The 82107-nt window shown below is 63.6% G+C and carries 66 protein-coding genes and 2 pseudogenes; 46 read left to right on the top strand and 22 right to left on the bottom strand.

Annotation, left to right across the window (positions count from 1 at the left end):
• Positions 1-75 precede the first annotated feature (75 nt).
• The 6 genes from BFN67_RS12545 to BFN67_RS12520 all read left to right on the top strand — a co-directional run bounded on the left by BFN67_RS12545 (position 76) and on the right by BFN67_RS12520 (position 5197).
• The gene (locus tag BFN67_RS12545; protein ID WP_080919901.1) at positions 76-1338 is read left to right on the top strand and encodes an ABC transporter substrate-binding protein; all 1263 of its coding nucleotides are present in this window, start codon (positions 76-78) and stop codon (positions 1336-1338) included.
• A 47-nt stretch (positions 1339-1385) separates the two neighbouring features.
• Positions 1386-2330: a YVTN family beta-propeller repeat protein gene (locus tag BFN67_RS12540; protein WP_245295248.1), complete on the top strand. Its 945-nt coding sequence runs from the start codon at positions 1386-1388 to the stop codon at positions 2328-2330.
• 77 nt (positions 2331-2407) lie between these two features.
• Complete coding sequence (locus BFN67_RS12535; protein WP_245295245.1) at positions 2408-2863, top strand: hypothetical protein; 456 nt, start codon at positions 2408-2410, stop codon at positions 2861-2863.
• Positions 2864-2907: 44 nt separating this feature from the next.
• Positions 2908-3687, top strand: a complete 780-nt coding sequence (locus BFN67_RS12530; protein ID WP_139789159.1) for an ATP-binding cassette domain-containing protein — start codon at positions 2908-2910, stop codon at positions 3685-3687.
• The gene (locus BFN67_RS12525; RefSeq protein WP_080919898.1) at positions 3684-4565 is read left to right on the top strand and encodes an ABC transporter permease; all 882 of its coding nucleotides are present in this window, start codon (positions 3684-3686) and stop codon (positions 4563-4565) included. The genes BFN67_RS12530 and BFN67_RS12525 overlap by 4 nt, the downstream gene beginning before the upstream one ends.
• A complete protein-coding gene (locus BFN67_RS12520) occupies positions 4565-5197 on the top strand; it encodes a hypothetical protein (protein WP_080919897.1) in 633 nt (210 codons plus the stop codon). The genes BFN67_RS12525 and BFN67_RS12520 overlap by 1 nt, the downstream gene beginning before the upstream one ends.
• A gap of 110 nt (positions 5198-5307) precedes the next feature.
• Here the strand turns inward: BFN67_RS12520 and BFN67_RS12515 are convergent, their stop codons facing one another.
• The 3 genes from BFN67_RS12515 to BFN67_RS12505 all read right to left on the bottom strand — a co-directional run bounded on the left by BFN67_RS12515 (position 5308) and on the right by BFN67_RS12505 (position 9393).
• Positions 5308-5652, bottom strand: coding sequence for a VanZ family protein (locus BFN67_RS12515; protein ID WP_080919896.1), 345 nt, complete (start codon positions 5650-5652; stop codon positions 5308-5310).
• 82 nt (positions 5653-5734) lie between these two features.
• Positions 5735-7732 (bottom strand): CocE/NonD family hydrolase, encoded by a 1998-nt coding sequence (locus BFN67_RS12510; RefSeq protein ID WP_080919895.1) that lies wholly within the window; start codon positions 7730-7732, stop codon positions 5735-5737.
• Between the two features lie 98 nt (positions 7733-7830).
• Positions 7831-9393: an ABC transporter substrate-binding protein gene (locus tag BFN67_RS12505; RefSeq protein ID WP_080919894.1), complete on the bottom strand. Its 1563-nt coding sequence runs from the start codon at positions 9391-9393 to the stop codon at positions 7831-7833.
• A 106-nt stretch (positions 9394-9499) separates the two neighbouring features.
• Here BFN67_RS12505 and BFN67_RS12500 point away from each other — a divergent pair, with 106 nt between their 5' ends.
• Positions 9500-10306 carry a helix-turn-helix domain-containing protein gene (locus tag BFN67_RS12500; RefSeq protein WP_080919893.1) on the top strand — a complete coding sequence of 269 codons (807 nt, stop codon included), beginning with the start codon at positions 9500-9502 and terminating at the stop codon, positions 10304-10306.
• Between the two features lie 39 nt (positions 10307-10345).
• Here BFN67_RS12500 and BFN67_RS12495 read toward each other — a convergent pair whose 3' ends face one another.
• Together BFN67_RS12495 and BFN67_RS12490 are read right to left on the bottom strand one after the other, a co-directional pair.
• Positions 10346-12787 carry a GcvT family protein gene (locus BFN67_RS12495; protein WP_080919892.1) on the bottom strand — a complete coding sequence of 814 codons (2442 nt, stop codon included), beginning with the start codon at positions 12785-12787 and terminating at the stop codon, positions 10346-10348.
• A 139-nt stretch (positions 12788-12926) separates the two neighbouring features.
• Entirely contained in the window at positions 12927-14585 is a 1659-nt protein-coding gene (locus tag BFN67_RS12490) for an ABC transporter substrate-binding protein (protein WP_080919915.1), read from the bottom strand.
• 504 nt (positions 14586-15089) lie between these two features.
• On the opposite strand from BFN67_RS12490, the gene uxuA reads away from it, so the two are divergent.
• Complete coding sequence (gene uxuA / locus BFN67_RS12485) at positions 15090-16292, top strand: mannonate dehydratase (RefSeq protein ID WP_080919891.1); 1203 nt, start codon at positions 15090-15092, stop codon at positions 16290-16292.
• Positions 16293-16410: 118 nt separating this feature from the next.
• Here uxuA and BFN67_RS12480 read toward each other — a convergent pair whose 3' ends face one another.
• The 4 genes from BFN67_RS12480 to BFN67_RS12465 all read right to left on the bottom strand — a co-directional run bounded on the left by BFN67_RS12480 (position 16411) and on the right by BFN67_RS12465 (position 21995).
• Positions 16411-18816 (bottom strand): aldehyde dehydrogenase family protein, encoded by a 2406-nt coding sequence (locus BFN67_RS12480; protein ID WP_080919890.1) that lies wholly within the window; start codon positions 18814-18816, stop codon positions 16411-16413.
• Positions 18817-18826: 10 nt separating this feature from the next.
• The gene (deoC, locus tag BFN67_RS12475; RefSeq protein WP_080919914.1) at positions 18827-19783 is read right to left on the bottom strand and encodes a deoxyribose-phosphate aldolase; all 957 of its coding nucleotides are present in this window, start codon (positions 19781-19783) and stop codon (positions 18827-18829) included.
• Positions 19784-19905: 122 nt separating this feature from the next.
• Entirely contained in the window at positions 19906-20634 is a 729-nt protein-coding gene (locus BFN67_RS12470) for a histidine utilization transcriptional repressor HutC (protein WP_080919889.1), read from the bottom strand.
• Positions 20631-21995 (bottom strand): formimidoylglutamate deiminase, encoded by a 1365-nt coding sequence (locus BFN67_RS12465; protein ID WP_080919913.1) that lies wholly within the window; start codon positions 21993-21995, stop codon positions 20631-20633. Before BFN67_RS12465 ends, BFN67_RS12470 begins: the two co-directional genes overlap by 4 nt.
• A gap of 138 nt (positions 21996-22133) precedes the next feature.
• Between BFN67_RS12465 and hutI the strand changes: the two genes are divergently transcribed.
• The 17 genes from hutI to BFN67_RS12380 all read left to right on the top strand — a co-directional run bounded on the left by hutI (position 22134) and on the right by BFN67_RS12380 (position 42480).
• Entirely contained in the window at positions 22134-23336 is a 1203-nt protein-coding gene (hutI, locus tag BFN67_RS12460; RefSeq protein ID WP_080919888.1) for an imidazolonepropionase, read from the top strand.
• Positions 23329-24870, top strand: a complete 1542-nt coding sequence (gene hutH / locus BFN67_RS12455; RefSeq protein ID WP_080919887.1) for a histidine ammonia-lyase — start codon at positions 23329-23331, stop codon at positions 24868-24870. Before hutI ends, hutH begins: the two co-directional genes overlap by 8 nt.
• Positions 24867-25658, top strand: a complete 792-nt coding sequence (gene hutG, locus BFN67_RS12450) for an N-formylglutamate deformylase (protein WP_080919886.1) — start codon at positions 24867-24869, stop codon at positions 25656-25658. The genes hutH and hutG overlap by 4 nt, the downstream gene beginning before the upstream one ends.
• A complete protein-coding gene (locus BFN67_RS12445) occupies positions 25655-26815 on the top strand; it encodes a CaiB/BaiF CoA transferase family protein (RefSeq protein ID WP_080919885.1) in 1161 nt (386 codons plus the stop codon). The genes hutG and BFN67_RS12445 overlap by 4 nt, the downstream gene beginning before the upstream one ends.
• A complete protein-coding gene (locus BFN67_RS12440) occupies positions 26802-27965 on the top strand; it encodes an acyl-CoA dehydrogenase family protein (RefSeq protein ID WP_192856824.1) in 1164 nt (387 codons plus the stop codon). Before BFN67_RS12445 ends, BFN67_RS12440 begins: the two co-directional genes overlap by 14 nt.
• Before the next feature lie 13 nt (positions 27966-27978).
• Positions 27979-29646: a urocanate hydratase gene (gene hutU, locus BFN67_RS12435; RefSeq protein WP_080919884.1), complete on the top strand. Its 1668-nt coding sequence runs from the start codon at positions 27979-27981 to the stop codon at positions 29644-29646.
• A 98-nt stretch (positions 29647-29744) separates the two neighbouring features.
• A complete protein-coding gene (locus BFN67_RS12430; protein ID WP_080919883.1) occupies positions 29745-30563 on the top strand; it encodes a transporter substrate-binding domain-containing protein in 819 nt (272 codons plus the stop codon).
• A 57-nt stretch (positions 30564-30620) separates the two neighbouring features.
• Entirely contained in the window at positions 30621-31268 is a 648-nt protein-coding gene (locus tag BFN67_RS12425) for an amino acid ABC transporter permease (protein ID WP_080919882.1), read from the top strand.
• Positions 31268-31930, top strand: a complete 663-nt coding sequence (locus BFN67_RS12420) for an amino acid ABC transporter permease (protein WP_080919881.1) — start codon at positions 31268-31270, stop codon at positions 31928-31930. Before BFN67_RS12425 ends, BFN67_RS12420 begins: the two co-directional genes overlap by 1 nt.
• A 270-nt stretch (positions 31931-32200) precedes the next feature.
• Positions 32201-32977, top strand: a complete 777-nt coding sequence (locus tag BFN67_RS12415; protein ID WP_080919880.1) for an amino acid ABC transporter ATP-binding protein — start codon at positions 32201-32203, stop codon at positions 32975-32977.
• A 295-nt stretch (positions 32978-33272) separates the two neighbouring features.
• Positions 33273-34094, top strand: a complete 822-nt coding sequence (locus tag BFN67_RS12410) for a WecB/TagA/CpsF family glycosyltransferase (protein WP_080919879.1) — start codon at positions 33273-33275, stop codon at positions 34092-34094.
• A gap of 103 nt (positions 34095-34197) precedes the next feature.
• Positions 34198-35499: a sugar transferase gene (locus BFN67_RS12405; RefSeq protein ID WP_245295244.1), complete on the top strand. Its 1302-nt coding sequence runs from the start codon at positions 34198-34200 to the stop codon at positions 35497-35499.
• Between the two features lie 29 nt (positions 35500-35528).
• Complete coding sequence (locus BFN67_RS12400) at positions 35529-36575, top strand: UDP-glucuronic acid decarboxylase family protein (protein ID WP_080919911.1); 1047 nt, start codon at positions 35529-35531, stop codon at positions 36573-36575.
• A gap of 4 nt (positions 36576-36579) precedes the next feature.
• Positions 36580-38439 carry a glycosyltransferase gene (locus BFN67_RS12395; RefSeq protein ID WP_080919877.1) on the top strand — a complete coding sequence of 620 codons (1860 nt, stop codon included), beginning with the start codon at positions 36580-36582 and terminating at the stop codon, positions 38437-38439.
• The gene (locus BFN67_RS12390) at positions 38436-39908 is read left to right on the top strand and encodes a lipopolysaccharide biosynthesis protein (protein WP_080919876.1); all 1473 of its coding nucleotides are present in this window, start codon (positions 38436-38438) and stop codon (positions 39906-39908) included. Before BFN67_RS12395 ends, BFN67_RS12390 begins: the two co-directional genes overlap by 4 nt.
• A gap of 48 nt (positions 39909-39956) precedes the next feature.
• Positions 39957-41426: a mannose-1-phosphate guanylyltransferase/mannose-6-phosphate isomerase gene (locus tag BFN67_RS12385; protein WP_080919875.1), complete on the top strand. Its 1470-nt coding sequence runs from the start codon at positions 39957-39959 to the stop codon at positions 41424-41426.
• Between the two features lie 16 nt (positions 41427-41442).
• Positions 41443-42480 carry a GDP-L-fucose synthase family protein gene (locus BFN67_RS12380; protein WP_080919909.1) on the top strand — a complete coding sequence of 346 codons (1038 nt, stop codon included), beginning with the start codon at positions 41443-41445 and terminating at the stop codon, positions 42478-42480.
• Here BFN67_RS12380 and BFN67_RS12375 read toward each other — a convergent pair.
• Positions 42413-42895: a hypothetical protein gene (locus tag BFN67_RS12375; RefSeq protein WP_080919910.1), complete on the bottom strand. Its 483-nt coding sequence runs from the start codon at positions 42893-42895 to the stop codon at positions 42413-42415. The two genes, BFN67_RS12380 and BFN67_RS12375, sit on opposite strands and share 68 nt — an antisense overlap.
• Before the next feature lie 495 nt (positions 42896-43390).
• Here BFN67_RS12375 and BFN67_RS25080 point away from each other — a divergent pair, with 495 nt between their 5' ends.
• The 7 genes from BFN67_RS25080 to BFN67_RS12345 all read left to right on the top strand — a co-directional run bounded on the left by BFN67_RS25080 (position 43391) and on the right by BFN67_RS12345 (position 55708).
• Entirely contained in the window at positions 43391-45301 is a 1911-nt protein-coding gene (locus tag BFN67_RS25080; protein WP_080919874.1) for a hypothetical protein, read from the top strand.
• A gap of 70 nt (positions 45302-45371) precedes the next feature.
• Positions 45372-47489 (top strand): hypothetical protein, encoded by a 2118-nt coding sequence (locus BFN67_RS12365; RefSeq protein WP_080919873.1) that lies wholly within the window; start codon positions 45372-45374, stop codon positions 47487-47489.
• Positions 47490-47651: 162 nt separating this feature from the next.
• Complete coding sequence (locus tag BFN67_RS12360; protein WP_425349776.1) at positions 47652-49766, top strand: type I secretion system permease/ATPase; 2115 nt, start codon at positions 47652-47654, stop codon at positions 49764-49766.
• The gene (locus tag BFN67_RS12355) at positions 49766-51103 is read left to right on the top strand and encodes an HlyD family type I secretion periplasmic adaptor subunit (protein WP_080919871.1); all 1338 of its coding nucleotides are present in this window, start codon (positions 49766-49768) and stop codon (positions 51101-51103) included. Before BFN67_RS12360 ends, BFN67_RS12355 begins: the two co-directional genes overlap by 1 nt.
• A 77-nt stretch (positions 51104-51180) precedes the next feature.
• Positions 51181-51627, top strand: coding sequence for a hypothetical protein (locus BFN67_RS12350; RefSeq protein ID WP_080919870.1), 447 nt, complete (start codon positions 51181-51183; stop codon positions 51625-51627).
• A gap of 105 nt (positions 51628-51732) precedes the next feature.
• Positions 51733-51855 carry a hypothetical protein gene (locus BFN67_RS25075; RefSeq protein ID WP_280951330.1) on the top strand — a complete coding sequence of 41 codons (123 nt, stop codon included), beginning with the start codon at positions 51733-51735 and terminating at the stop codon, positions 51853-51855.
• A gap of 136 nt (positions 51856-51991) precedes the next feature.
• The gene (locus BFN67_RS12345; protein ID WP_080919908.1) at positions 51992-55708 is read left to right on the top strand and encodes a hydantoinase B/oxoprolinase family protein; all 3717 of its coding nucleotides are present in this window, start codon (positions 51992-51994) and stop codon (positions 55706-55708) included.
• 72 nt (positions 55709-55780) lie between these two features.
• Here BFN67_RS12345 and BFN67_RS12340 read toward each other — a convergent pair whose 3' ends face one another.
• Positions 55781-56773, bottom strand: coding sequence for a sugar-binding protein (locus tag BFN67_RS12340; RefSeq protein ID WP_080919869.1), 993 nt, complete (start codon positions 56771-56773; stop codon positions 55781-55783).
• A 282-nt stretch (positions 56774-57055) separates the two neighbouring features.
• On the opposite strand from BFN67_RS12340, the gene BFN67_RS12335 reads away from it, so the two are divergent.
• Positions 57056-57796: an ATP-binding cassette domain-containing protein gene (locus tag BFN67_RS12335; RefSeq protein ID WP_080919868.1), complete on the top strand. Its 741-nt coding sequence runs from the start codon at positions 57056-57058 to the stop codon at positions 57794-57796.
• 20 nt (positions 57797-57816) lie between these two features.
• Positions 57817-58812 (top strand): ABC transporter permease, encoded by a 996-nt coding sequence (locus BFN67_RS12330; protein ID WP_080919867.1) that lies wholly within the window; start codon positions 57817-57819, stop codon positions 58810-58812.
• A gap of 164 nt (positions 58813-58976) precedes the next feature.
• Here the strand turns inward: BFN67_RS12330 and BFN67_RS12325 are convergent, their stop codons facing one another.
• Positions 58977-60035, bottom strand: coding sequence for a D-TA family PLP-dependent enzyme (locus BFN67_RS12325; RefSeq protein WP_080919866.1), 1059 nt, complete (start codon positions 60033-60035; stop codon positions 58977-58979).
• Between the two features lie 155 nt (positions 60036-60190).
• Here BFN67_RS12325 and BFN67_RS12320 point away from each other — a divergent pair, with 155 nt between their 5' ends.
• The 6 genes from BFN67_RS12320 to BFN67_RS12295 are packed head-to-tail and all read left to right on the top strand — an operon-like array spanning position 60191 to position 64467.
• Positions 60191-61030, top strand: coding sequence for a transporter substrate-binding protein (locus BFN67_RS12320; RefSeq protein WP_080919865.1), 840 nt, complete (start codon positions 60191-60193; stop codon positions 61028-61030).
• A gap of 60 nt (positions 61031-61090) precedes the next feature.
• Entirely contained in the window at positions 61091-61753 is a 663-nt protein-coding gene (locus BFN67_RS12315; RefSeq protein ID WP_080919907.1) for an amino acid ABC transporter permease, read from the top strand.
• 5 nt (positions 61754-61758) lie between these two features.
• Complete coding sequence (locus BFN67_RS12310; RefSeq protein ID WP_080919864.1) at positions 61759-62421, top strand: amino acid ABC transporter permease; 663 nt, start codon at positions 61759-61761, stop codon at positions 62419-62421.
• Between the two features lie 11 nt (positions 62422-62432).
• Positions 62433-63200, top strand: coding sequence for an amino acid ABC transporter ATP-binding protein (locus tag BFN67_RS12305; protein WP_080919906.1), 768 nt, complete (start codon positions 62433-62435; stop codon positions 63198-63200).
• 17 nt (positions 63201-63217) lie between these two features.
• Positions 63218-63601 carry a RidA family protein gene (locus BFN67_RS12300; protein ID WP_080919863.1) on the top strand — a complete coding sequence of 128 codons (384 nt, stop codon included), beginning with the start codon at positions 63218-63220 and terminating at the stop codon, positions 63599-63601.
• Between the two features lie 32 nt (positions 63602-63633).
• Positions 63634-64467 (top strand): IclR family transcriptional regulator, encoded by an 834-nt coding sequence (locus BFN67_RS12295; protein ID WP_080919862.1) that lies wholly within the window; start codon positions 63634-63636, stop codon positions 64465-64467.
• A gap of 13 nt (positions 64468-64480) precedes the next feature.
• Here BFN67_RS12295 and BFN67_RS12290 read toward each other — a convergent pair.
• The 8 genes and pseudogenes from BFN67_RS12290 to BFN67_RS12255 form a co-directional block, all read right to left on the bottom strand.
• Positions 64481-65000 (bottom strand): annotated as a pseudogene (locus tag BFN67_RS12290) (class II aldolase/adducin family protein).
• A gap of 72 nt (positions 65001-65072) precedes the next feature.
• Positions 65073-65918, bottom strand: a complete 846-nt coding sequence (locus BFN67_RS12285) for a carbohydrate ABC transporter permease (protein WP_245295246.1) — start codon at positions 65916-65918, stop codon at positions 65073-65075.
• A gap of 71 nt (positions 65919-65989) precedes the next feature.
• Positions 65990-66937: a carbohydrate ABC transporter permease gene (locus tag BFN67_RS12280; RefSeq protein ID WP_080919860.1), complete on the bottom strand. Its 948-nt coding sequence runs from the start codon at positions 66935-66937 to the stop codon at positions 65990-65992.
• A gap of 236 nt (positions 66938-67173) precedes the next feature.
• A complete protein-coding gene (locus BFN67_RS12275) occupies positions 67174-68487 on the bottom strand; it encodes an ABC transporter substrate-binding protein (protein WP_080919859.1) in 1314 nt (437 codons plus the stop codon).
• A 42-nt stretch (positions 68488-68529) separates the two neighbouring features.
• Positions 68530-69594, bottom strand: a complete 1065-nt coding sequence (locus tag BFN67_RS12270; RefSeq protein WP_080919858.1) for an ABC transporter ATP-binding protein — start codon at positions 69592-69594, stop codon at positions 68530-68532.
• Positions 69595-69699: 105 nt separating this feature from the next.
• Complete coding sequence (locus BFN67_RS12265; RefSeq protein ID WP_080919857.1) at positions 69700-71109, bottom strand: FAD-binding oxidoreductase; 1410 nt, start codon at positions 71107-71109, stop codon at positions 69700-69702.
• Positions 71110-71184: 75 nt separating this feature from the next.
• Positions 71185-71442, bottom strand: coding sequence for a hypothetical protein (locus BFN67_RS12260; RefSeq protein ID WP_425349774.1), 258 nt, complete (start codon positions 71440-71442; stop codon positions 71185-71187).
• 185 nt (positions 71443-71627) lie between these two features.
• Positions 71628-71861, bottom strand: a complete 234-nt coding sequence (locus BFN67_RS12255) for a WGR domain-containing protein (RefSeq protein WP_080919904.1) — start codon at positions 71859-71861, stop codon at positions 71628-71630.
• Positions 71862-72360: 499 nt separating this feature from the next.
• Here BFN67_RS12255 and repA point away from each other — a divergent pair, with 499 nt between their 5' ends.
• From repA to BFN67_RS12235, 4 genes are all read left to right on the top strand, one after another.
• Positions 72361-73572 (top strand): plasmid partitioning protein RepA, encoded by a 1212-nt coding sequence (gene repA / locus BFN67_RS12250; protein ID WP_245295243.1) that lies wholly within the window; start codon positions 72361-72363, stop codon positions 73570-73572.
• A 13-nt stretch (positions 73573-73585) separates the two neighbouring features.
• Positions 73586-74692, top strand: coding sequence for a plasmid partitioning protein RepB (repB, locus tag BFN67_RS12245; protein ID WP_080919856.1), 1107 nt, complete (start codon positions 73586-73588; stop codon positions 74690-74692).
• Between the two features lie 260 nt (positions 74693-74952).
• A complete protein-coding gene (gene repC, locus BFN67_RS12240; RefSeq protein WP_080919855.1) occupies positions 74953-76209 on the top strand; it encodes a plasmid replication protein RepC in 1257 nt (418 codons plus the stop codon).
• A 546-nt stretch (positions 76210-76755) separates the two neighbouring features.
• Positions 76756-76971: a hypothetical protein gene (locus BFN67_RS12235; RefSeq protein WP_080919854.1), complete on the top strand. Its 216-nt coding sequence runs from the start codon at positions 76756-76758 to the stop codon at positions 76969-76971.
• A 179-nt stretch (positions 76972-77150) separates the two neighbouring features.
• Here the strand turns inward: BFN67_RS12235 and nirK are convergent, their stop codons facing one another.
• Positions 77151-78650: a copper-containing nitrite reductase gene (nirK, locus tag BFN67_RS12230; RefSeq protein WP_204842169.1), complete on the bottom strand. Its 1500-nt coding sequence runs from the start codon at positions 78648-78650 to the stop codon at positions 77151-77153.
• Positions 78651-79352: 702 nt separating this feature from the next.
• On the opposite strand from nirK, the gene BFN67_RS12225 reads away from it, so the two are divergent.
• Complete coding sequence (locus BFN67_RS12225; protein WP_080919853.1) at positions 79353-79796, top strand: pseudoazurin; 444 nt, start codon at positions 79353-79355, stop codon at positions 79794-79796.
• Between the two features lie 729 nt (positions 79797-80525).
• Here BFN67_RS12225 and BFN67_RS24640 read toward each other — a convergent pair.
• A pseudogene (locus BFN67_RS24640) lies at positions 80526-80663 on the bottom strand (transposase); the annotation flags it as partial.
• Positions 80664-80926: 263 nt separating this feature from the next.
• Between BFN67_RS24640 and BFN67_RS12205 the strand changes: the two are divergent.
• A protein-coding gene (locus tag BFN67_RS12205) for an IS3 family transposase (protein WP_245295242.1) occupies positions 80927-82080 on the top strand; the annotation gives its coding sequence in 2 pieces (ribosomal slippage) (positions 80927-81179 and positions 81179-82080; 1155 coding nt in all).
• The last annotated feature ends 27 nt before the right edge of the window (positions 82081-82107 follow it).

The raw sequence follows: 82107 nt of genomic DNA, 5'->3' as shown, positions 1-82107 counted from the left end.
AGTCCGCCACGGGCACCTTGACTTCGCTTTTTTCCGACAAGTTCGGACTTTGGCGCGAGAATTGGTTATTTGTTTATGACAGATGCGAGACCACGCAGCGTCGCGGTCTTCTTGGGCGCACTTGCTCTTGCGGTCAATGGCCTCGCGGTTAACGGTTCATCTGCCATAGCGCAGGAACAGCCGGCCCAGGCCACGGCGGCGAAGAAGGCTGAAAAGCCGATCACAGAAATCCGGATCGGCTATCTGCGTGCTTTCAAGCCGCATCTGACGCTTTCCCTGCTTGACCAGCCGCCCGAGGACGAAGGCATTGCCGGAGCCAATGTGGCGATTGCCGACAATGACACGACCGGCAAGTTCCTGCGTCAGCATTTCACCCTCGACACGATCCAGATCAAGCCCGAGGACGATCCGGTCGCCGCCTTCAACCAACTGGTCGCCAAGGGCGACCGCTATGTGGTGGCCGATCTTTCGGCCAGGCAAATTCTGGCGATCGCCGACATCGCCCGCGACAAGGGCGTGCTGATCTTCAATATCGGCGCCACCGACGACAGCTTGCGCGAAGAGAATTGCCGCATCAACGTCTTCCACATCGCGCCGACGCGCTCCATGCTGGCCGATGCGCTGGCGCAATATCTGATGTGGAAGCGCTGGCCGAAATGGGTGCTGATCTACGGTTCGCATGAGGGCGACCATCTCTTTGCCAATGCGCTGCGCCGGGCCGCGTCGCGTTTCGGCGGCGAAATCCTGGCGGAGAAGGAATTCAAGGACACCGGCACGGCGCGCCGCACCGACACTGGCGCGGTGCAGATCCAGAAGCTGATCTCGACCTTCACGCAGGGGCTTCCCGATTACGACGTGATGCTGGTCGCCGACGAGAGCGAGGTGTTCGGCACCTATGTGCCATACCGCACCTGGATGCCGCGCCCGGTGGCCGGAACCACCGGGCTCGTGCCCTCGGCCTGGCACCCGGCCAGCGAGCAATGGGCCGGCATTCAGATGCAGAGCCGTTTCCTCAAGGCCACCGGGCGGCGCATGCTGTCCAAGGACATGCTGGCATGGACGGCGGTTCGCGTCGTCGGCGAGGCGGCCACCCGCGCCAAGGGCACCGATCCCGAGACGATGGACGCCTATCTGCGTTCCGACAAGTTTTCGGTCGCCGCCTTCAAGGGGCAGAAGCTGACCTTCCGCGACTGGAACCTTCAGCTTCGGCAGCCGATCCTGCTGGGCGACACCAGGTCGGTCATCTCGACCTCGCCGCAGGAAGGCTATCTTCATCAGGTTTCCGAACTGGACACGCTCGGCGTGGACAAGCCGGAAACCAAATGCGTTCTCAAATGAACCGAACGGGAGGAATTCAGGTGCGACCAAGAGCATTGATCCTGGCCATGCTTGCCGCCAGCGTCACCGGCGGCCCCGCCTTCGCCTATACCGCCTATGTCTCCAACGAGAAGGGCAATTCGATCAGTGTCGTCGACACCGACACGATGAAGGTGGTCAAGACGGTCGATGTCGGCCAGCGGCCGCGCGGCATCACCATCTCGCATGACGGCAAGTTCATCTATCTGTGCGCCAGTGACGACGACACGGTTGAGGTCATCGACACCGCGACCATGGAGATCGTCAGTTCGCTGCCGTCCGGGCCGGACCCCGAGCTTTTCGTGCTCTCGCCCGACGGCAAGAAGCTCTACGTCGCCAATGAGGACGACAATCTGGTCACCGTCATCGATGTCGAGAACAAGAAGGTGCTTTCGGAAATCCCGGTCGGCGTCGAGCCGGAAGGCATGGGGATAAGCCCGGACGGCAAGGTGCTGGTCAATACGTCCGAGACCACCAGCATGGCGCATTTCATCGACACCGAGACGCATGAAGTGGTCGACAATGTGCTGGTCGACACCCGGCCGCGCTATGCCGAATTCACGCCGGACGGTTCGCAGGTCTGGGTCAGCGCCGAGGTCGGCGGCACGGTCAGCGTCATCGACAACGCCAAGCGCGAGGTGGTGCACAAGATCACCTTCGAGATCCCCGGCCTCAGGGCCGAGACGATCCAGCCGGTCGGCGTCAATATCAGCGCCGACGGCAAGAAGGCCTATATCGCGCTCGGTCCCGCCAACCATGTCGCGGTGGTCGATACCAAGACCTACGAGGTGCTGAAATACATCCTCGTCGGCCAGCGCGTCTGGCATCTGGCGTTCACGCCGGACCAGAAGACGCTGATTTCCACCAACGGCAATTCCAACGACATCACCTTCATCGATGCGGCGACGGACGAGCCTGTCCAGTCGCTCACCGTGGGCAAGGAGCCCTGGGGGGTCATCGTCGCACCGAACTAGAGCCCGGTCCCGAAAAGTCGCAGGCTTTTCGGATCAGGCTCCATACCACCTGCCAAATTGCAACCAACGGGGAGAACATGATGAAATTTTGCACCGCCATCGCCTTGATCGCCTTTACGGGGCTTGGCCTTAGCCCCCTTGCGGCACATGCGGCCGACGATGACGATGATGCGCCGCAGCACACGCGTTCAAGTCAGAACGTGCCGGAGCTGATCATCGGCTCGAAAGATTCCAACTATGACGTCAACACCAAGGATTTCGAACTGATTGCCAACCAGGGCTATCGCTGGAAGATCACCTCCGAGGGCGGCTTCGAATACAAGTTCATGACCGATCTGTTCCGCAATGTCTGGGTCGACCAGATCGTCATCGACGATCTCGAGGTTCACATGGCCGGCGCCCCGGCCTGGCTGGAATTCGACGACAAGGGCACCATACTGGTGCAGTTCCATACGGTTCGGCCAGGCAAATACACATGGTCGGTGCCCGATCTCGCCGACAAGGGCGTCAAGGGAACCATAACCATCAAATAGCCGGCTTTCTTCCCGTCTTATTAATGGGAGGAAAGGAGCACTGCTTGCAGCATGTGAGAACAATCGACCGTGAAGGCAAACCGGCGGCGCTCGATGTCGCCGGCGTCAGCCATTTCTACGGCCATAAACAGGCGCTCAAGGATGTGTCGTTCATCGTCCGCCCTGCGAGTTTCACCGTGTTGCTCGGCCTCAATGGAGCCGGCAAGACGACGCTGTTTTCATTGACCAATCATCTTTACGACACACGCCATGGTGCGATCCGCATCTTCGGCCATGACATCAACCGCGATTCCGGCGAGGCGCTGCGGCGCATGGGCGTCGTCTTTCAGGCGCGCACGCTCGATCTCGATCTCAGCGTGCGGCAGAACCTTGCCTATCATGCCTGCCTGCACGGCATCGGCGCCCGTGAGGCGACGGCGCGCATCTCTGCCGTCCTTGAGACGGTCGAGATGAGCGAGCGGATAAATGACAAGGCGCGCAGTCTTTCGGGCGGCCAGATGCGGCGCGTCGAGATCGCGCGCGCATTGTTGCACAGCCCGCCCCTGATGCTGCTGGACGAAGCGACGGTCGGGCTCGATATCCGCTCACGCGCCGGCATCATGGCAACGATCCGCAATCTGGTGACGACGCGCGGCCTCGCCGTCCTGTGGGCGACGCATCTGATCGACGAGGTCGACGAGGATGACGACGCGGTGATTTTGCGGCAGGGCGAAGTCGTGGCGCAGGGCCGCGTTCGCGATATCGTCCAGGCGAGCGATTGCAGTTCGATCGGCGAGGCGTTCACCCGGCTCAACCGCACTGCAGCAGCGGAGGCGATGCCATGAGCCCGCCGCCGCCCGTCACATCCGGCACCCACGACAGCGCGCTTTCACCGCGCGGCGTGCGGCCCGGTTTTCGCCAATACATGATCTGCCTCAAGGGCATCGTGCTGCGCGAAAGCCTGCGCTTCCTGCACCAGCGCGAACGGTTCATCGCCTCGCTGGTCAGGCCGCTGATCTGGCTGTTCATTTTCGCCGCCGGCTTCCGTCAGGTGCTCGGCGTCTCGATCATTCCGCCCTACAAGACCTACGTGCTCTACGAGGTCTATATCATGCCGGGCCTGTGCGCGATGATCCTGCTGTTTTCCGGCATGCAGTCGTCGCTGTCGATGGTCTATGACCGCGAGATGGGCAATATGCGCACGCTGCTCGTCAGCCCTTTCCCGCGCTGGTTCCTGCTCATCTCCAAGATGCTGGCCGGCGTCAGCGTCTCGATCGTGCAGGTTTATGCCTTTCTGGCCGTTGCGTGGCTCTTTCATGTACGGGCACCGGCAATGGGCTATCTCTATGTCCTGCCGGCGCTGTTTCTGGCGGGGCTGATGCTGTGCGCGCTCGGCATGGTGCTGTCTTCCATCATAAGGCAGTTGGAGAATTTTGCGGGGGTAATGAACTTCGTGATCTTCCCCGCCTATTTCGCCTCTCCGGCGCTCTATCCGTTGTGGCGCATTCAAGAGGCGAGCCCGCCGCTTTACTGGATCTGCCGCGCCAATCCGTTCACCTATGCCGTGGAACTGGTGCGCTTCGCGCTTTACGGGCAGATCGAGTGGACATCGCTCGGCGTGGTATGCGCCAGCACAATATTGTTTCTCGCTGCCGCGATCCTTGCTTATGACCCGGCGCGCGGATTGATGAACCGCAAGAAGGAAATAGGAGGTAACGCCTGATGGCCAAGATGCTTCTTGCCGCGATTGTCGCCTTTGCACCGCTGCTCGCGCCGGCGGGCGCGGCGGCCGCCAATGTCGATCCGGACTGGCCCTGCGTCCAGCGCAAGGTGCCGCATCTTTCCGTCGGCCAGGTCTGGAACGGGCCTGAATTGCCGAAAGCGGCCGCCGGTTGGGAAAAAGACCATCAGATTTCAACGCTGGTGGCAGACATATCGGCCCGGCGCGTGCCGCTGGAGGAAGCGGTGAAGCGCATCCAGGACTTCGCCGCAACGCTGCCCGCCGATCAGGCGACGCCAAAGCTGGAAATGCTGGTGCAGGGCCTGTTCGACCATATGGATGCCGAGCGCACGCGCGTCATGGAAGGGATTTCCCGCTATGCGCATCGACAGGTTGCCATGGCCGACGCCCTGCGCAAGCAAAGCTCGGCGCTGGATGCGTTGCGCGCCAAGCCTGATGCCGACCCCGACGAGGTCGAACGGCAAACCGATGAGTTCAATTTCGCCACCCGCATCTATGACGAGCGCCGGCAATCCCTGAGTTCGGTCTGCGAAGTGCCGACGATCATCGCGCAGCGGCTCTATCAACTCGCCAAGGCGACACAGGAGGCGCTGCCGGCAAAGGAAAAAAAGTAACCGTTTCGGCGGGATCGTTGTCGGCGATGCCGATGCCGAACCCGGCTTTGCCGTGTTGGTGAAATGATTTCGGCTCAGGCTTGCGGCGGCCGCCTTGGCTGTAGGTTCAGCTATGAGCGGAGCCAACTCATCCTGGCTATGACATAGCCAGCCGCCACGCCAATCACGGCGCCGATGGCCTTGACCAGAGCGTCATCGAACCGGGCATGCCGGCTTGGGGCCAACAATTGCAGGGCCTCTATCCCGAAGGCGATGGCGATCACCAGCGCAATCGTCATCAGCCAGTGACGGTCATAGCCAATGCCGAAAAGCAGCCCCAACAGGAAAAAAGCGGCCATGCGCTCCGGGCCGGCCCCGAAAGAGGTATGCGGCCTCAAGCCGATCGGCGAGACGGTTACTACGACAACGGCGATGAAGAGCAGCCAGCCGGCCACCTGAAAGACAGTTCGTGACATTGCCCATCCATAGCGGCGCGCCGGCCGAGACGCCAGAGCCCGGACGAAGAATCCGGACGCCGGCTTATGGATTACTGCACCCTCACATATGGTCGCGCGGGATGCGCGCGCTGCGCTCGCGGTCGAAGACAGTGGCGCCGTCATGGAAGGCCTGCATATGCTCCGAGACTACCCATTCCGTCTCGGTACACGACATCGTCATGGTGCTGCGGGTCATGGTTTCCCATCCCTCGCGCGCGATGATGCACAGCGAGGTGATCGTCGCCGTCATCGAGAGCGGATCGCCGGCCCCGATCGACCAGACCTGTTCAGTGACGTCGCGGGCCATCAGCCCGTTGCCGGGGTGACTGTTCAGGCCGGTGTCCTCGCTGACCTTGTAACGCGTCACGCCATTCAGCACATCACGCTCGATCGTGCGGCCCGCCGACCCCTCCTCCAAAGTGTCGTAATGCGGCAGCGGGTCGGGATTGGCGGGCTCCGGCACGTCGATGCGCTTATGCTCGCCGAGCAGCGGCAGCCCGATCTCGATCGAGCCGAGTTCGATATCAAGCTTCGCGTCGAAAGGCGGCGGCAGGATCAGCGGCCAGTAGGCGCTGGACAGCGACAGGCGGATGCGGTGGCCCGGCGCGAAGCGATAACCGCAGGCATCCAGAACCAGTTCCACCTCGACCGTCTTGCCCGGCTCCAGCGCCTTCGGCTCGGCATTGCCATCGCGATGCGCCAGATTGAGCACGCCGAAGCACACGCGCGTGGCCGTGCCGTCGGGATGAACGTCGACCAGCCTTGCCGCCAGATTGGCCAGCGGCGCATCGCTGGAAAGCCGCAGCTTCAGCACCGGCTGGCCGAGAATGACGCATTCATCCGCCAGAACATCGCTGTCGAAGATCAGCGAGCCGGCATCGTCGAGGCGCTGGTCGCCAGCCATTTCCGTATCCGGCTTCAGGGTGAAGAATTCGCCCGCCGCCGTGCCGGTGTCGAGCGGCGATTGCAGCACGGCGCTGCCGCCCACGCGGCTTGCCGCGTCGCGCTCCAGCCGGCCGGACGCATTGACGGAAAGGGCCAGCATTTGCGGATCGCTCCAGGCGTCCTTGGCGACCCAATAGCCCGGATCGGCCTCGCGCCAGCGCGACGGACGCGGCCCGTCGAGGATATAGGCGCGCACCTGCGGCACGGCTTCGGCGCCGTTTTCTTCATCGCACAGCCAACGGCGCCACCAGGCGATGGCCTCGCCATGGAAATCGGCGCGCGGCTTCGGATAGGCGAAATGCGGATATTTGTGCACCCAGGGGCCGATCAGCGCCTTGGCCTTGCCGGGCATGCCGCTCACCGCCTTCAACGGCGTGTTGCGGTAGCCGTCAGCCCAGCCGGCAAGCACCAGAGCGGGGATTGGAAAGCCTTCAAAATCCTCGCTAATCGAGCCATGCCGCCAGAACTCGTCGCGGCGCTGATGGGAAAGCCATTCCTCCATGAAGAACGGTTCGCCCTCCAGCCGCTCCAGCCACATGTCGCGCCAGCGGTCGCCGACAATATCGCGGTCGGGCGCGCGAGATTCATAGGCGCTCATCGTTGCCGCCCATGAAAACTGCGCCGAAAGATGCGTGCCGTTCTTGTAGTGAATGTCGTCATTGTAGCGATCGACGGTCGAGGCAATCGAAATCACCGCTTTCAACGCCGGTGGCTTCAGAGCCGCCACCTGCAGGCAGTTGAAACCGCCCCAGGAAATGCCCATCATGCCGACGCTGCCGTTCGACCAGGGCTGGGCGGCAATCCATTCAATCACCTCGACGGCGTCGGACAATTCGCGCGGCGTATATTCGCCGTCGATCACGCCATCGGATTCGCCGCTGCCGCGAATATCCACGCGGATGCCGGCAATGCCCGCCGCGGCGAACACCGGATAAGTGGATTCGTCGCGCGGCGCGGTGCCGTTGCGCTTGCGATAGGGCAGGAATTCCAGAACCGTGGGCACCGGCGCATTTTGCCCGGCATCATTTGGCATCCAGATACGGGCGGCCAGACGCGTGCCGTCCTTCAGCACGATCCATTCATTTTCGATCACACGGAAATTCTTGTTCGTCATTAAACCAACCATGGAAATTCCGGCGGTGCGCGAAGGCGGACCGCCGGCGCCGTCAGGCGCAGGAAGAAAAAGTCAGCCGTCGCCCGGCCCGAGGGAGATCAGGCTTGCAGCCATACCCGGCTGGCGATGCGGCCATTGGAAAGGTCGTTGCCGATGTCGTGGACGAAACCCTTCAGCTTCTTCGACGACGCGTTCAGATAGTCGTTGAACACCGGCAGGATCAGCCCGCCCTCGTCGCGCACCATCAGGGCGATCTGGCGATAAAGCGCGCGCCGCTTGGTCTCGTCCAGCTCGCCGCGCGCCTCGATCACCAGTTTGTCGAAGTCCGGCCGCTTGAAACGTGTGTCGTTCCATTCGGCGGTGGAAACATAGGAGGTCGAATAGCGCGCATCCTGCGTCGGGCGAGGACCCCAATAGGAGGCGCAGAAGGGCTTGTTGTTCCACACTTCCGTCCAGTAGCCGTCAGCCGGTTCGCGCTCTACATTGAGCGTGATGCCGGCCTTGGCCGCGTTCATCTGGAAAAGCTGTGCGGCATCGACCGCGCCCGGAAAAGCCGCATCTGAGGTGCGCAGCAGGATCGGCCCGTCATGGCCGGATTTCTTGTAGTGGAAGGCGGCCTTTTCGGGATCGTAGACACGCTGCTCAATATCGGTCGGCGCCAAGGCGTAGCTGGCGTTCACCGGGTAGTCGTTGCCGATGGTGCCGAAGCCGCCAACCACCTGCTTGAGGATCGCCTCGCGGTCGATCGCCAGTTTCAGCGCCATGCGCAGGTCGTTGTTGTCGAAGGGCGCGGTGTCGCAATGCATCAGGAAGGAATAGAACCCCTTGCCCGGCGTGCGCAGGATCTCGACGCTGTCCGATCGCTTCAAAAGCGGCACTACCTTCGGCGCCAAGGTGTTGATGAAATCTATCTCGCCCGATTGCAGCGCGGCGATACGCGCCGTCAGATCGTTCATCACGGTGATCTCGACATTGTCGACATAGCCGCGATCCTGGCGCCAATCGTCCTTGTTGCGCTCAAAGGTGGCGCGAACGCCCGGCTCGAATTTAAGCAGCTTGTACGGGCCGGTGCCGATCGCCGCATTGGGGTCGTCGTTGCCGCCGTTCGGCTGGATCTGCAAATGATAATCGGTGAGCGCCAGCGGCAGGTCGGCATTGGCTTCCTTCAGCGTGATGACCAGATCGCCGGCCTTGTCCTCGATCCTGTCGATACCCGAAAGCAGGCCGAGTGCGCCCGACTGCGACTTCGCGCCGGCATGACGCTCCAGCGTCGCAACCGCGTCCGCCACCTTCATCGGCTTGCCGTCGTGAAAGCGAACGTCCTTGCGGATCTTGAAGGTCCACACCTTGGCGTCCGGCGAGGGCGACCAGGATTCGGCGAGCGAGGGCAGCGGCGCGCCGGTCTTGGGGTCGGATTCGATCAGCGTATCGCCCCAACAATGGGCGATCACAAAGAGCACGCTTGCCGAGGCGAGTGCCGGGTCCAACGTGTCGGCGGAGGCGCCGCCCTCAAGCCCCATGCGCAGCGTGCCGCCATGCACGGGCGTTTCCGCCCTGGCTGGCAAAGCCAGCGTTCCGGTCGCGGCTGTCAGGCCAAGCAGCGCGCTTCCCTGCAGGAAGCCGCGGCGCGAAAGATTCAATGTCTTGCCCAGATCGATCATGGAGATCCTCAAAAACGAAAATGTTTCACCGACGATATTTCAATCCAGATTGTCGCAGTGCAATTTCGCGCATTGACGCGGCTTTACGCGAGTTTACTCTACAGACATGGGGGAAGGCGATCACAATTTCGGCAGCAATCTCAGGCTGGCGTGCAGCACGCGCAAGTCGATTTCGGATCTATGCCGTGCCGTCGGCATCAACCGGCAACAGTTCAACCGTTATCTCAACACCGGAACCGTGCCATCGGCGCACAACCGTTCGCGCATCGCCGCCGCTTTCGGTCTCGACCCGGCCGATTTCGCCCTGCCGGAACCGACCTTTCGCCTCAGGCTGCTTGCGAGCCGCCAGCCGGCTTCCGGTTCCAATCCCGGTCTCGGGCCGCTCGGCGGCGCCTATCCCGGTGACCTCAGGGCGCTGCGCGCCTATCTTGGCTTTTACCAGACATGGCACACCTCGTTATCCTGGCCGGGCAGGATCGTTTGTTCCTGTGCGCATCTGCGCGAACAGGACGGCATGGTGCTGGTGACATCGCTGGAACGCATTGCCGATCGGGAAAGCGGCATCGTGCAGCGATCGCGTTATCTCGGCCTCGTCGCCTTCCGGCGCCAGCGCCTGTTCCTCACTGAACTGACCCGCGGCGAAACGCCGACTTTCGGGCAGACGATCCTGACGCCGTTCGAACTCTATCAACGCCGCTATCTTCGCGGGCTGACGATGGGCATATCGTGGCGCAACAACAATCTGCCCTATGCCACCCGCACCATCTGGCGCCGGCTTGCCACCCCGGTGGACAGACGCGGCCTGATCGCCAATTGCGGCATCTACGAGCCGGCCTCGGCCGCGCTGCCGTCCGTGGTCGTGTCTTTCCTGACAGAAGCCCAGCCATTGACCGCCGCGTCCCAAAAGCCGTGAGAACGTTTCGCCCGGCAAGGCCGGTGCGGCACGGGCGCGTCAAATCCGGGCGCGTTTCGCATCGGGATCGTAAGGCGAGTCGGCGACGACACGCGCCTTACGCATCTCGCCCATGACCAGCACTTCGACCTCCGTTCCCGGCACACCCAGTTCGACCGGCAACAGCGCCAGCGCGATGTCGTGGCCGAGCGCATAGGAATAGCCGCCGGACGTGACCTGCCCGGCCAGCCTTCTGGCGTGATATACGCCTTCGCCTGCCAGCACGCTCGCCCCGTCCGTATGGATCGCCAAAGTCACGGAGCGACGCCGCACCCCACGATCTTTTTCCGCCATCAGCGCCTTGCGGCCGATGAACTCGCCCTTGTCCAGGCGCACGAAGCGGTCGAGGCCGCTTTCCCACGCGCTCCACTCCGGGTTCATGTCGCGATACATGGCACGGTAGGACTTATCGAGCCGCAGCGATTCCAGCGCGTGCAGCCCCACAAGCCGCAGCCCGTGCGCCTTGCCTTCAGCCAGCAGCGCATCCAGCAAATGACGCTGATAGGCAAGCGGATGATAAAGCTCCCAGCCAAGCTCGCCCTCGTAATTCACCCGCAAGAGCCGCACATCACTGGCCAGGCCGACCGTCCCCACTTTTAGGGAGAACCACGGGAAAGCCTCATTGGAAAGGTCGATTTCGGTCAGTGGCTGAAGAACCTCACGCGCCTTCGGCCCGGCGATGGTAAAGCAGCCGCGCTCAGCCGTGACATTGCGCAGCGTCACGCTGCCGTCTTTCGGCAGGAGCTTTGTCAGGTCGTCGAGATTGAGCCGCTCGGCACGCGGCGTCGAGATCATGTAGAACGTACCGTCGCCAAGGCGGGCGATCACATATTCCGCCTGCACGCCGCCGCGCTCCGTCAAATGATGGGCCAGAGCGATACGCCCGGCTTTCGGCAGGCGATTGGCCACAATGCCGTCGAGCCAGGTTTCCGCCCCCGGCCCGCCAACCTCGAACTTGGTCATCGGCGTCATTTCGACGAGCCCGACGGCGGTGCGGACCGCATGCACTTCCGCCTCGACATATCTGCCCTTTTCGGTCCAGCGCCAGCTTAGCTGGTCCTTGGCCTCGACGCCTTGCGGCGCGAACCAGTTGGGCATCTCCCAGCCGCCAAGCACGCCCCACACGGCGCCAAGCTCGGTCAACCGGTCATAGGAAGGCGCGGTCTTTTGCGGGCGCGCGGCGGGCCTGTCCTCGCCCGGATAATGCTGCGTGGCATGGGTGCCCCAGGCCTCGCGCACCTTCTCGCGTGTCCAGGCCTTGTTGGCATAGTCACCGAACCGGCGCGGATCGATCTCGCTCATGTCGACGCTGCTGCCGCCTTCGACGATACGCTCGGACAGATAATGCCCGATGGTGCCGCCCCACAGAATGCCGCCCGGCACGCCCTCGGCCAGCCAGACATTATCCAGCCCCCATGCCGGTCCAACCAGCGGCAACTCGTCGGGCGTCATCTGGAACGGGCCACGCACATTGGCCTTGATGCCGACACGACTGAGCGCCGGCACCAGTTCCATCGCCCGCTCCCAGTTCCAGGCAACGGCGTCGAAATCCTCTTCCAGAAGGTCGGCGCCGAACCAGTGCGGCACGCCGTCCTCGGCAAACAGCTTCAGATGTTCCGTGCGCTCATAGGGGCCGAACATCAGGCCGTCGCCCTCCTCGCGCAGATAGCCTTCGAAATCTTCATCGCGCAGAATCGGCATTTCCGGCAGTCCCTGCCGCTTGCGCTCCACCACCTCCGGCACAGCATCGGTGATCCAGTACTGGTGGACGATCGGGATCGCGGGAATCTCGAGCCCAAGCATGGCGCCGGTCTGGCGGGCATAATTGCCGGTGGCCAGGACGACATGCTCGCAGGTGATGTCGCCCTTGTTGGTCGTCACTTTCCAGTCGCCGCCCGCCTGGCGTTCAAAACCGCGCACTTCGGTGTCGAGATAGATTTTCGCACCCCGGTCGCGCGCGCCTTTTGCCAGCGCGTTCGTCACGTCGGCAGGTGCGATATGTCCATCGTCGGGATGGTAGAGCGCGCCGCGCATGTCGTGATTGCCCTCGAGCAAGGGCCACAGTTTGCGGGCATCGGCCGGCGAAAGCAGTTCGGCGCGCATGCCCTGCACCTCGGCAACGCTCATATAGCTTACATATTCGTCCAGCCGGTCGCGTGTGTTGGCAATGCGCAACTGTCCGCATTTGTGCCAGCCGACGGACTGCCCCGTCTCGGCCTCCAGCCCTTCATAAATCTCGATCGACTTGGCGATCATGCGGCCGATATTGACGCTGCGGGCATAAGAGGGGATCAGGCCAGCGGCATGCCATGTCGAGCCGGCGGTAAGTTGCGTGCGCTCCAGCAGGGCAACATCCGTCCAACCGCGCTTGGCCAGGCCGTAAAGGATCGAGGCTCCGACACATCCGCCCCCGACGACGACGACACGCGCATGGCTTTGCATTCGAACCTCCTCGAAGCGCCGAGGCGTTCGATCGAACGCATGAAGCGCCGGCTTTCAATTTCGACGGATCAGAACCTTGCGGCATCCACTCACGAATGAGCGGATGCCGCAGCATTTGTCAAAGCAGCCTGAGCCTTACTCAGCTATCGCTATCCAGCCACACCTTCTGGAGATCCATCTCGAAGGTCGGATGCACGCCATAATTGCGCACGCTCTTGGTCATGTGGCTGTACACCTTTTGCCAATAAGGCTGGATGATGATGCCGGAATCCTGAAGTATCTGCTCCAGGTCCTTCATGACCTCTTTGCGCTTGTCGGGATCGGCGATGGCGAGCGCCTTATCCAGTATTTTATCGAACTCGGGGTTCGAGTAACCTGTCTCGTTCCAGGCCCCGCCCGTGCGATAGCCGAGAACCAGACACTGCACGCCAAGCGGGCGCATATACCAGATCGTCATGGAATACGGGAATTTCGTCCAGTCGTTCCAGAATGTCGTGCCTGGCAGAACGGTACGCTTGACCTTGATGCCGGCCTCGCGAAGCTGTCCGGCAATCGCATCGCCGGTATTCTTCTGCCAGTCCTCGTCGACCGTGATCAGCTCGTGCTCGAAGTCCATCTGGCCGGCGTCCGTCATGAGCTTCTTGGCACCCTCGACGTCCCGCTTTTTCTTTGGCAGCGGATAATATTCCGGGTGGATCGGGCTGACATGGTGGTTTTCGCCAATCGTGCCGCGCCCGGCATAGCCAAGCTGGAGCACGACATTGTTGTCCACCGCCATCTGCAGCGCGTTGCGCACCCGCTGATCGTCATAGGGTTTGTTTTCGACATGCGTGCGCGCAACCAGTGTCGTCGCCGTATCGACGTCCGACACCACCAGATCCATCCCGTCCAGAATCTCGATGAAATCCGGAGGCGTCTGCGAGTTGAGGTCGATTTCACCGGAATCGAAAGCATTCACCGTCGTCGAGAAATCGTTGCCGTAGTCGATGAAATTGACGGCATCGAGAGGCGCCTCGCCACCCCACCACTTGCCGTTCTCCCGGCGCTTGACCTCGGCCCGCTGGCCCACATTGTACGACACCAGTTCGAACGGCCCGGTGCCGATGGGCTTGCTGACGGGGTTGGCGCCGTCTGCATCGAAATTGCGGTGAACCACCAGCCCCGGATAGTCGGTGAAGTTGGCGATCAGCGAGATATCCGGCGAATTGAGCTTCAGCGTGACGGTATGATCGTCAGTCTTGGTGATCGCGCCGTCCTTGGCCTTGCCGGTCTTTTCGTCGATCAGCGAACCGACGCGGGCCGCCATCGAATTGCCGGCAGCGTTCTTTTCGCACCAGCGGTTGAGATTGTAGATGACGTCGTCTGCAACGAAGTCGTCGCCATTGTTCCAGGTCACGCCCTTGCGCAGATGCAGGATATATTGCGTCGCGTCGTCATTGACCTCCCAGCTTTCAAGCAGTTCCGGCTCGAAGGTGAATTCGCGGGTGTAGCGAACCAGCGGCTCAAGCCATGTGCGGCTGATATTGGCCATCTCGACCCAGTCATATGTGCGCGGGTCTTTCTGGGCCTTGACCGGCATCGCGACGCGCAATGTGCCGCCCTTCTTGGGCTCGTCCGCGGCAAAGGCCGGCGTCGGCGCGGCAAGCCCGAGCATGCCATAGGCAAAGGCCGTCGAAGCACCGAATATGCTCGCCAGCGCAAGGAATTCGCGCCGGTCCATCCGGCCAGCGCGTGCTTCGACCGCCATCTCCTCGATGACGGCGGGCACGCGATCGCTGTTACTCTTGAAGAATCTCATCGTTTTCTCCTTTGTTTTGTTTGTTCCCAGTTGCTCACCATCCAAGCCGCGACCTTCCCTGGTCAACATCGGCATTCGTCACCCGTTCAAACCATCGAGGGTCGGTCCGGTACGCAAATTGGATTATCGTCGGGGCTAAAGCTGGCGCGCATGGCAGCTTTGCCACAGGATAGACCGCCGGCCCATAATGCTGGCGCCCGACAGTCGCGACAAGCGTCGTACCACCCACCCTGTTCCGATACCTCCCGACGTTCTCGTTCAGCCGGCAAATGAAATTCGCCTCGCTCGGATGGCATTAGCAGGTAGCATGCATGCACCCGCGTCAACAGTACTTTTTTGCACCTCCAGCATAATCTCAGGTAATGAATATGTTACATGCTCGAAAAGTCTGGCCGCGCGGCAACCGGTGGACCAGCGGTCACGCGCAATTGACATTCCACCGTTGTAATGACAGGCAATCGACAACGACAGGCGTGGCGGACGCCAATGATAACAGGATGATGCATGCGGCAGACGTGGCGATGGTTTGGCCCGGTGGACCGGGTCTCGGTGCGGGATGCGAGGCAGGCGGGAGCAGAGGGCCTTGTCAGTGCCCTCCACCACATTCCGACCGGCGAAGTCTGGACGGTCGAGGAAATCCGCAAGCGCCAGGACGAGGCGCTTGCCGGCGGCCTGACCTGGGAACTGGTGGAAAGCATTCCGATCTCCGAAGCGGTCAAGACCGGCGGCGCGGAGGCGTCCCGACACATCGCCAATTGGCGCAAGAGCCTGGAAAACCTCGCCGCCTGCGGCATCAAAACCATCTGCTATAACTTCATGCCGGTGCTCGACTGGACGCGCACCGAACTGCGGTGGGAAACGGAAAGCGGCGCGCGCGCCATGCGCTTCGATCTCGTCGACTTCGCCGCCTTCGACCTCTTCATCCTTAAGCGCACGGGTGCGGCATCGGACTATCCGCAACCCATTGTCGAGGCTGCGGAGCGCCGGGCCGCCGAACTCGACGACAAGGCGCGGGCCGCGCTCGCCGCCAATGTCAGCGCCGGCCTGCCCGGCTCGGCCGAGACCTACACGCTCGACGATCTTCGCCGCCATATCGCCGCCTATGCCGACAGCGACGCGTCGATCATGCGCCGCCGGCTGATCGATTTTCTCGGCGAAGTGGTTCCGACCGCCGAACAACTGGACATGCGGCTGTGCTGCCATCCGGACGATCCGCCGTGGCCATTGCTCGGCCTGCCGCGCGTCATGTCGACGGAGGCCGATTATCGCACCGTGCTGGAGGCTGTCGACAGCCCGGCCAGCGGCGTGACACTGTGCACCGGTTCACTCGGCGCACGCGCCGATAACGACTTGCCCGGCATGGCCGAAAGGCTCGGCCCGCGCATCCATTTCGTTCATCTGCGCAATGTGCGGCGTGAGGCCGACACCGTGCCCTGCACCTTCTTCGAGGACGAACATCTGGAGGGCGGAACCGACATGGTCGCGGTGGTCGCGGCCCTTCTGAACGAGGAAAAGCGGCGCAAATCGGAAGGCCGCGCCGACTGGCAGATCCCGATGCGGCCGGACCACGGACAGGACATACTGGACGACGTGAACCGCCACGCCCAGCCGGGCTATCCGGCCATTGGACGGCTCAAGGGCCTGGCCGAATTGCGTGGCGTCATGCGGGCATTGCAACACCCGCGCCACGGTCTTGAAGGCGGCTGATCGAAACGGCCGCTCTCGCTCCCAGCCTCATCCTCAAAAGTCCGCAACTTTCGGGATCAGGCTCGCTTCTTGCCGCATGATCTTATCCGAAAAGTCTGCAACTTTTCGGGATCAGGCTTTATTCCCCGTAAGGAACCCAGATATTCTTGACCTGCGTAGCGCGGCGCAGGAACTCGCGACCGGCGCCCTGTGCCGGATCGCGCCAGTCGATCGCCGTCTGATCGAGCGCCCATGTCGCCTTGAGATTGCCACTGGAAGCCTTTTCGACCGCAGCCGCGCCTTCGGGCGTGCCGCAATACCAGAGCGCCGACACATCGTGGTGCTCGGCGAGCACGCGGGCCAGAGCTTCGCGCTCGCCGGTGATGATGTTGAGGGCACCGCCAGGCACATCCGAGGTGTCGAGCACCTGATAGAAATCCGTGGCGACCAGCGGATGAACCTGCGAAGGCACCGCCACGCAGCGATTGCCCATGGCGATCAGCGGCGCGATCATCGAGACGAAGCCGAGCAGCGGCGAATCGTCGGGGCAGCATACGCCGACCGTGCCCCACGGCTCGTTCATCGCCAGCGTGACATGGCGCGCGCGCGTGGCATGCACCCGCCCGTCATATTTGTCGGCAAAAGCCGCGTAATAGCTCAGGCGCTGCACCGAAAGGTGTACTTCTTCAATGGCTTCCTCCTGCCCCGACCCGGTCAGATGCGCGATGCGCGCGGCGAATTCGGCGGCGCGCGCTTCCAGATTTTCGGCCAGGTAGAACAGAACCTGCGCACGATTGTGCCCGGCATTTCCGCCCCAGCCGGTCGCCTTGTTCGCCGCCTCGACGGCGTTGCGGATGTCCTTGCGGTTGCCGAGGCCGGCCTGCGAAACGAGGCTGCCGTCGGCGGTGCGCACCGCATAGCTGGCGCCGGCGTCGGGGCGAACCTGCTTGCCGCCGATATAGAGCTTGGCGGTGCGATCCAGCGCCGGAATCGTATTGTCCGCAGCCGATCCGGCGGTGCGAGCCGCCGGCGCTGCGCTAAAATCCGGCTTGGGAAACAATGGCTTGCGGGCCGGTTTCGCCGGCTTCCCGGCCAGATATTCGTGCAAGCCTTCGCGCCCGCCCTCGCGGCCGAATCCGCTTTCGCGATAGCCGCCGAAGCCCGCCGCCGCATCGAACATATTGGTGCAATTGACCCACACCACGCCGGCCTTCAAACCCGCCGCCAAGTCCATGGCAACATTGATGTTTTCCGACCAGACGGAGGCTGCCAGCCCATAGCGGCTATTGTTGGCAAGCATTGTTGCCTCGTCGGGCGTGCGGAAGGTCATAACCACCAGAACAGGCCCGAAAATCTCCTCCTGCGCCAGCTTCGAGGCCGGTGAAACGCCGGTGAACAATGTTGGCGGAAAGTACGATCCATTGTTGGGAAGCGGCGCGGACGATTGCCAACAATCGACGCCGTCCCCGCGCCCCTCATCGACCAGCGCATTGATGCGCTGCAACTGCACGTCGGCGACGATGGCGCCGATGTCGGTGGACTTGTCGAGCGGATCGCCGACGCGCAGCTTCTCGGCCCGCGCCTTCAGCTTTTCGACAAAGCGGGCGGCGACGCTCTCCTGCACCAGAAGGCGCGAGCCGGCGCAGCACACCTGCCCCTGATTGAACCAGATCGCATCGACCACGCCTTCCACCGCGCTGTCGAGGTCGGCGTCGTCGAAGACGATGAAGGGCGACTTGCCGCCGAGTTCGAGCGACAGCTTCTTGCCGCTGCCCGCGCTCGCCTCGCGGATCATGCGCCCAACCTCGGTCGAGCCGGTAAAGGCGATCTTGTCGACGTCCGGATGGCGTACGATCAGCGCGCCGGTCTCGCCATCTCCTGTCACGATATTGACGACACCGTCCGGCAGGCCGGCTTCCTGGCAAAGCCCGGCAAAGGCAAGGGCCGTCAGCGGCGTGAACTCCGCCGGTTTCAGCACCACCGTATTGCCGGCCGCCAATGCCGGCGCCACTTTCCATGCCAGCATCAGCAGCGGGAAATTCCACGGCACGATCTGCCCGCACACGCCGACCGGCCCCTTGCCGGGAAACTCGCTCTCCACCAGTTCGGCCCAGCCGGCATGATGGTAGAAATGGCGCACGACCAGCGGAATGTCGATGTCGCGGCTTTCGCGGATCGGCTTGCCATTGTCCATGGTTTCCAGCACGGAAAAGAAGCGTTCGCGCTTCTGCAACAGCCGCGCCAAGGCGTAGAGATAGCGCGCGCGGGCATGGCCGGGCAGGCCGGACCAAGCCGGAAAGGCGCGCCGCGCCGCCTGCACCGCCGCATCGACGTCAGCTTCCGTACCTTGCGCGCAATGCGCCAGAACTTCGCCGGTCGCCGGGTTCTCCACGGCAAAACTTTCGCCATCAGCGCCCGGCACAAAGGCCCCGCCGATGAAATGCCCGAAACTTTCGCGGGCATCGAGCCAGCGCAAAACTTCCGCATTGGCTTCGGGGGCGACACCGTATTCCATGGTCTGGACGATCTCTTTGACGCTCGGCATTGCAGGCTCCTCAGGCGACGGCGTGGCGCATCGCCGCCGAATAGCGGCCGGTGACGAAATGTTCGATCTGGCGCTCAATGTCGCCAAGCAGCGAAGACGCGCCGAAGCGGAAAAGATCCGGCTCCAGCCAGCGCCGTCCCAGTTCCTCCTTCATCATCGCCATCCACACCAGCGCATCCTTGGCCGAGGATATGCCGCCAGCCGGCTTGAAGCCGACCATGAAGCCGGTTTCCTCCTCATAGGCGCGAATGGCGCGCGTCATGACCAGCCCGACCGGCAGCGTGGCGTTGACCGGCTCCTTGCCGGTGGACGTCTTGATGAAATCGGCGCCCGCCATCATGCACACCATCGAAGCGCGCGCGACATTGCGCAGCGTCTTCAAGTCGCCGGTGGCCAGGATAGTCTTCATATGCGCATCTCCGCAGGCGTCGCGCATCTGGCGAACCTCGTCATAAAGAGCCGGCCAGTCCTGCGCAAAGATCAGCGCCCGGTTGACGACGATGTCGATCTCGGCCGCCCCCTCGCCAACGCAATAGCGGATTTCCTCAAGCCGAAGTTTCAGCGGCATCAGGCCGGCGGGAAAGCCGGTCGCCACCGAGGCCACCGGAATGCCGGTGCTCGCCAGCGCCTTGACGGCAGTGGCCACCATGGTGGGATAGACGCAGACCGCGCCCGTATGCACGGGTTCGCTCAAGCCGAGCGCGATGCACAGATCCTCACGCAAGGCGTTGCGCGCCTTGGCGCACAGCCGCCGCACACGCTCCGGCGTGTCGTCACCCGACAGCGTGGTGAGGTCGATCAGGCCTATCGCGCGCAGCAGCCACGCCGCCTGCCACTCCTTCTTGAGCGAACGGCGTGCCGGCAATGACGCGGCACGGCGCTCGATGGCGCTCAGATTGGCGCGCTGGTCCTCGACCAGAGCGAGCTTCAGCGCCGTGCCCGGATTGCGCGGCAATTGTTCGAACATCGTGACGGATGCGGCCATTCCACTCCCTCAAGCTCGTTATACCAGAGGTCCCGGATCTTCGTACACGAGGCCTATGGGGTCCGAAAGGCCGGAATCGGGGACAGTCGGCCTGAAGCTGCAATTCAGGTGCGGGCCTGGCTGTTTTCGGTGCCGACGAAATGGCCGGGCTGGTAGGCCACGCGAACGGTGGTGATCGGCCCGAGATTGTTCCAGGTGGTGCGGTGCAGGATCAAAAGCGCCTGTCCCGGACGGGTCTGCAACAGGCGCGCATCGCGGCGGTTGGCGTTCTCGGCGGAAAACGCCAGTTCGGCGCGCAGGTAAGGCGCATTGCGCACCAGCCATTCATTGGCGTTCAACTGGCGAAAGTCGGCATTTTCCAGCCCCGGCGTGGCGCGCGGATTGATCCAGCGGTCCTCCAGTTGAAAGGGCTGGCCATCGCCATAATGAATGGCGCGCATGTGAATCAGAACCTCGCCTTTCTGCAAGCCCAACCGCTCGGCAATGTCGGCCGGAACCGGGCTGGGTCGCTGCGCCACCACCCGATAGCTGTAGGCCTTGCCCGCCTGTTCCACCTGTTCGCGCACGATGGAGATGGTGAAAGTCGCCTTGCGGACAGGATCGACCGCCACCCGCGTGCCGGCGCGGCGCCGCCGGTCCAGCAATCCTTCATCGGCCAGAAGCTGCAACGCCTTGTTGACGGTCGCCCGCGCCGCGTCGAACTCGATCGCCAGATCGGCTTCGTCGGGGATACGGTCGCCCTGCCGCCACACACGCTCCACAATGCGGCGGCGCACCTCGTTGGCGATGTTCTGCGCCTTGGGCGAAGTCAGGCCGTTTGGCTTGTCGATCACATCCGCTCCCGCAGTTGCCCGATACAGGCCAGATAGGCGGCCGTGATCCGGTCATGGTCCTTGTGGCGGCCATCGCGCACGACGTGACGGCCCGCAGCCCACACATCGCGCACCAATCCCTCGCCGCCGGCAAAGACCAGGCTGTCCAGCCATTCGTCACCCTTGCGCCCGTAGAGCACCGGATTGTCAAGCGAAACCGCGCATAGATCGGCCCAAAGGCCGGTGGCGATGGCGCCGGTGTCGCGTCCCGCCGCCGTCGCGCCGCCGTCGAGGCCCGCTTCGTAGATCACCCTGCCGGTGGAGCGCCCCGGCTCGGCGAAAATGGCGCGGCCGGTGTCGCGCAGGCGCTGGCTGTATTCCAGCGTGCGCAGTTCCTCGATCAGCGAGATGCGGATATTGCTGTCGGAACCGAAGCCCAGCCGCCCGCCCGCCTCTTTCCAGATCGTGCCGTTGAAGATGCCGTCGCCAAGGCTCGATTCGGTGATCGGGCACAGCCCCGCCACCGCGCCGGTCGCGGCCAGCCGGCGCGTTTCATCCTCGCTCATATGGGTGAGATGGATCAGCGTCCAGCGGCGATCCGGCCTGTAATTGTCCAGCAGCCATTCGACGGGCCGGCGGCCCCGCGCCGCCTCGATCTCCTCGATTTCGGGGATCTGTTCGGCAAGATGCATGTGCAGCGGCCGGTCCGGGCGCAGGGCCTCGCACAAGGACAACCCCTCGGCGCTCACCGCGCGCAGGGAATGCGGCGCAACGCCGATCCCGGCATCGGCGGGCAGGTGGCGCAATGCCGCCTCGGCGGCATCGAGCAGGGTCGCGAACTGGTCCGGCGTAGTGCCGAATCGCCGCTGGCCCGGCCCGAGCGGGCGCCGGTCGACGCCGCCGAACTGGTAATGAACCGGCAGGAGCGTCAGGCCGATGCCGGTGCGGGCGGCAGCGGCCGCGATGCGTTCGGACATTTCCGCAATATTGTCGTAGAATGCGCCATCCGGCCGGTGGTGCAGATAGTGGAATTCGACATTGGTGGCGTAGCCGGCCTCCAGCATTTCCATCTGCACCAGAGCGGCGATGGCCTCGACGTCATCGGGCGTCAAATGGTCGAGGAAACGGTACATGATCTGCCGCCACGTCCAGAACGTATCGCGCGGCTCGGGCCCGCGCGCTTCCGACAGGCCCGCCATGGCGCGCTGGAAGGCGTGCGAATGCAGATTGGCCATGGCCGGAAGCAACAGGGCGACGCGCTGGCCTTCGGGTGCCGTGCCGGCCTCCACCCTGGCGATGCGGCCGTCCGCGCCCAGCTCGACGCTGACATTTTCCGCCCAGCCTTGCGGCAAAAGCGCGTGCTGCGCCCATAATGTCGTCATTCCGGTCTCCATCCCGCCGGCCCGGCGCCGGGCGTGTTTACTCACATAAGTTTATACATAGCACCAAAATAAGTTTAGACATAGAGTTGCAATTATGTTTAGACATCGAAATCACAGCCTATCGGGAGCGCGTGCCACATGCAGGTTCTCAGCAATGCCGCCATCGCGGTGATAGACGACGAAACGGCGGGCTACCGGCTCGTCGAGCGCGCCACGATTGTCCTCGACGGCGAGGCGATCGCCTGGGTCGGCGCCGATGCGGACCTGCCCGCGGCCTATGGCAAAGCCCCTGCCCGCGACCTGGAGGGCCGGCTGGTCACGCCCGGCCTGATCGACTGCCACACCCATATCGTCTATGGCGGCGACCGCGCCCGCGAATTCGAGATGCGGCTGGAAGGCGCCGGCTACGAGGAGATCGCCCGCGCCGGCGGCGGCATTCTTTCCAGTGTCCGCAACACCCGCGAGGCCAGCGAGGACGAGCTTCTGGCGCTGGCGTTGCCGCGCGTCGACACTTTGCTCGGCGAAGGCGTCACGACGCTGGAGATCAAGTCCGGCTACGGGCTCGATATCGCTTCCGAATTGAAGATGCTGCGCGTCGCGCGGCGCATCGGCCAGCTTCGCCCGGTGCATGTCGTCACCAGTTGGCTGGCCGCCCATGCGCTGCCGCCGGAATTCAAGGACGACCGCGCCGGCTATATCGACCGGGTCGTGCTGGCCGGCATGGATCAGGGCCATGCCGAGGGGCTGATCGACGCGGTGGACGGGTTCTGCGAGGGCATCGCCTTTTCGGTTACGGAAATGGCGCGCATCTTCGATCATGCAGGAAAACTCGGCCTGCCGGTCAAGCTGCATGCCGAGCAGCTTTCGGATCTGCACGGCGCGGCGATGGCCGCCGAACATGGCGCGCGCTCAGCCGATCATCTGGAATATCTCGGTGCCGACGGCATCGCCGCCATGGCAAAGGCGGGTACCGTCGCCGTGCTTCTGCCCGGCGCCTTCTATACGCTGCGCGAGACGCAGCATCCGCCGGTGCAGGCGCTGCGCGATGCCGGCGTGCCGATTGCGCTGGCGACCGATTCCAACCCCGGCACATCGCCGCTCACCTCGCTGCTGCTGACCATGAATATGGGCGCGACCTTGTTTCGCCTGACGCCGGCCGAGTGCCTGCGCGGCGTGACGCGCAATGCCGCCCGCGCGCTGGGCCTTGCCGACCGTGGCGTGATCGCGCCCGGCGCCCGCGCCGATCTGGCGGTCTGGGACATAAAGCACCCGGCCGAGCTTTCCTATCGCATCGGCTTCAATCCGCTGCATGCCCGCATCTTCGGAGGCCAATATGTCTGAACTCACCCTGACGCCCGGTCATGTCACGCTGGCGGACCTCGAGCGCGTCTGGCGCGAGGGGCTTGCCGTGCGGCTGGCCGACAGCGCGCGCGCCGGCATTGCCGATTCCGCCGCCCGCATCGATGCCGCCGCCAAGGGCGATGTGCCGGTCTATGGCGTCAATACCGGCTTCGGCAAACTCGCCTCCATCAAGATCAAGGCCGAGGACACCTCCACCCTCCAGCGCAACCTGATCCTGTCGCATTGCTGCGGCGTCGGCGAGAATGTCGAGGAAGAAACCGTGCGCCTCATCATGGCGCTGAAACTGCTGTCGCTGGGGCGCGGCGCTTCCGGCACCCGCCCCGAAGTGGTCGCCCTGATCGAAGACATGCTGGCCAGGGGCGTGCTGCCGGTCATCCCCTCGCAGGGCTCGGTCGGCGCTTCCGGCGATCTCGCCCCGCTGGCGCATATGGCGGCAGCCATGCTGGGCGAAGGCCGCGCCACATATCAGGGTCGCGAGATGCCGAGCGCCGAGGCGCTGGCCGCCGCCGGCCTCAAGCCGGTCGCGCTCGCCGCCAAGGAAGGACTGGCGCTGATCAACGGCACGCAGGTCTCCACCGCCTTCGCGCTGACCGGCCTGTTCGAGGCGTTCCGGGCGGCACGCAACGCGCTGGTGTCGTCGTCATTGTCGACCGACGCCATCATGGGTTCGACCGCGCCGTTCCTCGATGAAATCCACCAGTTGCGCGGCCATCGCGGACAGATCCTTGCCGCGCGCGCCATCCGCGACCTGATGGACGGTTCGGAAATCCGCGAAAGCCACCGCGTCGGCGACACCCGCGTGCAGGACCCCTATTGCATCCGCTGCCAGCCGCAGGTCACGGGCGCCTGCATCGACCTTCTGGCGCAGGCCGGCCGCACGCTGGAGATCGAGGCCAATGCCGCGACCGACAACCCGCTGGTGCTGGTCGAGAGCGGCCAGATCGTCTCGGGCGGCAATTTCCACGCCGAGCCGGTTGCCTTCGCCGCCGACCAGATCGCGCTGGCGATCGCCGAGATCGGCGCGATTTCGCAGCGCCGCATCGCGCTGATGGTCGACCCGACGCTCAGCCACGATCTGCCGCCTTTCCTGACGCCCGACCCCGGCCTCAACAGCGGCCTGATGATCGCCGAAGTCACCTCGGCGGCATTGATGAGCGAAAACAAGCACCTCGCCACGCCCTGCTCGACCGATTCCACTCCGACATCGGCCAACCAGGAAGACCATGTCTCGATGGCCGCCCATGGCGCGCGCCGTCTCAAGCGCATGAACGCCAACCTGACGCAGATCATCGGCATCGAAGTGCTGTGCGCCGCGGCCGGCATCGAATTCCGCGCGCCGCTGAAGACGTCCGCCCCGCTTCAGGCGGTGGTCGCGCGACTGCGCAAATCGGTCGCGCCGCTCGGACAGGACCGCTACATGGCGCCCGACCTCGCCGAAGTCGCGGCGCTCGTCCGTTCCGGCGCGCTGCTCGACGCCCTGCCGAACAATCTGCTCGCCGAGGTGCAGCCGTGACCCCGGTCGAAATTGTTCAAGGTGACAGCCCGGTCATTTTGGGCCTGCCGCATACCGGCACCAATCTGCCCGAGCCGATCCGGGCCAGGCTCAATGCGCGCGGCCGCACCCTCGCCGACACCGACTGGCATATCGAGCGCCTCTATGACGGGCTGCTGCCGGGCGCGACGACGGTGCGCGCGACGTTCCACCGCTACGTCATCGACGCCAATCGCGGGCCTGACGACGCCAGCCTCTATCCCGGCCAGAACACCACCGGCCTCGTACCGCTGACCGATTTCGACGGCGAGGCGATCTGGACCGAGGAGCCGGACGCCGCCGAGATCGCCGCGCGCAAGGCGGATTTCCATGCGCCCTATCATGAAGCTCTCGCCGCCGAGATCGAGCGCGTCAAGGCACGGCACGGCGTCGCGATCCTCTATGATTGCCACTCGATCCGCTCGCATATCCCGTTCCTGTTCGACGGCATCCTGCCCGATTTCAACATCGGCACCAATAATGGCGTGACCTGCGACAAGCGCATCGAGGCGGCCGCCTTCGACATCTGCGACGCTTCCGGCCGCACGCATGTGCTGAACGGCCGTTTCAAGGGCGGCTGGACGACGCGCCATTATGGCCAGCCGCAGAACGGCGTTCACGCCATCCAGATGGAACTGGCGCAATCCACGCATCTTTCGACCGAGGCCCCGCCCTTCGCCTATGACGAGGAAAAGGCCGCCGCGCTGCGTGTAACGCTTGGCGCGATCGTTCAACGCCTCGCCGCCCTTGCACCGGAACTGAAGCCATGAGCGGTCCGCTTTCCGGCATCAAGGTGCTCGACCTGTCGCGCGTTCTGGCAGGGCCGTATTGCACGGCGCTGCTGGCCGATCTCGGCGCCGAAATCATCAAGCTGGAGCCGCCTGCCGGCGACGATTATCGCCATATCGGCCCGTTCAAGGACGGCGAGAGCGCGCTGTTCGTGCTGAACAATCGCGGCAAGAAAAGCATTACTCTCGACCTGAAGAAGCCGGCTGATCTGGAACTGGCGCAGGCGCTCGCCGCCCGCGTCGATGTGGTGGTGGAAAATTTCCGTCCCGGCGTCGCCGCCCGGCTCGGGCTTGGCGCGGAGGCGCTGCGCAAGGCCAATTCGCGTCTGGTCTATTGCTCCATTTCCGGCTTCGGGCAGGACGGCCCGTTCAAGGATCTGCCGGCCTACGATCTGGTTGTGCAGGCCATGTCCGGCCTGATGGCGGCAACCGGCGAGGAAGGCGGCGCACCGCTGAAAGTCGGCGAGAGCATCGCCGATCTGGTTGCCGGCCTGTTTGCAAGCTGGTCGATCATGGCAGCACTGGTCCAGCGCAACGCCACCGGCCAGGGCGCGACACTCGACATCGCCATGTATGACGCGTTGTTCTCCATGCTGACGACCAGCCATGCCCAGCATTTCTACAGCGGCATGCTGCCCGGCCGCGTCGGCAACCGCCACCCGCTGTCCACGCCCTTCGGCTGCTTCAGGACCAGTGACGGGCAGGTGGTGATCGCGGTGCTGAATAGCGGGCAGTTCCAGCGCCTCGCGACATTGATCGGCCAACCGGAAATCGCCGGCGATCCGCGCTTTGCCTCCGACTCGAGCCGCACCGAGAATGAGCCGGCGCTCAAGGCGTTGATCGAGGCATGGTCCGGCGGCCTGACGACCGAGCAGGCCGTTGCCGCGCTGGCCGCGCAGGGCCTGCCGACCGCACCGATCTGGGATATCGCGCAGGCGGCCGATAACGAACATGCCGCCGCGCGCGGTCTGGTCGGGTCGCTCCAGCATCCGGTTTTGGGGCAGGCACCCGTCGTCGGCCAACCGGTGCGCTTCGACGGCGAAAAGCCATTGGCCGCAAGCGCCGCGCCATCCCTCGGCGGCGACATGGAGGCCGTGCTCAAGCAATTCGGGTTGGAGGCTGGCAATGACGCGGATTGACGACCCCTGGCACATGCTTTCCGACGAGGAGCGCATGTTCTGCGACGTGCTGGAGCGGCTTTGCGCCGACAGGATCGCGCCGCTGGCGGCTGAGACCGACGAGGCCTCGCGCTTCGTGCATCAGCAGCTTGCCACCCTTGGCGAAGCCGGCATGATGGGCGCCAACCTGCCGGAAGCCTATGGCGGCAGCGCCATCTCCGCCCCTGCCCTCTTGCGCGCGGTTTCCATCGTCGCCGGAGCCTGCGGCTCGACCGCCTCGGCGCTGACGGCGCATTATCTGGCGACCGATTCCATCCTGATCGGCGGCAGCGAAGCGCAGAAAGAGGAATGGCTGCCCAGGGCGGCCTCCGGCGAGGCGCTCGCCGCCTTCGCGCTGACCGAACCCACCGCCGGCTCCGACCCCGCCGACATGAAGACACGGGCGCGGCGCACCGAAAACGGCTGGCACCTCAAAGGCACCAAGTGCTTCATCTCCAACGGCGGCGTCGCGGATTTCATCGTCGTCTACGCGGTGACGGATCCTGAAAAGGCGCATCGCGGCATTTCCGCCTTCATCCTGCCGAAAGGCACGCCCGGCCTCGAGGCCGGCTCGCCGGAAAAGACCATGGGCCTCAAGGGCGGCCATGTCTTCACGCTCAACATCGATTGCGAACTGCCCGAAGGCGCGCTGCTGGGCGAGGAGGGCAAGGGCTTCCGCACCGCCATGCAGGTGCTCGACAATGGCCGCATCGAAGTCGCCGCCCAATGCCTCGGCCTTGCGGAAGCGGCAATGAACGCGGCAATCGCCTATGCGAAAGAGCGCGTCATCGGCGGCATGCCGCTCGCCGAGCGGCAAGGCATACGCTGGATGATCGCCGATATGGGCCTGGCCTTCCGCTCGGCGCTGCTTCTGTCGCTGGAAGCCGCGCGCCAGCGCGACCTTGCACATCAGCATGGCGGCCGCTTTTCGCTGGCCTCGTCGATGGCCAAGCTCGGCGCCTCGGAGGCAGCGGGCAAGATCGCCGACACCGCGCTGCAACTGCATGGCGGCTATGGCTACACGCGCGATTTCCCCATCGAGCGGATCAACCGCGACCTGCGCATCATGCGCATCTACGAGGGATCGAGCGAAATCCAGCGCATCATCATTTCCGGCAATATGCTGGCCTGACAGGAGGCGAACCATGAGCAATCCGAGACACAACACGCGCGACGTCTTTCCCCCGACCGGCGACCAGATCACCGCGAAAAGCTGGCTGACCGAGGCGCCGATGCGCATGCTGATGAACAATCTGCATCCCGACGTCGCCGAAAACCCGCATGAACTGGTGGTTTATGGCGGCATCGGCCGCGCCGCCCGCACCTGGAAGGATTTCGACCTGATCGTCGACAGCCTGAAAAAGCTGGAAACCGACGAGACGCTGCTGGTGCAGTCGGGCAAGCCGGTCGGCGTGTTCAAGACGCACAAGGACGCGCCGCGCGTCCTGATCGCCAACTCCAATCTCGTGCCGCACTGGGCGAATTGGGACCATTTCAACGAGTTGGACAAGAAGGGCCTGGCCATGTACGGCCAGATGACCGCCGGCTCGTGGATCTATATCGGTTCGCAGGGCATCGTTCAGGGCACCTACGAAACCTTTGTCGAGGCCGGCCGCCAGCATTATGGCGGCGATCTCAAGGGCAAGTGGATCCTGACCGCGGGCCTTGGCGGCATGGGCGGCGCGCAGCCGCTGGCCGCCGTGATGGCCGGCGCCTGCTGCCTCGCCGTGGAATGCGACGAAACCCGCGCCGACTTCCGCCTGCGCACCCGCTATGTCGATGCCAAGGCGCACACGCTGGACGAGGCGCTGGAGATGATCGATCGCTGGACCAGGGCCGGCGAAGCGAAATCCGTGGCGCTGATCGGCAATGCGGCGGAAATCTTCCCCGAACTGGTCAAGCGCGGCGTGCGGCCCGACATCGTCACCGACCAGACCTCGGCGCATGACCCGGTGCACGGCTATCTGCCGCTCGGCTGGAACGTCGCCGAATGGCGCGCCAAACAGGAAAGCGCGCCCAAGGAAGTGGAAAAGGCGGCGCGCGCCTCGATGAAGCTGCATGTCGCCGCCATGGTGGATTTCTGGAACAAGGGCGTGCCGACGCTCGACTACGGCAACAACATCCGCCAGGTCGCGCTGGAAGAGGGGCTGGAAAACGCCTTCGCCTTCCCCGGCTTCGTGCCGGCCTACATCCGCCCGCTGTTTTGCCGCGGCATCGGACCGTTCCGCTGGGCCGCCCTTTCGGGCGATCCGGAAGACATCTGCAAGACCGACGCCAAGGTGAAGGAGCTGACGCCCGGCAACCACCATCTGCACAACTGGCTGGACATGGCGCGCGAGCGCATCTCCTTCCAGGGGCTGCCGGCCCGCATCTGCTGGGTCGGCCTCGGCGACCGTCACCGCCTCGGCCTCGCCTTCAACGAAATGGTGCGCAACGGCGAATTGAAGGCGCCGATCGTCATCGGCCGCGACCATCTCGATTCCGGCTCGGTCGCCTCGCCCAATCGCGAGACGGAAGCCATGAAGGACGGTTCGGATGCCGTGTCCGACTGGCCGCTGCTCAACGCGCTGCTCAACACGGCGTCCGGCGCCACCTGGGTGTCGCTGCATCATGGCGGCGGCGTCGGCATGGGCTTTTCGCAGCATTCGGGCATGGTCATCTGCTGCGATGGCACCGAAGATGCGGATGCGCGGCTTGCCCGCGTTTTGTGGAACGACCCCGCGACCGGCGTCATGCGCCACGCCGATGCGGGCTATGAGATCGCGATCGACTGCGCTCGCGAGAACGGGCTGAACCTGCCCGCCATTCTGTGACGTCTTCGCGCGCCTCCGCTCACTGGCGGCGCGCGATAAAATGATTAATAGCTAAACTGTCAGTTTCTGTCGCCAAAATGTCCAGTAGGGAGAACAACATGACATTTTCCAAGACACTCAAATCGGCCCTGTTCGGCCTGGCCGTGCTTGGCCTGACCGCGCCGGCCATGGCCGACCAGCTTTCCGACATCAAGGCCGCCGGCAAGATCGTCACGGCCACCGACATGCACTATGCGCCCTTCGACATGCTCAACAACGGCACCTATGAAGGCATGACCAAGGATCTGTTCGACGGCGTTTCCAAGGAAATCGGCGTCGAGCCGGTCTATCAAGACATTCCATGGACCGCCGAACTGGCCGGCCTCGAGGTCAAGAAGTTCGACATCGTGATCGCGCCGGTCACCATCACGCCGGAGCGCCTCGAACGCTACGCCTTCAGCCTGCCGATCGCCGACGCCACCGTGGCGCTGGTCCGCGCCGCCAGCAACACCGAAATGAACAAGCCCGAGGACATTAAGGGCAAGACTGTCGGCGTCCAGCAGGGCACCGCGCAGTTCAAGCAGCTCCAGGCTTTCGGCAAGGAGCTGGGCGACGTGACGATCAAGGAATACGGCACCACGGATGAAGCCTATGCCGATCTCGCCGCCGGCCGTCTGGACGCGGTCGCGGGTTCGCTGCCGAACCTGACCTATCTGGTCAAGAACCGCCCCGAAACCTTCGCCATGTTCGAGAAGGCGACCTTCGGCCAGCCGACCTATTTCGGCTGGGTGATGCGCAAGGATGACGACAGCGCCAGCTTCGTCAAGGCGGTCAACGACGCGCTGTTGAAGATGACGGATGACGGCCGGATCAAGGAAATCCAGGAAAAGTGGCTCGGCACCTATACCGAACTGCCGCGCGAAGTTCCGACCAAGTGATGTAAGGCCGCGGGCGGGAGCGATCCCGCCCGCGGGCCGGCTCCAAGCGGAGGACCGATGTTTTCGATCCCCATTTTTCTGAACAGTTTCGAGCCGCTTTTCTGGGCCGCTCGCTATACGCTGCTGATTTCAGGGCTGGGCATCGCGCTCGGTCTGGTCGTCGGCGCGCTGATCTGCGCGGCCGCGCTGTCGGGCGTGACCTGGCTGCGCTGGTTCGCGGCGCTCTGGGTCAGTTTCCTGCGCGGGGTTCCGCTGCTGGTCCAGCTTCTTCTTGCCTATTACCTCCTGCCGGTCATCGGCATCAATGTGCCGGCGCTGGTCGCCGCCGTGGTGACGGTCGGCATCTGTTCCAGCGCCTATGTCTCCGAAATCTGGCGCGGCGCGATCATTTCGCTGCCCAGGGGCCAGTCGGAGGCGGCCACCGCCATCGGCATGCGCCCGCGCGACATCTGGACCCGCGTGATCCTGCCGCAAGCCTTTCGCATTTCCCTGCCGGCGGTGGTCAACGAACTGATCCTGCTGGTCAAGGCGTCCTCGCTGGTCTCGGTCGTCGGCATTCTCGAAGTGACCCGCGCCAGCCAGGCGCAGGCGGCCACGACCTTCCGCCCGCTGGAGGTTTATATCGCGGCGGCCTGCATCTACCTCATCATCAATCTCTGCTTCGCGGCGCTCGGGCGCTACCTTGAGTACAGGACGGCCGTCTGATGGACCTGAGCATCCTGCTGCAATATTGGCCGATCCTGCTCGACGGCTTCAAGCTGACGATCTTCGCCTGGGTGCTGGGCACGCTGTTCAGCATGATCCTCGGGCTGATCATCTCGCTGGCGCAGCGCTATGGGCCGCGCCCGCTGGGTTGGCTGATCCAGGCTTATATCGAGGTCATTCGCGGCACGCCGTTCCTGGTGCAGCTTTTCGTGCTCTATTATGGCGGGCCGCTGCTCGGCTTGCGGCTCGACGCCCTGCCGGCCGGCATTCTGGGGCTCAGCGTCTATGGCAGCCCCTATTTCGCGGAAATCTTCCGCTCCGGCTTTCTCGCCGTGCCGGTGGGCCAGCTGGAGGCGGCGCGCGCCATCGGTATGCACGAACTGACCATCGTTCGCCGCATCCTTTTGCCGCTCAGCCTCGTCTCGGCGCTTCCGGCGCTGGTCAATTTCGCCATCATCCTGACCAAGGAAACGGTGATCCTGTCGATCATCACCGTGCCGGAGTTGATGTATCAGGTCCAGCGCATGTCCACCGAAACCTTCCGCTATCTGGAAGCCAACCTTGTGCTGGCGCTGTTCTTCTGGGGGCTGGTCGAAACAATCTCGCGCTGCGGCCGCCTGCTGGAGACCCGCATCACGAAACATCTGGTCGAAAGGACCTAGAGCCTTTCATGGCTGGATTGAACCATTCTGCCGGAGCAGGTTTGGGCCAAGGTCGAGGGGTTCGGCGCAGGCCGGGCTGGTGGCCCCGACAAGCCGAAGCCCGATGGATTTGGCCCAAACCTGCCCGGCCCTTCGGGTTTCCGTTTGGTGCCCGCCCACTTCGTCAGGCCGCTTGGCCGATGAACCACATCGCCCTGCGCGGCCTTCCTCGTGGATCGGCTCGCCAAACGAGAAACAGAATGATTCAATCCAGCCATGAAAGGCTCTAGGATGGTAGAAGCCTCATCCGTCGAGATCCGCAAGGTCGACAAGTTCTATGGCCCTTTCCAGGCACTGAAGAACGTCGACCTTTCAATCCAGCCCGGCAAGGTGACATGCCTGATCGGGCCTTCGGGCTCCGGCAAGTCCACGCTCTTGCGCTGCATCAACTTCCTCGAGGAATATGATTCCGGCGAAATCAGCATCGACGGGCAGCTGATCGGCTATGTCAGCCCCGGCGGCCGCAAGATGCCCGGCCGTAAATTGCGCGAGATGCGCCGTTCCATCGGCATGGTTTTCCAGCAGTTCAATCTGTGGCCGCACATGACGGCGTTGCAGAACGTCGCCGAGGGGCTGATCCGCGTGCGCGGCCTGCCGAAAGCCGAGGCCGGGACCCGCGCCGCCGAGGCGCTGACCAAGGTCGGGCTGGCCGACAAGATGGCCAACCATCCCTCGCGCCTGTCCGGCGGCCAGCAGCAGCGCGTGGCGATTGCCCGCGCCATCGCCATGGAACCGCGCCTGATGCTGTTCGACGAGCCGACCTCGGCGCTCGACCCGGAACTGGTCGGCGAGGTGCTGAGCGTGATGAAGACGCTTGCCTCCGAGGGCATGACGATGGTCGTCGTCACCCACGAGATGGGCTTTGCCGCCCATGTCGCGGACAAGGTCGCCTTCATGGAAAAAGGCGAACTGGTAGGGGTCGATGCGCCCGACCGCATCCTGCATCACCCCGACGATCCCCGCATCCAGAGCTTCCTGCGCACCTATCACGAGCGCAACAGCTTCTGATCCTTCCGGCGCCATCTTCCGGCAGGCGGACGCCGCCCCTCTGCGCGTGCGGGGCGCACCGGCGCGCGCGTCAACCATCCGTTTCAGGAAGGTCAAACCACGCTTTCGAGGTAGGGCCCGGCTAAAGGGAGGAGAGCCGTCCGGCACCAAGAGAGTAATCGGCTCGTGCCGGCACCGCTAAAGGACATGATTTGCCGATGCCGGCCGCCCTAATGGTGAGCTTGGGGCCGCGAAACCGGAAAATATAGTTTCGGGAAGCGTTGGCTGACCCAGCGCGCACTCGAAAGCGCAGCTCATGAAGACATCGCCGCCGGACAATGATCGCGCCGCTGTGGCATCGCCGACAGGCGGTGCCGGATGGACCAATGTTCTTGGCGTGCGCGTTTCGGCGGTGAACCTCGAAAGCGCCGCAAGCCGCATCGCGGCGGCGGTTGCCGAAGGGCGCAGGGAATATGTCTGCGTTCGCGACGCCCATGGCCTCATCCGCTGCCAGAAGGACGCGGAACTTCGAGCCGCCCACAACCGGGCCTTCATGGTCACGCCCGACGGCATGCCGCTGGTCTGGGCGTTGAAGCGCACCGGGCACGCCGACAGCGACCGGGTGTATGGCCCGGACCTCATGCTGTCCGCGCTCGATGCCGGCAGGGCGAGCGGCCTGCGGCATTTCCTTTATGGCGCGACCGACGAAACGCTTGCGCGGCTCCAGGCCAGGCTGGTCGAGAAGTTTCCCGATCTTTGCATAGCCGGCGCACATGCGCCGCCGTTTCGCGAACTCTCGGCGGCCGAGGAGGCAGACATCGCCGCGCGCATCAACCGCGCGCACGCCGATATCGTCTGGGTCGGGATCGGCAGCCCCAAGCAGGAATTATGGATGGCGCGCATGCGCGCGCGTCTTGACGCGCCGGTCCTTGTCGGCGTCGGCGCGGCATTCGATTTTCACGCCGGCCTCAAGCGCCAGGCGCCGCGCATGATCCAGCGCAGCGGCTTCGAATGGGCCTTCCGTCTTGCCAGCGAGCCACGGCGCCTGTGGCGGCGCTACGCGGTGGTGGTGCCGAGTTTCCTCACATTGAGCCTGCTGCAACGCTGCGGCCTGCGGCAATTTCCGATCGAAGAGTGAACCTGAGATGTCCCTGTTTTCCGCGGCAACACTTGATCTGGAGCGAACGCGGCGCGGCCAGGACCAGTCCGCCATTGCGCCGGCCCATCTCTCGGCGGGCCGGTTGGCGCGGCTGGCCGTGCAGGGCTTGCTGATGGCAGGTGACGGCTGCGCCTATGCGCTCGCCGGGCTGGTGGTTTCGTGGCTCTCCCCAACCACCGACGATGGTGTGTTGAGCCGCATCCTTGTCCTGAGCGCGTTGGCGGTGATCGTGCTTTGCGCGTCGCGCTCGCTTTATCCGGGATACCGTATCCTCGCCCATGAGCGCCTGCGCCGCCGCGTGATGGTGTCGGCTCAGGTCGCGGCCCTGGCAATGGCGGGCGTTCTGCTGTTGCCGAACGGGATGCGGCTGGCGCTGCCGGTCGCGGCTTTCCTGGCGCTGGGCATGGTCGCGCAATCCGTGCTGCATGCGCTCGCCTCGCGGCTTTGCCGGTGGCTCGGCATCTGGGGCGAACGGGCGGCGATCGTCGCCGGCCCGGATTGCACCGCGGCGCTGACGGCGCACTTTATCCGCCACTGGCAGTTGGGAATCCGGCCGGAACCGGTTCCGTTGCAGGCGGCGCCCGCAGACCAGGTTCCGGTCGCGCTGGTCGCGGACGACATCTCCCTCGAAATGTTGGCGGGTCTGCGCGAGCGGTTCGCCGAAATCCTCATCCTGGCCGACATTCCGACCTTGAAACTGACCGGGCTTCATCACGCGGCCATGGCCGGGCAGATCGGGCTCCGCCTGACGGGGGCCGGCGGAAAAAATCCGGAGGTCGTTCGTCGCGGGTTCGATCTGGCCATCGCCATACCGGCGGCCATCCTGCTTGCGCCGCTGGTTCTCGGCGCGGCGATAGCGATCCACCTCTTCGATCCGGGGCCGGCCTTCTTCTGGCATGAACGGGAAGGCCGTGGCGGACGGCGGCTCCGCGTGCTCAAGCTGCGCACCATGTATCGGGACGCCGAACAGCGCCTCGAAGCGGTGCTGCGGGACAATCCCGAGATGCGGGCCGAGTGGCTGTCGCATTTCAAGCTGCGGCACGACCCCCGCATTCTGCCGGTGATCGGCCATCTGCTGCGCAAAACCAGCCTCGACGAACTGCCGCAACTGTACAACATCATCGCCGGCGACATGACCCTGGTGGGGCCGCGCCCGTTTCCCACCTATCACCTTTCGGCGATGGACAGCGCATTCCGCGCCAAGCGGCATTCGGTGATGCCGGGCCTTACCGGGCTCTGGCAAATCTCCGAACGAAGCGAGGCCGACATCGGCCTGCAACAGCAACTCGACGAATTCTACATCGACAACCGGTCGCCATGGCTGGACTGGCACATCCTCGTCAGCACCATCCCGGCCGTCTTCAGGCGCGGCGGAGCCTGGTGATCCGCCCAAACGAAAAATGGGAGCACGTCATGCAAGGGCAAAAACGCGTATTGGTAACGGGTGGAGCGGGATTCCTCGGATCTTTCCTGTGCGAACGGCTTTTGCAGGAAGGCCATGAGGTTCTTTGCGCCGACAATTATTACACCGGATCCCGCGATACGGTGCTGCACCTTCTCGATGACCCTCATTTCGAGGTCATCCGCCACGACATCACGTTTCCGCTCTATGTCGAGGTCGACGAAATCTACAACCTCGCCTGCCCCGCGTCACCGATCCACTACCAGTTCGATCCGGTGCAGACGGTCAAGACCAATGTCCACGGCGCCATCAACATGCTCGGCCTGGCCAAGCGCACCAAGGCGAAAATCTTCCAGGCATCGACCAGCGAGGTCTATGGCGATCCGGCCGTTCACCCGCAGGTCGAAACCTATCGCGGCTGCGTCAACCCGATCGGGCCGCGCGCGTGCTATGACGAGGGCAAACGCTGCGCCGAAACCCTGTTCTTCGACTATCATCGCCAATACGGCGTCGAGATCCGCATCGCCCGGATCTTCAATACCTACGGGCCGCGCATGCATCCCAATGACGGGCGCGTGGTCTCGAACTTCATCGTGCAGGCCCTGCGCAACGAGCCGATCACCATTTTCGGCGACGGCACGCAGACGCGCTCGTTCTGCTATGTCGAAGACCTCATCGGCGGTTTCCTCAAGCTGATGGCGGCGCCCGACGGCTTCACCGGCCCGGTAAATCTCGGCAATCCGGAGGAGTTCCAGGTCCGGGAACTGGCCGAGATGGTCATCGACATGACCGGTTCGAAGTCGCACATCGTCTCCAAACCGCTGCCGATGGACGATCCGACGCGACGCAAGCCCGATATCAGCCGCGCGCGGGACGAACTGGGCTGGCAGCCTTCCGTGCCGCTCTGCGAAGGCATCGAGAAGACGATCGCCTATTTCGAATGGAAACTTTCGGGCGCAAGCAAGGCCTTGCCAGGCGATGGCTGGCGCGTTTCCCGCCAGGCCCTGCCGCCCGCAGCCGACGGCCTGCACGGCGAGCCGGTGCGATTGGCAACGTGACCCCATGAATGCCCGGAGCAAGCCGAAGCTCGTCTTTTTCCAATGGGACCACAGCCCCAATGCCGATGCGTCCGGCTATTTGCTGCTGCACATGCAGCAGCAGGTGAAATGCCTGGAGACGCATTTCGATGTCGTGGTCGTATCCCATGATTGCGACTACGCCGAAATCTGCGACAGGCATGAGCCCGATCTCGCTCTGTTCGAGGCCGGTTATCGCTCGCACGGCTCACGGCGGCTGAAAATCGGCAATACAGGCGCCAATCCCGCCATTCCCAGGCTCGGGCTGCACAACGCCGATGCCTGGTGCGACCGCCGCGCCGGCTTTCTCTCCGACATGGAGCAATGGGGCATCGAGACCTGCTTCTCCATCGGCACGCTGACGCCGCATTACATGCCCGAACTGGGGCCGAACCTGTTCGTGTGGCCGAACTTCATCGATCCGGACGTGTTTCGCGACTATGGCCAGCACAAGGTCGTTCCGGTGACGCTGACCGGCCAGGTCTACGGGCTCTATCCATGGCGCCAGTCGGTCTTCCCGCTGATCCGCGACCGGTATCCATGCCTTGTTTCCCCGCAATACGACTATGCCAGCGCGCACGCCGCGCATCTGCTTTCGGGCGAAGCCTATGCGCGCGCCCTCAATGCCAGCCTTGTCGTGCCGACCTGCGGAACGTTTGCCGGCGAGGTCGTGCGCAAGCATTTCGAGATCCCCGCAACCGGCGCCTGCCTGCTCACCGAGCGCACCCCCGCACTGGACGCGGCCGGTTTCGTCGATATGGAAAACTGCGTTTTCGCCGACCATCGCAATGTCGGGCAAGTGCTGGATCATCTGTTCGCCAATCCGCGGGAACTGAGCCGCATCAGCGAAGCCGGCCACGCGCTGGTCCATGGCCGCCACACGCTGCGGCACAGGCCGCAGATCCATCAGTGGTTCATGCTGCAAAGCCAATTGCGCCCTGACGAAAAGATCGTCCAGAACGGCCCGTTCGGCGATCTCGTCAAGGCCGAAAAATCGGCACCCGAAAGCGCGCGCATCATTGTCGACGCACCCGACCGGGCCTTGCTCGAAGAAGCCGAGACGCTGCTGGCACATGGAAATCCGGAAGAAGCCGGACGAAATTATGCAAGCTGCCTCGATTACGTGTCGTACCTTCCGGAAGCCCGGTTCGGCCTGGCGCTCTGCGCCCTGCATATGGGCGAGGCGGACCGTGCCTGCCGCCTGCTTGCCGAACTCATCGAGACGACCACGGTCGACTATGGCGCGGCCGACCCCGATCCGGTCGAATGGAGCTATTTCCTTCTGGCGCTGGCCTGCCGCGGCGATGCCGCGCGGGCGCTGAGATTGCTGCATTTCTATCCGCGCCTGTCGCATCGCGAGTTGCGGCGCGCGCAAGCGGTGCTCGAAGTGCGAGGCGGCGCGCGGCCGGACACCGCCATCGGCGCGAACCGCAAGAGCATCCACCGGCTTTGCCAGCGAAGCGATCCGGAATGGTTCGCCTGGTTCGCGGATATACTGGAGCGCTGCGGGCAGGTCCGGCTTGCCGGCGAGATGCGCGGCGAAGCCGGTCCGGCCGGCCGGCGTGGTGCCCGCCGCGTCGGCGGGGCCATGCCGGTCCATGCCGGCTTCGGCCGCATGGCGGCAGGGCTGCTGACCGCGGGCCGCATGCCGAACATACCGGCTATGCGCGAGTTCCGGTATTTTCGCCATCTGGCGCGCAACCTGATCGCGCCGGCGTACAGGCGGCGACTGCGCAAGGTGCGCGATGCCGTTCTGGCGTCGCATGAGCGCCTTTCAGGCAGAGCCGGGCACAGGCGGGCGATGCCGAACCGCCCCGCCCCGACTCCTCCGGACATACGCCCATGAACACGGTGCGCCGGTCCATCGCCTTTTCGGTCATCGAGAAATATCTGGCGCAGATCCTGCTCGTGGCGACGACGATGGTGATGGCGCGCATCCTGACGCCGGCCGAAACCGGGCTCTACATGACCGCCAATGCGGTCATCATGCTGGCCGACAATTTCCGCACCTTCGGCGTCGGCGTCTATATCATCCAGGAAAAGCAGATCGAGCGCAGTGTCGTGCAGTCCGCCTTCACGCTGACGCTGTTCTTTTCGCTGACGATGGGGGCGATCATCTATTGCGGGGCCGGCTGGCTGGCCACCTTCTACGACGCGCCGCAATTGAGGACGCTGCTCGTCGTGGCCGCGCTCGGCTTCCTCGCCATTCCCTTTTCCAGCCCGGTCATGGCATTGTTGCAGCGCGAACTCGCCTTCAATGTCATCGCCGGCATCAATGTCGCCGCGGCGCTGGTCGCCTTCGCCATCACCGTCACGCTCGGCCTCGCCGGCTTCGGCCCGGTCAGCTATGCGTGGGGTTTTGTCGGCGCCAGTTTCACGATCGCGGCGCTGGCGACGGCGGTGCGGCGCAATTTCTGGATTTTCCGCGTTTCCTTCGCCCGCACGCGAGAACTCCTGTCGTTCGGCACCGTCTCCTCGCTCATCACCGTCTCGAACATCGCCTATGACATGCTGCCCCGCCTTGCCTTCGGCAAGATGCTCGGCTTCGATGCGGTCGGCCTTTACGCGCGGGCGCTCACCGTGTGCCAATTGCCGGACCGCGCCGTGGTCTCGGCCCTGCACCCGGTCGTCCTGCCCGCCTTCGCGGCGCAGGCGCGCGCCGGAGACTCGCTCAAGGCCTATTATCTGCATGGCCTCAGCCTGATAACGGCGGTGCAATGGCCGGCCCTCATCATGCTTTGCCTGCTGGCCGATCCGGTGGTCGATATCCTGCTCGGCGCGCAGTGGGGCGCGGTTCCGCCGCTGGTCCGTTTCATCGCGCTGGCCAATATGGCGCTCGCCCCCGCCGCCCTGACCTTCCCGGTTCTGGTGGCGGCGGGGCGCGTGCACGACGCCTTGCGGGCGAGCCTCACCAGCCTGCCGCCCTCGTTCCTGATCCTGATCGTCGCGGCGCTCCACAGCCTCGATGCGGTCGCCGCCAGCATGCTGGTGGTGGCGCCGCTGCAAATGCTGATCGCCTATCGCTATGTCAGCCCGGTCATCGGCCTTGGCTGGGCCGAACTGGCGCGCGCCGGACGGCACAGCGCGGCCCTGGCGATGGGCACGGCATTCGTGCCGGTCATCATCGTGGCCCTGTCGCCGACCGGCTTCGATCTCGGCTGGCTGCAAACCATGGCGGCGGTCGCCGGCGGCGCGGCCGGCTGGGGGATAGTGCTGGCGTTCGTCGATCATCCCCTGAAACGGGAGATCGTCGGAATCTGGATTTCTCTTTCGGCGTGGGTCTGGAGAAGGAATGCGGCGGCATCGCGATTGTAGCCGGCAGTCGGGTCATTGCAGGGCGTTCAAGTGCGGAGGGGTATTGAAATGAAGGTCATTCCATTGATTCTGAGCGGCGGCGCCGGCACGCGCTTGTGGCCGCTGTCGCGCGCCTCGAAGCCCAAGCAGTTCCTGTGCCTGGGCACGCGCCGCTCGCTGTTTCAGGAAACGGTGCTGCGCTGCCGTGCCGCCATCTTCGACGAGCGACCGATCGTCGTCGGCGCCGATCCTCACCGCTTCCTGATTGCCGAGGACCTGCTCGAAATCGGCGTCGGCGCCGATATCCTGCTCGAACCGGTGGCGCGCAACTCATGCGCCGCCATTGCCGCCGGCTGCCTGGCCGCGCTGAAGCGGGATCCGGACGCCATGGTGCTGGCGCTGGCCGCCGACCATCACATCCCCGATGCCATGGCCTTCTGCGACGCGGTCGCCATGGCCGTGCCGGAGGCGCTGTCGCGCTATATCGTGACCTTCGGCGTCAAGCCGGATCAGCCGTCCACCGCCTATGGCTACATTCTGGCCGGCACGCCGATCGTCGAGGCGTTCACCATCGGCCATTTCATCGAAAAGCCGCCGCGCGAGATGGCCAGCGCCTGCGTTGCCGCCGGCTATCTGTGGAACAGCGGCAATTTTCTTTTCCGCGCGGCGCATTTCCTCACCGAACTGAAGCGGCTGCGGCCCGATATTCTCGAATGCGTCGGCAAGGCCGTGGATCGTGCCGAGCGGGATCTGGATTTCCTGCGGCTCGATCGTAGCGCCTTTGCGAAAACGGCGGCGATCTCCGTCGATCACGCGGTCATGGAAAAGACCAACCGAGCCGCCGTGCTGCCGGTTTCCTATCGCTGGTCGGATGTCGGCAGTTGGGGATCGCTGGCCGACGTGATCGAAAAGGACGCGCGCGGCAATGCCACTATCGGCGACGTTTCGATCCTTGGCGGCAGCAACAATCTGGTCCATTCGCAAGGCCGGCTGACGGCGCTGGTCGGAATGGACGACACGGTCGTCGTGACCACGCCCGATGCGGTGCTGGTGGCCGGCAAGGCACATTGCGAGGCCGTCAAGGACCTCGTCGCCGCATTCAAGCAAGGCGGCCGTGCCGAAGCCGACGAAGCCCTGCAGATCTTTCGGCCATGGGGCAATTACGAGAGGCTCGATATCGGCACCCGCTATCAGGTCAAGCGCATCGTGGTGAAGCCGGGCGGCGTGCTTTCGTTGCAGCGTCACCGGCACCGCACCGAACATTGGGTGGTGGTGGATGGCCGCGCCGAGGTGACGATCGGCGACACGGTGGAGACGCTCGGCCCCAACGAGTCGGTCTATGTTCCGCTCGGCGCGGTTCATCGGCTCGCCAATCATGGTACGATGCCGGTCGTGCTGATCGAGGTGCAGACCGGCAATTATCTCGGCGAGGACGACATAGAGCGGCTGGCCGACGACTATAACCGGGCGCCGGCCATGGCCGCCCCTTTGGCCTCCAGGCCCGTCGGTGCCGATGCGCTGGCCGGCCAAGCGGTCTGACGGAAAGGGAACGCCGATGCGCGCAGCATACGATATTTCGGGCAAGCGGGTCTGGGTCGCCGGCCATCGCGGGCTGGTCGGCGCGGCGCTGGCGCGAAGGCTTGCGGCGGAGAATGTCGAACTGCTGACGGTGGGGCGCGAAAGGCTGGACCTGCGCCGGCAGGCCGAAGTCGAGGCCTGGATGGCGAGCGAGAAGCCGCAGGTGGTTTTCATGGCCGCCGCCAGGGTTGGCGGCATCCATGCCAATGACCGCTACCCGGCCGATTTCATCTACGACAATCTGATGATCGAGGCCAATATCGTGCATGCGGCGCGGCTGGCCGGCGTGGAGAAGCTGGTGCTGCTGGGGTCAACCTGCGTCTATCCCAAGCTGGCGCCGCAGCCCATTCCGGAAGAGGCGCTGCTTGGCGGCCCGCTCGAACCCACCAACGAATGGTATGCGCTGGCCAAGATCGCCGGCATCAAGCTCGCCCAGGCATACCGGCGCCAGCATGGCTGCGATTTCATCTCGGCGCAGCCGGCCAATCTCTACGGCCCCGGCGACAATTTCGATCTCGAGACCAGCCATGTGCTGCCCGCCCTGATCCGCAAGGCGCACGAGGCCCGGCTGGCGCGCGCGCCGGGCCTTTGCGTGTGGGGCAGCGGCAAGCCGCTGCGCGAATTCCTGCATGTCGACGACCTTGCCGACGCGCTGGTCTTTCTGGCCGAAAACTATAGCGGCGAAGGGCCGGTCAATGTCGGCTCGGGCACGGAGATTTCGATCCGCGACCTCGCCCATGCCGTTTGCGCGGCGGTGGGCTTCGACGGCGAGCTGGTCTTCGACGCCACCAAACCCGACGGCACACCGCGCAAGCTGGCGGACAGTTCGAAACTGGCGGCGATGGGATGGCGCGCGCGCATCGGCCTCAAGGAAGGGCTGGCATCGACCTATGCCTGGTATCTGGAAAACGCCGCCGCGCAGGCGGGCGCCGGTGACGGGCGCACGGTCATTGCGGAAAACCGTTGGCGTGCACGACAGCCCAGATCTCACGGTTCACCTCCGCAATATCCTTGATGCAGGCGGAGATGCGGACGATCTCCTCATCGTCCAACGCTTCCACCTTGCCGTATTTGATCGTTTCCTTGCCGTCGAAAATACGCATCAGATGGGTGTGCGAAATGTCGCCTTTGGCGTCGAAGGAATAGATGCAGTGATTGTACTTGTTGCGTAGCTTCGATTGCTGGTTGAGCTTGTCGAGCAGCGGCAGCACGTCCCTCCTGGCCGTCTTCGGCGTCTTCGCCATTTTCGCCAGCCGCTCGACGAGATCGATGCGCGCACGCGTTGTGTTGAGCGTCAGGAAAATCACGATGGCCGTTTCCTTGTCCACCTTCGCCAGCCCCGCGATCAGATGGATGAGCAGGCTTTCGGTGTTGGTCCAGGTGTAGTTCAACCGCCCGATGAGAAGCAGGATTTCGTCAAACCGCTGCATTGCCGTCTCGCCCCGCCCCGCCGTTTCGACGGCCCTATTGTGTGCCCATCCCCGGCCTTGATTCAATGGCGCATTGCATGCGTCAAACAGAGTGGTCCGGGCGTGACCCGCTTTCCCTCGTTAGGCGTAGAGGCTTAGCCGATGGGCGGTCGGCGCGGTCTATGACCCTAGGCCGATGCGCCGCCGCCTAGCCCTTCGGGCAGCTAGCCGTGCATTGCCCCCGGCGCCAAACTGCACCGTCCCGGAAATCCGGGATGCGGCATGATCCTGATTCCGGTGGCCTGTTCCGGCGTCCAGCGGTTGCTGGCCGGGACGCGTTGCCACCGCAGGCTCGATACCGCCGCCTTCATGCCAGGGTCATCGGCGGTCGAACCATGTCCGTCGTTTCGTACCGCAACTCGCGATGCCCCTGTTTCGCAACCGCCGGCGTGGTCGAGGCCCTTTGTAAGATCGAATGGGGTCATGCCGTTCCGGCCTTCAATGTGAGGTAGCGACATGGCTAAGAACAACACCATCAACAGTATCGGTGATTTCAACACCTACACTATCGACCAGGGTTCGGATGACGGCGATCAGAGCCAGACCCAGGACCAGGGCCAATGGCAAACCAGTGATTCCACCAATGGGAACACCAATGGCAATGAGAACGGCAACGGTAATGAGAACGGTAACGAGAATGGCAATCTCAGCCTGAACGGGAACGGCAATCTCAACCTGAGCGGAAACCTCAACGCCAATCTCAACAAGGCCATCAACGAGAGCACCAATACCAACGAGAACACCAGCACCAACACGAACCACAACACCAACACCAGCGACACGCATGTGAATGTCGATGTCGGGCTCGACCTTTCCGGCTATGAACCGAGCAATCGCGACGTCACCGATGTCAGGCTCGACAATGGCTCGCGCATCGACCAGATGCTGGTCAACCATGACGGCCAGATCTTCTACAATCCCGGCGACGGCGCGTCGTTCAACGATCTCCTGAACGGCTCGCTCAACGGCGAAGGCAACGACACCGCGGTTTCGCTGGCCCAGATCAACAATCTGAGCGACAACGACTCGCTTGACGGCGCCTCGCTGTCGAACGATGGCGGCTTCTGGCAGAACGGCAATGCCAATGGCGGCGATGCGAGCTCCGGCACGGGCATCGATGCCGGCGGCAACGGCGCCGGCGGCGGCGGCCAGGGCACGGCCAATGGCGGCGCCGGCGGCGAAGGCCATAATCTCGGCGGCCTCGGCATTGGCGGCTCGGCGGCCGGCATGGGCCAGGGTGGCGATACGGCGGGCGGCAACGGCGCGGCCGGCGGAGCCGGAACGGGCCTCGGCCTCGGACTTGGTCTCGGGCTCGGCCTCGGGCTCGCTGGCGCGCAGGGCGCCGCGGGCGGCAACGCCAATGGCGGTGATGCCGATGGCGATGGCGGTTCCGGCTCCGGTTCCGGCGCATCCACGGCGACCGGCGGAAACAGCGGCGACGCCGCTTCCGGCGACGGCGGACTTGGCGCGGGCCTCGGCCTCGGTGCCAGCGGCAGCGGCGACGGCGGTGGCGCCGGCAGCGGCCCTGGCGGCAGCGGCGCGGGCGCAGGAACCGGCGCTGGAACCGGCAGCGGCGGCGATGGTGGTGACGGCGGTGGCGCCGATGGCGGCGGCAACGCGTTCGGCGCCGGTCTCGGCTTGCTCGGCCTCGGTGTCGGCGTGGCCGGGGATTCCGCGAATGCGGCCGATGCCGGCAACGGCGGCGATGGCGGCAGCGGCAGCGGTTCGGGTGCCGGCAATGGCACCGGCACTGGCGGCGACAGCGGCATCGCTTCCGGCGGTGACAGCGGCGACGCGGCCGGCCTCGGCTTCGGCAGCGGCACCGGCGGCGACAGCGGCAATGCCGACAGCGGCGACGGCGGCTATGCCGATTCGCTCGGACTGGGCGCCGGCTTCGGCGGTGACGGCCCGATGGGCGGTGCCGGCGGCATGGCGGGCAATGGCGGCGACGCGCTCGGTCTTGGCCTCGGTGAAGGAACCGGCCAGGGTGCGGGCACGGGTGCGGGCGTTGGCGGTGATGGCGGCTTCGGCGGCTTCGCCTTCGGCGGCGACACGATCGTCGTGCCGGTGGCCGGCGACGGTCTCGGCTACGGCGGAACCGGCGGCGACGGCGGCATGGGCGGCATGGGCGGCGTCGTGACCAACGGGGCCGGCGGTGCCGGCGGCGACGGCGGCACCTGGGGTTCCAACAACGGCCATGACGGCTATGTCAACGGCCTTTCGGAAGCCCATGCCGATGCGGCCATCGATACCAGCGCCTTCAACCAGAGCATCGTGATGGGCGCCAACATGATGGAAAATCTGCTCAGCCAGACGGTCGTCGGGGGGAACTACGACCAGATGGTCGACGGCGACCATACCGGCTGAAGGCACGGCGTGAACAGGAGGCTGCGCGGGACAACCCGCGCGGCCTCATACCGACCGGGAGGAGAGATCCGTGGTTCTGGATAAGGTCAGCGAGGCCATCGCTCATTTCATCGGATTGTTCCAGATCGAGACAGAGCAGGCGCGCATGCGCGACGACTATCTCCAGTTCAAGGCCTTGCAGGCCGCGCAGCAACCGCACCACCCCGACGATCCTTCCCAGATCTCCTTCCATTCCCCCTATGATTTCGACGACCCCGATCCGGGCATACATTACGTGCCGAACGGCCCCGACTATGTGAGCCCGGCGCCCGTCGACATCGCCAACTATCCGCAGCTCGAAGTCCCGGTCCCGACCGACGTGCAGGCGCTCGCCTATCCGGGCTATGTCTACCCGATCATCCATGCCGGCAGCCATTCGCTGGCGCGCATGTTCGAATTGCAGCCTCCCGGCGCGGTGGCGGCCCACATCTCGCAGGTCAATGCGCTTTCCGACAACGACTTCGTGCATGTCGGCCCCGGCAATGTCGAGTTTCATCAGATCGGCACGCCGAACCTGGCGCTTGCCGGCCTGCTGGACCAGGCCGATCAAGCGCTGCCCATCGGGCCGGTCGCTTTCGGCGCGGCGCAGGATATCGGCGATTTCGTCAGCGGCAGCGCCGCCGCGCTGAACGCCTTGGTCGCGGGCAATGAAGGGGCCACAAGCGACAGCATCGGTGCCGGCGATGGCGACGGCGTTACCATCGAGACGATCGTTTCCGCCTTCAATGAACCGGCGGCCGATGCGATCTATGTCAACGGCCATATCGTGACGACCGCGCCCAGGCTGGACGATATGCTCCCTTCGGCCTCGCCACTCGCCAAGGATGCGCCGGACCCTGCTCCCGACCCGACGCCGGCCGGCGGCAACCATGCCATCAACGGCGGCGGCGACAGCGCCGCCGGCTCCAGCGCCTATGGGCAGGGCGCGCTTTCGTCCGACATGTCGGTCACGCTCGGCACCGGCGCCAATGCGCTGTCCAATGCCGCTTCGCTGGTCAATGACGCACTGGCAGGCGGCGTCTTCGCGGTAGCGGGCAACCATATTTCGCTGGACGCCATCGTCCAGATCAACGCCTGGAGCGATTCCGATTCCATCGGGGCCAGCCTGGCCGGGTGGAACGGCATGTCGCATCAGGCCGCCACGGCGGCGTTCAACATCGCCGAGATGCAGCGCATCGACACCAGCACGAGCGATGGCGCGGGCGCGGCGCATCCGGGTTTTCCCAAGGCCTGGGTGGTCACCGAAATCTCCGGCGACTACGTCTCGCTGAACTGGGTCCAGCAGCTCAATTTCGTCACCGACAACGACACCGCCTTCGTGACGTCCTCGCATGGCGTCACCACGATGGTCGGCACCGGCGAGAACCAGACCTTCAACAATGTCTCCGTCGCCGATCTCGGCCATTATTACGATCTCGTGCTGATCGGCGGGAACTATTACGACGCGAACATCATCGCGCAGACCAATGTCCTGCTCGACGACGATGTCGCCGGTTCGATAGGCGGCTTCCAGACCTCCGGCACGGGAACGGTCTCGACGAGCGACAATCTCCTGTGGAACGACGCCAGGATCGTGACGGTCGGCAGCAACACGGTCGATGCCCTGCCGAGCGGTTTCGCCAAGGCATTGCAGGATTTCGAGGGCGGCGATCACACGCTCGGTGCGGCGGTCCTGAACGACGACGCCTTCCAGGGCATGGCGGGCCTGCGGGTGCTCTACATCTCGGGCAGTATCTACGACCTGCAATATATCCACCAGACAAACGTGCTTGGCGATTCCGACCAGATCGCGCTGGCGATGAACACCACGCAGGCCGGCGATGGCGGCGACTGGTCGGTGACGACCGGATCCGATGCCCTCATCAACACCGCCCGGATCGTCGACGCCGACCCGGCGGCGAAAACCTATGTCGGCGGCGATCATTACTCGGACGAACTGCTCGTCCAGACCGATATCATCCGCACCGATCATCTGCTGGAAACGCGGGACGGCGATCATCTGGTTAACGAGGCGGTGGCTTTCCTCAGCGACGACATGACCCATCACGATGCGGCCTATGCGAACCCCGACGATCCGATCTCGGCCCTCCAGGCGCCGGTCGATATCCACCCCGCACATGCCGACATCATGCAGTCGGTGATCTCCTGACGTTCAACGGTTTTCGGTACAGCGATGAACGAGCGCGTACACGCATCTTCCGCAACGGCCATGCCCTCCGGCAAGGCAGAGACCGGCGCTGCCGGGCCGCAGCTTGCCGCCGACAGGGCCGGCCCGCTGATCGACAGGCTCGACCGCGAGTTCCAGACATTCATGTCGGAAATCGACGCTGCCGCTGCCGAACTGCGCCGCAAGGCAAGGCCGATCTGGTTCGGCCCGCCGCGCCCCGAGCTGGCATCGGACGCCGGCGCTTCAACCGCTGATGCGGACACCGGTGCCACGCGCCCGGCAGCAGAGGCCGGCCATGACGCTCAATGCCCGCGTGAGCCGCAAAAGCCCGCGGAGGAGGAGGAAATCATCGCCCCGGAACGCCCGGCGGAAGCGTCCGAACGCGGGAAGATGGCCGCCGGCACGCTCAAATCGATGGATGCCGACAACGGGCCGATCAAGGCCGCGAGGCCGGCGCCCGCCATGACAGGGCGCAAGCAGCCCGAAGCGGCGAAAAGCGGCGGTTCCGACCATGCGTTTCATCGCCGTCTCGGGCCGGTCAACCTCGCCGACAATCTCAAGGCCGGCATCCATGCGGTCCGGCGCAACCTGATCGTGGTAATGGGCTTTACGCTCGCGACCAATGTGCTAGTCCTGGCCATTCCGGTCTATCTTTTCCAGATTTCCGACCGCGTCCTGACGAGCCGTTCCACCGATACGCTGATCATGCTGACGATCCTGATCGCCGGAGCCGTCATTCTCAACGCCGTGCTCGACGCCATCCGCCGGTTCATCCTGATGCGCACGGCGGTCGAGGTAGCGGCCCAGCTCGGCGCGCCGATCCTCGGCGCGGCGGCGCGCGCATCGCTCTACAGCAACGGCCGCGAATACCAGACGCTCGGCGACCTCCAGCAATTGCGCTCGTTTCTCGTTTCCGGAACGCTGCTGTCCTTCCTCGATGCGCCGCTGACGCCGCTGTTCATGCTGGCGGTGTTTCTGGTACATCCCGATCTCGGCTATATCGCCGTGCTTGCCGCGCTGCTCCTTCTGGTCATCGCCTATATCAACCAGAGGATGACCGCCGGCGCTTTCCACGAGGCTGGAAACTTCCAGAGCCGGGCCAACCTTCATCTCGATTCCATGTCGCGCAATTCGCAGATCATCAACGCGCTGGCGATGATCCCCGAGGCGGTGAAGATATGGGGGCAGGACACGGCCGGATCGCTCAAGGCGCAGGTCGTCGCGCAGGACCGCAACGTGATCTCCGCTTCGGTCTCCAAGGCGGTGCGCCTTCTGGCGCAGGTCGCCATGCTCGGCTGGGGCGCCTATCTGGCGCTCGACAATCAACTGACGGGCGGCATGGTCATCGCCGCCTCCATCATCGCCGGGCGCGCGCTGGCGCCGGTGGAAGGGGCCATCGAAGGCTGGCACCAGTTCATCCACACCCGCGCCGCCTATGAGCGGATTTCGGCCTTGCTCAAATCGTCGCCGCTGAATTTCGAACGGCTGAAACTGCCGAGGCCGCAGGGCCGGCTCGACGTGGAACGCCTGCTCTTCGTGCCGCAGGGAACCAAGCGTGTGGTACTCAACGGCATCTCGTTCACCCTGAAGCCCGGTGAATCGCTGGCCATTATCGGCGATTCCGGCGCCGGCAAGACGACGCTCGGCAAGATGCTGGTCGGCTCGCTTTTGCCGACCTCCGGCAATGTGCGCCTCGACCTGATGGACCTGCGCAACTGGGACCAGCGCCAGTTCGGCGAGAATATCGGCTATCTGCCGCAGGACGTGCAGCTTTTCCCCGGCACCATCAAGGCCAATATCGGCCGCATGCGCGACGACGCCAGCGACGACGACATCTACAAAGCGGCGATGTTGGCCGATGTCCACGAACTGATCTCGACCTTCGCGCAAGGCTATGAAACGATGGTCGCCGCCGACGGCGCGCCGCTCTCCGGCGGCCAGAAACAGCGCATCGCGCTGGCGCGCGCCTTCTTCGGCAACCCGCGCATGGTGGTGCTGGACGAGCCCAATTCCAATCTCGACGGCTCCGGCGACGCCGCGCTTTTGAGGGCGCTGGCGCATGCCAAGCAGGAAAAGATCACCGTCATCACCATCACGCAGCGGCCCTCGCTGCTCAATTGCGTGGACAAGATCCTGCTTCTGTCCAACGGCACGGTATCGATGTTCGGCGTCCGCGAGGAGGTGCTCAAGGCGCTTGCCCCGCTGAACGCGGCGAACGCCCGTGCCGCCGTTCCCAACCGTTCCGCACAGGCCGCGTGATGGCAACGGATATCGCAGACGTCCACGACATCGAATGGTACGGCCAGGTGCCGCGCTCCATCCACGGCCATGCGATGATAGGCCTGATCCTGGTGGTGCTGGCTTTCGGCGGCTTCGGCACATGGGCGGCGACGGCGCCGCTGGCCGCTGCCGTCATCAGCGCCGGCAGCTTCGTCGCCACCGGCGAGAACAAGGTCATCCAGCATCTCGAAGGCGGCATCATCAAGGATATTCTGGTCAGCGAAGGCGATCATGTCGTGACCGGCCAGCCGCTGATCCGGCTCGACGGCATTGCCGCGCAGGTCAAGCAGCGGCAATTGTTCCTGCGCCAGGCGCGGCTCGAGGCGAATGTCGCGCGGCTTGAGGCGCAGGTCGCCGACAAGCCCGAGATCGCCTTTCCCGCCATTATCGCCGATCACGGCAACGACGCAGACATTGCATCCATCGTCGACGGCCAGCTCGCCAGTTTCCGCTCGGCCAACAGCCGCAGGGACAGCGAGATCGGGCTGCTCGAACAGAACATCAAATCGCTGAAATTCCGGGCCGAAGGGTTTCAGGAGCAAAGCCGGTCGATGACCGAGCAGCTTGTCTTCCTGCGGGACGAGTACAAGGGCAAGCTGAAATTGCTGAACCGGGGCCTCGTGCGCAAGCCGGAGGTCAATGCGATCCAGCGGGCCATCGCCGACGCGCAGGGCCAGGTCGGCCGGCTCGACGCGGAGGTGCTGGAGACCAACGCCCAGGCCGAGAAGTTCCGCCAGCAGATCAAGCAGACGGTGACGGAACTGAACCAGAAGGCGCTCGACGAATTGCAGAGCAGCCAGGGCGAGCTCGATACGGTGCGCGAGGAGGCGCGTCAGGCGAGGAACATCGTGCAGCGTTCGACCATCGATGCGCCGGTGGCAGGCACCGTGGTGCGCATGTATTACCACACCTCGGGCGGGGTCATCGAAAGCGGCAAGGCGATCCTGGAAATCCTGCCCGCCAACGTGCCGCTCATCATCGAAACCCAGATCGAGCGCCGGGACATCGATGCCGTCAAGCCGGGGCAGAAGGCGACGATCAGGCTGGTGGCGCTCAACCGGCGCGCGACGCCGGTGCTGCACGGCGACGTCTATTATGTTTCCGCCGACGCCCTGCGGGATCCGGCAAGGCCGGGCCTCGAAGTGTATCTTGCCCGCATCCGCCTGCCGCCGAGCGAGCTTGCCCGGATACCCGGCTTCACCGCGACGCCCGGCATGCCGGTCGAGGTGATGATCGAGACGGCGGAGCGCACGTTCCTCGATTACCTGACGAAGCCGATCCGCGAGAGCATGTCGCGCGCCTTCACCGAGCGGTGAGCGTGGCGGGCGAGCCTATCATTGTCCCGCTCCTTCGGGTATGAGATGCGGCTTGGGTTACAGAACCGGGTGTCGTCTTGCGGGCTGAAGCCAACAATTCGATCAACAATGCATCGGCCGGGGTGAAGCCCCTGCCGGGGGCGCTGTCGCGGCTTGCGCGCGGCAGCTTTTTCCTTTTGTTTTTCAGTGCGTTGCTGGCCGCTTCGCTGCCGCCCCGGCTGGCGCCGATGGTGGCCGCCGCACCGTCGGCAACCACGCATTTCCCAACATTCGTTGCCGTCATTCCCAATGCCGCGCTTACGACCGCGCAGCGGGCTTTTTCGGGGGGCATCCATGAATGGAAATCATGGAAGCCGGACCGCCGCCAGACGGCGTCGGGCGACGGCGCAGCCCTTGTGCCGCAAGGGTTCGCGCCGCTTGCCGCAATTGTGCGGGACCGGCCGCAGGACGGGTTGCCGCCGGCAACCGTCCGGCATCTGGCGTTCCGCCATTTCGATGCGCGCGGCCCGCCCGCCGCCGGCTGAACACCCCACTAAACCACTGTAATCACTGCGCTTCATCGCTTGCGGATCGTGGCCGGATGCCCGTTCGGAAGCGGTGGTCATGCGCCAAAAACGGATATGAATCCTATGACTGAAAAGAAAAACGAAGAGGTCGTTGTCTCCTCATCATGGCTCGGCAACCTGTTCATCGTGGCGATCGTGATCGTCATTCTCGGCGGCGCCTTGGCCTATAAGGAGTTTTTCGGCTGACACCGGCATGAACCCAAAGCCCGTCCCGGTTTGCCGGGGCGGGCTGTGAATGCCCTCGCACAACCCTTTGCCGGCAAGCTCCGGATCGCTATGGATGTCCTGCGGCGCGCGACCGGTGAAAGCGAAAGGCGATGGCATGAAGTGGGATTTCTGGATCGATCGCGGCGGCACCTTCACCGATATTATCGGCCGCGATCCGGCCGGCATCCTGCATCCGCTCAAGTTGCTGTCGCAAGATAGCGGGGCCTATCGCGACGCCGCCGTTGCCGGCATCCGCCAATTGCTCGGCCTTGAACGCGGCGCCATCATCCCGCCCGGCCTGATCGGCACCGTCAAGATGGGCACGACGGTCGCCACCAATGCGCTTCTGGAGCGCAAGGGCGATCGCGTGCTGCTGCTTATCACGCGAGGGTTTCGCGATGCGCTGAAGATCGCCTATCAGGCGCGGCCGGACATCTTCGCCAAAGAGATCGTCCTGCCCGAACAACTCTATGAGCGCGTTATCGAGGTCGATGAACGGGTGCGCGCCGATGGTTGCGTGGAGAGCCTGCTCGACATCGCCAAAGTGAAGCCGGCGCTGGAAAAGGCGCGCGCCGACGGCATCGACGCGGTCGCCATCGTCTTCATGCATGCCTGGAAATATCCCGACCATGAGAGGGCGGTGGCCAAGGTCTGCCGCAAGCTCGGCTTTACGCAGGTGTCGGTCAGCCACGAGGCGTCGCCGCTGATCAAGCTGGTCGGGCGCGGCGACACCACGGTGGTCGATGCATATCTGTCGCCGATCCTGTCGCGCTATGTGCGGCAGGTGGCGGAGGAGCTGGGAATTGGAACAGATCAACGGGCCAAGCCCGCAAGCGCGACCGCGCGTCGGCCGTTGTCGGCTGCCCCGGCGGAGGCCAGCGAGCAAAGCGAGCGCTCGGCCGCGAGCCCGAGATTAATGTTCATGATGTCGTCGGGCGGGCTCACCGCCGCCGATCTTTTCCAGGGCAAGGATGCGCTTTTGTCCGGCCCCGCCGGCGGTGTCGTCGGCATGGTCGAGACGGCGAAACTGGCCGGCTTCGGCAAGGTGATCGGCTTCGACATGGGCGGCACCTCGACCGATGTGGCGCATTGTGACGGTGCCTATGAGCGCGCCTTCGACACGGAAGTGGCGGGCGTGCGGGTGCGCGCGCCGATGATGCGCATCCATACCGTTGCCGCCGGCGGCGGCTCGATCCTGCATTATGAGGCGGGACGCTTTCGTGTAGGGCCGGATTCGGCCGGTGCCGATCCCGGCCCCGCCAGCTACCGGCGCGGCGGCCCGCTCACCGTCACCGATGCCAATGTCATGCTCGGCAAGCTCCAGCCCGATCTGTTTCCGGCGATTTTCGGGCGGCATCGGGACGAGCCTCTGGACGCGGCCGTGGTGCGCGAAAAATTCGCCGCCTTTGCCGCCGAGATTTGCGACGGGCGCAGCCCTGAAGCGGTCGCCGAAGGTTTTCTGACCGTCGCGGTGGAGAACATGGCCAACGCCATCAAGAAGATTTCGGTGCAGCGCGGCTATGACGTCACCGATTATCTGCTCAACGCCTTTGGCGGCGCCGGCGGCCAGCATGCCTGCCTTGTTGCCGACGCACTCGGCATGGAAGCTGTGCTCATCCACCCGTTTTCCGGCCTGCTCTCGGCCTATGGCATCGGGCTCGCCAATGTCTTTGCCGCACGCCAGCAGGCACTGCTTGCACCGCTGGCGCAAAGCTCGGAACCTGCCATTGCCGGGCTTGCCGATACGCTGAAACAGGCCGTTGTCGCCGAGCTTGCCGGCCAGGGCATTTCCGAGGTGGAGATCGCGCTCAAGCCGATCCTGCATATCCGCTATGACGGCACCGATACCGCCTTGCCGGTTGATTTCAGCCATGGCGTGCTTGCCGAAGCGAAGGCGGATTTCGAGGCGGCGCACAAGGCGCAGTTCGGCTTCATCTATGACGACAAGCCATTGATCGTCGAGGCCGTCGGCGTCGAAGGCACCGATATCGGCGCCGCCGCGCGCGACGAACCGGTCCGCCCCGCTGTCGAGACCGATGCCGTGCCGGGTGAGACCCGCAAGGTGTTCATCGACGGGCGCTGGCACGATGCCGGCGTGCTTTCGCGCGACAGGCTGAGACCCGGCCACAAGGCACAAGGCCCGGCGCTGATCGTCGAGGCCAACCAGACCATCGTCGTGGAACCGGGCTGGCAGGCGCGGGTGACTGCGCGCGATCATATCCTCATGCGCCGTGTGGAAAAGAAGCGCCGGGGCGCGGCGCTGGGCACGGAAGCCGATCCGGTCATGCTGGAGGTGTTCAACAATCTTTTCATGTCGATTGCCGAGCAGATGGGAGTGACGCTGCAAAACACCGCCCATTCGGTCAACATCAAGGAGCGGCTGGATTTCTCCTGCGCCGTCTTCGACCATGAGGGCGCGCTGGTGGCCAATGCGCCGCATATGCCGGTGCATCTCGGCTCGATGGATCGTTCGGTGGAAACGATCATCCGGCTGAACGCGGGTGATATTTCGCCCGGCGACGTGTTTGCGCTGAACGCGCCCTATAATGGCGGCACACACCTGCCCGACATCACCGTGGTGACGCCGGTGTTTGAGAGTGGAACGAGCAAAATCCTCTTCTGGGTCGCTTCGCGCGGCCATCACGCCGATGTCGGCGGCACCGCGCCCGGCTCGATGACGCCGCTGGCCACCAGCGTGGACGAGGAGGGCGTGCTGTTCGACAATTTCCGTATCGTCGAGCGCGGCCGCTTCCGCGAAAAGGAACTGGAGGCGCTGCTCACCGATCATCCTTACCCGGCCCGCAATCCGCGCCAGAATATCGCCGACCTCAAGGCGCAGATCGCCGCCAATGAAAAGGGCGTCGCGGAACTGAGGAAAATGGTGGCGCATTTCGGCTTGCCCGTAGTCGAAGCCTATATGGGGCATGTCCAGGACAATGCCGCCGAAAGCGTGCGCCGCGTGCTGGAGCGCCTGCCCGACAGCTCGGAATACGAATACCCGACCGATACCGGACAGGTGATCCGGGTCAGGATCACCGTCGATCGGCAGCAGCGCGAGGCGGTGGTGGATTTTTCCGGCACGTCGCCGGTCGAGAAGAACAATTTCAACGCTCCAGAACCGGTGACGCGCGCGGCCGTGCTCTATGCCTTCCGCGTCATGGTCGAGGACAATATTCCGATGAATGCCGGTTGCCTCAGGCCGATCCGCATCGTCATTCCCGATGGCTGCATGCTCAAGCCCGCCTATCCGGCGGCGGTGGTGGCCGGCAACGTCGAAACCTCGCAGCATGTCACCAATGCACTGTTCGGCGCCATGGGTGCACTGGCCAATGCGCAGGGCACGATGAACAATCTGACCTTCGGCAATGAGCGCTATCAGTATTACGAGACGATCTGCTCCGGTTCGCCGGCGGGCCGCATGAACGACGGACGCGGCTTTGCCGGCACGTCAGGCGTCCACACCCACATGACCAATTCGCGCCTGACCGATCCGGAAGTGCTGGAACTGCGCTTCCCGGTCCTGCTGGAAGATTTCCATGTTCGCGAGGGTTCCGGCGGCAAGGGCGAGTGGAATGCCGGCGACGGCACCAGCCGCACCATCCGCTTCCTTGAAAAGATGCAGTGCGCCATCCTGTCCTCGCACCGTGCCCGCGCGCCCGAGGGCCTTGCCGGCGGCGGCGATGGCGAGGTCGGCCGCACCGAAGTGCGCCGCAAGGACGGTTCGCTGGAGACCCTGAAAGCCTGCGACCAGACGAGCCTGGCGGCAGGCGAGGCCGTCATCATCACCACGCCGACATCGGGCGGCTTCGGCGAAGGCGGGCGCAAAGCGTGATGCAACCGCTCGATAAACGAGCCGCCCCGCGCCAATACGAGGTGGCGCGGGGCGGCGTGAAATACAGCGCCGTTACTTGCCGAGGCAGGTGTCGGCGTTGTCCCAGTCGCAGCTATCCAGACCGGTGAGGATCGTCGTATCGACCTTCTCGCCTTCGACCAGCTTCATCATCGTCATGGCCGCCTGATAGCCCATTTCCTCCGGGCGCTGGCCGATCAGCGCATTGACGCGATGGTCCTTGAGCGCCTGCATTTCGGGCGCCAGCGTGTCGGCCGAAATGATCACGAACTCGCCGCTCTTGATCTTGTCCATGATCGGGTCGGTCACCTGCGCATAGGCCTGCGGCGCAAACAGCGGCCAGCCGCCTTCCAGCACGAAGGCGTCGAGGTCTGGGTTGGCCGTCAGCGTGTCGGCCATCATCTGGTTGGACTTCGCCGCATCGTCATTGGAATAAAGCGGACAGGCGCTGATTTCCGTCCAGCCGTTTTCGCCGTTCAGTTTCTCGGTTCCCGCCTTGCCGGAAAGCTCGTCGCGGGTGCCGGCGGCGCGGTCGTTGATGTTGGCGGCGGCTGGATTGCCGAGCAGCAGGCAGATATTGCCGCCATCGGGCATGCGCTTCTTCAATTCCTGCGCCAGCTTGACACCCAGTTCGTGATTGTCGGTGCCGACGAACGCCTTGCGCAATTCCTGGTCCCGCGGCAGGAAATCGGCATCGGCGGTGATGATCGGGATGGTCGGCTTGCGGCGGCGGATAACCTGCGCGATCGCCGGCGCGTTGGATGGCGAAACCGCGATCGCGGCGACGCCCTTGGTCAAAAGGTCGTCGATGATCTGCACCTCCGCGCCCTCGTCGGCAGCCGTTGCCGGGCCGGTATAATAGCATTCATAGCCCTTGGGCTTGAGCTCCTTGTTGGCGCGCTCGCAGCCTTGGTGCATCAGGTCGAAATAGGGGTTGTCGAGGCCCTTGACGACGAGCGCCAGGGTCTTGGTGTCGGCGGCCGAACTGGTGCCGCAAGTGAGCGCGAGAAAGCCGAGAGCGGCGGCGCCCAATAAGATTTTTCTCATCTGTTTCCTCCCAAGGATGATCGCGCGCAGGCTTCCGGCCTCAGTGAAGCCGGCAGTCGCCGCGTGCCCGATTTAACGGGGTCGCACGCCCCTCTGTCAATCGTCGAGGTCTACGCCTCAAGTATAATTGTCTGATGATTGACCGCAGCCAGACCGGAATCTACAGGGAAAAACAAGTGGGGGCAGATTGACCGGGCCCGGCGAACATGGCAGCTTTTTATGGCTCAGGCTGCCGCGGCCGGGCTTATGACAACAAGAGCACGGCTCGGGAGGAGATCGGCCTTGGCGGTACTGGAACTGAAAGACGTCGCGAAGCATTTCGGCGCGATCAGGGCGCTGGACGGCGTTTCGCTGACACTCGAACCCGGCGAGGTGCTCGGCCTGATGGGCGATAACGGGGCCGGCAAATCCACGCTGGTCAAGATCATCGCCGGCAATTTTCCACCCTCTCACGGTGAAATGCATGTCAATGGCAAGGCGGTGCATTTCCATCGCCCGATCGACGCGAGAGAGAGCGGCATCGAGGTCGTCTATCAGGATCTCGCGCTATGCGATAATCTGACCGCGGCGGCCAATGTCTATCTCGGCCGCGAATTGCGCAAGGGCGTGTGGCCGTTCCGCATTCTCGATTACAACGCCATGTATGAGCGCTCGCGCGCCCTGTTCGCCGAATTGAAATCGGAAACGCGCCCGCGCGATCTGGTGCGCCAGATGTCGGGCGGCCAGCGGCAGGCCGTCGCCATCGCCCGCACCCGCCTTTCCAACTCCCACATCGTTTTGATGGACGAGCCGACGGCGGCGATCAGCGTGCGCCAGGTGGCGGAGGTCCTGCAGCTGATCGAGCGGCTGCGCGAGCAGGGCATCGCCGTGATCCTCATCAGCCACCGCATGCCCGACGTGTTCGAGGTTGCCGACCGCGTGGCGGTGATGCGGCGTGGCCGCAAGGTCGCCGACAAGAAGATCGCCGACTCATCGCCTGAGGAAGTGACGGCGCTTATCACCGGCGCATTGGAGGCAGCGTGACCGTGGGGAACAGCCAAACGATGCAGGCGCTTAAATCGGACGACATTGCCGAACAGACGCATACGCGCTGGTCGGCGCTCGTTTCAAGCCAGGTGTTCTGGGTCGTGGTGGCAACGCTGGTGGCCTGCGTGGTGCTGTCGTTTACGACCAACTCATTCGCGACATCGCAAAACCTGTTCAACGTGACGCGCAATTTCGCCTTCGTCGCCATCGTGGCGCTTGGCATGATGGCGGTCATCATCACCGGCGGGATCGATTTGTCGGTCGGCTCGATCATCGGTGTCAGCGGCATCGTTTTGTCCGTGGTCATGCATGCCGGCTTTTCGATCTGGGCTGGCGTCGGCATGGCCTTGCTGACATCCGTGCTCGTCGGCCTCGTCAACGGCTATTTCATCGCCTATCTCGGCATGCAGCCTTTCGTGGTCACGCTCGGCATGTTGAGCATCGGCCGCAGCCTGGCGATGGTGATTTCGCAAAACCGCACCATTTTCGAATTCGGCCCGGATGGCGCCACCTTGCTGGCAATCGGCGGCGGCTCGATCTTCGGCATCGCCAATCCGGTGTGGGTGCTGATCGTGCTGGCGTTGATCTTCGGCTTCGTCTTCCGCTGGACGCGCTGGGGCCGCTATGTGTTCGCCATCGGCGGCAATGAGCGTGCCGCCATTCTTACCGGCGTTCCTGTCCGGCGCATCAAATGCTCGGTCTATGCGGTGGCGGGGCTGATGTGCGGCATTGCCGCGGTGCTGGAGGTCGGCTGGCTCGGCGCCGTCACCACCGGGCTCGGCACCGGCGATGAACTGCGCGTCATCGCCGCCACCGTCATCGGCGGCGCCAATCTGATGGGCGGCGTCGGCTCCGCCTTCGGCGCGGTAATCGGCGCGGCGCTCATCGAGGTGATCCGCAACAGTCTCATCCTGCTTGGCGTCGATTCCTTCTGGCAGGGCACCTTCGTCGGCGCTTTCATCATCATCGCCGTGCTGTTCAACCGGTTGAGCGGCACGCGCAGCGAAGAGTAGTACCGAAGATTTCGACGTTGGCGCTGTAGCGCATGCTTCGAGACAGCGGCTTGCGCCGCCGCCTCAGGATGAGGACCGCTGGCGCCAATCTTCCTCATGCTGAGGTGCGAGGTCCTGAGCTTGTCGAAGGGGCGAGCCTCGAAGCACGCACAAATGCGGCAATCTCAAATGATCTTGCCGCGCGCCGGGACCGGCCACACCTCCGGCGCGCGGTCCTTGCCGACGATATGAACCGCATCGACCATATTGGTCACCACGCAGGCGTGGTTGGGCACGATGCGCAGGCGCTGGCCGACTTGCAGGCCGATATCGCCCTCGCTGCGCAGCCGGCCATGCTCTTCCGACAATTGGTCGATCGCAATGTCCGGGCGGCCAAGCACATGGCCATGGCCGGTGAGGCCAAGCAGGTCGGAGGTCAGCGTCTTGGAACCGGCGTCGATGATGGCGCGGTCGGGCGCGGGAACCGAAACCACGGTGGCCAGCACCGTCAGGGCGCAATCGTCCCAGGAGGCGACGCCGCGCGCCACCAGCGAGCGGTCGTTATAGACATAGGTGCCGGGGCGGTGTTCGGTGACGATCGCCGCCTCATGCGCCGACATCATGTCGGGCGAGCCGCCGGAGGTGATGGTGGGCACGGCAATGCCCTTAGCCTCGATCAGCGCCTTGGCTTCGCTCATGAAGGCCTGCACCTTCGCCGCGCCACCGACCGGCGGATAGGTCATCAGGCCACCGAAGGCGAGGCCGGGCGCGGCGGCGATGCGCGCCGCCAGCGTGGCCGCTTCCTGCGGCGTGCCGACACCGCAACGGTCGGCGCCGGTGTTGCATTCGACCAGCACATGGAGTGTCGTGCCCGCGGCCGAAAAGGCGGCGGACAGGCCGTCGATCACCGGCGCATTGTCGGCCACGACCGACAGCCGCACCTTGGCTGACAGCGCAAGCAGCGCCTTGAGCTTGGCCTCGCCCAGAATGTTGTAGGTGATCAGCACGTCGGTCAGGCGGTCGCTGCCGGCGATCATGGCTTCGGCTTCCGACACCTTCTGGCAGGTGATGCCGATGGCTCCAGCCTCGATCTGCATTTCGGCGATGGCCGGCAGCTTATGGGTCTTGATGTGCGGGCGCACTTTCAGGCCGTGGCTGTTCGCATAGGCCTGGAAACGCTCGATATTGCGCTTTGCCACATCGATATCCACCAGCACCGCCGGCGTCTGGATCTCGTCAAACATCACTGCTTGCCTCCGGAACAATGCGCCGGAGGTCCCTCCTCCGCGCCGCTTGACAAACAATGCCGCGTGGCGATAATTCCGTCAATCCGTTATTTGAGACATATGTCCATTATAGTGGATTAGTGGTTTGTGAAACTCTTTGGGAGGAACGGGGCATGAAATTGTCTCTCTTGGCGGCAACCGCCGCATTGGCGCTGATCAGCGCAATGCCTGCCAGCGCGCAGGAAAACAAAAGCAAGCTCGACGAGGTTCTGGCGCGTGGCCACCTGATCATGGGCACCGGCAGCACCAATGCGCCGTGGCACTTCAAGAGCATCGACGACAAATTGCAGGGCTTCGACATCGACATGGGGCGCATCGTCGCCAAGGCACTGTTCAACGACCCGGGCAAGATCGAATTCGTCATCCAGTCGTCGGATGCCCGCATCCCCAACATCACCACCAACAAGGTCGACCTGACCTGCCAGTTCATGACGGTCACCGGCGAGCGCGCCCAGCAGGTCGCCTTCACCATTCCCTATTACCGCGAAGGCGTCGGCCTGATGCTGAAGGCCGACGGTAAATATGCCGATTATGCCGCGCTGAAGGCGGCCGGTTCGGGGGTGACGATCTCTGTGCTGCAGAACGTCTATGCCGAATCCATGGTGCATGCGGCCCTGCCGGAAGCGAAGGTGGACCAGTACGATTCCGTCGATCTGATCTATCAGGCGCTGGAATCGGGCCGTGCCGACGCCGTCGCCACCGACCAGTCGTCGCTCTCCTGGTACATGCAGCAGAACCCCGACCGCTACAAGGACGCCGGCTATGGCTGGAATCCGCAGAGCTATGCCTGCGGTGTCAAGCGCGGCGATCAGGACTGGCTGAACTTCGTCGATACGGCGCTGCACGAGGCGATGACCGGCGTCGAGTTCGACAGCTACGCCAAGTCGTTCAAGACCTGGTTCGGCAAGGATCTCGAGCCGCCGCAGATCGGCTTCCCCGTCGAATACAAATAAGCCTGCCGCATGGCGCGGTCGTCACCGGCCGCGCCATTGTTGCAACGGGACGGCAATTTCATGGGTTACACGCTCAATTTCTCGGCGGTCTGGCGCAGCTTCGATCTTCTGCTGCAAGGGCTTGCACTCAGCCTCGGCCTTGCCGTCATGGGGATCGCCATCGGCTGCGTGATCGGCCTTGTCACAGCCTTCGGCCTGTTGTCGAAAAACGCGCTGCTGCGCCGTCCGGCGCAACTTTACGTCACCATCATCCGCAATACGCCGATCCTGGTGCTGATCCTGTTCGCCTATTTCGCGCTGCCGCAAATGGGCGTGCGGCTCGGCAAGATCGAAAGTTTCGTGGCGACGCTTGCCGTCTATAGCGGCGCCTATCTGGCGGAAATCTTTCGCGGCGGCCTGCTTGCCGTGCCCAGGGGGCTGAAGGAGGCCGGGCTTGCCATCGGGCTCAGGCAATCGCAGATCCGCAACACCATCGTCATTCCGCTGATGCTGCGCAATGTGCTGCCGTCGCTCTCCAGCACCCTGATCTCGCTGTTCAAGGATACCTCGCTGGCGGCGGCCATCGCCGTGCCCGAACTCACCTTCGAGGCACGCAAGATCAATGTCGAGAGCTTCCGCGTCATCGAGACGTGGATCATCACCAGCCTGCTCTATGTCGCCACCTGCACCGTGCTGGCCGCCCTGCTGCGCCGGCTCGAAAAGCGCATGTCCATCCCGAGGTGATCGCCATGGATATCGCAGCTTTCCTCCATGTCCTGTGGCTCGCCCGCATGCCGATCCTGAAAGGGGTGGGCGTCACCATCTCCATTTCCGCGCTGGCCATCGTGGTCGGCACGCTGGTCGGTGTCGGCGTCGGGCTGGTGCTGACCTATGGCAAGGGGCCGCTGCGCTGGCTGGTGCGTGGCTATACCGATTTCATCCGTGGCACGCCGGTGCTGGTTCTGGTGCTGGCGAGCTATTACGTGCTCGGCACGGTCGGCGTCGATCTCGGCCCGTTTGAGGCCGGCGTGTTCGCGCTTGCCGTGTTCTGCTCCTCGCATGTCGGTGAGATCGTGCGCGGCGCCTTGCAGTCCATCCCCAGGGGCCAGACCGAGGCGGCCAAGGCCATCGGCCTCACCTTCCCGCAGACCTTCGCCTATGTGCTGGGACCGCAGGCGCTGCGCCAGATGCTGCCGGCCTGGGTCAACACCGCAGCCGAGATGGTGAAAGCCTCGACGCTGCTGTCGATCATCGGCGTCGGCGAGCTTTTGCTGCGCACGCAGGAACTGATCTCGCGCACCTTCATGAGCCTCGAATTCTATCTGTTCGCGGGCCTGCTCTACTTCGTCATCAATTACGGCATCGAGCGCTTCGGTCGCTATATCGAGCGCAAAACCTCCGTCCCCTCGTGAGGCCGATCACCATGACCAACCTTCTTGAAATCCGCGACCTGCACAAGCGCTACGGCGATGTCGAAGTGCTCAAAGGCGTCGATTGCGCCATGGCGCAGGGCGACGTCATTTCCATTATCGGCTCGTCCGGCTCCGGCAAGACCACCATGCTGCGCTGCATCAACATGCTGGAGGATTTCGAAGGCGGCACGATCCGCATCGACGGCGAGGAGATCGGCTACGACACGGCAGGCGGTCGCCGCCGCCGCAAGAAGGAAAAGGAAATCGCCCGCCAGCGCGCAATGACCGGCATGGCCTTCCAGCAGTTCAACCTGTTTCCGCACATGACGGCGGCGCACAACGTCATGCTCGGACTGGTCAAGGTCAAGGGCATGGGCCGCGACGAGGCGCGCGGCCTTGCCGAAAAATGGCTCGACCGCGTCGGCCTCGCCGAGCGCCGCGACCGCTATCCCGGCCAGCTTTCCGGCGGCCAGCAGCAGCGCGTGGCGATTGCCCGCGCCATCGCCATGAACCCCAAGCTGATGTTGTTCGACGAGGTGACGTCAGCGCTCGATCCCGAACTTGTCAACGAGGTGTTGCAGGTCATCAAGGACCTCGCCGCCGACGGCATGAGCATGCTGCTCGTTACCCATGAAATGCGCTTCGCCTACGAGGTTTCCACGCGCGTCATCTTCATGAATCAGGGCCGCATCGGCGAGGAAGGCAACCCGCGCGAAATGTTCGTCAAGCCGCAAACCGAGCGGCTGGCCGAATTCCTCATGAACTCGACATTCAACTAGCAGTCGGAGAGACAGATATGACGATCAAACGCTATGGCACCGGCCAGTCCGGGGCCGGCAAGCAGGCCCTGCCCTTCGCCCGCGCGGTCGAGGCCGATGGCTGGCTCTATGTTTCCGGCCAGGTCGCAATGGAAAATGGCGAGATCGTCGGCGGCGGCATCATTGCCGAAACGCGCCGGGCGATGGATAATGTCATCGCCATTCTGAAGGAAGCCGGCTACGGGCTGGAGCATGTCGTTCGTGTCGGCGTCTGGCTCGATGATCCGCGCGATTTCTGGTCGTTCAACGGCGTGTTTGCCGAGTATTTCGGAGCCAACCCGCCCGCGCGCGCTTGCGTACAGTCCAGCATGATGGTCGATTGCAAGGTGGAAATCGACTGCGTGGCCTATAAGGCGCGATAATCACTCGGAATTGACGGTCGTGGGAGCGGTGCATGGATGAGACGCAGGACGAAACGACGGGAAAGCGGGCGCGCGGCCTCGACCGTGCGTTCGCAATCCTGAATTTCCTGCGTGTCCAGCGCCAGGCGCTGCGCCCCAACGAGATCGCCACCGGCATCGACGCGCCGCGCTCGTCGGTTTATGAACTGGTCAACCAGATGCTGCGGCAGGGCGTGCTGGAGTATCATGGCGGGGACGGCCGGGTCTTCCTCGGCCGCAGCCTCTATTTTCTCGGCACCGCCTATGCCGAGCAATTCGACCTGATGCGCGAATGCGATCGTCTGCTCACCCATATCGCCGAGGAGACTCGCGAGACGGCACAGATGTGCATGCTGGAGGGCAACAAATACACCGTTGCCCAGATGAAGGAGGGGTCGCGCCCCTTCCGCATCTCATCCAATGTCGGCGATCCCGTCGCCATCCCGTGGACGGCATCGGGCCGGCTCCTGGTTGCTCATATGAGCGACGGGGAAATCCTCGACTTCATTCCGAAGGCGGATTTTTATCTGCCGAACGGGCAATGGTTCGAGCCCGCCGCCTTCATCGCGGAAGTGCGCGAGGCCGCAAGGGTCGGCTATTTCACTTTCAACAGCGTGGTCGAGAGTTTTACCCATTGTTTCGCCGTGCCGGTCTATCAGGCCGATTCCGTCTGCGTGGCCACGCTGTGTCTTGTCGCGCCGCGCGAAGACGGGCTGAAGAACCATGCCTCCTATCTGAAGACGTTGCTCGATGCCGCCGCCGATCTGTCCAGCCGCCTTGGCCATGCGACAGGCGAGACCGTATCCGGCGCCATCCGCAACCGGCCGAGATTGACCGCATCCGCATAGACAGGACTGCGGGTTACGCGCGCGGGCGGGCGACGGCGTTGACGTCGTCGAGGTCGGCCGCCTGGCCGTAGCTCATATTCTTCATCTGCCGGATGACGCGGGCCATTTCCTCGTCGGAAAGGATCGGCGGCTCGCCCAGCGCCAGCGCCTGTACATAAAGCCGAGACAGGGTTTCGACCTCGACAGCCAGCGCCAGCGCAGCCGCCGGCGACGCCGATCATATAGTGGAAAGCCGGGATCTGCCTGTGGTGGACGGCCAGCGTCGTGGCATAGAGCGAATGGCAGTGCAGTACGCTGTCGATATCGGCGCGCGATTGCAGAATGTCGCGGTGAAAACGCCATTCCGACGACGGCCGGCGTGCGCCTTCATAGCTACCGTCGAAATCCATCTGCACCAGGTCGGCCGGCAGCATCTCGTCATAGGGCAGCGAGGTCGGTGTGACCAGGAAACCACGCGGGTTGCGCGCCGAGAGATTGCCGGACGTGCCCTGATTGATACCGCAGGCATTCATGCGCCGGCAGGTTTCCACCATGGCGGCGCGCAGCGTGGTATCGTCATAAACGTTCAAGGCGGGGCGGATCCCATCGGCTTTGTACAGCGCGGCTTATTCCTTCACCGCCCCGGTCATCGACGACACATAATAATCAACGAAGAACGAATAGAGGATGACCACCGGCAGCGAGCCGAACAGCGCGCCCGCCATCAGCGCCCCCCATTCGTAGATATCGGAGCGCACCAGTTCGGTCAGAACGCCGACCGGCACCGTCTTGTTCTCCGACGACTGGATGAAGGTCAGCGCATAGATGAACTCGTTCCACGACAGCGTGAAGGCGAAGATGCCCGCCGAGATCAGGCCGGGTATCGACAGCGGCAGGATGATCTTGACCAGAATCTGCCAGCGCGAGGCGCCGTCCATCAGCGCGCATTCTTCCAGTTCATAGGGGATCGAGCGGAAATAGCCCATCAAAAGCCAGGTGCAGAACGGCACCAGGAAGGTCGGGTAGGTGAGAATCAACGCCCATTTCGAATCATAGAGGCCGAGCTTGAAGACCATCACCGCCAGCGGAATGAACAGGATCGACGGCGGCACCAGATAGGCGAGGAAGATGGAAAGCCCGACCGTTCGTGAACCGGAGAAGCGCATGCGCTCGATGGCATAGGCGGCGAGCACCGAGACCACGACGGAAATGACGGTCGCGGCGATGGTAATCACCATCGTGTTCCACAGCCATTGCGGATAGGACGATTCGAACAGCAGATATTTGATGTGCTCCAGCGTCGGGTGGACCACCCAGAACGGGCTGAAATTCTTGTAATCGGTCAGCTCGTGGTTCGGCTTGATGGCGGTGATCGACATCCAGTAAAATGGAAAGAGCAGCACGAATATGAAGACGGCGAGCGGCAGATAAACCGTCACCACGCGCCGCGGCAGGCTGGACAGATAGCCCATGCCGCCTTCGTCGCCGGCGCCGCCCTTGTTTCGACGTACCGGCGCTTGCGCCGCTGTTGTCGCGTCGCTCATCAGTCGCGTCCTCCCTGCTGCCAGCGGCGTCTTTGCATGCCGAAATAGCTGAACAGGATGGCTGCCAGCAGGAACGGGATCATCGCCACCGCGATCGCCGCGCCCTCGCCCAGATGGCCGCCGGGAATGGCGCGCTGGAAGGACAGCGTCGCCATCAGATGCGTCGCATTGACCGGGCCGCCGCGCGTCAGGACGTAGATCAACTGGAAGTCGGTGAAGGTGAACAGAACCGAGAACGTCATCACCACGGCGATGATCGGTGTGAGCATCGGCAGCGTGACATGGCGGAAACGCTGCCAACTCCCCGCGCCGTCCAGGGTCGCCGCCTCGTAGAGCGAAGGCGAGATCGTTTGCAGGCCGGCAAGCAGCGTAATGGCGACGAAGGGGATGCCGCGCCACACATTGGCGGCGATCACCGAGGCGCGCGCAAGCGTCGGGTCGCCAAGGAAATTGATCGGCGTGTCGATTATCCCGAGCTTTATCAGCGAATAGGAGATGATCGAGAACTGGGCATCGTAGATCCACCAGAACGCGATGGCCGAAAGCACGGTGGGCACCACCCAGGGCAGGAGCACGATGGCGCGGAAGAAGGCCTTGAACGGCAGCTTCTCATTGAGGATCAGCGCCAGCCATAGGCCGAGCGCGAATTTCAGCACCGAGGCCGCCACCGTGTAGAGGATGGTGTTGAAGACCGAGAGCCAGAAAACGTGGTCGTGCCAAAGGATTTCGTAGTTTTCGAGGCCGATGAAGATGCCTGGCCGGCCGATCCGCGTGTCGGTGAAGCCGAGCCACACGCCGAGGCCGAGCGGATAGGTGAGGAAGACGAGCAGGATCGCGGCGGACGGCAGCAGGAACAGCGCGCTGAGAACATTCCTGTTTTCAAGCAAGCGGGCGCCCCGGCTGCGCCGGGGGGCGGGTTTCAGTGCGACCTCTGCGGCAGCGTTCATCAAGGCGTCCTGTCATAGCAGCGCCCTGCTTCCGGGCGCTGGCTGGGTTTCAAACGCGGTGTTTCCGGCGCGGTGGTTCCGGCCGTGCCGGTCCGGCAGGGCGGATGTCCGAGACACCCGCCCTGCCCTGTCGGATTGGAACGCGGTGCATTCAATCGAATGCAAGAGGCGCTCTAACACATTGATAGAGCATCGGAATTTCCCGAAAACCGATACCCGTTTCCCGATCCGATGCTCTATGCCTCGTAATAGCGCTTGGCGCGTTCGGCGGCGCGTTCGGCCGCCTGTTCGGGCGTGCGCTGGCCGGTGACGGCCTCGGCGAACATGTCGACCAACACATAGTCGGCCATGACGCCGGCGGAAGCCGAGCCAAGCGGGCCGGCAAAGCCGTTGGTCCGCAGCGTTTCGGACGCCTTGGCATAGGGCGCGAAGACCGGATTGGCCGTCCAGATCGGATTGTCGGCATAGGCCTTGAGCGTCTGGCAGCAATAGGCGCTGGAGGATTCGATCCATTTCGACATGCGCGGCTTCTCGAACATGTATTGCAGATAGAGCTTCGCCGCGTTCGGATATTTCGTATATTTGAACACGACCGCGCTCGTCACCTGGTGCAGTTCGATATCCTTGCCGCTCTTGCCGACCGGCAAATTGGCCGAACCGACATCCTTGGCGAACTCGGCGAGCTTCGGATCGTTCGCGGCCGCGTAGTAGGCCGACACGCCATTGGCGGTGACGCCGACCTGACCGGCCAGGAAAGCGCGGTTGTTGTTGACGTCGAGCCAGCTTTCGGTGCCGGGAATGAAGGTCTTGTACAGCTCCGAGGCGTATTTGATCGCCTCGATCGATTCCGGGCTGTTGATCGTCACATTGCCCTTCTCGTCCACCATTGCGCCGTCATGGCTCCACAACAGCCAGTGCGCGTAATTGTTGCCGTCGCCGACGCCGTGGCCATGTGTGAAGCCAGCCGGATGGCCGCTCTTCTGCAGTGCCTGGCAGAGTTTCAGGAATTCGTCGGTGGTCTTCGGGAATTCCTCGAAACCGGCTTCCTTAACCCAGCTCTTGCGGTAAACCATGGCGTTGCCGATGGTGGCGATGGGCAGGCCGACGAACTTGCCGTCATTGGTGGCATAGGCTTTTGGGCCATCATACCAGCCGCCATATTTGTTGCCGAGATAGTCCGCGAGGTCGGTCAAGTCGAGCAATTGGTCGGGGTATTGCTGCGGATCGTCGAACCACACCCACATAATGTCCGGGCCTGAGCCGACACTGGCCGCGACCGCCGCTTTCGGGCGGATATCTTCCCAGCTTTCCTTGTCGATCGTGACCTTGATGCCGGTATCCTTGGTGAATTGCTCGGTATTGGCGAGCCACTGCTTCTCGTCGCCGTCGACGAAGGGCGACCAGCGCGTGACGCGCAGCTCGGCCCCCTCCTCCGGCGTGATCTTCATCGTTTCCTCGGCGCGTGCCGGCATGCCGATCAGGCCGGCGCCGGCGGCGCCGACAGCCAGGCCCGCCGTGGTGCGGATAAGATCGCGTCTGGTTATGCTCATATTTTCCTCCCTGATGAAATTATGGCTCGGTGAAATACTGCCTCAAAGTCTGAAGCGGGTTTCCTTGTCGAACAGGTGCACGAGGTCGCGATCCGGCGAAAGCCGCAATGTCTCCCCCGGCTTGAAGGCGCGGCGCTCGCGCAACGCGGCGACAATCTCGCCGCCGCCTTTCAGGCGCGCCATGACATGCGTTTCCGATCCCATCGGCTCGACCACCACCACCTCGGCGGCAAAACCGGCATCGTCGAGCCTGAGATGCTCCGGCCTTATGCCGTACACGACCGGCCGGCCATCGCTGGCCGCCGGCGCCTTGGCCAGCGCCAGGCTTTCGCCGCCGGCGGTTTCGAACGAGGCGCTGCCATTGGCCTTGATGCGCCCATCGATCAGGTTCATCGCCGGCGAGCCGATGAAACTCGCCACGAACAGGTTCGCCGGATTATCGTAAAGCTCCAGCGGCGCGCCGATCTGCTCGATGATGCCATCATGCATGACGACGATCTTGTCGGCCATGGTCATCGCCTCGACCTGGTCATGCGTGACATAGACGATGGTCGTTTCCAGCCGCTGATGCAGTTCCTTGATCTCGGCGCGCATGGCCACACGCAGCTTGGCGTCGAGGTTGGACAGCGGCTCGTCGAACAGAAACACCTGCGGATCACGGACGATGGCGCGGCCCATGGCGACACGCTGGCGCTGGCCGCCCGAAAGCTGGCGCGGATAGCGGTCGAGCAGATGCGTCAGATCAAGGATGCCGGCAGCCTTCTTCACCCGCTCCTCGATCTCGGCCTTGGGCGCCTTCTGCAACATCAGCGAGAAGCCCATATTCTGCCGCACCGTCATATGCGGATAGAGCGCGTAGTTCTGGAACACCATGGCGATGTCGCGTTCCTTCGGCGGGACATCGTTGACGACGCGCCCGTCAATGGCGATTTCGCCGGATGTGATATGTTCCAGTCCGGCGACCATCCTCAGCAATGTCGACTTGCCGCAACCGGACGGCCCCACGAGGATGACAAATTCGCCGTCCTCTATCGGAACCGATACGCCATGCAGGATTTCAGCGGAGCCATAGGACTTCCGCACGTCACGAATCGTGACTGACGCCATGCGATCTCCTCACCCAATCGCGGTCTGATTGGGCGCCATACTGTCCGGGCTTTTTCAGAAGCGCAACCCCGGTTCTGCACATCTGTCGCCTGACGGTGCGCAATGTCACGAAGAAGACCGGCGACGGCTGATGATCTTGCCGGGATTGAGCAGGCCTTGCGGATCGATCAGCATCTTGAGCGCGCGCGCCAGATCCTGCTTGACCGGATCGGCGTGGCGTTCATAGGCGCCGCGCTTGTCGAGGCCGACGCCATGCTCGGCGGAAAACGAGCCGCCGGCCGCGCGCAGGCCGTCATAGAGCACGTCCTCGACGGCCAGATAGCGCGCCGGCGCGAGCGGCCCGTCGGCGTTCAGCGAAATATGTAGATTGCCGTCGGCCAGATGCCCGAAGACGTAGGGCTGCCAGGCGGCATCGAGTGCCTCAAGGCCGTTTTCGATGCGCGCGACATAAGCGTCGAGCATCCCGGCCGGCACGGAGACGTCGAAGGACGGCGGATGGTCGTGCATGCGCTCGATCATCTCGGTTTCCTCGCGCAGCCGCCAGATCATGCGTGCCTGCTCCAGCGAGGTAGCGACCAGCCCGTCGCTTATCCCCGCCTTCTCCCATATTTCCGCCAGGCCGTTTTCCAGGGCGGCGCGCGCGGCATCCTGCGTGTCGGCGCCGAGTTCGAGGACAAGCAGGCAGGGTGCGTCCAGGGGCAGGAGATCGGGCGGATAGTCCAGCATGCGGCGCATCGCCGATACGAAAGGCCGCCACATGATTTCGGCGGCCTGCAGACTGGTTGCCGCTTGGCCCAGGAAATGGCCCGCGATGCGCTGCGCGCTCGCCGCGTCACTGATCCCGACAAGCGCGGTGGCCGACGCGCCGTTCATCGCGTCCAGCCGGATCGCGGCACGGGTGACGATGCCCAATGTGCCTTCCGCGCCGACAAACAGTTGCTTCAGATCATAACCGGCGCTGGTCTTCAGCACCCGCGTAAGATCGCCGAAGACGCGCCCGTCCGGCAGCACGGCTTCGAGGCCGAGCAGCCTGTGGCGCATGGTGCCGTTGCGAAAAGCCATGATGCCACCGGCATTGGTGGAAATCATGCCGCCAATGGAGCAGGAGCCGCGCGCGGCAAGGTCGATGCCCGGATCGAGCCCGTATGCGCGAGCCGCCTCCTGCAATACGGCAAGCGGCGTTCCGGCCTGAACGATGGCGACGCGCGCCAGCGGATCGATTTCCTCGATGCGGTCCATGGCGCCGAGATCGCAGATGATCTGCTCCCGCGTGGTCGCGGCGCCCCCGGCAAGGCCGGTGCGCCCGCCCTGTGGCACCAGTTCAATACCGCTCGCCGCGTAAAAGCCGACAAGGGCCGCGACGCCTGCCGTGTCGCGCGGACGCACCAGCGCGGCGGCACCGAAATTACGATCGTCGAAGCCCGGATCACGCGCGCCGAGCTCGGCGCGGCTCCAGACGGTCGCTCCGCCTGTGATTCTGCGCAATTCCTCGATCAGCAATGCCTGGCTGTGCAAATCGCCCGCCTCGTTTCGCTCTCTATACAGATCGCGCGAGCTTAGATCAGATGGAACGGGCGCGAAATAGCGAGATCAGCGCGAGCGGAAGGCTTTGTGACCTTGCGCGCCCTGCCGGAACGGGCCGGGAAACGCCACCACCTCGCCTTTGGGCCGAGTGCATTCGGCGACGGCGACGGCCTCGATCAGGACGTCAAGAGCCTCGCAGGTCTTGCGGCTCGTGTCATCACTGCCTTTGAGATAGTGATAGGCGCGCTCAAGGTGCAGGCGGGCGGCTGAATAATCGCTGGTCACTGTCCACTCCGTATTGCCCGCCAGCTTCTGTCTTGACATGAGCAGAACAACGGAATGCAAATATCCACAGGCACTTTTGATTCAAATCTTAGGAGTGGGTCGCACTTCTTGAGGTCAGATAGCAGTGAGGCGCAGCCCTGCTATGGGACCGGCTCGACCGCCCTCTGTTTCGAACGTCATGGCCTTGCGGAAGGACGATGTTGACAGCTGTCAACTCCGGCGCGTCAACAAGGATCACGATAGCCGCGTCGGCGCTTGCGGGCCTCCAATCGGCAAAACGCCCTGTCGGCGCCCTCCCCGGTCCCGAAGGTCTCGATCTTGATCCGTCCGTTCGTGCCGATGCGGCCCCATCCGCGCACCAGCGAAATCTCGCCGAACAATGTCGGCTGTTTATCGAGCACATAAAAGCGCGCCATGTTGCGGCTCGGGTCAATGCGGTAAAGGATACGCTCGGACATGGCGGCAACTTGGCCGAACCGTGATGGCATCGTCTAACGCATCTTTTGAATCGATGGGGCGGCATTGATTCATGCCGCTGATGACGCTGCATCGCGTTGACAGATGTCAACGCGATAGCACGCAACAGCCGGCCGCCGGAGCCTGATATATGAATGATATATATGGTGCATGGATCGTTGCGCTGCCGAAAGGTTAATTTCCGTTAATCATAAAGCGCTTGACGCGACTCGGAGCTTGGCCGATCCTGACGGAAGTTTTCGTATAGGCGTCATTTTGGCGTAACTCGATGGCGGCGGCGTTATTTTCGAAACGGGCCGTTATCTACAACGAGGCCGTAGGCCGGATTCGGCAAGGGCCGCGAATCGGCGCATAAGCATGAAGGTGGCTCTTATGTTCAGTGGAGCCGGGGGTCGGGGTTGAGGAACGAGGCCGGAGAAGGACGTGAACGTGGCGGTTGCGAATATCGTCGGGCAACAGGAAGGGGGAGGGGAGAGCGCCGTGACCGACGCAGACCTCACCACCGATCGCGCCATTGCGCGTGATGCCGAACTTCTGTCGGCGCAACTTCAAGCCATGCGCGACCGGCTTTATGCACCGGCTTCGCGCAAGACGCTGCGCCGCTTCTCCAGCGGCGAGGCCGCGCGACTGATCGGCGTTTCCGACGGTTATCTGCGCCAGCTTTCCATCGCGGGTGAGGGGCCGCAGCCCGAAACCGGAACCGGCGGGCGGCGCTATTACACGCTGGAAGACATTAATGGCCTGCGCCGACACCTTGCCGAGCAGAATCCGGCCAAGTCCCGCCATTATCTCCCGTCCCGCAACGCGGGAGGGAACGAGCATTTGCAGGTCATCGCCGTCACCAATTTCAAGGGCGGCTCGGGCAAGACCACGACCAGCGCGCATCTGGCACAGCATCTGGCATTGGCAGGATACCGCGTTCTGGCCATCGATCTCGATCCGCAGGCTTCCTTGTCGGCGCTGTTCGGCTATCAGCCTGAACTCGACCTCGACGGCAATGACACGCTTTACGCGGCGATCCGCTACGATGACGAAGGCCGGCAACTTTCCGACGTCATCCGCCCGACCTATTTCGATGGCCTCGATCTTGTGCCGGGTAATCTCGAATTGCAGGAGTTCGAGCACACAACGCCGCAGATGCTGAGCACACGTCATGGCGACGCGGCAGGGCAGGGGCTTTTCTTTGCCCGCGTGCACGATGCGCTCGCTTCTGTTGCCGATCGTTACGACGTGGTGGTGATGGATTGTCCGCCGCAGCTTGGCTTTCTGACGCTGTCGGCGCTGTGCGCGGCAACGTCCGTTCTGGTTACGGTGCATCCGCAAATGTTGGACGTGGCCTCGATGAGTCAGTTCCTTTTCATGACAGCCGACCTTCTGGCCGTGGTGCGTCATGCCGGCGGTGAACTGAATTTCGACTTCATGCGCTATCTCGTCACCCGTTACGAGCCGAATGACGGACCGCAGACGCAGATCGTCGGCTTCCTGCGCTCGCTGTTCGGCGAACGCGTGCTGACTGCGCCTCTTGTCAAGTCCACCGCGTTCTCTGATGCGGGGCTGACAAAGCAGACGCTTTACGAAGTGACGCGAGAGAGTTTCAGCCGTGCCACCTACGATCGCGCCATGGAATCGTTGACAGCTGTCAACACCGAGATCGAAGGCCTTATCATGAAAGCCTGGGGCAGGCAGGCATGAAGGAGGCCGCGACATGACAGGGCAGAACCGCAAGAGCCAGTTGAAGGCGCTTTTCGGCACGATCGATCAGGGAGAGGGAAATGCCGGGCGCGCGGCGGAGCCAAACGCCGCGCCAACCGCGCCTGATGCTCCTCCGCTGGAAACCAAAGCCTTTGGACTGGCGAAAATCGTGCCGGCGGAAACCCTGATGCGTCCGCGCACGTCCTCCGGCGCGGTCAAGGCCATGGGGCTTTCGCTTGGCGGCCTGTCGCGCGAGGTCGAGGAAGCGCGGCGGCTGAAGGAAAGCCTCGATACGGTCGAGCGTGTCATTGAAATTGATCCAGGCCTGATCGACGCCTCCTTTGTTTCCGACCGTCTCGGTCGCGACGGCACGGACGAGGGCCTTGGCGAACTGGTCCGCAGTATCGAGGCGAACGGCCAGCAGGTGCCGGTGTTGCTGCGCCCGCACCCGGACCAGGCGGGGCGTTATCAGACAGCCTATGGCCACCGCCGCATCCAGGCCGCCGCCCGGCTGGGAAGGTCGGTCAAGGCAATCGTGCGTTCGCTGAGCGACACCGAACTGGTGCTGGCTCAGGGCAAGGAGAATACCGAGCGCCGTGACCTGTCCTTCATCGAACGGGCCTTCTTTGCACATGCATTGATTGCCCGCGGTTTTGAACGCGGCGTGGTGCAGGACGCGTTGTCGCTGCACAAGGCCGAGATGACGCGCTTCCTGCAAGTGGCCGAAGCCGTGCCTTTGCGCATCGCCAACGCCATTGGCCCGGCGCCGAAGGTGGGGCGGCCGCGCTGGATGGCATTGGCCGAGCTTTTGAAAGGGGAGGCGGCACGGGTGAAGGCGCAGGACGAGATCACCAGTTCCGGCTTTTGCGCCACGACCGGCTCCGATGCACGCTTCAACCGGGTGTTCGAACGCTTGAACCGCCGAACAAAGCCGCCGGCGCCAGCGCCGATGGAAGTTCATGGTGCTGCTGGCCGCACGATAGCGCGCATCGATACCGCGCGCGGCCGCGCTCGCGTCGATTTCGTGGACAAATTCGAGGCCGGGTTCGCCGAATATCTGCAGGCGGAGCTGCCTAAACTGTTGGAAAGCTTTGCTTTATCTCGCAAGCCCAAAGGCTGAGCCGAAGAGTTTTATCCACTCCGGGCAAAAATGGGGTGGAATGGCATAACCAGAGCGGTGCTCGTTCGACCGGATCGAGACCGCCAGAACAGAGCGAAAGGAAAGGAAACCGGCAAGAAAAAAGAAGGCCCCCGAAACGTCTCCGTCCCGGAAGCCCTCAGCAATGTAGCAATTGAGAGAGAATCACTTCCGGCTTGCAATGTCAAGCACTGGGCACGTTCCCGGTATCGGTCCGTCTTGCCTCGACCGAGGTAAAAGTGATGATTGAACATATTGCCACGACGCCCTTCGGGCGGCGAGCGTTATCTCCTGCGATGTTGGCGGGGCAGGCGAGCGCACGCAAGGCGTCCGCTGCGGCGAGTATCGACAAATGGCGCGTATTTCGTGCCGTGTGTGAAGCGAAGGCGCCGATCGGTGCCAGTGACCGCTCACTTGCGGTACTGAGCGCGCTGCTCTCGTTCCACCCGCAGGCGGAACTGACTGCCGGCAACAGGCTTGTCGTTTTCCCTTCCAACACTCAGCTCGCATTGCGGGCGCATGGCATGGCGCCGGCAACATTGCGACGGCACCTGGCGACCCTGGTCGAGTGCGGCCTGGTGGTGCGACGCGACAGCCCGAACGGCAAACGATACGCGCGCAAGAGCGAGGGGGGCGAGATCGAGATGGCCTTTGGCTTCGACCTCGCACCGCTGCTTGCTCGCGCGACTGAATTCGAACGTATGGCTGACGAGATACGGGCAGAGCGGCGAGCGATCCAGCTTTTGCGCGAGCGGGTAACTCTGTTGCGCCGTAACATATCGAAGATGATCGTCTTTGGCCTGGAAGAAGGGCTTGAGGGCGATTGGGCCGTGGCTCAGTGCGACTACCGCGCGATTGTTGCGCAATTGCCGCGCACGCTAACGCGCGCCGTGCTGGAGACCGTGGAAGGACAATTGCGCGCGCTTTCGGCACGGCTACACAAATCTCTGGAATTGCGCGCTTTTTCCCAAGATTCGAGCGGCAATGAGTCTCAGGATGAGCGCCATATACAGAGTTCAAAAATACAGACTCTAAACATTGAATCCAGCATCGAAAAATCAACTGAACGCAATGGCGCATCCCACCGGCAAACCACGCATCCAGTCAGCGAAAGGCAAAAAGCGCCTGAACCGGAAGCCAGAAACGCGCCACTTCCGACCTATCCGCTCGGACTTGTGCTGCGAGCTTGCCCTGACATTGCCGATTATGCCCGCAATGGTGTTGCAAGCTGGACAGATCTGGTTGCCGCAGCAAATCTTGTGCGCTCGGCGCTCGGTGTCAATCCGGATGCCTGGGAACAGGCCTGCCAAGCGATGGGTCCGCGCAATGCTGCCATTTGCGTGGCGGCTATCCTGCAGCGGGCAGAGCATATCCATAGCGCCGGCGGCTATCTGCGCAGCCTGTCCGGCAGGGCCAGGGCCGGGCAATTCTCAGTCGGCCCGGTGCTGATGAGCCTGCTGCGAGCGGCCGGTGGGAAATGTGAGAAGCAATCAGCGTGATGAAACATGAGGTGTCTCACCAGTCGCTCGATGAACGCGAATTCTCGTCGATCTGACGGCAAAAGCTGGCTGTCCGGCGGTGAAAAACGAGCGACAGAGGTCAATTTCAGCTTGATAATCAAAATGATTGATAAGCCAACACTATCGCTCGTATCTGCAACAAGACAGGCTGTGCGGTTTTACCCGGCGACGATGATATGATGCGCACGTCGCCTAAACTCTCTGCGATACTGACGCGCCTCCTCCCGCCAACAGGGCCTGACCTCGACCGTTCGGAGATGAATGTTTGGGGTAGAAGCCAACGAGTTGCCAGCCGGCCGCCATGAGGACTATCACGGCAGCGATTTCGGCCTTGCGTGTCAGGCCGCCTGACCCAATGGGCCTTATTTCTCAATTTGGCGCACGATCAGCTTGTGATGCTGATGGCTTGGAGCGCCCGCTCACAGTTTCGATGACGATCCGGAGTTCGCACTTCCTGGGACAGGGCTCGTAGCGCGGAAGGGTTGACCTCAGCCTTTTCGATTCGAGACGGACCAGGAGGGGCCTATGTCCATCGATCTGCTGATAAGCGATGCGTATGTTTACGTTGACCGTGATATGGAAATCGCTGACGGCTGGGTCGCCATCAAGGGCAACCGCGTGCACGCCGTCGGCAAGGCGGGCGAGGAGCCGCTAGCTGGGTGTAAGATTTCGGCACACGGCCGACTGGTGACGCGCAGTTTCGCGCCGGCTTCCGCTTCTATGCCACGCGCGATTCCATGATCCGCTCGGTCGAGGACGGCGTCTCGCTGCCGAATCTGCGGTGCAGGACGAGGAAATCATTCTTGCCAGCGGCCGAATGGAGCCTGCTGGATTACGACGATAAACCGTAGCCGTCGGAGCGCTGAATAGCAACTGGGCACGCCTTTCAGCACACCCAGTTGCTGTGCTCGGAAGCCGGTCTATTGTTTGGCCGGACCAGAATGCATGATGTCGTCTTCCCTCGGGCCGTCGACGATCAGGTAGCCGGCGAGGCCGCGCTCCGCCCGCGACAGCGCGTGGTCGACCAGCACGTAGTGGCCGGCGCGGTCGATCTTGAAATCGACCATCGTGGCGCCGCCGGGCGGCACGCTGACCGTTTGCACGCCGGTCAACGGCGGCGAGGTGACGCTACCCATGTCGTACACGTGGTCGAATATCTCGCCGATGACGTGGAAGGACGAGGTGTAGTTCGGCCCGCCAACGCCGAAGAAGATGCGCACCGTTTCGCCAGCATTGGCGTAGAGCGGATGCGCCTTGGTGAGCGCGCCGACCGAACCGTTGAACAGGAAGTATTCGGGACGCTCGGAGATCAGCTTGTCGTAGTCCATCTCCATCTCACCCTTCGTGCCGAACGGCTCGACGGTATAGAGCTCACCCTGCATGACGTAGAATTCGCGGTCGACCTGTGGCAGGCCGCCCTCGGGCTCCACCACGATCATGCCGTACATGCCACTGGCGATGTGGTGGGCGACGCTGGGCGTGGCGCAGTGGTAGACGAAGATCCCCGCCTTGAGTGCCTTGAAGGTCACCACTGCCTCCTCGCCGGGCGCGAGTTGGGTGAAGTCGGCGCCGCCGCCGGGGCCGGTCGCGGCATGGAAGTCGACCGAGTGCATCATGACGCTATCGGCGGCGTTCTTGATATGGACCTCAATCGTGTCGCCGACGCGGGCGCGCAGCATCGGCCCCGGAACCTTACGGTTGAATGTCCAGTAGACATAGGAGGTGCCGTCATCTAGCCGGCCTTTGAGTTCCACGGTTTCGAGATCGACGCGCACCACCTGCGGGGCACGCTGCCCGATGGGCGCAGGAAGGTCGGCCGGATCGCGCACGATGTCGGTCATATCGCTGTCCATGTCGGAGCGCGGACCGGGCATCACCTGGATCAGACCTTCCATGCCGGCCGCGCGGTGTCCCGCAATCGAGCAGAAATAGGCGAACTCGCCGACTTTGTTGGCGAGGAAGGAAAAGGTCGAAGAAGCGTTCTTGCCCACCACGATCGCCGAGCGGGCGGCGTACTGGTCAAGCACGATGTCGTGTTCCGCCCCTTCGCCGTTAATCAGGTTGATCTGGACCAGTTCGCCCTCGTGAACCATGAGGGTGGGATTGACCTTGCCCTCGATGTCGCCGCCGACGCCGATATAGACCATGCGGCCTTCGGCGATGCCGGTACGCAAGGTGAAGATGGTCGCATTGTGGTAGCTGACGGCAGGCGCGTCGGCTGAAGCAGGTGCTGCGGCAGGCGCCGCCGTGTCCGACGACGTCTGAGCGGTCATGGTGTGGTCATGCGCCTGGGCGAAGGCGCCGGAAAGCGGCGCGAAGGCCATGCTTCCGGCCAATAGGGTGGCAAGAAGGTGGCGCACCACGCTGTTTACGGCTTTCGGAGTGGTGCCGGGCATCGGGCTGGCTTTGTTGTGTATCATGGGAGGACTCCGTTTGAGGATGGAACGGGCTAAGCTTTAGCGAGCAGCGGCGACGCGTTCCTTGAGGCAGCGCAATGAAGCAATCGGGGCAGCCTGATGCCGGCGCTGGAATGCTGGCCTGGGGGTCCAATCGTCGGAAAGCTTGCGCCGGCGCAAGGAAGTAAGGTCGAGGCAAACGCATCTTGAACATGCGGGAATTCGCGCCGCGTATGCATTGCCGCGCTCTCCTTTTCCTAGTGGCGGCGGAAACGATGTTGGCGGCAGGACATGGCTTCCCGGCGGCACCCGCCGAGGCGCAGGAGACGCTGGTCCTCGTGCATCCGTTAGCACCGGCTGGCTAAGCCTTTTGATGTCCGGCGCGCGGCGGCAATTCGTGCCTGTGTTAGTGGCGTGGCCGCTCAGGGCAGGGTGGCTCTGCCCACGTTCCGGTCGAGATTGCCCGCTGCCGGACCTTGGAATAGCGGCAGGCCGGCAATGAGGGAGCGATCCAAACGGCTCGAGGACCTTTTCTCCGCCGGTTGTTGAATATGGATCGAGCGGCCACCGTCTCGCAAGGGCATGGAGCGCGGCAAAATGAATTGCATGCGGTGATTTATCGCCCGCTTCCGATTTGTTTGCGCTGCAACAAAGTCGATTCTCCGCAGCGCACCTAGATGCCGACCGACGGTTCGCCGTCGTTCAAGAAAAAGAAAGGCAAGTCTGATGAGACCCGTTATCGCTGTCGCAGCCATCTTCGCCGCGCTCACGCTGGCCGGAGGCGCTGAGGCCGCCGACCACCAGATCCAGATGCTCAACAAGGGCGAGAAAGGCAACATGGTGTTCCAGCCCGATTTCGTGCAGGCCGCACCGGGAGACACGATCACCTTCGTCCCCACCGACAAGGGGCACGACGCCGAGAGCATCAAGGGCATGATCCCCGATGGAGCCCAGCCCTTCAAGGGCAAGATGAGCCAACGGATCACCGTGACCCTGGACAAGGAAGGCGTCTACGGCGTCAAGTGCACCCCGCACTACGGCATGGGCATGGTGGCGCTGATCGTCGTCGGCAAGCCGGTTAATCTGCATCAGGCGAAGGCCGTCAAGCAGACCGGCAAAGCCAAGAAGGTGTTCGAGGCGCTGCTAGCGGAAGTGCCGGCCGGCAACTGAGCATGGCTGACGGTGCTCGGCGCCGAAGATCCGATCGGCGCCGGACAGAGCAGGGACAATAATGGCGATTCCGAGCACTCGCCGGGACAGTTACCCGAGCTTTTTCCGCGCTGGCGATGCGAGAGGAAAGAACGTCGATTTTGTTCAAAATAAATTACGCCGTTTTGCCACGACGATGGACTCAAGTTCGCGGTCGCCATCCTCCATGATCACGATAGGCAGGACACCGACCGACCGGGTGACCGGTTCCATGCAATCTGCCAGGCGGATGCGGAAATGTTTCGACTGGGCGGCTCTATCGTCGTGCGATCGCATTTCGCTTGTACGAAGGTGAGCTTGGCATCCGTCTGCACTTGGGCGGAATGGCAAACACCGGCGACATCGATATCGCGCTGCTCGAAAAGCTTAACGTCGCTCTGGAGGATCAGGTTCTATCCGCCCGCACCAATGCCTTTGTAGAAACCCTGGCGGCGCCGGATGAAGTCGCAGGAGCCGTCGTATCGGCGTTGACAGAACTCTTTGGCATAATGGCTGACCTGGTCGAAGGATCACCCTTCGCACCTGAGATTCTAGGCGAATCACGGCTCCCATCCGCAGCGGTGGTCGACGCCAACAACGCGATCATTACCGCGTTGTCGGCGGCCCTTGATCGAGCCGGTATTTCACAAGCGAAAGAGTTGGCGCCCATCCTTCTAGCTTGCGGTGCGGGTATCCTAGGATGGGACTTATTCAAATCCATGCTGCTACGATTGAAACGAGCGCTATTGCTGAGAGATAATTCTGGGCGAGGCGGTCGTACCTGGTTGCGATGCATCGCCAGTTCTTGAGTTTGCAAAACAGCCGCTCGATGACGTTGCGACGACGGTAGGCCCTGCGGTCGAGCGGGTAGGCACCGATACATTATTGGGACACGGATATACGGTAAGCATAGCGTCATGCCGGACTGTTGTGCAGCGGCAGATACCCATCGGTGTCAAGCGGCAAGGTTTCGGACCAGATGTAGTCGCCGGTGATGTTGATGTGGTCCCAGCCCAGGGGTGAGAGGCGGGCTGAGCTACCCCCCGAAATTCGGACACTGACATAAGCTATGATTTGCGGTCTGCTGATCTTCGACGAAAAGGAGATCAGAGATGTCGAAACGCAAGCAGCACGCGCCTGAGTTCAAGGCGAAGGTCGCCCTGGAAGCCTTGAAGGGCGAAGAGACCGCAGCCGAGCTGGCAAGCCGGTTCGGAGTTCATCCGACGATGGTTCACCAGTGGAAACGCGCTCTGCTCGAAGGCGCCTCGGGTGTGTTCGAACGCAATGGCCGGAAAAAGCCCGAGATCGACGAGGAGCAGGTGAAGGAGCTCCACGCCAAGATCGGGGAGCTGGCGGTGGCCAACTCTTTTTTGGAAAGAAAGCTGAAGCCCTGGGGCGGGAAGTGAGGCGCGGCATGGTTGAGCCGGATCATCCGGAATTGTCGATCACTCGGCAATGCAAGCTGCTGTCGATCTCACGCTCGTCCTTCTATTACACCCCGAAGGGGGAGACCGCGCAGAACCTGGCCCTCATGCGGCTGATCGACGAACAGTTCCTGGAAACGCCCTTTTTCGGTGTCCGGCAGATGACCTGGCATTTGCGCAACGACGGCCATCTGGTGAACGAGAAGCGGATACGCCGGCTGATGCGGCTCATGGGATTGATGCCGATCTACCAGAAACCCACTACCAGCAGACCGGCGAAGGGGCACAAGACCTATCCCTACCTGCTGAAGGGACTGCGCGTGGAGCGGCCCAACCAGGTCTGGTGCGCCGATATCACTTATGTGCCGATGCGGCGCGGGTTTCTCTACCTGGTTGCCATCATGGACTGGCACACCCGAAAGGTCCTAGCCTGGCGCATCTCGAACACGCTGGAGGCCGATTTCTGCGTCGAGGCGCTGAACGAGGCCATCTACAAGTTCGGGCTGCCGGAAATCATGAATACCGATCAGGGCAGCCAGTTCACCTCTTTCGCCTGGACCGATCGCCTGCGCCACACCGGCGTGCGCATCTCGATGGATGGAAAGGGTCGGTTCCTCGACAATATCTTCATCGAAAGGTTGTGGCGGACCCTGAAATACGAGTGCGTCTACCTGCATGCCTGGGAGACCGGATCAGAAGCGAGGGCGGGCATCCGGAAATGGATGACCTTCTACAACCACCAACGCCCACATTCAGCCCTTGGCGGCAGACCGCCCGCCGTGGTCTATTGGCTGAGAAAAGACGAAACCCAACCCGATCAGCAGGTGCAGAGAGTAGCTTAATTTATGCCAGATCCTGTCCAACGATCG

Source organism: Manganibacter manganicus, from assembly GCF_002075885.1.
GTDB classification, from domain to species: Bacteria; Pseudomonadota; Alphaproteobacteria; order Rhizobiales; family Rhizobiaceae; genus Mesorhizobium; species Mesorhizobium manganicum.
Note: the sequence above shows the minus strand (reverse complement) of the source record. Positions and strands in the feature narration are given on the sequence as shown.

Coding starts and splice junctions, on each gene's coding strand:
- BFN67_RS12330 (WP_080919867.1), top strand. CDS start 57,817: ATGCAGGCGCTTAAATCGGACGACATTGCCGAACAGACGCATACGCGC.
- BFN67_RS12420 (WP_080919881.1), top strand. CDS start 31,268: ATGGACCTGAGCATCCTGCTGCAATATTGGCCGATCCTGCTCGACGGC.
- BFN67_RS12275 (WP_080919859.1), bottom strand. CDS start 68,487: ATGAGCATAACCAGACGCGATCTTATCCGCACCACGGCGGGCCTGGCT.
- BFN67_RS12355 (WP_080919871.1), top strand. CDS start 49,766: ATGGCAACGGATATCGCAGACGTCCACGACATCGAATGGTACGGCCAG.
- BFN67_RS12525 (WP_080919898.1), top strand. CDS start 3,684: ATGAGCCCGCCGCCGCCCGTCACATCCGGCACCCACGACAGCGCGCTT.
- BFN67_RS12380 (WP_080919909.1), top strand. CDS start 41,443: ATGCGCGCAGCATACGATATTTCGGGCAAGCGGGTCTGGGTCGCCGGC.
- BFN67_RS12415 (WP_080919880.1), top strand. CDS start 32,201: ATGGTAGAAGCCTCATCCGTCGAGATCCGCAAGGTCGACAAGTTCTAT.
- BFN67_RS12285 (WP_245295246.1), bottom strand. CDS start 65,918: ATGGGCTATCTGTCCAGCCTGCCGCGGCGCGTGGTGACGGTTTATCTG.
- BFN67_RS12510 (WP_080919895.1), bottom strand. CDS start 7,732: ATGACGAACAAGAATTTCCGTGTGATCGAAAATGAATGGATCGTGCTG.
- BFN67_RS25080 (WP_080919874.1), top strand. CDS start 43,391: ATGGCTAAGAACAACACCATCAACAGTATCGGTGATTTCAACACCTAC.
- BFN67_RS12545 (WP_080919901.1), top strand. CDS start 76: ATGACAGATGCGAGACCACGCAGCGTCGCGGTCTTCTTGGGCGCACTT.
- BFN67_RS12235 (WP_080919854.1), top strand. CDS start 76,756: ATGTCCATCGATCTGCTGATAAGCGATGCGTATGTTTACGTTGACCGT.
- hutU (WP_080919884.1), top strand. CDS start 27,979: ATGAGCAATCCGAGACACAACACGCGCGACGTCTTTCCCCCGACCGGC.
- BFN67_RS12315 (WP_080919907.1), top strand. CDS start 61,091: ATGGGTTACACGCTCAATTTCTCGGCGGTCTGGCGCAGCTTCGATCTT.
- BFN67_RS12320 (WP_080919865.1), top strand. CDS start 60,191: ATGAAATTGTCTCTCTTGGCGGCAACCGCCGCATTGGCGCTGATCAGC.
- BFN67_RS12260 (WP_425349774.1), bottom strand. CDS start 71,442: ATGTCAAGACAGAAGCTGGCGGGCAATACGGAGTGGACAGTGACCAGC.
- BFN67_RS12480 (WP_080919890.1), bottom strand. CDS start 18,816: ATGCCGAGCGTCAAAGAGATCGTCCAGACCATGGAATACGGTGTCGCC.
- BFN67_RS12500 (WP_080919893.1), top strand. CDS start 9,500: ATGGGGGAAGGCGATCACAATTTCGGCAGCAATCTCAGGCTGGCGTGC.
- BFN67_RS12270 (WP_080919858.1), bottom strand. CDS start 69,594: ATGGCGTCAGTCACGATTCGTGACGTGCGGAAGTCCTATGGCTCCGCT.
- BFN67_RS25075 (WP_280951330.1), top strand. CDS start 51,733: ATGACTGAAAAGAAAAACGAAGAGGTCGTTGTCTCCTCATCATGGCTC.
- BFN67_RS12540 (WP_245295248.1), top strand. CDS start 1,386: ATGCTTGCCGCCAGCGTCACCGGCGGCCCCGCCTTCGCCTATACCGCC.
- BFN67_RS12360 (WP_425349776.1), top strand. CDS start 47,652: ATGTCGGAAATCGACGCTGCCGCTGCCGAACTGCGCCGCAAGGCAAGG.
- BFN67_RS12340 (WP_080919869.1), bottom strand. CDS start 56,773: ATGAGAAAAATCTTATTGGGCGCCGCCGCTCTCGGCTTTCTCGCGCTC.
- deoC (WP_080919914.1), bottom strand. CDS start 19,783: ATGTTCGAACAATTGCCGCGCAATCCGGGCACGGCGCTGAAGCTCGCT.
- BFN67_RS12325 (WP_080919866.1), bottom strand. CDS start 60,035: ATGTTTGACGAGATCCAGACGCCGGCGGTGCTGGTGGATATCGATGTG.
- BFN67_RS12425 (WP_080919882.1), top strand. CDS start 30,621: ATGTTTTCGATCCCCATTTTTCTGAACAGTTTCGAGCCGCTTTTCTGG.
- BFN67_RS12465 (WP_080919913.1), bottom strand. CDS start 21,995: ATGACGACATTATGGGCGCAGCACGCGCTTTTGCCGCAAGGCTGGGCG.
- BFN67_RS12445 (WP_080919885.1), top strand. CDS start 25,655: ATGAGCGGTCCGCTTTCCGGCATCAAGGTGCTCGACCTGTCGCGCGTT.
- uxuA (WP_080919891.1), top strand. CDS start 15,090: ATGCGGCAGACGTGGCGATGGTTTGGCCCGGTGGACCGGGTCTCGGTG.
- BFN67_RS12375 (WP_080919910.1), bottom strand. CDS start 42,895: ATGCAGCGGTTTGACGAAATCCTGCTTCTCATCGGGCGGTTGAACTAC.
- BFN67_RS12295 (WP_080919862.1), top strand. CDS start 63,634: ATGGATGAGACGCAGGACGAAACGACGGGAAAGCGGGCGCGCGGCCTC.
- BFN67_RS12535 (WP_245295245.1), top strand. CDS start 2,408: ATGATGAAATTTTGCACCGCCATCGCCTTGATCGCCTTTACGGGGCTT.
- hutI (WP_080919888.1), top strand. CDS start 22,134: ATGCAGGTTCTCAGCAATGCCGCCATCGCGGTGATAGACGACGAAACG.
- BFN67_RS12255 (WP_080919904.1), bottom strand. CDS start 71,861: ATGTCCGAGCGTATCCTTTACCGCATTGACCCGAGCCGCAACATGGCG.
- BFN67_RS12495 (WP_080919892.1), bottom strand. CDS start 12,787: ATGCAAAGCCATGCGCGTGTCGTCGTCGTCGGGGGCGGATGTGTCGGA.
- BFN67_RS12395 (WP_080919877.1), top strand. CDS start 36,580: ATGAATGCCCGGAGCAAGCCGAAGCTCGTCTTTTTCCAATGGGACCAC.
- BFN67_RS12520 (WP_080919897.1), top strand. CDS start 4,565: ATGGCCAAGATGCTTCTTGCCGCGATTGTCGCCTTTGCACCGCTGCTC.
- nirK (WP_204842169.1), bottom strand. CDS start 78,650: ATGATACACAACAAAGCCAGCCCGATGCCCGGCACCACTCCGAAAGCC.
- BFN67_RS12440 (WP_192856824.1), top strand. CDS start 26,802: ATGACGCGGATTGACGACCCCTGGCACATGCTTTCCGACGAGGAGCGC.
- BFN67_RS12410 (WP_080919879.1), top strand. CDS start 33,273: ATGAAGACATCGCCGCCGGACAATGATCGCGCCGCTGTGGCATCGCCG.
- repB (WP_080919856.1), top strand. CDS start 73,586: ATGACAGGGCAGAACCGCAAGAGCCAGTTGAAGGCGCTTTTCGGCACG.
- BFN67_RS12345 (WP_080919908.1), top strand. CDS start 51,992: ATGAAGTGGGATTTCTGGATCGATCGCGGCGGCACCTTCACCGATATT.
- repC (WP_080919855.1), top strand. CDS start 74,953: ATGATTGAACATATTGCCACGACGCCCTTCGGGCGGCGAGCGTTATCT.
- BFN67_RS12305 (WP_080919906.1), top strand. CDS start 62,433: ATGACCAACCTTCTTGAAATCCGCGACCTGCACAAGCGCTACGGCGAT.
- BFN67_RS12280 (WP_080919860.1), bottom strand. CDS start 66,937: ATGAACGCTGCCGCAGAGGTCGCACTGAAACCCGCCCCCCGGCGCAGC.
- BFN67_RS12515 (WP_080919896.1), bottom strand. CDS start 5,652: ATGTCACGAACTGTCTTTCAGGTGGCCGGCTGGCTGCTCTTCATCGCC.
- BFN67_RS12225 (WP_080919853.1), top strand. CDS start 79,353: ATGAGACCCGTTATCGCTGTCGCAGCCATCTTCGCCGCGCTCACGCTG.
- BFN67_RS12490 (WP_080919915.1), bottom strand. CDS start 14,585: ATGAGATTCTTCAAGAGTAACAGCGATCGCGTGCCCGCCGTCATCGAG.
- hutH (WP_080919887.1), top strand. CDS start 23,329: ATGTCTGAACTCACCCTGACGCCCGGTCATGTCACGCTGGCGGACCTC.
- BFN67_RS12390 (WP_080919876.1), top strand. CDS start 38,436: ATGAACACGGTGCGCCGGTCCATCGCCTTTTCGGTCATCGAGAAATAT.
- BFN67_RS12300 (WP_080919863.1), top strand. CDS start 63,218: ATGACGATCAAACGCTATGGCACCGGCCAGTCCGGGGCCGGCAAGCAG.
- BFN67_RS12430 (WP_080919883.1), top strand. CDS start 29,745: ATGACATTTTCCAAGACACTCAAATCGGCCCTGTTCGGCCTGGCCGTG.
- BFN67_RS12385 (WP_080919875.1), top strand. CDS start 39,957: ATGAAGGTCATTCCATTGATTCTGAGCGGCGGCGCCGGCACGCGCTTG.
- BFN67_RS12310 (WP_080919864.1), top strand. CDS start 61,759: ATGGATATCGCAGCTTTCCTCCATGTCCTGTGGCTCGCCCGCATGCCG.
- BFN67_RS12505 (WP_080919894.1), bottom strand. CDS start 9,393: ATGATCGATCTGGGCAAGACATTGAATCTTTCGCGCCGCGGCTTCCTG.
- BFN67_RS12400 (WP_080919911.1), top strand. CDS start 35,529: ATGCAAGGGCAAAAACGCGTATTGGTAACGGGTGGAGCGGGATTCCTC.